Raw genomic sequence first — 113,699 nt, 5'->3', positions numbered from 1 at the left:
GCCGGGCTGGCGGTGGTGCTGGCGATGTGCGGGCCCGGGCCGGGCGAGGAGTCGTCCGGGGTGCTGGCCTTCCCGGGGCCCTCGGCGCCCCCGCCGCTCCCGCCCTCCCCGGTCGCCTCGGCGGCGATCGACCGGCTCCCGGTGCCCGCGCCGTCCCCGCTGCCGCCGCCGACGACCACCAGCGGCGAGGGCGCGCGAGCCGCCGTCACGGCGAGCGCGGCGGCGGCGAGTGCGGCAGCCGGTGCGGCGGCCGAAGCGGCAGAGGACGAGCCGCAGACGGCGACCGCGACCCGGGGCGACGGTGGGGATCACCCCGGGTCGCCGCGACCGAAGCCGAGCCGTTCGCCGCGCCCGGCGCCCAGCCGGACGGCGGGCGCTCCGTCCTCCGGTCCCGCCCCGGCGTCCACACCGGCGTCCGGCACCGTTCCCGCGCCCTCCACCGCCGTGAGCGCCGCCGCAGCGGGCGTGGCGCCCGGAGCGGGGGCGGGCACGATCTGCGACCAGGCGGAGCGGTTCGGCCGATGGGCGGCCGGCTCCGAGCAGGCCCGCCTCTGCCGCAGCATCTACCACTGAGCGGCGGACGACTCCCGTGCACCGGCGGCGTCCTCCGGCAGCGGCCGGCCGTCGGCCTCGGCCGCCCGCCGCTCCCCCGGACGCCACCCCCGCCGGGGCCGCTTCGGCCAGGACCGCGTCGAGCAGGGCGCGCTCGGTTCGTACAGGTTCGGCGAGGCCCCGCGCACGAGGCCCGCGTCACCGGAGCCCAGTGGGGCGCCGCCCGGGACGCACCGGCCGGGGCCCTCGGCGAAGACGATGTCCACCGGCCCACCGGAGCGGAGGCCCCGCGCACACGACCGCCCACAGACCCGCACGAACCCATGTGATCGGCGGCTGGAACAATCACGATCATGTTCGAGCACGAAACACCGGAGACCGATCCCGCACCGCTCACCGTCGTGGCCGCCGCCGTGGTCGAGGAGGGCCGGCTGCTGGTCGTCAGCAAGAAGGCGGCGCCCGACGTCTTCTACCTCCCGGGCGGCAAGCCGGACGCCGGGGAGGAGCCGCTCACGGCGCTGACCCGCGAGCTGGCCGAGGAACTCGGCGCGGCTCCCGTCGCACCGCGCCACCTCGCCGACATCGAGGCGGTCGCGGTGCTGGAGGGCGTACCGATGCGGATGACCGTGTTCGAGGCCGGGCTGGACCGCACGCCCGCCCCCGCCGCGGAGCTCGCCGACCTGCGCTGGACGGACGGCCTCGACCCGGCACTTCACCTGGCCCCCGCCGTCCGCGACCACCTGGTCCCGCTGCTGCGCGAGCGCGGCCTGCTGCCGTAGCCGGTCCGGGACTGATCCCCCGGCCGGGCCCGTCACCCACCACCTGACGCCGCGCGCGCCATCGCCGCCACCACAGCTACCGGGCGGTGGTGAGCCCCTTGATCAGCTTCTCGAACCGCAGGTCGGGGCGGAGCGGGATGCCGAAGCGCTCGTCGCCGTACGGGAACGGCGTGTACTGGCCGGTGCGGAGGAAGCCTCGGCGCTCGTACCAGGCGATCAGCTCGGCACGCTGCTCGATGACGGTCATCTCCATCTCCACCGCGCCCCACTCCTCGGCCGCGTACCGCTCGGCCCGGGCGAGCAGGGCCCGCCCGAGGCCCCCGCCCTGGCGGCCGGGGCGCACCGAGAACATGCCGAAGTAGGCGTGGTCGCCCCGGCGTTCCAGCTGGCAGCAGGCGAGCAGGTCGCCGTCCAGCTCGGCGATCAGCACCACGCCGTCGGGGTGGGTGACGGCCGCGGTGACACCCTCGGTGTCGGTGCGCTGGCCCTCCAGCAGGTGGGCCTCGGTGGTCCAGCCGACCCGGCTGGCGTCGCCCCGGTAGGCGGACTCGACCAGGGCGAGCAGGGCCGGCACGTCGGCGGTGGTCGCGGTGCGGAAGGCGAGGCGGTCGGTGGTGACGGCCTCGGCGGCCGATCGGGTGCTGCTCTCAGGCACGGGGCCTCTTCTCGGGCGGGCCCGGGCCGGGACCCGGGCGGGGCGGGCGGCCGTTCGGGCCGGTCCCCCGCATCGTGCCACAACCGTCCGGGGCCCCGACCTGCCCGGACGTCCACCCGCGACCGCCCGCTCCCACCACCGTCCGCCGGCCCCACCGCCACCGTCCGGCGAGTCGTCCAGCAACCGGACGACCCCCCGCACCCCGCACCGCCTCCGGCAGGATGGCCGGGACGACCCCGCCCCTCCCCCCTGGCCCACTCATCCCGGAGGCACCATGACGACCGTCGAGATCCCCGGCTCCAAGTCGGTGACCGCGCGGGCGCTGTTCCTCGCCGCCGCCGCCGACGGCACCACCACCCTGCACCGGCCGCTGCGCTCGGACGACACCGAGGGATTCGCCGAGGGCCTGCACGCGCTCGGCTACACGCTCACCCGCGAGCCGGACCGGTGGACGGTCGAGGGCCGCCCGCAGGGCCCGGCCCGGGACGCCGAGGTGTACTGCCGCGACGGCGCGACCACCGCCCGCTTCCTGCCCGTGCTCGCCGCGGCCGGGCGCGGCTCCTTCCGCTTCGACGCCTCCGCCCAGATGCGCCGCCGCCCGCTCGGTCCGCTGACCGAGGCGCTGCGCACCCTGGGCGTCGACCTGCGGCACGAGCAGGCCGAGGGCCACCACCCGCTGCGGATCACCGCCGACGGGGTGCGGGGCGGCGAGCTGAGCCTGGACGCGAGCCTGTCCTCGCAGTACCTCACCGCACTGCTGCTGCTCGGCCCGCTCACCGAGCAGGGCCTGCGGATCACCGTCACCGACCTGGTCTCGGCGCCGTACGTGGAGATCACCGTCGCCATGATGCGGGCCTTCGGCGCCACCGTGACGCGCACCGGCCGGGTCTTCGAGGTCGCGCCGGGCGGCTACCGCGCCACCGCCTACCCGGTCGAGCCGGACGCCTCGACGGCCAGCTACTTCTTCGCGGCCGCCGCGCTCACCGGGCAGGAGCTGACCGTCCCGGGGCTCGGCGAGGACGCGCTCCAGGGGGACCTGCGGTTCGTCGACGTGCTGGCCCGGATGGGCGCGCGGGTGGAGGTCGGCGCGGACCGGGTCACCGTCCAGGGGCCCCGGGACGGCCGGCTGTCGGGCCTGACCGTCGACATGCGCGACATCTCCGACACCATGCCGACGCTCGCCGCCCTCGCCCCGTTCGCGGACGGGCCGGTGCGGATCGAGAACGTGGCCAACACCCGGGTCAAGGAGTGCGACCGGCTGGACGCCTGCGCCGGGAACCTCCGCCGGCTCGGCATCGAGGTCGCCACCGGCGACGACTGGATCGAGATCCGGCCGGGCGTCCCGCGCGGCACCGCGCTCGACTCCCACGGCGACCACCGGATCGTGATGTCGTTCTCCGTTACCGCCCTGCGCACGCCCGGCATCACCTTCGACGACCCCGGTTGCGTGCGCAAGACCTTCCCCGAGTTCCACGAGGTGTTCGGGCGGCTGCGCGAAGAGTGGGCGACGACCGGCTGACCACGGCGCAAAGACGCGACGGTGCGGGGGCACCCGGCCGGGTGCCCCCGCACGGCTCGCGCGCCCCGGCCGCACGCCCCGGCGCCGCGACCGGGGCCGCCGTGTCCGCCCAGGTGGGCGGGGTCCCGGGCAGGCGGGGCCGGGGGCGGACGGGGCCGGCATCCGTGTGCGAAACGGGGCGGAAAGGTGGGGACCACCGCGATGTGACGCCCGTTCAGGATGGGGCCACCGATACCTGGCGTGCTGGCACGTACATGGCTACCCTGCTCCAGCCGGTTGCCGTCACCGGCAACCCGGCTGTCCGCAAATCCAACGGGTCGTCACCACGGACCAGAGGAGTGTCATGCCCAGCACTTCCCGCTCCGCCAGCCCCACCGGCACCACCCGCAAGCAGGGGACCCGCCGGCTCCCCGCGTTCGCCGCCCTCGCCACCGCGGTCGCCCTGGCCGTCGGCGTCGCCGCCCCGGCGTACGCGGCCGAGCCCGCGCCCGGCACCGCGTCCCCCTCCGACGCGGTCGCCGCCGAGAACTCCGCCGCCCAGCACGGCGGCCAGCTGCCGCCGATCCACCCCGACCAGGACTTCGCCGGCTCCACCGTCGCCGCCCACGAGGGCCGGGAGGCCGGCGCCGCCCCCGCCGCCGCCCTCGCCGTCACCCAGACGCCCGGTCTCGACGTCTCCAGCTACCAGGGCAACGTCGCCTGGTCCACGGTGCGCGCCAACGGCGCCCGCTTCGCCTACGTCAAGGCCACCGAGGGCACCACCTACACCAACGCGTACTTCACCCAGCAGTACAACGGCTCCTACAACGCCGGCCTGATCCGCGGCGCCTACCACTTCGCCCTGCCGGACCGCTCCTCCGGCGCCGCCCAGGCCAACTGGTTCGTGGACCACGGCGGCGGCTGGTCGAAGGACGGCAAGACCCTGCCGCCCGCGCTCGACATCGAGTACAACCCCTACGGCGCCACCTGCTACGGCCTCGGCCAGGCCGCCATGGTGAGCTGGATCCGCTCCTTCAGCGACACCGTGCGCGCCCGCACCGGCCGCTACCCCACCATCTACACCACGACCAACTGGTGGACCACCTGCACCGGCAACAACGCCTCCTTCGGCGCCACCAACCCGCTGTGGATCGCCCGCTACGCCTCCACCGTCGGCACTCTCCCGGCCGGCTGGAGCTACCAGACGATCTGGCAGCACGCCGACGCCGGCAGCTTCCCCGGTGACCAGAACCTCTTCAACGGCGCCTTCGACCGCGTCCAGGCCCTCGCCAACGGCTGACCCCACCGGCACGGGTGCACCCGCGACGGTCGCCGGTGCACCCGTGCCGCGCACCGCCCCCGCCCCGCCCCCGCCCCCGCCCTCAACGGAATTCGCCGTGTCTTCGCCGTGTCGCGGCCCGACCGCGCTCCCCCAGCCCTGCCGGCCGACGGCGCCGGGCCCCGCCCCGGCGTCGCCGCCGGGTGACGACACCCCGGACCCGAGCACCACCGCGCCCTTCGGGGACAGGGGTACCGCGAGCGTGACGCGCTCCGCCCGGGCTCCTTCGAGCACGACTGTGCGCCGTTCCCCACCCAACCCGCGCCGACGATGGTCCGCAGCCACGGCAATCTCCCGGATCACGAAGGTCCGGTGCCCGTCCTCGCGCGTGAAGCCCTCGTCCAGACCGAGGCCGTTCCACGGATCTGTGAAGTCTCGAGGATTCTGATTCCTGACCGAGCACGGCGTGCGGGTCGCCGGCGCCTTCCCCGAGCCGGCGGACATTCCCGCCCCGCGCACTCCCGGGGACGAGACCGCGTTCCGGTGGGCCGTCTCGTCGGTCGTCACGTGATCCAGCGCCCACGGGCCAGGCCCGAGCGTCCATTGCAGTGTACGCGTCATAGAGTGTGAGGTCACAGGCCGAACGGGCGAGCGATCAGCCGCTATCGCACCCCTCGACGGGCGAGGCCGCCCCGGCGCCGGGCGCGTGTGTCTCCACTTCCACCTCCGCCTTCGTCTCAAAGTCCAGGTCACCGGCGTGAGACACCGTCAGCGACTCGTGAAACGGCGTCAAGCCCCCTGGCAATCGTCAATTCCTTGCCTACCTTTGAGCCGAGCCCGGAAGTCGCTCCGAGGCTCACCATCCACACCGGTCACCGCCGTCGCACCCGTCGGCGGCGGTCGCCGCACGACCCTGGGGGACGAACCATGAAGAAGACCACCGCCGCCCTCGGCCTCATCGGGACGCTCGCCGCGTCCACGATCGCCCTCGCGCCGTCGGCCTCCGCGCTGAGCTGCCAGGAGGACACCCTCTACACCGGCCAGCGCACCGTCGGGTGGACCACCACCAAGGCCAACGACGCCTGCCGGGACGTCAACCTGGTGTTCGCGGGCGCCTCGGGCGGCCGGCACAACGACGGCTACGAGGGCATGTACGTCGACGCCAACGGCAACTGGCAGGCCGCCGCCTCCGGCTACCACTGGCTGAACGACGGCTACTACAGCCTCGGCTCCGTCGTCCTGATCTCCAACCTGACCGCGGGCCGCACCTTCGGCGTCGCCGCGTACCAGTCCGGCTGGGGCGTCGTGAAGGTCCAGCACTGACACCCGGGGCCGGCGCGGCCCCACCCCGCCGGCAGGCGCCCCGTACCTGGGGCGCCTGCCGGCACCACCTCCACCACCGGCAACCACCCGAAGAGGACGGCACGTTGCGACGCCCCACCCGGCACCCCCGTCGGCCCGCCGGCATCGTCCAGGCATTCGTGGGCACCGTCCTGCTCCTCGGCACGACGGCTTGTGCGAGCGCGGTCGGCCCGGCCGCGCCGACCGCCGCCCGCTCGGCCGTGCCCCTGCCGCCGATCCCCGTGACGTGGACGATGCCGACGGACGTCTCGGCCATGCTGCTGCCGTCGACGGGCGCGGAGACCCGCTGGTCCCAGGGCCTGGACACCTTCACCACCCTGGTGGCGAACGCCGCGACCCGCTCCTGCGCCCGCTCCCGGGGCCTCGCGGAGCCCGTGACGACACCCGGGATGTTCTTCCGCGTCATGGACATCCCCGACCTGCCCTTCATCCAGGCCCACGGCTTCAACGGCGGCCTGGCCCCCGGCGAGTCCGCCTCCGCCGGCGGCGCGGCCACCGGCCGCTCCACCCCCGGACCCGAGCAGCAGCAATGCTTCGAGGACGGCGCGAGGGCCATGCGGGAGCTGAAGGACCTGTACGCCCCGCTGCAGGCCCAGTGGTTCACTGCGGCGGCCTCCCTCCGGCGCGACCAGGAGGTCGACGCGGCCTACCGGCAGCTCGACGGCTGCCTGGCCGGGCACGGTGTGCAGGCCAAGGGCGAGGAGGCGTTCTTCGCCCTCGTCGACCGGAGCATCCAGGCCGCCGACGCCCCCGCCGTCTCCCACCTCGGCGAGGTGTACGCCACCTGCATGGCCCCGGTCGAAGCCGTCCGCGAGCCGCTGCGCGCCAGGCTCCGCGACGGCTTCCGCGCCGCGCACCGCTCCGACCTCGACACCCTGGGCGACAGCGTCCCCCGCAAGGTCCACGAACTGGAGGAGCGCTACGGCCTCCGGATCTCCTTCCCCTCGCCCTGAGGCGGGGGGCACGGCGCAGGGGGACGGGGCGCCGGCCGCCTCGTCGAGTGGGGGCCCGGATTCTCAGCCGGGACCTGGAGGTCGTCCGCAAGGACCCCGGTCGGCGGGGCTTCCAGGTCCAGCCCGAGCCGTAGGTGGTGGAGCGCTCCTTCTCGTGGTGTACCGCCCATCGGCGCCCGGCCCGCGCCTACAAGACCGTGATCCGTTGGCCGATGACGGATGGAGCCGAAGTCCGCTGCGGCCTGGTCCGCTCGGTCGAGGGCGGTCCGGGGGCGGGCCGACGCCGGTTCCTTCCCCGGTGACCAGAACCTCTTCAACGGCGCCTTCGACCGTGTCCAGGCCCTCGCCAACGGCTGACCCCACCGGCACGGGTTCGGCCCGGGCGCCGTCGCCGGTTCGGGGGATTGCGTCCGGGCTTCCGGGACGGACCGGGTGGCCGGGGAATCCATGGCCCGGAAGGGCGCCTACCGGTTGTGCGCCCTCGGAAGGGAGAACAGTCATGCGTCGTCGGATCGCCGTGGCCGGGATGCTGGCCGCCGCCGGAGCGCTCGCGCTCGCCGTGCCCGCGCAGGCGGCCACGGGGGTGCTGGTGGTGAACGGCGTGGCGCAGCAGAACCCGGCATCGGGGTGCTACCCCACCCTCTCACCCGTGATCGTCGAGAACCTCACGAACGCGACGGTCGACGTCTATTCCGCGCCGAACTGTCGCGGGGTGGTGACGCGGGAGGTGGCTCCCGGGATGTCCGCGGCGACGGTCGGGTTCAGCTACCTCGTCAGTTGACGCCGACCTGGCGGGTGTCCTGCGGGTCCTGTCCGGACAGGACCCGCAGGACCGGCCCGGGGGTTGCGCGGTCAGACCGGGAGGACCAGTTCCCAGGTGTCCACGGCGAAGTGGGTCGTCATCCCGTGGGCCTCGTAGAGGGCGAGCGCCCCGGTGGCGTTGGCGGTGTCGACGCCGAGGGCGACCCGGTCGCGGCCCAGGGCCGCGTAGTGGCCGAAGAAGTGCCGCAGCAGGTAGCCGCCGAGGCCGCGGCCGCGGGCGGCGGGCAGGACCCCCAGGCGGTCCGCCCAGCCCTCGCCGGCGCGGTTGCCGCGGGTGCGGAGCACGGCCACGTCGCCGGCGCCCTCCAGCGCGGCGATCCAGGTCAGCGACCAGTCGAGGCGGTCGCCGTCGATGTCCTCCCACCACTGCTCGAAGGTGCGCGGCCGGAAGTCGAAGTCCCCGGCGAAGGTCTCCTGTTGCAGCCGGTGGGCGGTGCGGCGGTCCTCCTCCCGGCGGCAGTCGCGCAGGGTGATGCCGGGCGGCGGCGCGGGGACGGGGTCGGACTGCTTGTCCACCCGGCGCGCCATCACGTGGTAGCGGCGCACGCGCTCCCAGCCGCGCTCCCGGATCGCGCCGGTGTCGACGGTGGGCCGGGTGTTCAGCAGCAGGTGCAGGACGGCGCGGGAGGCGCCGTTGGCCGCCGCCCGCTCCACCGCCCGGCGTTCCATCAGCGCGAACAGGTGCAGCGCGCCGGCCTGGTACTCGGGCAGGACGTACTGGTCGAGGTCGATCCGCTCCCCGCCGGACCGGTCCCGGACGAGGCCGTAGCCGACCAGTTCGTCGCCGTCGGCGAGCAGCCAGGAGTCGTGGCGGAGGTCGACGCCCGGGTGTGCCAGGTCCGCCTCGACCTCGTGCAGTTCGGTCTCGGCCCGGCCGATCTCCAGCAGGTCCACCCGGTTGAGCAGGTCACGAACGGCCGGCGCGTCGCCGGGCCCGGCGGGCCGCACGGTCAGGCCGGCGGGCGGGAGGTGGGTCGTGGTCATCCTGGCGGTTCTCCTGATCGGGGGCGGTGGCCGACGGGCCGTCCGGACGGGACTGCCCCACCCGGCGTGCGGGACGCGTGCCATCGGCGCGTCCGCTGCACCGTACCGTGGAGCGCGTACGACGGAGCGGGCGGCGGACGGCCGGTCGGGGATGGCGGTTCGGCGTGCGCTTGCCTGGCACCAACAGGAGTTCACCCCGGCGGACGTCCTTCGCCCCGGCGGCGGGTCGCCCGGCCCGGCCGCATCGGCCCTGGCCGCCCGCGCCGCCGCGCGTCCGAGCGGGCGTCGGCGGCCGGGCGGCGCGGGCGGCGGCGGGTCGAGGGTGGGTCGGGGGTGGGACCGGTTACGCGGACTGCACGGACTGCCCGGTCCGCCTGGACGGAAGCGACGGCAGCGACGGCAGCGACGACGCAGCCGCCAGGGGCGGCACGGACGCGACGGACGGCACGGCGCCGACGAACGGCCGATCGCGGTCTGCGCCGGTCAGCGCCTCCAGCAGCAGTCGCCAGGCCGCGTCGTACGCCCCCGGTCCGGCCGCCTCCGGCGGGCCGAAGCAGACGTGCGGGGCTCCGTGCAGCACGGCCAGCAGCAGTTGGGCGACCAGCTCGGGCGGCCGGGGCGCCATGCTCCCCTCGCCCTGCGCCCGGCGGATCACGGTCACCAGGCCGCGCTGCACGGCGTCGAAGATGTCCGGCCCCGCCGGCCCCGCCGTGACCGACGACGGGGGCGCGGACGACGCCGGGGCCGACGCCGGGGCCGGGGCCGGGGCCGGCCGCAGCGGGTGCGACTGCGACGGGTCCGGGATGTCGGTGGCCAGCCGCAGCGCCGCCCGCAGCCGGACGTCCTCCCTCAGCCGGTGCGCCAGGTCCAGCACCAGCCCCTCCAGTACGACGGCCGCCTCGGTGCCCGGGACGTCACGGGCCAGCCGCATCTCCTCCCAAACCTGGTGCGACTGCGACATCAGCGCGCCGGCGAGCGCGCGCTTGGACGCGAAGTGCCCGTACAGCGCGCCCTTGGTCATACCGGTCCGCTGCGCCACCGCGTTGAGGGTGGCGCGACTGTAACCCTGGGCGGAAAACTCCTCGGCCGCGGCGTCCAGCACCTTCTCCCTGGTCCGCCGTGCCCGCTCCTGCTTCATCATGTGCCCTCCCTGGGGAAGAACATACCTTTCTGAACGAATGTTCTCAGGGGCGGCCCCGCGCACGCCGGTTCCCCGCACATCAGGCGGAATCCGATCGGTGACCGGCCGTCATCGGGTCGGCGGCGAGGACCGTCCCGGCGTAGGCGCGCGCCGCGGCGTCGGCGTCCAGGGTGCGGTGCACCGCCACCGCCGTCGCGTCCCGCCACGCACGCTGCAGCACCGAGGACGAGTCCTGCGCGCCGACCCCGCCCGCGAGGAACAGGGCGTCCACCGCCTCCCGGCAGAGCGCGGCGGCGGTGGCGGCGTCGCGGCGGTTCTCGGCCACCGCCAGTGCGTTCAGCTCGCCGCGGTCGGCCCGGGCAGCGGCGCCGTCCAGCAGCAGCCCGGCCATCCGGACCTTGGCGGACGCCCCGGAGAGCACGGTGTGCGCGGCCGGGTGCGGAACCGCCGCGCGCCGGGCCCCGACCGTCCACTCGCGCAGCGCCGCGCGGGCGATGCCGAGCAGCGGGGCGGCGAAGACCAGCGCCGCGACCATCGGGTACGGCACGGTGTGGCAGCGGGCCGCGTCCTGCTGCGGGGCGAGCAGCGTGTCCAGGACGAGCGTGCGGCGCTCGGGCACCCGGACCCCCTCCGCGGTGACCGAGGTGCTGCCGCTGGCGCGCAGGCCGGCGGAGTGCCAGGTGTCCAGGACCGTCAGCTCGGCCCGGGGCACGGCGAGGACCCGGTGCTCGCGGGCGGACCCGCTGCCCGTCCAGGCGGCCAGCAGGATCCACTCGGCGTGGTCGGCGCCGCTCGCCAGCCGCCACAGGCCGTCCAACCGCCAGCCGTCGCCGCGGCGTTCGGCCCGGCCCTGGGGCGGGACCACCGAGGCCGCGATCCGCGCGTCCGGCCCGTCGCCCCACAGCTCGCGCTGCCCCTCGGGCGGGAGGTAGGCGGCCAGCCGCCCGTGCGAGGCGTAGAGCGCGGCGCACCAGGCCGCGCCCGCGCAGGATTCGGCGAGCTCGGCGACGGCGGTCACGAACGGGCCGAACTCCCCTGCGGTGCCGCCCCAGCGGCCCGGCACGAAGTGGCGGGGGAAGCCCGCGCGGCGGATCCCGGCGGCGACCTCCTCGGTGAGCCGCCGTGCGGCCTCCGCCGACGCGGCGTCCCGACGGGCCAGGACGGCGAGTTCGGCGACGGCGGGGGCGGTCATCGGGCCGGTGCCGCAGCCGTCGTCCGGGTGGTTCAGCACGGCGCCTCCGGGCGGCGCAGCCGGGCCTCGGCGATCGGACGGCCGTCCTGGACGGCGCGCACCCGCACGACCCCCTCCGGGGCGGGTGCGGCAAGCACGGCGATCGGCGATCCCGGCTCTCCGAAGGCGAGGAACTCGGCGTCGAGGCCCCGGAGTTCGCGGCCAGCCGCAGCACCCGGGGTGATCGCGGCGACGGCCTGCCGGAAGGCCTCCACCAGCACCATGCCCGGCACGTGGTCCACCGCGTGGTCGAGGAGGACCGGGTGGTGCTCGAACGGCCGCAGCCACCAGCGGCCGGCGCGCTCCGGGTCGGCGGCGAGCAGCACGTCCTGCGGGCGGGTCTGCCCGGCCCGGGCGGCGTCGAGCGGCAGCGGGGCGGGCGGTGGCTGTTCCGGGGCGCCCGCGGCCTCGGCGGACCGTTGCCGGACGACCGCGTAGCGCTCGGGCGCCAGCACCTCCCAGCGCAGCCGGACGCGGCCCACCGGTCGCCGGCCGGCCCAGGCGACGCCCTCCAGGGCGAACCGTTCCCGGCCGGGCGAGGGCCGCCGGGGAGCGAGGAGCCTGCAGTCCAGGTCCAGGCCGACGTCCAGGCCGTCCGGACCGGCCGGGGGCAGCGGCCGGTCGAGGTCGACGGCGAGGCCGTGGAGGACGAAGGGATGTCCGTAGGTGCTGCCGTGGAAGCGGTGGGCCAGGTGGATCGCGGTCTGGCGGACGGTCTCGGCGAGCAGCACCGGGTCGGCGCCCGGCCCGTCCCGGCGGCCGAGGTGGTGGTCGCGGCTCCAGCGTGCCGCGACGGCGAAGCGCTCCTCCCCCAGCCGCGCCGAGTCGCTCAGCAGGACCTCGGCGTCCGCCGCCTTGTGCACCGCCTCGCGCGGTAAGTGCCGGTCGAAGCGTAAGCCTCGCCACCCTTCCCGGAGCTCCGGCCGGTGCTGCGCGGACACAACTGATGACAGAACATTCATGATTTCTTCCTCCCCCACGGTCGCGGAGGCCGCAGCGGGCCCGCTACATTGCGGTGCCCCGACCGGTGCGACGGCTCAGGAACATACCTTCTGGAAGGTTTACCGTCGAGCCGGAGTTTCCCGCCACCATGTCCAAATCGACCTGACCGACGCCGAGTTGAGAAACCCACCCCCGGACCCCACCCCGACTCGCCCCACACCCCCCACACCCCCGAGGAGCCGACCATGCCCGAGCCCGACCAGGCCGCCCCGTTCCGGGTGCGGCCCATCGTCACCCGGCGGGGCCCCGATCCCAAGCAGGACCGGGCGGCCCGCACCAAGCTGCTGGTGCTCACCGCCGCCGCCGAGCTGTTCGCGGCCCGGGGCTTTCGCCACACCGCGGTGAAGGACGTGGCGGAGCGGGTGGAGATGACCAAGGGCGCCGTCTACTTCCACTTCCCGACCAAGGAGGCCCTGGCGGTGGCCGTCGTCGAGCAGCACTACGCGCGCTGGCCGGCGCTGCTGACCGAGGTCACCGCCGAGGGGCACGGGCCCCTGGAGACCGCGGCGCGTCTGCTGGCGGGGGCGGCGGCGGCCTTCCGGGACGACATCGTCGTCCAGGCGGGTGCCCGGCTGCAGATCGAACGGCCGCAGATCGACGCCGAGTTGCCGACGCCCTACGTGGACTGGACCCAGCTGCTGGCCACCCTGCTGGCCCGCGCCGAGGAGGCGGGCGAGCTGCGCGCGGGGGTCTCCCCGCAGGCGGCGGCGCGCTCGCTGGTGGCCGCGTTCTTCGGCACCCAGCACATCTCGGACGTCCTGTACGAGCGGACCGACGTCGTCGAACGCTGGTCGGAGACGGCCGAGTTGCTGTTCCGGGCGATCGGCGCGGCCCCACCGGTGACTCCGGCAGGCCCGGCAGGCGCGGCAGTCCCGACAGCGCCGGTGCCGTGACCACCGCCCCCTGAACCCCGGCCACGCGCTGCGGGCCCGCCGGAGTCACCGGCGGGCCCGCACCGTCGGCCCGGGCTACCGCACCGCCGCCCGGGCCCGCTTCTCGACGGGCGCCGCGGCGGCGCCCGCCGCGCCGGGCCCCGCGCCGCGCGTGGTGGCCCAAGCGGTGACGGCGGCCACCAGGGCGAGCACGGTCGCCGCGAGCGGGAACCAGCGCCCGCCGAACAGGGCGATCGCGACGCTGCCGACGCCGCCGCCCGCGGCCGTGCCCAGGTAGAGGGCGCTGCTGTTGAGCGAGATCAGCAGCTGGGCGTTGCCCGGGTCCAGCGAGGCGAGCCGGTGCGGCAGGGCGACCGAGACCGCCCACCCGGCCAGCGGGGTGACCACCGCGTAGGCGAGCGCACCGGCCATCGAACGCCCCGCCCAGGGCAGCGCGGCGAACGCGCCCGCCGCCACCGTGCTGCCGACCAGCAGCACCCGCCGGACACCGACCCGGTCCACCAGCCGCCCGCCCAGCCAGCTGCCCGCCACCGAGGCGACGCCCGAGACCAGCAGGACCAGGCTCAGCCGCTCCGCCCGCCCGCCGGTGGCCGGGGCGACCGCGGTGGCCAGGTAGATGTAGACGGACTGGAAGGCGAGGAAGAACACCAGGGTGGTGGAGGCCGCCCCGAGCACCCGCCGGTCGCGCAGCGGCGCCAGCCGGTCCCGCAGACCGGGTGCGGCGGCGGGCACCGGCAGCTCGCGCAGCAGCAGCGCCAGCCCGGCCAGGGCGGCGGCGCTCAGCACCGTCACCAGCCACATCGTCAGCCGCCAGTCGGTGCGCCCGACCCAGGTCCCGAGCGGCACGCCGAGCGCGGTGGCGACCGTCATGCCGCCGAGCACGGTGGCCAGCGCCCGGCCGCGCCGCTCGGGGGCGACCAGGGTGGTGGCGACGGCGTTCGCGGTCGGGGTGTAGAGCGCGGCGCCCGCGGCGGCCAGTACCCGGGTGGCCAGCAGCGTCCCGTACGAGGGGGCGAGGGCGCTGAGCGCGTTGGCGACGCCGAAGACGGTGAGCGCGGTGAGCAGCAGGCGCCGGCGCGGCCAGCGGGCGGTGAGGGCGGCGAGCGGCGGGGCGAGCAGCGCGTAGCCGAGGGCGAAGACGGTCACCAGCTGGCCGGCGGCGGTGACCGAGACGCCGAGGTCGTCGGCGACCGGGCCGAGGATGCCGGCGGTGACCATGGTGTCGGTGCCGACGGCGAAGGTGCCGAGGGCGAGCAGGAGCAGGCGGACGGGCACGTCGATCCCCCCAGGGAGCGGACATTGTTGGACGTGAGGGCAACAGTTGGATGCTCGCCAAACAGTACGGATTGGTGGATGATTGTCAAACCGTCCCGTTCGCGCACCAACCCCGCGCCCGATCCCGAGGAGGCCGCCTGCCATGTCCGACGACGAGCGGCTGCCCCAGCCCGCCCCCGCCGAGATCGACCTGGTCACCGTGCTGCACGCGCTCGGCGACCCGGTCCGGATGCGGCTGCTGACCAGCTACGCGGACGGCGCCGAGCACTCCTGCGACCCCCGCCACCTCGGCCTGGAACACCTGCACAAGTCGACCGTCTCGCACCACATGCGGGTGCTCCGCGAGGCCGGCGTCACCACCACCCGGGTCGCCGGGCGCAACCGGTACGTCTCGCTGCGCCGCGCCGACCTCGACGCGCGCTTCCCCGGCCTGCTGGACGCCCTGCTCGCCGCCGGGGCCCCGGAACACTGAACGGCGGTGCCGTCCGGACCGTGCGACGAGCTCGCGAGGGTCCGGCGCACACCGCCGTCAGGAGGGGCCGGCCGGCCCCGCGATCAGAGCGCCGCCCCCGGCGCCCCCAGCATCCGGAGCACCAACTCACCGTAGCGGCGGCCGAGTTCCTCCGGCGCCTCGCTGCTGCGGTCGGTGTACCAGCGGGACACGTCGATGCCCAGCGAGGTGACCGCGCGGGCGGCCGTACGCACCTCGGCGACCTCGAAGGCCCCGGCCGCCACGCCCGCCTCGATCAGCGCGGTGACCTCGCGCTCGATGTCCAGGCGCAGCGCCGCGACCACCCCGTAGGCGTCCTGCGGGAGCGCGTGCAGCTCGTAGTTGACCACTCGGCCGACCGTCCGCGCCCGGGCGTGCCAGGAGGTGAACTCCTCGACCAGGCGCCGCATCCGGGCCACCGGGTCGCCCTCGCCGGCCACCGCCGTCCGGACCAGTTCGAGCGTCGCGGCGTGCCCGGCCCGGCTGATCTCGGCCAGCAGGGCCGCCTTGGACGGGTAGTGGATGTACAGCGCGGCCGGACTCATCCCCGCGGCGGTGGCGATGTCCCGGGTGGTGGTGGCGTGGAAGCCCCGCTCGGCGAAGGACTCCACGGCGGCCTGGAGCAGCCGGTACGCCGCCTCCGGGCGGGCGTCGGCGCCGCCGGGCAGGGTGGGCCAGAGGTCGGCGATGGGCGTGCTGGTCATGGCGCCATCCTCGCAGATCGGTCGTCCGGGCAGGCGTACGGGCGTTCGTCCCGCCGGGCCGCCGCGGGCTGTTGACAGGGTCCCGCACCGCCACCATGCTGAGCAAGCGCTTAGTCAGCTCAGTCGGGAAAGGACCCCCGTGGTGAACTCCTTCAAGGGCCGGGTGGCCGTCGTCACCGGATCGAGCCGGGGCATCGGGCTCGGCATCGCACGCGAGCTGATCGCCCGGGGGGCGAAGGTCTGCCTGACCGCCCGGACCCCGCAACCGCTCGCCGAGGCGGTCCGGGACCTCGGCGGCCCGGAGGTGGCCATCGGCGTCGCCGGCCGCGCGGACGACCCGGCCCACCAGGAGGAGGCGGTCACCCGCACCCTGGAGGCGTTCGGCCGGCTCGACCACCTGGTCAACAACACCGGCATCAACCCCGTCCACGGCCCGGTGCTGACCGTCGACGAGGCCGCCGCCGCCAAGATCCTCGCCGTCAACGTGCTCGCCCCGCTGGCCTGGACCCGCCGCGCGCACGCCGCCTGGATGGGCGAGCACGGCGGCTCGGTGGTCAACGTCGCCTCGGTCGCCGGGATCCGCGCCTCGCTCGGCATCGGCATGTACGGGGTCTCCAAGGCCGCGCTGATCCGGCTCACCGCCGAACTCGCCGCCGAGCTGGGCGGCCAGGGCATCCGGGTCAACGCCGTCGCCCCCGCCGTGGTCAAGACGAAGTTCGCCGAGGCCCTGTACGAGGGCCGCGAGCAGCAGGTCGCCGCCGCCTACCCGCTGGGCCGGCTCGGCGTGCCCGAGGACGTCGCGGGCGCCGTCGCCTTCCTGCTCTCCCCCGACGCCGCGTGGATCACCGGCCAGACCGTGGTGGTGGACGGCGGCGTGACCCTCGGCGGCGGCCTCTGACCGACGACCGGACGGGGGTCACCAGGCGGCGTCCGTTCCGGCGGTGATGACGTCCAGGGCCGGGCGCGGGGTGCGGCCGAGCAAGGCGGCGAGGTCGCCGGGCCCGCCCGGGCCGGCCAGGAAGCCGTGGGCGATCGCCGAGCAGGTGCCCGCGAGCATCGGGACCTGGAAGGCCTCGGCGCCGGAGGCCGCGACCGCCGCCCGCGCCCCGGCGAGGGTGCCCGGGCGGTACGCGACCGGGCGGCCGGTGCTCCGGGTGAGCGCGGCGGCGATCTCGGCGCCGCCCACCGCCTCCTCACCGACCAGCTCGTACACCCGGCCCGCGTGCCCGGCCGGTGCCAGGGCCACCTCGGCCGCGACCTCGGCGAGGTCCGCCCGGGCCACCGCCGCCAGTCGGCCGTCGCCCAGCGGGGCGGTGATCACGCCGTCGGCGTCCGGCCGGGCCAGGAAGCCGAGGAGTTCCGCGTACAGGCCGTTGCGCAGGACCGTCCAGCGCAGCGTGGCCGACGCGCGCAGCCGCCGCTCGGTCCAGCGGTGGGCGAGCGCGTAGGCGAGGTGGTCGCCGTCGCCGGAGAGGCTGGTGTAGACGACGTGCTCGACGCCGGCGCGTTCGGCCGCCTCGATCGCCGCCCGGTGCCGGGCGACCACCACGTCGTCCTCGCCGTAGCCGGCCGAGATCAGCAGCAGCGTGCGCACGCCGGTGAAGGCCGCGTCCAGCGTCGCCGGCCGGTCGAAGTCCACCGTCCGCACCGGGACGCCGGCCCTCGGCGCCCGCTCCGGCGTACGGCTGCCCGCCAGCACGCCGTCCGGGCCTCCGCGCCGGGCGGCCAGCCGCTCCAGCACCAGCGATCCGAGACCGCCGTTGACACCCGTGACCAGCAGCATGATTCCTCCAGGAACAGGGCGCGGGAAGTCGGTACCGGGCCGCCGCCCTGCTCAGCGGCCCGGGGACCATCCTGGGTACCCTGGCCGTTCGGCATAAGGAGGCACTTCGATGTCAGTGGGGCACACCGCGGTAACCACCCCGGCCGCCGCCGACCGTCCGGTGGTCTGGTGCGAGGACGGCGTGGACTGCGGCATCCGCGACCTGCTGAACCGGCTCGGCGACCGCTGGTCGGTCCTGGTGCTGGTCGAACTCGCCCAGGGCGTGCGGCGCTTCCGCGAGCTGCAGCGGGCCGTGCCGGGGATCTCGCAGCGGATGCTGACCCTCACGGTGCGCCGCCTGGAGCGCGACGGCCTGCTCACCCGCACCGTGCACCCGACGATCCCGCCGCAGGTGGAGTACGCGCTGACGCCGCTCGGGCACAGCCTGACCCACCTGGTGCGGGCGATGGTCGACTGGTCCTACGACCACCACGACGCGATCGTCGACTCCCGGCAGGCCTGGGACGCGGCCAACCCCGGCTCGGAGCTCGCCAGGTGACGGCCCGCCGGCCCTCGCGTCAGCGCTCGTAGCGGATCTCCGGGAAGCGCGGCGAGGGCCCGTCCAGCAGGTGGTCGTCGTGGCCGCGCAGCCAGCGGTCGAAGAAGGAGCCGACGTAGGCGCGGGTGGCGAGCACCGCCCGCTCCGGCCGGACGTCGCCGACGTCGCCGCGCACGGCCTCCTCCGGCACCGCGCCCTGGCGGGCGAGCTGCGGCAGCAGCGCCTGCGCGTCGGTGTACGAGCCGTGCCGGGAGCGGAGCAGGGTGACGTCCGCCTTCCAGCCGCGGGTGTGCTGCCAGAAGGCGGCCCAGCCGGGCTGGGCGGTGTAGGGGCCGGAGTCCGCGTTCTCGGTGCCCATCAGCAGGAACGGGCGGTCCAGGCCGTCCTCGGCGACGCTGCCCAGGTGCACCCCGGTGCCGTCCGGACCGGGGAAGTGCAGCTGGCCGTCCAGGTTGACGCCGGCCTTGATCCGGGGGTCGTCGTGCATCGTCTGGGCGGCGGTGAAGCCGCCGGCGGAGTGGCCGGCCATGCCGATCCGGTCGAGGTCCAGCGAGCCGGCCAGGGCCGCCGGGAGCCGGCCGTCGGTGCGCAGCGCGGCCAGCTCGTCCAGGACGAAGCGGGTGTCGGCGACCCGGACGGCCAGCGCCTTGCGGAGCAGCGCCCCGACGTCCAGGCCGGGCCGGGCGGCCAGCGCGGGGAACACCGAGGCGGCCAGGCGCCCGTCCGGGAAGGCCACCTCGGAGGCCTCGTAGGGGTGGTCGACGGTGACCACGACGTAGCCGCGCGAGGCGAGGTCCTCGACCAGGCCGGTCCCCCAGGTGCGGGGGTCGCCGAGCCCGGCGGACCAGAGCACCACCGGGCGTGGTCCGGCGCCGAGCAGCGGCGGGGCGTCGGGGCGGGCGTGGGTGCGGACCCAGGTCCAGTCGGTGCGGTCCGGCAGCGCGCCGTAGTTGAAGACGGCGGCGCCCTCCGGACCGCCGAAGTGCCGGCCGGCGCGCGGCACCATGTAGGGCGCGCGCTGCCTCTCGTGCGCCGGCCGGGTGGCCGGGTACCAGAGGCTGATCATCAGCTCGCGGGGGCGCCCGGGCTGCCAGGGGTCCTCCCGCCCGGTGTCGACGAGGCGCAGCGCGGTGGTGCCGACCGGGTAGGGGCCGGTCGGCCGCGGCAGGGTGGCCCGGGCCAGGCCCCGCCGCTCCGCCACGGCCGGGGCGGCGGAGGCCGGCGCGGCCGTCGCCCCGGCCGCACCCAGGACCGTGGTGGCCGCCAGGGCGACGGCGACGCCCCTGCGCAGGCCCCGCAGACCCCGTGTGTCCTGTCCCCGGCCGCGCTCGCCCATGGTCCCCGCCTCCCCGTCCTTCGGTGCGACGGGCCGCCGCCCACCGGCCGGCCCGTACGGCGAAGGTACGGGCCGGAGCGGTGCGGGGACGTCATACCGCGGTGCCAACCCGCCGGGTGCTACCCGGGTATGACCCGGCCGGTGGTGTCGGACCCGGGCGCTACCCGGGCGCCGGAGGTCGGGCCGTGACGGGGGTTCCACGGCGGTGGCAGGCGTTCAGCGGTGGCGGCGCAGCTCGTGCCGGGCCAGCGAGCGCTTGTGCACCTCGTCCGGCCCATCCGCCAGCCGGATCGTGCGGCTGAACGCCCACAGCGCGGCGAGCGGGGTGTCCTGGCTGACACCGGCCGCGCCGTGCGCCTGGACGGCCTTGTCCAGGATCCACTCGACGGTGCGCGGGGTGGCGATCTTGATGGCCTGGATCTCGGTGTGCGCGCCCCGGTTGCCGACGGTGTCCATCAGCCAGGCGGTCTTGAGCACCAGCAGCCGCAACTGCTCGATGCGGACCCGGGATTCGGCGATCCAGTCCTGGATCACGCCCTGGTCGGCGAGCGGCGCGCCGAACGCCGTGCGGTCCAGGACGCGCCGGCAGGTCAGCTCCAGCGCGCGCTCGGCGATGCCGATCAGCCGCATGCAGTGGTGGATCCGGCCCGGGCCGAGCCGGGCCTGGGCGATGGCGAAGCCGGAGCCCTCCTCGCCGATCAGGTTCCCCACCGGGACCCGGACGTCCTCGAAGGTGATCTCGGCGTGGCCGCCGTGGTCGGCGTCGTCGTAGCCGAACACGGTCATGCCGCGCCGCACGGTCACGCCGGGGGTGTCGCGCGGCACCAGGATCATGCTCTGCTGCCGGTGCTTCTCCGCCCGCGGGTCGGTCTTGCCCATCACGATGAGGATCCGGCAGTCCGGGTTCATCGCGCCGCTGATGTACCACTTGCGGCCGTTGATCACGTACTCGTCGCCGTCCCGCTCGATCCGGGTGGCGATGTTGGCGGCGTCGGAGGAGGCGACCTCGGGTTCGGTCATCGCGAAGGCGGAGCGGATCCGGGCGTCCAGCAGCGGTTCCAGCCAGCGTTCGCGCTGCTCGGCGCTGCCGAACCCGGCGAGCAGTTCCATGTTCCCGGTGTCGGGGGCGGCGCAGTTGAGGGCGGGCGGGGCGAGGTGCGGGCTGCGGCCGGTGATCTCGGCGAGCGGGGCGTACTGGAGGTTGGTCAGCCCGGCGCCGTGCTCGCCCGGCAGGAAGAGGTTCCACAACCCCTGCTCGCGTGCCTCGACCCTGAGGTCGGCGATCACCGCCGGCACCTTCCAGACGGGCCGCGCGGGGTCGGCGAGCTGGGCGGCCAGCACCGGTTCGGCGGGGTGGACGTGCTCCTCCAGGAACGCGGTGAGCCGCTCGCACAGTTCGAGGGTGCGCCGGTCGTGGGCGAAGTCCATCGGTCAGTGTCCCTTCAGCGTGGTGAGGCCGTGCTCGACGAGGAGGGGCGCCATGGTGGCGGCGCGTTCGAAACCGGCGCCGAGGGTGCGGCCCTGGCGGTAGCGGTAGTGGATGCCCTCGGCGACGACGGCGAGCTTGTAGCAGGCGAAGGCGACGTACCAGTCGAGCGCGGCGGCGTCCCGGCCGGTCGACTCGGCGTAGCGGGCGACGAGTTCGGCGCTGCGCGGGAAGCCGGGGGCGGTCGCGGCGGAGGGGATGAGGCCGCCGCCGACGCCGGCCAGCTCGGTGTACATCACCAGCAGCCCGACGTCGGTGAGCGGGTCGCCGAGGGTGGACATCTCCCAGTCCAGGACGGCGACGACGGCGTCCCGTCCATCGCGCTCGGCGACCAGCACGTTGTCGAGCCGGTAGTCGCCGTGCACCAGCGCCGGCGCCGGGGAGTGGGGCCGGGTGGCGGCGAGCAGCTCGTGCAGCCGGTCGATCCCGGGCAGCTCGCGGCAACGCGAGGCGTCCAACTGGGCTGACCAGCGTCGCAGTTGCCGCTCCAGATAGCCCTCCGGCCGGCCGAAGTCGGCGAGTCCGACGGCCGCCGGATCGATCCGGTGCAGGGCGGCGAGGGTGTCCACCAGGGCCTCGCCGATGCCGCGCACCCGCCGCTCGCCGAGCGCGGCGAGCGCGGCGGCCTCCCGGTGCACGGTGCCGGGCACGCACGCCATCAGGTACCAGGGCGCGCCGAGCACCTCCTCCCCGGGATCGAGGTGGACGGTGGCGGGCACCGGCACGCCGGTGTCGCGCAGCGCGGTCATCACCCGGTACTCGCGGCCCATGTCGTGTGCGGTGGCGAGCACGTGCCCGAGCGGGGGCCGGCGCAGCACCCAGACGGTGACGCCGTCGGTGAGCCGGTAGCTGAGGTTGGAGCGACCGCCCTCGATCAGCTCGGCGCGCAGCGGGCCGGCGACGGTGCCGGGCAGCTCGCGGTCGAGGTGGGCGCGCAGCCGCTCCAGGTCCGGCCCGGGCGGGGCGGCGGGGGGCTCCGGCGGGGTCTCGGGCACGGGCACTCTCCATTCGTCGACCGGCGGCGCCGTCGTTGACTAAGCGCTTGCTCAGCATTCAGTCGACGGCCGCGCCCTGTCAATCCCCGCCCGCGGCTCCCGGAGCCTCCCGATGTCCCCCGGCGCCCGCCCGGCCTCGCACCCGCCCTCCCTGACGGACCGCCACAATGGGCGCCATGAGGTTGATCCACACCGTCGCCGGCGTGCTGCTCCTGCTGCTCGTCATCGCCAGCATCCTGCGCACGCTCGTCGTCCCGCGCGGCCTGTACTCCTCCCTGGTGCACGGCCTGTGGCGGGGCCTGCGAACGGCGCTGCGGATCGCCGCCGCACCGTTCGGCAGCTACCACGCGCAGGACCGGGCGCAGACCTGGCTGGCCCCGCTGATGCTCACCGGCATGCTGGCGGTCTGGCTCGGCGGCATGCTCGTCGCCTACACGCTGCTGCTGCACGGCACCTCGCAGCTGGACTGGGACGTCTCCATCCGCGAGGCGGGTTCCAGCCTCTTCACCCTCGGCTTCGCCAGCGGCGAGCGGCTGCGCCTGTCGCTGATCGACTTCCTCGCCGCCGCCAGCGGCCCCCTGGTGATCGCCCTGCAGATCGCCTACCTGCCGACCCTCTACGCCGCCTACAACCGGCGCGAGCTGGAGGTCACCCTGCTGCAGTCCCGGGCCGGCGAGCCCGCCTGGGGCCCCGAACTCCTGGCCCGGCAGTCCCTGGTGGACACCGAGACCGCCCTCCCCCAGCTCTACCGGGACTGGGAACGGCTGGCCGCCGACATCGGCGAGAGCCACTCCAACTACCCCGTGCTGATCTCCTTCCGCTCCCCGCGGGCCAACCGCAGCTGGGTGGTCGGGCTGATCGCCGTCATGGACGCCGCCGCCGTCCACCTGGCCGTCTGCCCGCGCACCGCCCCGCCGGAGGCCCGGCTGGTGCTGCGCGCCGGGTTCACCGCGCTGCGCGACATCGGCCGGTCGCTGCGGGTGGACTTCGACGACGACCCGTCCCCGGACGCGCCGATCCGCCTCGGCTTCGCCGAGTTCGACGCCGCCGTGGCCATGCTCGCCGCCGCCGGCTTCCCGCACGAGCGGCCCGCCGCCGAGGCCTGGCCGCACTTCCACGGCTGGCGGGTCAACTACGAGTCGCTCGCCTACGAGCTGGCCCGCCGCAGCGACGCCGTGCCCGCGCTGTGGACCGGCCCGCGGGACTTCCGCGCCCCGGCGGTCCCCCCGGCCCGCCCCGCCGACCGCCGCCCCGCGGCCGGGCCGGGGAAGTGAGCGCGGCGCACACACGAATATGGCGCACGCACGAGCGCGGCCACCGGCGATCGGGGTGATCACCGGTGGCCGCGCGCCGGCGCGAGGGGCTACTTGGCCCGGCGCTGGGTGAAGCGCAGCATGTTGCCGGCCGGGTCGCGGAAGGCGCAGTCGCGCACGCCGTACGGCTGGTCGATCGGCTCCTGGAGCACCTCGCCGCCCGCCGAGCGGATCCGCTCGAAGGTCGCGTCGCAGTCCTCGGTGGCGAAGATGACCGCCCGCAGCAGGCCCTTGGCCAGCAGCTCCGCCATCGCCTTCCGGTCGGCCGGCGAGGCGTTCGGGTCCGCCAGCGGCGGCTCCAGCACGATGTCCACGTCGGGCTGCGACGGAGCGCCGACCGTCACCCAGCGCATGTTCTCGAAGCCCACGTCGTTGCGGACCTCCAGGCCCAGCACGTCGCGGTAGAAGGCGAGCGCCTTGTCGTGGTCGTCGACGGCGATGAAGCACTGTGAAAGCTTGATGTCCATGGGCCTCACGCTACGGGTGGGGCGGGAGTTCCGCTTCTCCGTTCCTGACCGGTGTCCGCTCCCGGCCCGTGTTCCTGACCGGTCGTGTGTAGAGCTTGGCGTAACACGCCGGGATCGCGGCGCCCTCCTCGTGGCCCCGCGCCCGGTAGGCGCTCGGACTCTCGCCGACCAGCTCGGTGAACCGCGAGCTGAACGAGCCCAGCGAGGTGCAGCCCACCTCGAAGCACACCTCGGTGACCGACAGGTCCCCGCGCCGCAGCAGCGCCTTGGCCCGCTCGATCCGCCGGGTCATGAGGTAGCTGTACGGCGTCTCCCCGAACGCCGCCCGGAAGCTGCGCGAGAAGTGCCCCGGCGACATCAGCGCGACCCGCGCCAGCGCCGGTACGTCCAACGGCCGCGCGTACTCGCGGTCCATCGCGTCACGGGCCCGGCGCAGCCGGGCGAGGTCCTCCAGGTTCACCCCTCCACCCTCCCACGAGGCGGTGACAGTGCCCCCCACCGGCTCGTTATGCTCTGCGCCATGCCGACGACCGAACACTCCTTCGCCTGCGCGTGCTGCCAGGGGCAGCACGACGGCCCGCCGCGCTCCTACGGCTCCCCGGCCCCGGTGAGCTGGAAGCCGAGGTACGCCCGGCGCAAGGACAGCGGGCTCACCGCGGACCAGTGCGTGATCAAGGACCGGGAGTTCTACGTCCACGGTCTGATCGAGATCCCGGTGCGGGACGGCGGCGAGCCCTTCTCCTGGGGCGTCTGGGTGTCGCTGAGCGAGACGAACTTCGCGCGGATGCACGAGCTGTGGGAGGACCCGGCCCGGGAGCAGGAGCCCGCGTACTTCGGCTGGCTGACGACCGAGCTGCCGGTCTACCCCCAGTCCACGCTGCTGCTCAAGACCCACGTCCGCACCCGGGCGGTCGGCCTGCGCCCGCTGATCGAGCTGGAGCCGACCGACCACCCGCTCGCCGTCGAGCAGCGCGAGGGCATCACCGAGGACCGGGTGCGGGAGTTCGCGCAGCTGCTGCTGCGCGGCTGACGGCGGGCGGGTCGCCGGTCGGCGGCGGCCAGGCGGTCGGACGGTCGGACGGTCAGACCGCGACGGTGGCGCCGGTGGCCAGCGAGCGCTCGGCGGCGGCCAGGATCTCGACGGTGCGCAGACCGAAGGCGGCCGAGCAGGGGTGCGGCTCGCCGGTGCGGGCGGCGGTCGCCAGGGCGTCCAGGGCGCGGTGGAAGGCCGCGACCGGCCCCTCCCCGCGCTCCGGCAGCCGGACGGTGCCGGACCGCCCGCGCAGTTCCATCCCGGTGCCGCCGCCGGCGACCGGGGCGGTCAGGCTCAGCGCGAGGGTGCTGGAGGCGTCGCCGACGTGGCGCAGCACCAGGTGGACGGTGTCCAGCGGGCCGGCCACGGCAGTGACCGAGACGGCGTCGCCGATCACCGGGAGCAGCACGGAGAGCGCGTGCGGGCCGACGTCCCAGAGCGCGCCCTTCTCCTTGCGCCACGCCGAGGCCGCGTAGGGGCTGGCGGAGTCGGGGGCGAACACCGAGCCGAGCCAGTCCGAGCGGCCGGTGAACCAGCCGCCGACCGCCGCCTGCTCCTCGATCCAGGGCAGCTGGTCGCCGCCGAAGCGGACGGTGAAGAAGACCACCGAGGCGACGCCGTTCGCGGCGGTGGCCTCGACCACCCGGCGGGCGTCGGGGACGGTGAGCGCCACCGGCTTGTCGAGCAGCAGGTGGCAGCCGGCCTCGGCGGCACGCACCGCGAGGTCGGCCTGCACGGTGGGCGGCAGAGCGATGGAGACGGCGTCGACCTCGTCGAGCAGCCGGTCGAGGTCGGCGTGACCGGGGACGCCGTACTGGGCGCCGAGCTCGGCAGCCGCCTCGGGGCGGCGGCCCCAGACGCCCGCGAACTCGACGCCGGGGTGGTCGGCGAGGACGGGCGCGTGCACCCGCCCCGCCCAGGTGCCGGTGCCCAGGAGTCCGATCCGCATGCTGTTTCCCACTTCTCCGTCGTGTTCGAGTGTCGTGTCGGGGTGTCGTGCTCGGGTCCCGCCCCACGCGAACGCCGCCGCCGGAAGACGTCCGGCGGCGGCGGGCGCGGTGGTCCGGGTGGACCAGGGGTGGGCCCGGGAGGGTCCGGGTCGGTCAGTCCGCGGCGGGCGCGGTGATCGTCGGGGTGGCGGGCGACTCGGCCGGCGTCTGCTGCGCTTCCTTCGCCTCCTGCGCCGCCGCGTCCTCGGCCTCGTGCGCCTTGGCGGTCTTCGCCGCCCGGCGCTTCATCAGCCAGGCCGACAGCGCGCCGCCGGCCGCGGCGACCAGCAGGCCGATCCAGGAGAACTTCGAGAGCCACTGCTCGGCGACCTTGCCGACCTGGTAGACCAGCAGGGTGGTGCCGCCGGCCCAGACGACGCCGCCCAGGACGTTGGCGATCAGGAACTTCCAGTACGGCATCTTCAGCGCGCCGGCGAGCGGCCCGGCGAAGATGCGCAGCAGGGCGATGAAGCGGCCGAAGAAGACCGCCCACATGCCCCACTTCTGGAAGGAGCGTTCGGCGGTGGCCAGGTGGCTGGGGCCGAAGTGCTTGGGGAACTTCCGCCCGAGCTTCTCGAACAGCGGCTTGCCGCCCTTGCGGCCGATCGAGTAGCCGATCGAGTCACCGATGATCGCGCCGAGGATGGCGGCGACCGCCACCCAGACCGGGCTGACCACGCCGCGCGCGGACAGCAGGGCGGCGGAGACCAGGGCGATCTCCCCGGGAAGCGGGATCCCCAGCGACTCCAGTCCGATGATCAGTGCAACCAGGGCGTACACCGCACCCGGTGGTACGCCTTCGATCCAGGCGTCGATGTGCAGCAAGGCCAGTACCTCCGTGGCAGGACGGGACCCGCGGCAGCCCCGGCCGGGCCCCGTCCAGGTCCCCGCGGCGCGCACGCCGGTCCCGACGTCGTCTCGAATGGCGGCACCAGGCCGCTCCCCGAAGTGCAGCCTAACGTGCCGGGCGGGCCCGTCCCCCTGGCCGATCACCCCTGCTTAGGACGTACGGACCGGCTCCCCGGTTCCGGGCGCCCGCCGGCCGCCCGCGCCGGCCGTACCGCCCTCGCCGTCCGTGCGCTCGGCGAAGCGCAGCGCGATCACCGACGGCCGCTGCTTCACCCGGGCCGCGAGCGGCAGCGGGGTGCGGACGATGCCCCGGCCGCCCTCGGGGCAGACCTCGCGGACCCCGGTGACGCCCGGGTGGGCGGTGGTCGGCTTGGCCCGCTCGTCGGCGTTCACCCCGAAGGGCATCGGCGGCGACCTGCCCGGCGCGCTCGCACTGCTGGGGGACACCGAGCCGGGTGGCCCGTGGGAGGACGCGGTCACCGCCGTGCTCACCGCGCTGTGCCGCCCCGGCGACCAGCGGGCGGCCGACCGGGCGCTCGGCCACTGCCTCTCCTTCGAGCCGGGCGAGCCTGGCCGTCTTCACCACCCGCTTCACGCTGACCGCCCTCGACGCGACCGACCCGGACACGCCCGCCGCCCGAAACCTGTTCGCCCACCTGACCAGCCGAACGGGCGAATCCGGCGACGGCTCTGCACTGCGCGACCTCCTCACCCACGGGGGCGCCCGGCACCGTCTCGACCCGGCCCGGCGCGCGGCCCTCGAACGGGCTCTCGCCGCCTGCGCACTGGGCTCCGCCACCCTGCCGGACGCCCTGCGCGCCCGACTGGAGGAGGCGCTGCAGCACGCGCGCGGGGTGCTCGAAAAGTCCCCGTTCGACCCGGGCTCGCCCGGAGGAAATCCACTTGAGCGCCACGTTCGAACAGCATCACCATCAGTCACCTCCGCTCTCGTAGACCCGTCCAACTCCGCTGTATGAGATCGCACTTGCCGAGCCATTCGCCGACGGACGGCTCCACACGCTCGAACACCGCCCACGTCTGGAGGACTTCGTGGACAACCCCACCGGCGTCACCTCTTCCGGCCCACCGGCCATGCCCGCCCGCGGTTCCGGGGAGCGTGTCCAGTGATCGACTTCGGCGTACTCACGAACCTCGCCGCACGCGAGGACATCGAACGGATCGGCGTCGGTGTGGTGGTCCGGGACGCCTCCGGACGGATCCTGATGCTCCGCAGGTCCCCGGCCGACGTCCTACCGGGCCTGTGGGAGTACCCCGGCGGCGGCCGGGAGGACGACGAGCCGGTGCCCGCCGGCGCGGCCCGCGAGCTCACCGAAGAGACCGGGCTCACCGGCCTGCCGCTGGAGTACGCGCGGCACCTCGACTTCACCGACCAGCACGGGCGGCGCGTGCGCCAGTTCGTCTTCACCACCGTCGTACCGGACGGCACCCAGATCACCCTCTCCCCCGACCACGACGGCCACCAGTGGGCGTACCCGGACTCCCTTCCGCCGACCGGCGACGGCCGGCGCGCCGTGATCGAGTGGCTCACCCGGCGTCTGGGCGTCCCGGGCTGGCGGCCGGTCGGCGGCTACCTCACCACCATCGCCCGGCCCAGCTCCTACGGCTGCTTCCTGGTCACCGACCCGCAGGGCCGCATCCTCGGGATGCGCTCGACCATCAACCCGTCCGTGTGGAACTTCCCCGGCGGCAACGTCGAGCACGGCGAGACGCCCTTCACCACCGCCCTGCGCGAGGCCCGGGAAGAGCTTGGCCTCGACCTCGCCGCCGAGAACCCCGAGGTGATCGCCCGGCGGCGTCTGGTCGCCGTCATCCACGAGCAGGCCGGCACCGAGTACCCCGTGCCGGTCTGCGGCTACGTCTTCGACGGCGGCGTCCTCACCCCTGAGCAGCAGGCCAGGATCCGGCTCGATCCGTCCGAGCACACCGAGTGGCGGTTCGAGAGCGCGCACGACTGGCGGCGGCTCATGGAACCCGCTCGCTACCAGCGGCTGCGGCAGGTGCTGCGTGCCCATCGTTCCGGCGTCCCGCTGTACCTGGAGCGCCCCGCCGCGGCCGACGACGACTTCGAAGGCGTCCTGGTCTTCGTCACCGATGCCGCGGGCCGGCTGCTGATGCACCAGCGCGAAGACCGGCCGGGCCTGCCGTGGCCCGGCTTCTGGACTCCGGTCGGCGGGTGGCGCGAGGCCGACGAAAGCGCCGAGGAGACCGCGACGCGCGAGGTCCGCGAGGAGGCCGGCATCGAGATCACCCGGCTGCGGACCCTCCCCGACCCGCACGACGGCCTCGGCCTGCCGCTCACCCGCGTCCTGCACGCCGTCCGGGACGGAGACGAGAGCGACCTGCGGCTCGGAGACGAGGGACTGGACGTGCGCATGGTCCCCCTCGACGACGTGCTCGGCCTGAAGGTCCCGCCCTACCTGCGGCACTACCTGCCGCTGCTCACCGACGCGGCCGACCAGCCGTCCGGGAGGACCGTGTGAATCCGCTCGACGACACCCGACGCCCGGCCGGGACGGAGCCGCCGGCCCTGGTCGTCGGCGTCCACCTCGTCCTGCTCGACGAGAACACCGTGCTCCTCGGCCGGCGCCACAACACCGCCTACGCGAACGGCCTGTGGCACCTTCCCGCCGGTCACATGGAGCCCGGGGAGACGGTCCCCCGCTCGATGACGCGCGAGGCCGAGGAGGAACTCGGGATCCTCATCGCCGAGACCGACCTCGCGCTCGTCCACACCCTGCACCACCTCGACGCCGACGACGGCCGCAGCCGCCTCCAGTTGTTCTTCCGCCCGGCCCGCTACGACGGCCGGGTCCGCAACGCCGAACCGCACAAGTGCGACGCGCTGCGCTACTGGCCACTCGACGGACTCCCGAGCAACACCGTGCCCTACACCGTCCACGCGCTCGGCGAGATCACCCGCGGCGCCACGCTGTCCACCGTCGGCTGGCCGGCATGACCGATCCCCGCCTGCCCCAGGACGCCGAGTTGCTGCTGCGCGAGACGGCAGGACGCTACGAGCTGCTGGGCGTGCGCTCCTTCGATCGCGCCGGGCACCCACGCGTCTGGGAGGTCGCCGACGCGCACGGGCGCCGCCTGTTCGCCAAGCGCCACAAGAACGCGCTCATGCACGAACGGGAGACCGCCGCCTACCGGCTGCTCGTGCCGGCCCTCGGCGAAGGCCGGGCTCCGTCCCTGCTGGCCGCCGACGCCTCCTCGCTGCTCGTCGTCACCACCGCCCTGCCCGGCACCTCGGTCATCAGCGCCGCGCTCACCGCCACCGAGGAGCGGGAGGTGTACCGGCAGGCCGGGCGGCTCCTGGCCGCCGTCCACGCGCAGCCGACGGCCGGAGCCCCCGTCGGCGAGCACCTGTCCTGGGCCCAGGAGCGCGCACGGGCCCTGGCCCGCGCCCGCGACGCCCGCCTCCCGGACGAGGACATCGAGGTCCTGGCCGACGCCACCCGCACCGAACCCCCGCCCACCGCACTCGCCTACTGCCACGGCGACTTCGGCCCGCGGAACTGGATCATGCGCCGCGACGGCGACCGGCTGACGCTCGGGCTGATCGACTTCGAACGCAGCCACGTCGAAGCCCCGGCCCGGCGCGACCTGATGCGCGTCACCCTCCAGCTCACACCCCACCGGCCCGACCTGCGCGCAGCGTTCACCACCGGGTACGGACGCGACCTCACCGCGCAGGAGCGGGCGGCGTGCCGGGCCTGGGCCGCGATCGACTGCCCCGCCGCCCTGCGCTGGGCCCTGGACCACCACCGGGACGAGGAAGTCCTCGGCTACGCCCGCACCGTCCTCGACCTGCTGCGCGACCCGGACCCCGTCGCGTGAACGCCCCTTCTACCCCTAACGGTTGGAGCATCCATGCAGTCCCTGCGTCAGACCGTCTGCGTCATCGTCCACGACGAGAAGGCGGGCAAGGTCGCCTGCGTCCACTACGCCAACGACTCCTGGTCCAAGATCCCCGCCTGGACCGTCCCCGGCGGCAAGGTCGAGGAGGGCGAACGCCTCGACGAGGCCGCCGCCCGCGAGCTGCACGAGGAGGCGGGCCTGGTCGTCGCCGCCGAGGAGCTGCGGCTGGTCCACACCATCCAGGTCAAGGCCGGCTGGGACGGCAAGGGCCCGTTCCTGCTCTCCGTGTTCGCCGCGACCTCGTGGCGGGGCGAGCTGACGAACGCCGAACCGGACAAGCACCTCGCCGTCCTCTGGGTCGACACAGGCGCGCTGCCCACCCCGATGTTCCCCACCTCGCACGCCGCCCTCACCGCCTACCTCGCCGGGGACGGGCGGGGGTTCTCCACCTACGGCTGGGACGCCTCGGAGGATCTGCGCGCCCTGGTCGGCGCCTGAGATGGCCGGCCGCCGCCGCCACCGCCGCCCGACCCCCTCCCGCCGGCTGACCCGCCCGCCGAGCGCCCCGACCGAGAGGGGCGGCCGTGTCCGCCACCGACCACTGGAACGACCGCTACCAGCAGGGCAAGGGCTTCCGGCCCGTCACCGAAACGGAGGTCGCGCTGCTCGCTGAGCGCCTCGGCCCGGGTGCCGGCCGCCGGGTCCTCGACCTGGGCTGCGCGCCACGCCTCGGCCGGCCCGCCAGGGATGCCGGCCGCCAGGACAGCGAGGGCCGCAGCGAGCAGTCCGGAACGCCAGGCGCACCACGATATGTTCGTGCAAGGATGACCTGTTGCGGAAATACCGCATGATGCATATCGGCGCCATAATTCGACCTTAAACTGTCCATAAGGGCTCATTTTGCGCATGAAGGAGCATGGCCGCGGGGAATATTTGGTGCATTCGCGGAGGAAGCGATCGGGTGATCTAGTCATCGGTCGGGAAGTTCTGCTATTTCTTCTGCTTCCTCCGGTACCGGAGGCGTCAATAAGGAGTAGCAATTGCGCGTCCTTAGTTCCCGAACACGCCCGATGTGGCGGACCGCCGCGATCGTGGCCCTCGCCATGGCGGCGGAGACCGCGACCGTGGTGATGGCGACGGGCCAGGTCATGGCTGCCCCGGTCAGGTCCGGCGCCCTGTCTTCCGCCACTGCCAACACGGCCCCGGCGACGCCCCTGTCCTGGGCGGTCTCACCAGAGTCCGTCCACGGTCCCAGTGGCGTCCACTACACCACCAGCGCCACGCCGACATTACGGGCGAAGGCGGTCGACGCCGACGGTGGAACGTACCAGGCCCAGTTCGAAATAACGGCCGATCCGGCGTTCAACGACACCACCTATTCCTACACCGTCAATTCGGCATCCACTGCATCGGGTGTGAACGCGCTGTTTACGGTGCCGACGAACCGGGCACTGCCGGACGGCAAACACCTGCGGCTGCGTACCCGGGCTTTCGACGGTACCGACTACAGCGACTGGACCGCGTACACGCCGTTCGTGGTCGACATCACCCGTCCGGCGGCCGCGACCGTGTCGTGCGCCGGCTACGGCGCCGGCACCTGGACCGCCCCGCAGTCCGGCGGCGCGGTCTGCACCCTGGACACCACCAGCGCCGACGGCCAGGGATACGCCTGGGGAATGGACGACGAGGGCACCCCGGAGCGGCTGTACGACACCATCGACGGCACCGGCGGCGACCCGCTCCAGCTGACCATCGACCCGGCGGCCGGCTGGCACACGCTCTACGTCCGGTCCATCGACGTGGCGGGGAACCTGACGTCCGCCGCCACCGCGTACAGCTTCGGGATCGGAGCCGACGGAGCCGCGCTGCTGACGCCCTCCGAGGGTGACCGCCCGGCCCGTACGGTCACGTTGACCGCGATCGGCCGCACGTCCTACACCGGCGCCACCTACGAGTACCGCCTGGGCGACACCGACAGCTGGAAGACCGTTCCGGCCGGTGACGTGACCGTGGCCTCCAACGGAGGCGCCGTCAGTTGGCCGGTGGCGGTCGCCTCCGGCCAGCCTGCCGCGCTCACCTGGAACCTGACCGGCACCCTCCCGAAGGACAGCACGGTCCAGATCCGGGCCCGCTTCACCGACGGCACGAACACCGGCTACAGCCAGACGACCAGTGTGATCGTCGACCGCAACGCCGGCACCGCCCCCCTGCAGGGCGTCGGTCCGGGCAGCCTGAACTCGCTCACCGGTGACTACACCCTGTCGGGTGCCGACGTGTCGGTCTTCGGGCTGGCCGTCAACCGCACGGCGTCCTCGCGCCGGCCCGCCGCCGGCGGCGCTCAGGAGGGACAGGTCGCGATCTTCGGGCCGGAGTGGACAGCGGGCACCACCGCCGCGGTCACCGCCTCCGCCTGGTCCTACGTCCAGCAGACCTCGGCGACCTCCGTCGCGGTCGTGCGCCCCGAGGGCATCCAGGTCAACTTCACCGCCGCGGCGGGCGGTGCCTGGGTACCGGAGACGGGTGCGGAGAGCCTCTCCCTCACCGGCTCCCTCACCGGCTCCTTCACCCTGAAGGACACCGAGGGCGTCACCTCCACGTTCAGCAAGGTGGACGCCTCGTCCACGGTCTGGAACGCCTCCACCAGCTACCGTCCCACCGGTGAGTCGACCACCACGGTCGTGTCGGAGACGGTCGTGTCGGGGTCCACCACGCTCGCCAGGCCGAAGTACGTCATCGCGCCCAGCACCGCCGTCACCAACGCGGCCTGCCAGGCCGCACCGGCGACGGCGGGCTGCCGGGTGCTCGAGTACGTCTACGCCACCGGCACCACCGCCACCTCGGGTACCCCGGGCGACTACCTCGGCCGGGTCTCCCAGATCAAGCTGTGGGCGACCGACCCGGGGGCGAGCGCCGCCACCGCCACCGCGGTGGTCCAGTACGCCTACGACACCGCCGGACGGCTGAGCGCCTCCTGGGACCCCCGCCTGACGACCCCGCTCAAGGCGGCCTACACCTACGACAGCGCCGGACGCGTCACCACCCTGACCACCGCCGGTGAACTGCCCTGGACGTTCACCTACGGCACCGTGGGCAGCGGCGGCCTCTCCGGCCCGGGCATGCTGCTCGGCGTCTCGCGCCCCACCCTGACGCCTGGCACGACCGCGACCGTCAACGGCACCGCCACCAGCAGCGTCGTCTACGGTGTCCCGCTGACCGGCGCCAAGGCGCCGCTGCAGATGGGTGCCGCGGACGTACGCGCCTGGAACCAGAAGGACGTGCCCGCCACCGGCACGGCGTTCTTCCCCGCCGACCAGGTGCCCGCGTCCGCCAACGGCGCCGACCTCAACGCCGGTGACTACACCAGGGCGACCATCCTCTACACCAACGCCTCCGGACGTCTGGTGAACAGCGCCGAGCCCGGCGGCCACGTCTCCACCACCCAGTACGACCGGTTCGGCAACACCGTCCGCACCCTCGGCGCCTCCAACCGCTCCCTCGCGCTCGGGCTCACCCCGGCCGACATCGCGGCCCAGGCAGAGCTCGGCATCGCCGGTCTGAGCAGCGCCGAACGGGCCGAGCTCCTCGGCTCGTACAACTACTACAACGGCAAGGGCACCCGGCTCCTGGAGGAGTTCGGTCCCCTGCACACGGTCGAGCTGACCAAGGACTTCAAGAACGGCACCACCGTGCTGGCCCCGGCCGGCAGCACCGTCGCGGCGCGGTCCTGGAAGGTCAACGAGTACGACGTCGAGCGGCCCACCGACGGCAGCGCCACGGTCCAGGACCAGCTCACCACCACCACCTCGGGCCTGCGGGTCAACGGCTACGACTCGCTGCTCACCGACAAGCGGGTCACCTACACCCAGTACGACTGGGCGAAGGGTCTGCCCAAGCTGGTGACCCAGGACTCCGGCGGCCTCTCGCTGACCACCGGCACCGTGTACGACGCCCAGGGCCGCGTCATCGCCGTCCAGCTGCCGGGCAGCACCGGTGGCGACGCCGCCGCCAAGGTCACCGTCTATTGGGACGGCTCCGGCACCACCTCCGACTGGTGCAAGGGGCGCCCCGAGTGGGCCGGTCTGATCTGCTGGACCGGGCCTGCGGGTGACATCACCGGCGGCGGCAGCAACCCGAACGCCCTGGTCGACTCGACCATCACCTACAACCGCTACGGCAAGGCGCTGACCACGGTGGACACCTCCGGCAGCGCGAACCGCACCACCGCGACCACCTACGACGCCGCGGACCGGGTCGTCACCACCAAGATCACCGGCAACCAGGGCCAGGCGGTCCCTGAGGTCACCCAGACCTACGACCCGCAGACCGGCCGACTGCTCACCTCGGCCTCCACCCTGGGCGGAACCATCACCCGCGGTTACGACAAGCTCGGCCGCCAGGTCTCGTACACCGACGCGGACGGCGCCACCACGAACACCAGCTACGACGCACTCGACCGCCCGCTGGTGATCTCCGACAGCGTCCCGTCCACCGTCACCTACAGCTACGACACCACGAAGGAGCCGCGCGGCGTCCCGGTCGGCCTCACCGACTCGGTGGCCGGCGCCTTCACCGCCACCTACACTCCCGACGGCGCCCTGGCCACCGAGAAGCTTCCCGGCGGCTACACCCTGACCCGCAAGCAGGACCCGAGCGGCGCCACCGTCGGCCGGACCTACACCCGGGACAGTGACGGCGCGGTCATGCTCGCCGACAGCATCGTCCAGTCCGTCCACGGACAGGTGGCCACCCACAGCTCCAGCAACGGCGTCGGCTCCGTCCAGCGCTACGCCTACGACGGCGCGGGCCGGCTGTCCGAGGTCAAGGACACCACCGGCGGTGTCTGCACGCTGCGCACCTACACCCTGGACAAGCGCGCCAACCGCGTCGCCCAGTCCACGGCCACGGGTGCCGCCGGTGCGGCCTGCCCCACCAGCGGGGCCACGACCAACCACACCTACGACAGCGCCGACCGCCTGACCGACACCGGGTACGCCTACGACGCGTTCGGCCGCACCACCACGCTGCCCGGCACCACCAACGCCTACTTCACCAACGACCTGGTCCAGCAGCAGACCACCGGGACCAAGCGCACCACCTGGACCTTGGACTCCAACCAGCGGTTCCGCACCGCCAAGGCCGAGACCAACGCCTCCGGCACCTGGAGCACCGACGCGACCAGCGTCAACCACTACTCCGCGGACAACGACACGCCGCGGTGGATCACCGAGGACGCCGCCGGGAACACCACCCGCAACGTCTCGGGCCTGGGCTCCGGCGTGGAGGCGACCACCACGGCCACCGGTTCGCCCGTCCTGCTGTTCACCAACATCCACGGCGACGTGAACCTGCGGGTGCCACTCGCGGCGGGCAGCACGCCCACCGCCACCGACACCGACGAGTTCGGCAACCTCAAGCCCGGGGCCGCCGGCGGCCGGTACGGCTACCTCGGTGCCTACCAGCGCTCCACCTCGACCCCGGCGGGCGTGACCCTCATGGGCGCGCGCCTCTACAACCCCGCCACCGGCCGGTTCCTCTCGACGGACCCCGTCCACGGCGGCAACGCCAACGCCTACGAGTACTGCTCCGGAGACCCCGTCAACTGCACTGACCTCGACGGCCGCTGGAGCGCGTCCAAGACCCGGTACTACTCCTGGGGCAGCGTCTCGGGCCGGTACTGGTCCCCGTCCTCCTGGACAGGGACCGGCTGGGGCGGGGCCACCGCCACCGCCAACTTCAACAGGCTCTGGACCTGGCGCATCGGCAACTACGGCTGGTACAGCTACCTCATCATCGGTGGCATCACCGCCCTCGTCTCCGCCCTCGCCCCGCCGGCGGCCCCGGCCGCCATCGTGATCGGCGCCGTCGTCTCCATGTACTGGGGCACCATCCAACTGATCGCCAACTGGGCCTCCAACACCGGCAGGTGCCTGGGCATCGGATCCGGAGCGGCGATCTACCACCGCTACTACGTCCCGATGTACGCCACCGGCGCCTACGGCATTCCGTACCGCCGCAACTGCTGACCCACCCCGTCCACCACAGTGAGGACCGACATGAACCGGTACCGAGCGCTCTCCAACGCCTGCTTCGCCACGGCCCTGACCGCGGCCGTCATCGCCGTGGCCGGCTCGTTCCTGTCCGGGCGAGCGTACGGGGCTCCCGGCTTCTGGACCGCCACCGGTTTCGCGCTCGTCGCATGGGGCGCCGAGCGCCGTGCGAACCGATCCTGACGGGGTGACCGGACAGGGAGCGCCTCTGCACCTCGTGGCGTTTCCCGAACCGGCATCCGCGGTGCCCGCCCGCCCGTGGTTCGCACCGGACACAGCGACCATCCGCACGGCCGGGCCGACAAACCCAGGCCGGGGAAGCTCCGTCCCGGGGCGAGCACGCCACCACCGGCCGGGCCGCCCCGTCTGCGTCGGTGCGGGCCTGGGTGATCTCTTCGCCGGTGCGGCCGATGAAGTTCCACCACATACCACGGCTCCGCCGTTTCGTTCCAGGTCAGGGGCTTGATCGACCATCCGGGGTCAGCGAAAGGTCAGCAAGACGCCCGGGAGTCGACACCATGGCCACCATCAACCTCGTCCGCGGCATGGGCAGCTTCTTCAAGGAGTGCGAACACCCCGAGAGCCGGTGGCCGAGGTGCCCGCACGAGTACAAGATCCGCTACCGCAACGCGGCCGGGAGGCAGACAGAGGAGTCCTGCTTCGCCACCCAGGACAAGGCGAAGTCCCGCCTCGCCGAGGTCTACCAGGCCCGCAAGAACAACCCGCAGAGCCAGCACAAGGCCGCCCGCGTCCAGCAGTGCAGCCCGATGCAGTTCCACGAGTACGTCGCCGAGTGGAAGGCCGGCCAGCGCGACCTCAGCCCCAGCTCCCTCCGCCACCTCGACTCACTGCTCGTCCACCACCTCTACCCCGCCTTCCGCAGCCGCCGGATGGGCACCTTCGACCACAAGGTCGTCGAGGCCGTCATCCAGACCCTGGCGCGCAACGGCGTCGGCCTCGCCACCCAGTCCAACGCCTTCGACAAGCTCAAGTCCATCCTGCTGGACGCCCACCGGCTCGGCCTCTACGACGACAGCCCGCTCGACGGCGTCAAGCCCCCGCAGTACGACCCCAAGCGAGCCGTCATCCCTTCGGCCCCCAGGTCCGGGCCATACGCACCGCCGGCGATGACACCTTCCGGCTCGTCGCCGATCTCATGAGCGGCTGCGACATGCGCAACGGCGAAGCCCTGGCCGTCAACATCAACAACATCGTCACCGACGACGTCTACCGGATCACCGAGCAGGTCAACCAGACCACCAAGGCCTACGCACCCCTCAAGCACCGCAAGGCCGGCGACTACCCCGACGTCCCCCTCGCCGCCCGCGTCCGGCACTCCATCGAGTCGTACGCCGACACCTACGGCACCATCGACGGCTACCTCCTCCGGCACCCGCGCGACCCGACCAAGCCCCTGCCCAACCACGACATCGCGAACCAGTGGAAGCGGATCAAGAACGACGGCCTCGTCGAGATCCCCGACGGCATGGTCGTCTACGGCCTCCGCCACTTCTTCGCCTCGAACTGCCTTGGCCACAACCTCGCGATCACCGACGTGGCTGAGTGGATGGGCCACAAGAGCATCGATGTCACCTTCAAGATCTACCGCCACCTCATGCCCGGCTCCATCAGCCGCGCCGCCGAGCTCCTCGACCTCGGCCTCGCCGCCTGAACACGCGGAGGCCCTGTCCCGGAGCGGGACAGGGCCTCCGCACGCCGGTCACGCGACCTCAACCGCCGGACGGTCGCTGCTGCTTCACCCACGTCTGAACCTCGGACATCTTGAACTACAACTTGGCGTTCCGCCCGCACCCGAACCTGTAAGGCACGAGACCCGCACGACCAGCATCGCGGTACACCCATGCAACAGACATGTTCAGGTACTCCGCAGTCTCTGAGCTGCTCTGGCTTTCGTGGAGTCCCTGATGTCTGGGTTTATTACGATCCAGGCGTAAGGAGAACCACGAGCAGTGCCAGCACCCCGTAAGTACCCCGATGAACTCCGTGAGCGCGCCGTGCGTGAGGTCCGCTCGACCGGTCGGCCTGTCGCTCACGTGGCCCGTGACCTCGGCATCCACAAGGAGGCCTTGCGGTCCTGGGTCCGCCAGGCCGAGGCCGACGCGGGCGAGCGCGACGACCGCCTCACCACCGCCGAGCGCGATGAGCTGAAGGAACTCCGCAAGGAGAACGCCGAGTTGAGGCGGGCCAACGAGATCCTCAAAGCCGCCAGCGTGTTTTTTGCCCAGGAGATCGACCGTCCCCGGACGAGGCCGAGCAGGTGATCGACCACCTGCGTGACGGCTTCGGGGTCGATCCCGTCTGCCGGGTGCTGGATCTGTCCCCGTCGACGTACTTCGCGCGCAAGCAGCGTCCGAAGTCGGCCCGCCGTCTGCGTGACGAGGAGCTGATCCCGTTGGTCACAGCGGTGTGGGAGGACTCCGGCCGCACCTACGGTGCCCGCCGCGTCACCCGCGCCCTGATCCGTGCCGGCCACGCGGTCGCGCGCTGCACCGTCGAGCGCCTCATGCGCGAGCTCGGCATCGAAGGCGTCATCCGCGGGCAGCGCCGCCGCACCACGATTGTGAAACCGGCCGCCCCGCGCCCGCCGGACCGGGTCAACCGGCGGTTCACCGCCGAGCGCCCGAACCAGCTGTGGCTGGCCGACCTGACCTACATCCGGACTTGGTCGGGCTGGGTCTACGTGGCGTTCGTCCTGGACGCGTACTCGCGCCGGGTCGTGGGCTGGCAGACCGCCACCCACATGCGCACGGACCTGCCGCTGGACGCGCTGTCAAGAAGGACGCCGGCCTCATTCATCACAGCGACTGCGGGTCGCAATACGTGTCCATTCGCTACACGGAGCGATTGGCCGACACCGGCGCCTCAGCGTCGGTCGGGTCCGTCGCGGACAGCTACGACAACGCGATGGCCGAGGCCCTGAACGGCGCATTCAAGGCTGAACTGATCGAGCACCAGGGTCCTTGGCGGGACTTCGACGAGGTCGAGCGGGCCGTCTTCCAATGGGTCGCGTGGTACAACGGTGAACGACTCCACTCGGCCCTCGGCTACATCCCGCCCGACGAATACGAGCAGGCTTACTGGGCGCGACTGTAACAAGCCCCACAGACCGCTTGATCACATGATCGCGGACTCTACGAAAGCCGGGGCAGCTCATTACTCCGCCTTCGCCTCCGGATGGGCGCCTTCGACCACAAGGTCGTCGAGGCCGTCATCCAGACCCTGGCGCGCAATGACGTCGGCCTAACCCCCAGGCCGACGCCTTCGACAAACTCAACTCGATCGTGCTGGACGCCACCGGTCGGCCTCTACAACGACAGCCTGCTCGACGGCGCCAGGAGGAGCTCCCATCCTTCTGCCACGTTCCCCGCCTGGCAGCAAATCGTCCGGACCAAGTGGGGGCGTAGCTATCGGAATTGCCGGATCGAAGCACGCCCCCACCTCGGTGTCAGCCCTGGAGCGCCATGCACCTCCGGAGCAGCGGTTCCATGCGCAAGTGGCTTCCCTCGTGGTCGAACACCTGGAGCGCATCAAGGCAGGTAACGATCCAGTTGGCCTCGTCTTCGTCCTCAATCCGGACTGCCACGGCGGTCACCGCGCTCTCCAGGTCAAACAGGTTCTCCATGAATTCGTCACTAACAGACCGGTAGCCGGTCGCAAGCATCGGGTCCGCGTACACGCCGGTCGCCTCGGCAAAGGCGCGAGCTTCGACCCGGTCCTCGCGCAGATCGGCCAGCCTCTGCAGCACCGCGTCCGGATCGCCCAGTTCGCCGTGGAGACGGTGGGCCCGGTCGACCATGATCGGCCAGCCTCCGGTCAGCTCATGGAGACGGTCCAGGCGGTCCTCCGTATGGAACTTCTCGACCCGCTGGGCCCAGCCGCGCAAGCTGCGGCGGTCGTGCCGACGCAGCACCACAGGAGCGGCCGAGGTGCGTTCGGTGCCCGTCAGCAGGGGACGCCACAGGCCCAGCTGGGAGGGGTCTGTGACCACGACCACCGCGCGGGTCACCCCCGGGGTCACCGGCAACAGCGTATCGGCCAGGTCCACAGCTTGCCGGGGGGCCTCGGGCCGGGCGTCCGGGTACCGAGCGAAGTCGCTGATGACTACACGTCGTTCACGCGGACGCCCGCCCGTGAGTTCCTGCTTGTAGACACTGGGCCTGCCGACAGGCGGCAGCGTCCAGTCGGCGATACGTCCGGCAACCGTACGAAGGGTGTCGCCAACGTCGCCAACACCGGTCGCGGTGGTGCCGAGGACGACCCTCGTCTGGTTGGCTCGCTCGCCGAGGAGGTCGTCAAGCTGGGTAATGGTGAGCGGGGCCGGCCGGCCGTCGGGCAACTCGGGACGCCCCTCCTGCACGATGCTCTCCTGGAGCTCGCAGTCCTGCTCGGCCCTGAGAAGGCGGGCGTCCACTTCGTGAGAGGTACCGATCATGCGAAGGGCGTTAGGGCCCCTCAGATGCCAGCCCTGGCCATCGTGGTTGGGAGCGAGGATACCGAGTCCCACCATCTCGGAGAGATATGCGCGGAACCCCTCGGTGTCGAGCTGTTCGAAACCCTTTCGCCAGAAGGTCTCGCACTCTTCGCGCAGTTCGGCGTCGCTCAGCCGCACTTCCAGACCACGGTGGCGCGCGTGATAGGCCAGCACGTTGGCAATCACGTCGTAGCGGTGGTCGAGACTCAGGGTGTCCTTGAACGCCGCCGAGATGCCGTCCCTAAGGCCGGTGTCCGACTCCACGACCTCGATGTCGGCGATCTCTACCGCGTATGGGGGTCCCTCGACTCCACGCCTCGTCCGTTTACGGTGCATCACCTCGACCAGCCGGTGACCGAACATCTGAAGTAGGAAAGGCTGGTAGGAGCAATAGCCGAGTACCCGGTTGACGAGATCTATGTCCTGGAACTCGAAGCCGAGTGCCCGCATGGGGTCGACCAACAGTTCGGCGGCGGACTGAGGAGCGAGCGGGCCAATCACCTTCGGGGTCTGCGCAAGGTGACCGAATGGTCCGTTGCTGGCGAGCTTGGAGAACCGCTGCACGGAGTGCAAACCTGCGAAGACGACCTTGGCGCGGTCCTTGGTATCGGACCCGAGGCCCTTGAGCTTCTTGGTCTGATCGAAGCGGGGGGCGTCGGCCTCGAAGAACTGGTCGCACTCGTCGAGCAGGACCAGCAGTCGCCGGCGGGAGTCCCCGTCGAGCCAGGCGCAGATGCCCGCGCGCACCCGCTCGGAGATGTCCTTTCCCGACTTACGGCTCGCCTGTCCGCCCAACACTTCGGCCGCCCTGAGCTTCTGATCAAGGACGCTCCACAGGGCCTCTGGCCCCAGCGAGCTGCCCTTGCCGATGTTCTCCTGGTCAAGGTTCACGTACACCGCCAGCTGGTAGCCGGGACGTTGCTCTTCAAACCGCTCACCGGCGTCACTGAGGAGGGCCGACTTACCGAGTCCCCGACCGCCGAAGATGACCTGGGTGCCGCTCCGGTCAAGAACGCTCTTGCGCTCGACGTCACGTCCGTAGAACATCTCCCGGCCGATCCGACCACGCTTCTCCCTGATGTAAGGGTTGACGCCCGAGAACGGCAGCAGGGTCTGCGTGGCCGTGCTGACCTGCCGATTTCCCCGTGCCGCGAGATAGGCCAGGGCGGCGTCGTCCACGACCAGCATCGGCTGCAACCGGGCGGACTCGACAGCAAGTTCAGCACGGGCCTCACGGCCCAGCGTGCCGAAGTAGAGGACGAGGAGGCTCGCACCGCTGGTGTCGCTCTCAGCCAGACTCATCACGTACTTCGCGGACGGACGGCCCCAGACCATCAGCACACGCAGGTTGCCGCCCTGCTCCCGAATCTCCGAGCCGAACGCGGGCGCCTTCGCCCTGCCGTTGATCTCCACTTCCGTCGCTTCGAAGAGACGGTACTCGCGACGCCGATGGGACTTCTCGTCCAGTGGCTTGGCGCTCTTGGCCTCGTAGCCAAGGAGCTTAAGGGCCGGGAGCAGCTGCCGCCTGGCGGACACTTCAAGCCGGTCCTTCGGCTCGGTGGCACCCAGCTCCCGCCATTCCTCAACCGCGTCCGCCGCCAGGGCCGCCTCGTCGGTCGAGAGCGCGCTGTAGTCCAGGACGGGGATGTCAGGGTGCGTTCCGCCGGACCGGACGAGATCGACGAGGGCGTGGTCAATGCCCTTGGGCAGCCCGTCGGGCACGGCCGGGAAGAACTCCGTCAGGTGGGACTCGCCCCCGTCGATCTCCGGGACGTCCTCGCCGATCTCCAGGAAGTACACCAGATCCGCGGCCGTGGCCAGGCCACCGGTGTCCAGGTGCCGCAGGACCTGTGAGCGCAACTCCTCTGTGGGGTCCAGAACGTCGAGCCGGGCTCGGATCCGGTCGGCCGCCTGCTGCCGGAAGGCGGGCAAGTCGTCCCGCACGGTGTCGAGCGCCCGTCGTACGTCGACCAGGCCGTACGCGTCGATGTCGTCAAGCCGGCCCCTGGCGTCGGCGAGGAGTTCCTGGAGACGCAGGTCCTGGTCATCGGTGATGGCACTGTCGGCCTGCGCTCGGTGCAGTTCCGCGACAAGGTCGTCGTGTTCTCCGTGCAGTTCCGCGCGCCGGGTGGCCGCCCGGGCCTCGATCTCGGCCACCGCGGGCGGGGTGAACTCCCCGGCCTGTGTGCCGGGCAGCAGCCCTCGTCCCGCCAGGTCGACGAGGGTTCGAGCTGCGGCAAAGGCATCGTGGGCGAGCCGCTCGGCGAGAGCGTCCTGCCAGCTCCGGTCGACCGCCGTCAGCAGCTCGTCGAGCGACGGACGCTCGCCACGGCGGTCGCAAACCTTCAGCAGTTCCGCGTCCAGCACGAGTTCGGGATCCACAGGACTTCCGGACCACAAGGTCACGGCGTCACCTGACAGTAGAGCAAACAGCTCCTCCATCGAGGCGAGTGCCGCCCAGGCGGTAGCAGCCTTTACGGCGCCGTAACTCCGAGCCAACTGCTCCAGTTCGCCCAGTACCGCCTCCCGGCCATTCAGCAGGGAACGGCGCAGGGATGAGATCTCCTTGACCGCCCGATTGCTGTCGGAGCGATCACCACGCCGGATGGTCTCGACCGCCAGACACCACTCCTTGGCCAGGCCGACGGTTCGTTCCACGAGATGCACCAAGTCTTGCCGTCCGGAGCCCTGGAGCGGCTTGCCACTGGACGGGCGGTATTGGCGGTCCATGCGGTCGATCTCGTTGTTGACCTCGGGCAGCTTCGACAAGCGTTCGGCCTGCTCGCGCACCTGGGCCGCCCCATCACGGTGGTCGCCGACCACGGTCGTGAGCATCGATCCGAGGAGGTCATCGCCGGAGAGCCAGCGCTTGGCGATCTCCGTCGCCCGCACGAACCGAAGCCTCGGTGGCACAAGCAGAGCACGACACTGCTCCAGCAACTCCCGCAACCGTACCTCCGCCCCAGAGACGTCGGCGCTGACCACCAGCGGCGAGGCCATCATCAGGGCACCGCTGAGGGTACGGTCGGCAACCGCCGTCGCCGCCTCCGCCAACCGTTCCGGCAGCCGGGGCGCCAAGGCCTTCAACTGGGCGCCCGCCAAATGGTCCCCGGTGATCAGCGCCGTACGCAGCAAGGCGGGCAGCAGAAGGAACTCGCTGCCTTCCGTGTCGCGTCCGGCGTATCCGCTGTACTGCTGGAGCAGGTCCGCGGTCAGCCGGGCTCCCTGGCTGTCACCGGACATCAGCTGTCCGGCGGCACCGGCCAGGCGGAGCGCCACCACCTGCGGCTCCGCGTGACCGGCCGCGTTCGCGACATGGTGGGCGAGTCCGAAACGTCGCTCCACGACCAGCCTCGTCAGCGCCTGCTCCGTCACGACCGCACCAAGGTTCTCCTCGGTGGTGACAAGGGCGAGATCCTTCGGGGCCGGCTCTGCGGACTGAGCTTCTTCGTCGTGCGACGCGGTCGACGCCAACGCGGGCAAAGGGGCGAGCGCTGCGAGGAAGTCTGCCTTCGGGCCCGTAGCTGCTGCCACCATCCCGTCGATGGGTGTCATGGCGTGGACGTCGTCAGGGTCGAGCGGACCGACCGCCGGCATCGAGGCGGGGGCCTCCGACCCAGGTACGGCGTGAGGCTGGGATCCATCGGGGGCGCGGCCACCAAGCCCGGCCCTCAGTCCCTCGCCCGTCCGCTCGACGCCCGGCTTCCCGTGCTCAGCGGTCATGCCGTCGGCGGCAGGCTCGTCGAATCCTCCGACATCACCTTCGGCGGTCTTCACGTCCGCCTGAATCTCAGCCTTGGCCCCGGCCTCGGCCGATTCCACGAAGGCGTCCGCCGGCTCCGCCAGCACCAGTTCAGGGGCCATGACCACCGCCATGGCACATGCGGGCAGTACCCGCACCATCTGATCCTGCAGAGCCAGGATCTCCGTCGCTGCGTAACCCTGTCGCCCCTCCCGAATCAGCCGTGCGAGGTCGGCGAGCGCGGCGCCTTCCTGCCGTTGGGTCCGCTCCCATACCTCTGTGGCCAGCAGATGGCGGGTCACTCCTCGCACGGCCTCGGCGGCGGAGGCGGCGGGGCTGTCCGGCCGACATGCGACATCCAGCAGTTCCCTCAGCATCTCCCGTACCTGGCGGTCGTGCTCGTGTTCCGTCCGGTACTCGCGCGCAGCCTGCGTCATGTCCTCCAGTCGACGAGGCACACCGTTCATCCCCGCCGCGCGGAACACCGCGTCAGCGGTGTCGAAGACGGCGCCCAGCGCGCCCAGCGCAGCCAGGTCCTCGTCGTACGGAGGGCGGCCGTCTGCCACCGTGCCGGTCACGTTCTCCGCGGCTTGCCGAGCCAGCGTGAGAGCCAACTCCACCTGTTGGCAGACCTCCTCCGGCTCCGTCCTCTGGCTGGCACGAGCGTCTTCGGACACGGCCATCGGCACGTCGTGTGGAACGCTGGAGTCCGACACTGCGTCCTCGGAAGCCGCGACGTTCCCGCCCGACCCGCCGATGACGGCAGGCACTACGCCCTTTCCGTCACCTGCGGACAGCCGCTCGCGGCCTTCCCGTATACCCTTTAGATCCGGGTACGCCGCCACAACGGCACGGGCCTCGTTGGCCACAGAGGCCAGGCGTAGGGACTCCTCATCGTTGGCCGTCTCTGTGAACCAGTCCTGGTCGGCCGCCCAGGCGAGAACATAGGCGTCGGTGACGGAGGCGTTGCACCAAGCGAACATTGTGGCCCGGAGCAACGTGCCACCCCATCGGGAAACGGGGTCGGAGACGGTCGGGTCGTCCTGGGCGAAGGCGACCTCGACGATCTGGCCCAACACGGTGGGTGTGAGGTCCCTGATACCGCAGGTGCAGGTGTGCTGCCGGACATCGCGCCGCAGCCGGGAGAGAACATCCTGACACAGGGCCCTGCCCACCCGCCGTGGGGCCGCCATGCGGATGCCCAGGCTGCCGAGCAGCTTCTGTCGCTCCCTGGGCGCCAGTGAGTTGAAGGCGAGTTCCACCATGTCGACCGTGAACTCGCTCATGGTGGCGTCGACCGGGTGTTTCAAAGCGTTGAGCGCAGCGGCCAGACCTTCGAGGTCCTCGGCCGAGGTGGTCGGCGGGGACAACGGCGGCCCCGTAATGACGTGGTAGCGGTCGTGCATGTACACCTACTCCGTTTCTGCGGCTGATTCTGCGTGATCGACTCACTCGACGCCGAGGAGCCGGGAAAAGTGGGACAAGACGACGGGAAGAGAGGTTGAAAACGTGGAGTCACGGATCAGCGGCCGCGTGTGTGCTCAGTTACGAATGTGTAGCCGTAGGGCAGTTCCCAGCCGTCCGCCTTGCCAAGGCTGCGGCAGTGTTCGCGGAAGGCGACTCGCTGCGCTTCGCTGGGGAAGCAACCTGGCCGAAGGCGCCGCAAATGGCCTGCAACGAGCTGGGATGTGAGCAGCCCCGAGCCGTCCAGCTCCGTGCCGCCCCAGGGGCGTATCACCCGTCGTGGTACAGGGCGGTAGCCGATGAGCGGGATGGTCGGCTGCCTGTCGCGCGCCGGGTAGTGCGGTTGGCCCCAGATGTCCCGACTGCCGAGGGCTGGCTCCAGAAGTCGCTCCGCGATCAACTCCGCGACCGCCGACTCCAAAGCGACGGTCTGGGAACGTGCTGGCCGGCGCCCGTAGGTCGCGCTCGGCAGAACCGAACGGTCCAACAGGGCATGGCCGTCCAGGGTGAGCAGCCCGCAGCGGCGCACGGTGCGCATCACCAGCTGCCGGGGGCCGAGGCCGGCCGCGCTGTCACCATGGCGATCGCTGCCTGGGGCGTCCTCTCTAGTGAGCACACGGGGGTCGTAGCTATGCCCGATCACCCGGTCACTGACGTACAAAGGATCCGGGAGCGGAGTCGTGACCACGCGGATCACTGTTTCACCGCGGCGCCAGCGCAACTCAAGCATCAGGCCCGGGAAGAAGTCGCGGGGCCAGAGGATTTCCGTCAAACGACCTGATTCGTCACCGAGTTCGGCGATGACATCCTGAGTCGCCTCGCGTTCCACCAGTATCCGGCCGGCGTGACCAAGTTCGAGGCGTGACGTGAAATGTGGGCCGTGGGACCCTCGGAGTTCGCGTGCGACATGCGGGTGCAGGGGGAACCAGCCGTCAACGAGATGGGCCAGCCGCAGGGGCGACCGCCAGGCGACCTCCTTGGCGTCGTTCCGCAGGAGTTCACCGGGGCCAAGGAAGGCATCGTCGGCGAGGGGCAGATCAACCGGATCGACGTCCGCTTCCGGATCCGGCGGCGCAGGAAGCGTCGATGCCCAACCACGTCCCGCCGGAGCCAAGGGGTCGCCATCCGCGACGGCGCCACCAGGATGATGGGACCGCCAGACGCCCCCGCTCTCGAAGGCGTCATCGAGCGTGATCAGGGAACCGTTCTCGAACAGGCCCTGGTTACTGTCCCCTCGGACAACGTCGGCGATTGTCAGGTTCGCCCGGCAGACCGCTGCGGCGTACCCCACTCCCCTGAGCAGTTCCGTCGCACCGGGGAACTGGCGAAGCCGCGGTCCGACCGCCGTGTACACGGCAACCGGGGCGATAAGGCCATGGCGCCGCCGCCTCGCCGGCGTGGCCGCGTGTTCCACCGCCGCTGCAAAGGACCTGAGGTCGCCGCCGCCCAGCGGGCCTGTTTCGCCCCAGCACTCCGCGAGAGAGGCCCGGGTCACGGCGTAGTGGCCCCATGTGCGCAGCGCGGCGCTAGAGCGTATGACGCCCCGTACCGTGTCGAGCAGACCGAGCAATCCCGCTCGCAGTTCGCCATCACTTGTGCCGCCCATCAGCTCGGCCAGGGACACGGGGACGAAGGGACTGAGCAACTGATCCCGTGCCGTGGTCAGGAGATGGTCCGCATAGGCTGTCAGGTCGTCGCACCGGGCCGCTTCCGGGGACAGATAGGAGACATCGACGACAACGTGCCCATCCTCGTTGATCCAGCGCCGACGTGTGCGTAAGCGGTGGAGCTGGGCCGGCGAAAGGGTCAGGGCCGGGCCAAAGGCATGGAGATCCGGGACCAGAAGTTCTCTTCGGCGGAGAACCCCGCCGGTCGCCGGCCTGCCTGGGCCCTCGGCGCCAACAGGTGCCCCGGACACCCAAGCCGGTACATCCCCGAGGGTCCCCACCTCCGGGTGTGCGCCCTCGCGGTGGACGATCTCTGCGTAGAGCGGGTCCGATCCTGTGGCCACGCACACCATGGCGCCGACCGGGAGTGGGGAAGCGCACCCCCCAAGGGTGACCACGGGGAAGTCGTCAAGGCACAGGGGACTTCCACCGTACCCGTCACCTCCGAGATTGTACCCGAAGTACACGGCGTTGAAGGCAACAGCAGTGTGCACCGGCGCCCGGCGGGCGGCAACCACGGCTTCGAGGTAGCTCAGCAGCAGATGCCGTTCCCTGCCGGAGGCCGCGTCATAGCCCTTTGTCATGGCGGGGGTCAGCAGGGCCTGATCTCCGTACGGATCGGGCACCCCCGTTCGCCTGTGATCGCCGACCATTGCTGACATAACCGGGTCCCCACCCATAGCACCTCCGCCGCGCTACAGGCCACCCCGGCCCGCCTGCGGTAGTTCCCGCAGACTACGCCGATGCATGAGGGCCCGTGGCAGTTTCCTCACTTTGTGATCGTTAATGCCACATACAGCCAACTCGCGTGGGGTCGTCATGCGTCATGCCCCATCCGCCAGGGAGAAGAGTGCCACCGAGACTCACATCCCCATGCCGGCTGGCGAGGGAGCGGGCCGCCCCAGCACAGGCTCGAACTGGCGGTCATCGCACGGGCCAAGCATTCGGGTCAGGCCGCATTGCACCGGCGTGCCGTCATAGAGGTCCCGGCCGCATTCGGGGCTCGAGAAGAGCAGCAGCAGTCAACCGGCCATCGGGCCTTGGCCCAAGCCCGGGTGGCTAGGTGTACTGACCACGGAGGTTGGTGACAGGGCTCACGGCCGGGTGATCTTGAAATGAGTGAGGGCCTTCTGGCTCGGTGTGGATTGCGACATCTGCACCGGCACCCAGAAAGGCCCTCATGCCACACCGTAACGCACCGCTGACCGAGACCGGACGGCTGCGCCTGGCCCGCTGCATCGTGGAGGACCGCTGGCCCCTGCGCAGGGCCGCCGAACGCTTCCAGGTCTCACCGACCACGGCCAAGGGCTGGGCCGACCGCTACCGCACGCTCGGCGAGGCCGGCATGAGTGACCGCTCCAGCCGCCCGCACCACAGCCCTCGCCGCACCCCGACCCGCACCGAGCGGCGGATCATCAAGGTCCGCGTCCTGCGACGCTGGGGACCGGCCCGCATCGCCCACCTGCTGCGACTCAACCCGGCCACCATGCATCGCGTGCTGACCCGCTACCGCCTCGCCCGACCGGCCCACCTCGACCGCGCCACCGGCCGCCCGATACGACGCTACGAGCGTTCCGCCCCGGGCGAGTTGGTCCACGTCGATATCAAGAAGCTCGGCAACATCCCCGACGGCGGAGGCCACAAGAGCCTGGGCCTCCAGGCCGGCCGCAAGAACCGCTCCGGGGCCGGCTGCAGCTACCTCCACAACGCCGTGGACGACCACTCCCGCCTGGCCTGCAGCGAGATCCTGCCCGACGAACGCAAGGAGACCGCCACCGCCTTCTGGGCCCGGGCGAACGAGTTCTTCGCCCGGGCCGGGATCACCGTCCAGCGCGTGCTGACCGACAACGGCGCCTGCTACAAGTCCCACATCTGGCGTGATGCCCTCGCCGCCGAGGGCATCACGCACAAGCGAACCCGCCCATACCGGCCCCAGACCAACGGCAAGGTCGAACGCTTCAACCGCACCCTGCTCGACGAATGGGCCTACACCAGGCCCTACCGCACCGAACAGGAACGCCGCGACGCCTACCCCGCCTGGCTCCACACCTATAATCACCACCGCGGACACACCGCACTCGCAGGCAAGCCACCCGCCAGCCGCGTCCCCAACCTCACGGGTCAGTACACCGGGCCACCGTCCCAGAGCGAACGTGCACAATCTCCTGAACTCCGGCCGGCCGGAAGCCGCGATGCCCCACCGGGGTGGGTGCTGCTGCTCGTCTATGCCGGTTCGGGGCCTTCGGCGAAGTTCAGGACCGTGACCGAGGGGCGGTGGGCGGCCAGCCAGGGGGCGGTCAGGGCCAGGGGCAGAAGGGCGCCGAGGAGACCGCGTCCGCCCGTCGGGCGGACGTCGCGGACGGCCGTCACCGCCGGGCTCGCGGTGCGGAGCTTGTCGCGTTCGCCGGCGTCCATCGCCCAGGGCATGGCGGGCACCCGGTAGGCGGCGGTACGCATCTTCCCGCTCATGGTGAGCCGTGCGAACCAGCGCGGTACGGCGTCCACGACCATGGAGCCGCCGGGGAACCGGTCCGCGCAGCCCGCGATCAGGGCTTTCACCTCGGCCGGGGGCAGGTACATGCACAGGCCCTGCGTAGTGACCAGGACCGCGCGGTCGCGGTCAACCTCGTCGGCCCACCGCAGGTCGGTGGCATCGGCCGCCAGATAGCGCCGGCGCGGGCCGGGCGGCAGGAGGCGCTCGCGCAGGGCCACCATTTCGGGGAGGTCCACGGTGAGCCAGTGGGCGCGGCCGTTGTCGACGCGCCAGTACTGCGTCTCCAGGCCCTCGCCCAGGCAGACCACCGTGCCGCGTGGCTCCCGGGCCAGGAAGTCCGCCACCTCGCGGTCGAAGCAGGCCACCCGCAGCGCCTGGAACTGGGACTGGGAGCCGCTCGTGCCGAACCGCTCGGCGAAGGGGAAGTCGATCCGCTCGACCAGGTCCACCGCCTTCGGGTCGCGGAGCACGGCATCGGGCCGGCGGGCCTCGACGGCTCGCTGCCAGAGCGTCCACAGCGCCGTCTCGGGCACCGCCGACAACTCCGGCCGCTCCACGCTGCTCATCTCTCGCTCGCTTCCTCGGACGTGGCGGGCGTCCCCCGCGCGGACCCGCCGATTCTGACACCGGGGGGCGTGCGGACGGCGGTGCCCACGGTTCGGCGCGCCGCGGCGACCGAGCGGCTCAGCCGACGCTGAAGGCGCCGTCCGGGGGCGGCGGGGAGTCGGTGGCGGTGGCGTCGGTGACCGGCGCCGTGCGGGCGGCGAAGGCCGCGAGGTCCGCGCCCTCGGTGAGCCGGGCCGGGAAGATGTCCCCGGCGAGGCGGCGGCCGAGGTCGGCGACCGGCAGCGGGGCGGCCGAGCCGACCAGCAGGATGTTGCCGTACCGGCGCCCGCGCAGCACCGGCGCCTCGGCGATCAGGCAGGTCTGCGGGAAGACGGCGCGCAGCGTCGCCGCCTGGGCGCGGGCGAAGGCGAGCGGCGGGCCGTCGGCGAGGTTCGCCGCGTAGCAGCCGCCGGGGCGCAGCGTGGCCGCCGCCAGCCGCAGGAACTCCACCGAGGTGAGGTGTCCGGGGGTGCGCGAGCCGTGGAAGACGTCGGCGACGACGAGGTCCAGCGAGCCGGGCGCGGCCTGCGCGGCGGCCGCGAGGGCGGCGCGGGCGTCCCCCACCTCGGCGGTGATGTCGACGCCGGGCCCCTGCCACGGCAGGTGCTGCTCGACCAGGGCGAGCAGCGGCCCGTCCACGTCCACCACGCGCTGGCGCGAGCCGGGGCGGGTGGCGGCCAGGTAGCGGGGCACCGTCAGCGCGCCGCCGCCCAGGTGGAGGGCGTGCAGCGGGCGGCCGGGCTCCGCGAGCGCGTCGACCAGGTGGCCGAGGCGCCGGGTGTACTCGAACTCCAGGTGGGTCGGGTCGCCGAGGTCGACATAGGACTGCGGGGTGTCGTCGAGGGTCAGCAGCCAGCCGCCGTCGTGGTCGATGTCGGGGAGGAGCTTCGCCTGCCCGAGGTCGGTGCGCCGCGCCACCGGCAGGGGTTCGGCGGCCGGGGACGGGGTGGGTGGTTCGGGCGTCTCGGGCATGTCCGCAGCATAGGCGCCCGGCCCGAGTCGCCGTCACGCCGGAGGCTACCGGCCGGTATCGTCGTGCTGTCCCGAGATTCCGAGCAGAGAGTGGGTGCCCGTGGCCATGGAGTTCCGCGAAGACATCCTCGGCGCCCCCTACGAGGCCGCCGAGCTGCCGTTGCGGCCGGACGACGAGGGCGAGGTCTCGGCGACCCTGGTGCGCCGGCTGGTCCCCGGCTCGCAGCAGGCCGTGCTGTACATCCACGGCTACAACGACTACTGGTTCCAGACCCACCTCGCCGACCACTACACCGCCGCGGGCTTCTCCTTCTACGCGCTCGACCTGCGCAAGTACGGCCGCTCGCTGCGCTCGCACCAGTCGCCGAACTTCGTGCGCGACCTCGCGACGTACGACGAGGAGCTGGACGAGGCGGTGCGGATCATCCGGCAGCTGGACGGGCACACCCGGCTGCTGGTCAACGGCCACTCCACCGGCGGGCTGATCGCCGCCCTGTGGGCCGGGCGCCGCACCGGGCGGGGCCTGGTCGACGGCCTGTTCCTCAACAGCCCGTTCCTCTCCATGCCGGCCGCCCCCGCCGTCCGCACGCTCGGCGCCCCGGCGCTGGACGCGATCGGCCGCCTGGCGCCCACCCGGGTGCTGCCCTCGGCGCTCAACCCGCACTACGTGCACAGCCTGCACCTCGACTTCCGCGGCGAGTGGGACTTCGACCTGAGGCTCAAGCCGGCCGAGGGCGTGCCGCTGTTCGCCGGCTGGCTGGCCGCCGTCCAGCGCGGCCACCGGGAGCTGCGGCGCGGGCTCGGGATCGACGTGCCGGTGCTGCTGATGGCCTCCACCGCCTCCATCTCCACCACCCGCTGGCACGCCGCCCTGCACCACGCGGACGCGGTGCTGCGCGCCGACGACATCGCGGCCGCCGGTCCGCACCTGGGCCGCCATGTGACGATCGTGCGGATCAAGGGCGGCATGCACGACCTCGTGCTGTCCGCGGAGACGGCCCGCACCCGGGTGTTCGCCGAACTCGACCGCTGGCTCGGGGCGTACTTCCCACTCCCCGTGCACTGAACCGTCCGCACCGCCGCGGGGGCCGGGGGTGCGCCGCCCCCGGCCCCCCGCCCGCTCCCCGTGCGCCTGCTGTGCGCCCGCGAGTCTGTGGAAGGCTACCCGGGCCCCTGTCACTTCCCTTGCCGAACAGGCGAGTTGAGGAGCCAGCATGCCGCATGGACACGGCCCGCAGGACGACCGGCACTCCGGCCACAGCGATCCCTCCCTGTACCGCACGCCCGCCGAGGCGATCGCCGCGCCACCGGAGAAGCTCGCCTACGTGGCGGGCTTCGACCGGTCGGCACAGCGGCCGGACGCGCTGATCACCGTCGACACCGATCCGGGGTCGGCGAGCTACGGGCGCGTGCTCAACTTCACCGACATGCCCGGGGTCGGCGACGAGCTGCACCACTTCGGCTGGAACGCCTGCTCCAGCGCGCTCGCGCACGCCGGCCACCACGACGCCGAGCGGCGCTACCTGCTGCTGCCGGGTCTGCGCTCCTCACGGCTGCACGTCCTGGACACCCGGCCGGACCCGGTGCGCCCGGCGCTGGTGAAGACGGTGACCCCTGAGGAGCTGGCGGCCAGAGCCGGCTACTCGCGCCCGCACACCCTGCACTGCGGGCCGGACGGCGTCTTCCTGTCCTGCCTGGGCGCGGCGGCCGGCGGCGACGGCCCCGGCGGGGTCGCGCTGCTCGACCACACCACCTTCGACGTGCTGCGTCCCTGGGAGACCGAGCGCGGCCCGCAGAACTTCGCCTACGACGTGTGGTGGCACCTGGGCACCAACGTGGGCGTCACCAGTGAGTGGGGCACGCCGTGGATGGTCGAGGACGGGGTGGTGCCGGAGCTGCTGCTGGGCCGCAAGTACGGGCACGCGCTGCACTTCTGGGAGCTGGACTCCGGGCGACACCTGCAGCGCGTCGACCTGGGCGACCAGTACCAGATGGTGCTGGAGCTGCGCCCGGCCCACGACCCGCAGGCCGAGTGGGGGTTCGCGGGGGTGGTCACCAACGTCGAGGACCTCTCGGCCTCGGTCTGGCTCTGGTACCGGGACGGCGCGGCGTTCACCGCGCGCAAGGTGATCGAGATCCCCGCCGAGCCGGCCAAGGCCGAGGACCTGCCGCCGGTCCTGCAGCCGTTCGGCGCGGTGCCGCCGCTGGTCACCGACATCAACCTGTCGGTCGACGACCGCTGGCTGTACGTCTCCGCCTGGGGCACCGGCGAGCTGCTGCAGTACGACGTGGCGGACCCGTTCCACCCCCGCCTGACCGCCTCCGTGCGGCTCGGCGGGGTGACCGCCCGCACCCCCCACCCGGCCGAGCCGGACCGCCCGTTGAGCGGCGCGCCGCAGATGGTCGAGATCAGCCGGGACGGACGGCGGGTGTACCTCACCAACTCGCTGTACGGGTCGTGGGACGACCAGTTCTACCCGGACGGCATCGAGCCGTGGATCGTCAAGCTGGACGCCGACCCGGAGCGGGGCGGGCTCACCGTGGATCCGCGGTTCTTCCCGCACGGCGAGGAGTTCCGCGGGCTGCGGGTGCACCAGACGCACCTGGCGGGCGGGGACGCGTCCTCGGATTCCTACTGCTACCGGTAGGCGGCCGGCGGGTTCCGGGGCACCGGCCCGGTGACGCGCTCAGAGGCGGCTGAGCACCGGGTCGTGGTGGATCCGGGTGGACGGCAGGCCGGAGGCGACCAGCCGGGTGCGGACCTCGTCGACCAGGCCCGCCGGGCCGCTGACGCAGGCCAGGTGCTGGGACCAGTCGCCGGCCCGGCTGACCGCCTCGGCCAGCCGGCCACCCGGGCCCGAGGGGCCGTCGGCGGCGTCGTCGGCGACCGGGACCAGCTCCAACCAGGGCTTGCGGCCACCGAGTTCGGCGAGGGCCGACCAGTCGTAGAGGTCGGCCCGGGCCCGGGCCCCGACGAACAGGTGGACCCGGCGGCCGCGCGGGCGGTGCTCCACCAGCTCCTCGACGATCGCCTTCATCGGGGCGAGCCCGGTGCCTCCGGCGACCAGCAGGAGGTCCCGGGTGTCGTCCTGCGGCATCAGCGTGCCGCGCGGCGGGCCGAGCCGCAGCCGGTCGCCGACCGCGGTGTGCTCGACCAGCGCCGCGCTCACCCCGCCCGGCCCGGTGCGGCGGACGTGGAACTCCAGCTCGTTGTCGGCGCGCGGCGCGCAGCCCATCGAGTACTGCCGCCAGGTGTGCGGCAGCGCCGGGTGCTCGACGCTCCCGTACTGCCCGGCCCGGTAGGGGTACGGCTCACCGGTGCGCACCCGCAGCACCGCGAGGTCGGCGCGGCGTCTCTCGTGGCCGACGACCGTGGCGTGCCAGTACGGGGGCTCGGTGAGCGCCGACTCCGCGCCCGCCACCATCGACCGGACGGCGAAGCGCAGCATCCGCACCCAGGCGTCCTCCGGCTCGGCGCTCCACCCCGCGCCGGCCCGGTACCGGAGCGCCTCGCAGAGCGCCTCCTCGAAGGCCTCGTAGTGGACCGGACGGACGCCCAGCTTGCGGTGGTCGCGGCCGAGCTGGGCGAGCGTGACGGAGAGCCGGTCGGGGTCGTGCAGATGCTCGATCAGGTACTCGAACATCCGCTCCAGGTGGACCTGCTGGAACTCCATGGACTCCGGGAACAGCGCGCGCAGGAAGGGGCGGCGGCGGAACATGAACGTGTAGAGGCGGTCGATCAGGTCGGCGAACGGGGCGACCAGACCGAGGCTGCCGAGGATCAGCCGCTGGTCGGCCGCGCCGTCGTGGCCCCTGGCGTACCCGTCGGCGCCCTGGCGGGCCTCGGGGCGGGGGCCGCCGTCGGGCGCGCCGCCCGGGCCGGCCGGCGCTGCGGCGAAGGACGGCGCCGGCGCCAGGATCTGCCGGCGCAGGCGCATGGCGTGGTGGCGCGCGATCAACCGGTCGTACTCGGCGGTGCTGGTGGTGGTGTCCAGGTCCATGGAAGCGAAGCCTAATCACCTGTCAGACACCGCCCCGACGGCGGTTGTTCACCGTTCGGAGAGCCGCTGGCCCGGTTCCGGGCAGGGGGTGGCCAAACCGTGGACAGGCCCAGTAAACGGCCCCGTGCGCCGATCCGGACAGGGCCGGTGGTCCCTGGTCGACCGGGACCACCGGACCGGGTCGCGTCCCATGAAGAGGACCACCGACCTGTCGACGAACCGGCAGGTGGCACGGCGCCCCGTCCCCGGCGCTCTCCCGTCGCCGGGGCGGGGCGCCGCTCCCGGGCCCCGTCGGGCCGGCGCGGGAGCGGGCCGGTCGCGGCGGCGCCGGACGCGGGGTCTGCGTCGGCGCCGGCCGCGACCGCCTCAGACGCCGGCCGGGTCGGCGGCCTTCCTGCCGCCCTGGCCCCGGCGCAGCAGGCGGCGGCGCGGGGGCTGGTCGGGGAGCCAGCCGAAGGTGAGGCAGCTGCCGATCACGCCGCAGAGCATGCCGATCAGGAAGCCCCCCAGGTTGGAGGTGAGCCAGCTGCCGAGCGACGCCAGCACGGCGAGGACCGAGTAGAACAGCCGCTGGGCCGGGTTGAACAGGACCAGCAGACCGCAGAGGACCATCACCGTCGGGACGAGGTAGCCGGACAGCCCCTGGAGCCCGATGTGCAGGACGACGGGCAGCGGGGCGCGCAGGGTGAAGAGGATCTCCGCGCCGCCGAACAGGATCAGCACTCCGCCCCAGAACGGCCGCCGGCCCCGCCAGCCGCGCCAGGCGGGGCGGGTCCGGGCGACGGTGGCCGGCCCGGCCTGGGCCTGGACGCCGGCCCGGGCCGGCGGCTCGGGCACGGGCGTCGACTCGGGCACGGCCTCGGGCACGGGGACGACCTCGGGCACGGCCTCGGGCTCGGGCGTCGGCTCGGGTTCGGCCACCGTCAGCAGCCCTCGGAACTGAAGCTCAGCCGCAGGTTGGGCAGTTTGAAGGCACCGGCGGTGGTGGCGTAGTTGTGCTGCCGCAGGTTCTTGATCTTGACGGTGTCGGCCTGCTGCCCGAAGACGCCGGGCAGGCCCCTGACACCGGCCTTGGTGAAGGTGCTCGCGTCGCCGCCGATCTCGATGTTGGTGAACTCGGCGTCACCGGTGAGCAGGTCGGAATCGGTGGTGAGGTCGGTGGCGGTCACCGGCGTCCCGGCGTCGCCGGCCTTGATCAGCAGGTTGATGCCGCCGAGTTCGACGCTCTGGCAGAGCTTGGTGAGCGAGGCCTCCTTGATCGCGGAGACCGCGACCAGCACCTGCCCGCCGGTGTCCCCGGCGTTGGGGCTGTTCTCGATCATGCGGTCCAGGCTGCCGAACTGCTCGAATCCCTTGCCGTCCAGACTGTCGGCGGTGACGGTGAACGCCATGCCGGAGATCTCGAACTGCGCGGCGAGCACGCCCTGCGCGGTCAGGGTCATCAGCACGGCGCCGGCCGCGACGGCCGGCACGGCCATCAGCGCGGTGCGCTTCAGCCGGACCCGGCCCCTGCGCTGCGCGGGCGCCGCCGCGGTGGTGCTCTCGGTGGTCGGGGCTGCGTCCTCGGACGTGGCCATGTGTGCTCCCTCGGGTGGTGGGGACGGGCAGTCACTGGCACGTTGCCCTGGCGCGGACAGCGTTCTGCGGCACGACCGGGAGGGACCGCCCCTCGGCAGCGGGGCGGACCGGTCGGGCCGCAAGGGGTAACTGGGAAGCTACTGCCCGGTATTGAGGAGGTCAATACGGGTGCACGAAGGATCATCGTCCGCTTCTCCCGTGCGGCGGCCCGCCCTCCCCGAGAGGCAGACCCTACGGCGTGACCTCCAGCTCCAGGCGGCGCGCGGCCTCGGCCGGCCCGAGGAAGGAGGCCAGGCAGAACAGGCTCAAGGTCGGTAGCAGGTCCGGGAGTTCGGCGGTGCGACCGGCACCGATGCGGCGCTGCAGGGCGCAGTAGACGCCGCCCACCACCGCGTCGACCATCGCCTCCGCCGCCACCCCGGCCGGGAGTTCGGGCACCTCGGCGAAGAACGCCCGGAACCGGGTGAGGAGTTGATCGCGCTCCCGGCGCCCGGCCGGGCCGACCGCGTCCAGCTCGATCACCGCCATGGTCGCGAAGGCCGGCACCCCGGCCAGCAGCCCGAGCATCGCCCGCAGCGAGTCACGGATCCCGGTGCACCAGTCCGGCGCCGCCGCGAAGGCCGCCGCCATCCGCCGGATCACCACCCCGGTGCCGTAGCGGTGGGCGGCCAGGAAGGCGTCCTCCTTGCCGGTGAACAGCTCGTAGAAGACCGGCCTGGTCACCCCGGCCGCGCGGCAGATGTCGCTGACCGTGGCGCGCTGGTAGCCGTGCTGCGCCACGGTGAGCACCAGGCCGTCGAGCAGCCGCTCGCGCTGGGTCGCGGCGACCACCCCCGGTGGCAGCCGGCTCGGGCCGCGTTTGATCGACCGGGCCGGGTCGCGACCGGTGCGAGCGCCGGGCAGCAGGGCGGTTTCGGCGTTCCGACGGGTTTCCGGTCTCATCCGCCAACTCCTGTGCTTCTTCTTGACACTGACGCGACGTCCGGTTTACAACACTGGCGGGTTTCCAATTCGCGGCGGACGCCGCCGGAAGCCCGCACGCGTTCCGACTGCTCAGTATGGCGAACGCATGCCCGGCGGTGGCAGCCGCCGACGTGCACCCCGCACCGAACGCACCTTCCCGCCCCACCCCCGCTCCGTCTCCGCACCATCCCGCCGTACTCAGCCGTACTCGACCGCGGCCGGCCCCGGCCGGCCGTGAGCGGTCGATCCGGGCCGTGCCGTACCCGCCGCACAGCGTCGTGCCGCCGGTACCGCCGCCCGTACGGGCGGGCCCGTGGCGCCGGGCCCGCCGAGTCGCCGTCCGCGGCGCCCCACCCCGCACCACCCCGTCGCGGTCACGCCGCGGCCGACACCGCCGCGCGCACCCCCGCCGACCGCACGGCCCCCACCCGACTCGCCCGGAGAGGCACACCCTCATGCGCATCCGCCGTACCCTCGGAACCGCAGCCCTCGCCGCCGCCGCGATGCTGGCCGCCGGCACCGTCGCCCCCGCCCAGGCCGCCGACGCCCCGGCCGCCGCCCCCGTCGCCGTGCTCACCCACACCGCGCTCGCCGGACCGAACGTCTCCGTCGGCGATGTGCTGACCGCCGACCTGGTGAGCGGCACCACCGCCAACTTCTTCTCCAGCGCCACCGGAACGAGCGGCATCAAGTGCGCCACCTCCTCGTTCTCCGCGACCGTCCTCAGCAACCCCGCCGCCCCGGGCACGGCCACCGAGTCCCTCAACACCCAGACCTTCAGCAACTGCACCGCGAACGTGGTCGGCGTGACCGGGGTGAAGAGCATCACCGTCAACAACCTCGCCTACACCAACTCGGTCAGCGACGCCACGGGCTACCCGGTCTGGCTCAACACGGGCTCCGGCGGCGGACCGGTGCAGACGACCGTGGTGCTCAACACCGTCCTCGGCCCCATCACCTGCGTCTACCAGAGCGCCTCCGGCCTCACCGGCAGCACCAACAACGTCGGCCAGACCATCAGCTTCGTCAGCCAGCCGCTGCCGAAGTCCTCCGGCCCGAGCACCTGCTTCGCGACCGGCTACTTCACCTCGACCTACGGCCCGGTCCGCGACATCTCGGTGCCCGGGAGCCCGGCCGTCTTCGTCAACTGACGCCCCCGCGGCGCCGGTGACCGCGCCCGGCCGGCGGCCCCGTGCCGCCGACCGGGCGCCACGCGTGCCCGGCCGGACCCCGCCGTACCGCGCCGTGCGCCGCCGCGTCCGAGGATGCCCGGGACAGCGAAGTGACCCACCGGTAGGGTGCTGCCCACGGACACCGGACGACGGGGATGTGGGGCACGCATGGGCGCCGAGGGCACGCGGTTCTTCGAGTCGGTGGCCGATACGGCCGCCCGGCTGGCCGAGGCGGGCTACCTCGCCTCCACCGAGGTGGCGACCGCCGTCTTCCTCGCCGACCGGCTCGGCAAGCCGCTGCTCGTCGAGGGACCGGCCGGCGTCGGCAAGACCGAGCTGGCCAAGGCCGTCGCCGCCACCGGCCGCGCCCGGCTGGTCCGGCTCCAGTGCTACGAGGGCATCGACGAGGCCCGCGCCCTCTACGAGTGGAACCACGCCAAGCAGTTGCTGCGGATCACCGCCGGGCGCGACGAGGGCTGGGACGCGGCCCGCACCGACATCTTCGGCGAGGAGTTCCTGCTCACCCGGCCGCTGCTGACCGCCATCCGCGGCGACGAGCCGACCGTGCTGCTCATCGACGAGATGGACAAGGCCGACGTCGAGGTCGAGGCCCTGCTGCTCGAGGTGCTCGGCGACTTCCAGGTCACCGTGCCCGAGCTGGGCACCATCACGGCGAGCCGCCGCCCGTTCGTCCTGCTCACCTCCAATGCCACCCGGGAGCTCTCCGAGGCACTGCGCCGTCGCTGCCTGTTCCTCCACCTCGGCTACCCGGAGGCGGAGTTGGAGCGCCGGATCGTCCGGCAGCGGGTCCCCGGCCTGGACGCGGCGCTGGCCGAGTCGCTGGTCCGGGTGGTCGGCGCGCTGCGGGCGATGGAGCTGCGCAAGGCCCCCTCGGTGGCCGAGACGGTCGACTGGGCCCGCACCCTGCTGGCCCTCGGCGCCGACACCCTCGACGAGACGGTCGTGCGCGCCACCCTCGGGGTGGTGCTCAAGCACCAGGACGACGTGCTGAAGGCCGCGCAGAAGCTCACCCTCGCATGACCGTCCCCGCGCAGGCCGGCGACGGCGCCGCGGCGGCCCCCGGCGCCCCGACCGCCGACCTCGCCGCCCGGCTGACCGGCTTCGTGCGTGCGCTGCGCACCCACGGCCTGCGGATCGGGCCCGCCGAGACGGTCGACGCCGCCGCCGTCCTGGACGTCCTCGGCCTCGCCGACCGTGAGCAGGTCAGGGCCGGGCTTGCCGCCGCCCTGCTCCGCTCGGACGGGCAGCGCGCGGTCTTCGACGCCGCCTTCGACCTCTTCTTCCCGCTCGGCGTCGGCGATCCGGAGGCCGTCCGCCGGGCCGCCGACCCGGCCCTGGCCGACCCGACGGCCCCGGACCCGACGGCCCCGGACGCCGCGGCCCCGGACCCCGCCGCGCTGCGCGAGGACCTCAGGGAGCGGCTCGCGGTCGCCCTCGCCGCCGACGACCGGGCCGCCCAGGCCCGGCTGGCGGGCGAGGCGGTGGCCGCGTTCGGCCGGTACGGCACCGCCGGCGGTTCCGGCCGGCCCGGCAGTGACGGCTGGTCGGCCCACCAGACCCTCGGCCGGCTCGCCCCCGAGACCCTGCTGGCCAGGGTGCTGGCAGCGCTGCGCGCGGGTGCCGGCGGCACCGACGGTCTCGACGACCACCTCCTCCCGGACGAGATCCGCCGCCGCGTCCAGGACTTCCGCGCCATGGTCGCCACCGAGGCCCGACGGCGGGCGGCCGAGGTGCGCGGCACCGAGCACATCGCCGAACGCGCCGTCGCGCCCAGCCTCGACCGGATCGACTTCCTCGCGGCCGGCCGCGACCAGCTCGCCGAACTCCGGCGCACCGTGCACCCGTTGGCCCGGAAGCTGGCCACCCGGCTGGCCGCGCGCCGACGCCGGGCCGCACGCGGGCACATCGACCTGCGCCGCACCCTGCGCCGCTCGCTGTCCACCGGCGGTGTCCCGCTGCGCCCGGCCCACCGGCTGCGCCGCCCGGCCCGGCCCGAGCTCGTCCTGCTCTGCGACGTGTCCGGCTCGGTGGCGGGCTTCTCCGACTTCACCCTGCTGCTGGTCCAGGCGATGCGCGACCAGTTCAGCAGGATCCGGGTGTTCGCCTTCGTCAACCGCACCGCCGAGGTGACGGACCTGCTCACCCGCGGTGGCGGCGACCCGGCCGCCCTGGCCCGGCGGATCCTCACCGAGGCCAAGGTGACGGGCTACCACGGCAACAGCGACTACGGCTCGGCGCTGCGCGAGTTCGCCGACCGGCACCTGGACGCCGTGGGCCCGCGGACCAGCGTGCTGATCCTCGGCGACGCCCGCAACAACCACCGGGATCCCGACCTGCCCGCCCTCGGGCTCATCGCCGCCCGCGCCCACCGGGTCCACTGGCTCAATCCGGAACAGCCCGCACTCTGGGGCACCGGCGACTCGGCCGCCCCCGCCTACGCCGGGGTCGTCGAGATGCACTGCTGCCGCAACGCCCGCCGGCTGGGCGAGTTCATCGCCCGCCTCCTCCCGGTCTGAGCGCCCGCGTGCCGACCGCAGCCGTCACCGCATTCGACGAGGGAGCCGCCATGGCACCGGACGAAGTTCCCGACTGGTTCTGGGCGGCCCTGGAAGCGACCCGGCCGCGGCTGTCCGCTCTGGAATCGTGGCTGGAGTCCCGGCCCCGGGAGGTCCTCGAAGCCTTCGCGCTCGCGTTCGAGGCCGCCGCGGACGCGCTGGCCGACTTCTCGGACGGCGTGCGGGTCGACGGGTTCGGCTGGTCCGAGGACGACACCGAGGACCTGTGCCTGTGGATCGTCGGGCAGGGCCGCGGGTTCTGGGAGTCGGTGCTCGCCGGGGAACGGTCGCTGGAGGAGGCCGCGCAGCTGTACCTGGGCCGTGTTCCGCCGTCCGCCGGGCAGGTCGTGCCGTGGGACGAGGAGGTCACGAACCCGGAGCACCGGGGCTACCAGTCCCCCGGCACCATCGTCCACGGCGTCTACCGCACCCGATTCTCCGAGGTGCTCGACGAACGGCCGGCGAGCGGCTGAGGAAGCCCCCGGCCCGCCCGGACGGGACAGACGGGGGGTGAGCGGGATGGACGGGGTGGGCGGGGACCGCGAGGACCGGCCCCCGGCCACCGGGTGGGCCTCAGCCGTCCAGGTGCCGCAGGAAGTCCAGCAGCGCGGCGGTGACCTCGGCCGGGCTCTCCTGCTGCGTCCAGTGCCCGACCCCCGGGAGGGTCACGTGCCGGTGCAGCTTGGGCGCCAGGTGCTGCAGCAGCAGGTCCATCGCCTCCTCCGGGATCTGGGAGGTGACCATGTCCCGGTCCCCCTTCACATAGAGGGCGGGGACCTCCACGGGCAGACCGGCGAGCCCGGCGAGCAGCTCGTTGTTCCGGTCGATGTTGCGGTACCAGTTGAGGCCGCCGGTGAAGGCCCGCTCGCCGTGCTCGGCGTAGTCGGCGACGAAGGCCTCGACGTCCGCCTCGGACAGCCAGTCGGGCAGCTTCTCCGGCTCGACGAGACCGTCCAGCAGGGTCTGGCCCTCGCCGACCACCCAGGCCTGCGAGCCCTCGCCGCGCGGGCGGTCGCCCGAGCCGGTGTGGAACAGCCGGCGGAAGGTCGCGTGCGGGTCCCGGAGGAGTTCGGCGTCGGCGACGCCGGGGCGCTGGAAGTAGACCTGGTAGAAGCCCTCGCCGAACCGCTCCCTGGCCTGCTCCAGCGGCGGCGGGCCGAGGGTCGGCAGCGGCGGGACGCTGAGCCCCGCCACGCCGCGCACCAGGTCGGGACGGAGGGTCGCGGTGGTCCAGGCGACCGGGGCGCCCCAGTCGTGGCCGACCAGCACCGCCCGCTCCTCGCCGAGCGCGCGGATCAGCGCGGTGACGTCGCCGACCAGGTGCAGCAGGGTGTACGCGTCGACCCGCTCGGGCTGCTCGCTGCGGGCGTAGCCGCGCTGGTCGACGGCGACCACCCGGTAGCCGGCCTCGGCGAGCGGCGCGAACTGGTGCCGCCAGGCGTACCAGCTCTCCGGGAAGCCGTGCAGCAGCAGGACCAGCGGCCCCTCCCCCTGCTCGGCGACGTGCAGCCGGACGCCGTTCGCCTCGACGTGACGGTGCGCGATCCGTCCGTATGCCTGTTTGGTCATGCCGGCCTCCTTGTCGACGACTCGTCAACCCGTCGAACGGACCACGCCCGACCGTTCGTTCCCTCCCCGGTCCGCCGGGGCCACGCGGGCCGGGGCTCAGTCGCGGCCGTCGCCCAGGCGGTCCAGCAGGGCGGTGCCGAGGGCGAGCAGAACACCAAGACCGATCATCACAAAGTAACCCTCTGTCTGGTGGTCGGCGGGAACCAGGAAGCGGACGAAGCCGAACACCCGCAGGCCCCACAGGTGGTCGGCCAGCAGGCCGCTGATCCCGCCGACGACCAGGACGAAGCTCACGAAGCCGAGGAAGTTCTTCATGGTCACGACGTTAGGGAGCCGGGTCCGGGGGCGGGATCCGACTTTCGGCGCGACCGGGCTCCACCAAAGTCGCGCGTGCGGAGCGCGGGCACGGCGGCGAGCGCCGGGGCGGCGGCGAGGGCGAAGCAGAGCGGCAGCGGCAGGTGGCCGACCAGCAGGCCCACGGTCGCGCCGCCGGTGGCCGACCCGGCGTTGACGGCGGTGTTCACCCAGGCACCGGCGCGGGTGCGGGCGTCGGGGGCGACCGCCTCGTCCGCCACCAGGTAGGAGGTGGTGAGGGCGGGCGAGACGAAGAGCCCGGCGAGCGCGACGGCCGCGCCGAGCAGCAGCAGGTTGGGCGCGAGCCCGGCGGCGGCCAGCGCCACGCCGAGACCGGCCGTGAACAGCGGCAGCCGGACGGCGTTCGGCAGCGGACGGTCCAGCGCGCCGAGCCCGAGGCCGCCGACCGCACTGCCCACCGAGAGCGCGGCCAGCACCCAGCCCACCGCCTCCGGCCGCCCCTGCTGCTCGGCGAAGGCGACCACCATGAGGTCCAGCGCGCCCAGCGCCAGCCCGGTCACGGCCGCCGCGAGCACCGCGCTGCGCAGCGCCCGACCGCCGCCGAGCCGCCCGGCGCGCCGCCCTCGCCCGCCGCCGGTCGCCCCGTCCGCACCGGCCTGCCGCTCCTCCCGATCGCCGCCCCGGGGGTGCGGCGCCGCGAGCGGCGAGGCGACCAGCAGCAGGGCTCCGGTGAGCAGCAGGGCGGCGCCCGCGACGACGGCGCCGGCGGGGCCGACCAGCGGCAGCAGCAGGCCGACCAGCAGCGGTCCGCTGACGAAGAGCAGTTCCTCGGCGACCCCGTCGAGGCTGTAGGCGCGCCGGAGCAGGTCCGGGTCGGGCAGCAGCCGGCGCCAGAGCGTGCGCATCACCGGGCCGAGCGGCGGGGTGCAGGCCCCCGCGGCGACGACCAGCGCCGCGAGCGCCGCCGGTGCGGTGCCGGGCCGCGCGGTGGCGGCGGCCACGGCGAGCAGCAGCGCGCTGTACAGCACAGCCATCGGCGGCAGCGCCCGCCGGGGGCCGTGGCGGTCGACCAGTGCGGCCCTGACCGGGGAGAGGAGGACGCTGGCGAGGCCGAACAGGGCCATCGCCGCGCCCGCGGCGGAGTAGGAGCCGGTGGCGTCGCGGACGGCGAGCAGCAGGGCGAGCGGGACCACGCCGTAGGACAGGCGGCCGAGCAGCGCCGCGCCGAAGGTGCGGCCGGCGTGCGGGGCGCGGAGCACGGCGCGGTAGCCGGGGCGCGCGGAGCGGGCGCGCGAAGGCGCGGAGGCGGAGGAGGGCATGGGAACGTTCCTCGGTGAGAACCGGGCGGCGGGCGGGGAACGCCCGGCGGCGCGCCGGAGGTGTGCGGGGACACCGGAGGACCGCGCCGACGGCGGTGCGGTCGGGGCGCGGTCGCGACGGGGCCGGCTACACACAGGGAACGAACATGGCCCGTACCGTACCAGCCCGGTCCGAGGGAGCGGGGCCCGAGGACCGGCCGGCGGGCGGGGCCCGGACGGAGCAGCGGGCCGGGCGGGGCGGCGGTCGCCCGGGTACGTTCGCCGTGTGCAGCAGAGGCCACCCCACGTCAGCAGGCGCACCCGGGCCGGGAGACCGGCGGCGGCCGGCGCGGTCGCGGCACTGCTCCTCGCGGCCGGTGCGCCCGCCGCCGCCACGCCTGCCCCCTCCCCCGCTCCTTCCCCCGCCCCCGCCCCCGCTCCCGCGGGCGTTCCCCGAGCGGCGCAGGACGCGGCGTCGGTGATCGGCGGCGAGCGGCTGGGGCGCCCGACCGTCCAGCTGGCGCCCCGCCCCGGGGCTCCGGAGCTGCCCGCCGGGCTGACCGGACGCTCCTGGCTGGTCGCCGACGCCGCGACCGGCGAGGTGCTGGCGGCCCGCGACGCACACCTCCCGCTGCCGCCCGCCAGCACGCTCAAGATGCTGTTCGCGGACACCGTGATGCCCAAGTTCGACCGCTCCCTGGAGCACCGGGTGACCTCGGCCGAGCTGGCCGGGGTGGGGTCCGGCAGCAGCCTGGTCGGGATCAAGGAGAACCTGTCCTACCGGGTCGAGGACCTCTGGCGCGGGGTCTTCCTCGCCTCCGGCAACGACGCCGTGCACGTCCTCTCGCACATGAACGGCGGGCTGGCGCGCACGGTCACGCAGATGCAGGAGCGGGCGACCGCCCTGCAGGCCCGGGACACCAGGGTGGTCTCCCCGGACGGCTACGACCAGGACGGCCAGGTCTCCTCGGCGTACGACCTGACGCTGTTCGCCCGGGCCGGGCTGCGCAACCCGGACTTCCGCGGCTACTGCGCGACCCGCACCGCGTTGTTCCCCGGCGGGCTCGACCTGACGACCGGGCAGCGGACCGCCTTCGACATCGCCAACACCGACCGGCTGCTGGGCAAGTACCCCGGGCTGATCGGGGTGAAGAACGGTTACACCACCAACGCGGGCGCCACCTTCACCGGCGCGGCCGAACGCGGCGGCCGGACGCTGCTGGTGACCGTGATGCACCCGGAGCAGCAGTCCAAGGTGTACGACGAGGCGGCGGCGCTGCTGGACTGGGGCTTCGCGGCGGCCGGGAAGGTCGAACCGGTCGGCACCCTGGTGGACGAGGAGCAGGAGGCCGGCGGGTCCGCCCCGGCCGTGGCGACCGAGGAGCCGGCCATCGCGGTGCTGCCGCAGGCCGTCCGGGCGGCCGATCACGCGCTGGGCCCGGCGGGGTGGACGGCGGCGGTCCTCTGCGGGGCGCTGGCGCTCTGGGCGGCGGCCCGGATCCGCGTCCGCCGGCGGCCGCACGCGCGGACCGCCGGGGCCGTCCGGCCCCCGGTGCCGCTCGGTGCTCCCGTCGTGCCCCCGCGGCCGCCGTACGCCCCGCATGTCGCCGCCGCCCCGTACGGCACCGCAGCCCGGTACGGCACCGCCCCCCGGCGCGGCGCCGCCGGCCGGCTCGGTGCCACCGCGGTGGGCGGGTCCACGGCGGTGGGCGCCGGGGGCCGCCGCCGGCCGGCCCGCCGCGCCCGGATCCTGGCCCGCTCCGCCCGGACCCGGCTCGCCTCGGGCACCTCCCGACGGCCATCGTGAGCAGGCCCCGGTCCGCGCCCTAGAATGCCCGGCATGAGCGCCGCCACCCCCCACCCCGACCCGCACCGGCAGAAGCGGCTCGAACGCCTCGTCAGCCTCTCCGCCGGCAGCTATCTGCTGGTCACCACCTTCAAGAAGGACGGCACCGCGGTGCCGACGCCGGTGTGGGTGGTGCGCGACGGCGAGGCGCTCGGCATCTGGACCGTCGCCGACTCCTGGAAGGTCAAGCGGATCCGCAACCGCCCGGACGTCCTGGTCGGGCCCTGCGACGTGCGCGGCAATCCGACCGGCGATTCCGTCCCGGCCACCGCCGAGATCCTCGGGCCCGAGCGCACCGCCGCCTACCGGACGCTGCTGCGGCAGAAGTACGGCCTGGTGGGTGTTGTCACCCTGTTCGGCAGCCGGCTGCGGCGCGGCGATCGCGGCACCGTCGGCATCCGGCTCACCCTCACCGACGACCGGCCCGCCGAGGACCGACCCACCGACGACCGGCCCACCGAAGGCTGATCCGCCGACGGCTGACGGCCGCGGGGCCGTCCGCACCCGTCACTCCTGGCACACTCACCGCACTCGCCCCGTCCGGTACATGTCAGCCAAAACGTTCTTCCGTTGTACGCCTGGCCGTCCGCCAGAGCGCGCGGTATGGCAACGGTGACGCTGCTACAACACACAGCGCCCCACCAACAACCGTTCGCGCGTCAGGAGGACGCCCCATGCGGCGAACCGATCGAGTCCGGCTCCGTGCACTGGCGGTGGCATCGGCCGCCGCCGTCGTGGGAGCACTCATGGCCCTGCCGGCCGGCACCGCGAACGCGGTGTCGCCGGACATCGTGATCAGCCAGGTGTACGGCGGTGGCGGCAACTCCGGTGCCCCGTACGCCAATGACTTCATCGAGCTGTACAACCGCGGCACCGCGCCGGTCCCGGTCACCGGCTGGACCGTCCAGTACGCCTCGGCCGCCGGCTCGTCCTGGGCGAAGACCACGCTGTCGGGCACCATCGCCCCCGGCAAGTACTACCTGGTGCAGGAGGCGGCCGGCGCCGGGACCGGGGCCGCGCTGCCGGCACCCGACGCCACCGGCACGATCGCCATGGGCGCCAACGCCGGCAAGGTCGCGCTGGTCACCAACTCCACCGCGCTGACCTGTTCCACCGGCTGCGCCACCCAGGCCGGGGTGAAGGACTTCGTCGGCTACGGCACGACCGCGAGCTCGGCCGAGGGCTCGCCGACCGGCAACCTCGCCAACGCCACCGCCGCGCTGCGGGCGGGCGGCGGCACCACCGACACCGACAACAACGCGGCCGACTTCGCCGTCACCGCGCCCACCCCGCGCAACTCCTCCTCCACCGGCGGCGGGACGGGCGGCGGCGCCCGCATCCACGACATCCAGGGCGCCGCCCGCACCTCCCCGCTGGCCGGCCAGGCGGTCAGCGCCGTCCCCGGTGTCGTCACGGCGGTCGGCCCGAGCGGCTACTGGTTCCAGGACCCGCAGCCCGACGCCGACCCGGCCACCAGCGAGGCGGTCTACGTCTACACCGCGGGCGCGCCCGGCGTGGCCGTCGGCGACTCGGTCAAGGTCGGCGGCACGGTGAGCGAGTACCGCCCGGGCGGCACCGGCGGCACCACCAACGTCACCGTCACCGAGCTCACCGCGCCCACCACCAGCGTGCTCGCGCACAACGTCGCGCTGCCCGCCGCCACCGTGGTCGGCGCGGGCGGCCGGATCCCGCCCGCGTCGGTGATCTCCAGCGTCACCACGGGCGACGTCGAGACCGCCGGCGGCTTCCAGCCGACCACCGACGGCCTGGACTTCTGGGAGTCCCTGGAGGGCATGCGGGTCCAGCTGAACGACGCCGCCGTGGTCGGCCCGACCAGCTCCTTCGGCGAGATCCCGGTCGTCCCGCAGGGCTCGGCCACCCGCACCAACCGCGGCGGCATCCTGCTGCAGGCCACCGACGGCAACCCCGAGCGGGTGCTGCTGGACGACGTGCTCGCCCCGACGCCGGCCGCCAACGTGGGCGACACCCTCTCCGGCGCCACCGTCGGCGTGCTCGACTACTCCTTCGGCAACTTCAAGCTGCTGGTCACCGCGACCCCGACGGTCGCCTCCGGCGGTCTGACGGCCGAGACCACCGCCGCCCCGGCCGCCGGCGAGCTCGCCACGGCGACCTTCAACGTCGAGAACCTCGCGCCGAGCGACCCGCAGAGCAAGTTCGACGGCCTCGCCGCGGCCGTCGTCAACAACCTCCGCTCGCCCGACCTGGTCGCCCTGGAGGAGATCCAGGACAACTCCGGCGCGACCGACGACGGCGTGGTCGCCGCCGACCAGACCGTGGCCAAGCTGGTCGCCGCGATCAGCGCGGCCGGCGGCCCGGCCTACTCGTACCGTCAGATCAACCCGGTGAACGACCAGGACGGCGGCCAGCCCGGCGGCAACATCCGCCAGGTCTTCCTCTACCGCACCGACCGCGGCCTGAGCTTCACCGACCGCCCCGGCGCCGGCTCCACCACGGCCGACTCGGTCGTCAACAACGCCGGTACGCCCGCCCTCGCCTACTCCCCCGGCCGGATCGACCCGACCAACTCGGCGTTCAACTCCAGCCGCAAGCCGCTCGCGGGCGAGTTCCGCTGGAACGGCCGCCCGGTCTTCGTGATCGCCAACCACTTCAACTCCAAGGGCGGCGACCAGCCCCTCTTCGGCCGCTACCAGCAGCCGTCGCGCCCCTCCGAGACCCAGCGGCACGCGCAGGCCACCGTGGTGAAGTCGTTCACCGACCAGATCCTCGCGGTCGACCCGAACGCCGCGGTCATCGTCCTCGGCGACCTCAACGACTTCGAGTTCTCCCAGACCGCCGACCTGCTCACCGCGGGCGGCTCGCTGGTCGACCTCCCCCGCACCCTCCCCCTCGCCGAGCGCTACACCTACGTCTACGAGGGCAACTCCCAGGTGCTGGACCACATCCTCATCTCGCCCGCCCTCGCGGCGAAGGCGTACAGCTACGACATCGTGCACCTCAACAGCGAGTTCGCCACCCAGCTGAGCGACCACGACCCGCAGGTCGTCCGCATCCCGCTGCTGTAGCGCCTCCCCCGGTTCCACCGATCCGCTGCCCCGGCGTCACCTCCCCGACGCCGGGGCAGCGCCGTACCCCGAGGCCGGAACGGTCCGATTGCTTGCGTACAATCTCATCGCAATCCGATCACACCATCAGGTCACCACACATCGCGGCTGCGCCGACGCCGACGGCACGGCCCGTTCCTCTGGGGGACATTCGTGCAGGAAATGGTCAAGGGCGCCAACGTCGGACTCGCGACGCTGAGCGAGAGCACCGACGCCGTCACGGTGATCCTGGGGTGGAGCAGCCCCGGGGGCGACGGGGACGCGGACGTCTCGGTGCTCCTCCTGACCGCCGACGGCAAGGTCCGGGGCAACGCCGACTTCTTCTTCTACAACAGCCCCACCGCCGAGGACGGCAGCGTCGAGCTGCTCGGCCAGAGCCCGACCGAGACCGGTACCGAGGACCGCATCCAGCTGGACCTCACCGCCGTGCCCGCCGACATCGAGCGCCTGGTGATCGCCGCGAGCCGGCCCAACCGCGCGCCCTTCGGTCAACTGGACGACCTCCGGCTCGAACTGGCCGACCTCGGCGGCGAGCGGCTGCTCGGCTTCTCCATCACCGACGCCGACACGGAGAGCGCCTTCGTCTTCGGCGAGATCTACCGCCGCCACCAGGAGTGGAAGTTCCGCGCCGTCGGCCAGGGCTACGACACCGGACTCGCCGGGCTGGCCACCGACTTCGGCATCGAGATCGAGGACGACGAGACCGAGGACGTCGAGAACGCGGACGTCGAGGCGGAGGCCGCGGAGGCGGAAGCCGGCGGGACCGAGGACGCCGGGACCGGGACCCCCGGGAACGGGAGCGACGACGGCCGGGCCGACGAGGACCGGGCCGCCCCGATGACCAAGCCGCCGCTGGACACCCCGGCCCCCGCGCCCGCCCCCGCACCCGAAACCGGGCCCGCCCCGGCCGCCGAGGAGGCCCCCGCCTCCGCCCCCAAGCGCCTGCGCACGGCCAAGAAGAAGGTCACCCTCCCCAAGGCCGCCAGGCCCTCGCTCGCCGAGAACGACACCTGGCGCACCGCCCGGCTCTTCCCGGCCACCTCGCTGAAGAGCGACCGCGAGCGCGAGGTCCGCGCCACCTCCGTCCTGCTCTCCGTGATGGCCCAGGTGCCGGAGTTCGGCCGTCGCCTCACCGCCGCGTTCGGCGCCCCCGCCGGCCGCACCGAGACCTTCACCGAGGTCTCGCTCCCGCACGGGGAGACGCCGAAGCGGCCCGACGGCGTGATCCGCGTCGAGCGCGCCGGGCGGCTCTGGACGGCGCTCGTCGAGAGCAAGACCAACGGCAACCCGCTGAAGACCGAGCAGGTCCAGGACTACATGGACATCGCCGCCCGGCGCGGCTACGAGGCCGTCATCACCGTCTCCAACGACGTGGCCCTCGACGGGAGCCCGCTCGTCCAGGTCAAGATCGACGGCCGGCGCAAGCACAAGGTGCTGCTCGGCCACCTCTCCTGGGCCGAGGTCGCCTACCAGGCGAAGATACTGATCCGGCACGAGGGCGTGGGAAACCCCGCGCACGCCTGGCTGCTCCAGGAGCTGCTGCACTACCTGCAGCACGAGAACTCGGGCTGCCACGGCTTCCAGAACATGGGCCCGGCCTGGGTCCCGGTCCGCAAGGCCATCGACGAGGAGACCCTCACCGCCGGGGACGAGCGCGCCACCCAGGTGGTGGAGAGCTGGGAGCGGCTGATCCGCCAGGTCTGCTTCCAGCTCGGCGGCGAACTCGGCGTCAAGGTGCTGCCCGTCCAGCGGGCCCGGCGCGGCGAGGACGCCGGGGCGCGGCGGGCCGCGCTGGCCGACCGGCTCCGCGAGGACGGCCGGCTGAACGCGGAGATCCGGGTCGACGGTGCCGCCGGCACCATCGCCATCGCGGCCGACCTGCGGGTCGGCAAGCTGCGGACCTCGACCGAGATCCCGGCCCCCGAGCAGGGCTACCCGCTGAGCTGGGTCAAGCGGCTGGTCCGGCAGCTCGGCGAGGCCCCGGCCGACCTGCACGTCGAGACCCTCACCGACGGCGAGGCGGCCGGTCCCCGGGGCACCCTGGAGAAGCTGCGGCCCGAGCCGGGCGACCTGCTGCCGAAGGACTCCTCGCGGATCACCGGCTTCCGGCTCTCGCTGTCCAAGAGCATGGGGAGCACCCGGGGCAACGCCGAGAGCGGGTTCATCCGCAGTGTGGACGCCGCCGTCGAGCGGTTCCACTCGGGCGTCCTGGTCCACCTCGACCAGCGGGCCGGCCGGCGGGCGCAGTGAGCCGGTAGGCGGAGGACCTCGGCGGGCCGGGGCGGGTGCGGGAGACCGTGCCCGTCCCGGCCCTTGCCGTGTCCGCGACGGGCACGGGGTGGGGGTATGTGATTCGGGTCATACAGGGGTGTTCGGGAACTCCACGGGTCGGTGGGACGACTGGTGGGGGGTGAGTGGGATGTCGCCGGGTAGCCGGCCGTTGAGTGTGCTGGCGGGGTTCGCCCTGCTGCTGGTGGTGGTGTTCGTGGTGGCCTTCGCGGTGGGGCGCGGGGCCGGGCCGGTGACGCCCGGGCTGACGCCCGGCGGCGGAGGCGGCGCCAAACCCGGGATGGGCCACGACATGGGAGCGGGCCGGTGACGTCCGTGACGGAGAGCGCGGGGAGCGGGGCGGGCGGCGGGGACACCGGCGCCCTCGTGAGCACCGATCTGGCGGTCGGCGGGATGACCTGCGCCGCCTGTGTCAGCCGCGTGGAGAAGCGGCTGGCCCGGATCGAGGGCGTGACCGCCGGGGTGAACCTGGCCACCGGGCGGGCGCGGGTGCTGCACCCGGCCGCGGTGGGCCTGGACGAACTGGTCGCGGCGGTCGAACGGGCCGGGTACACGGCCGAGTCGGCCCCCGACGGGGTGCCGCCGTCCGGTCCGGAGGCGGAGGACGCCGGGGACCGGTGGCGGCTGCTGGTGACGGCCCTGCTGGCCGTACCGGTGGTGGTGCTGTCGATGGTGCCCTCGCTGCAGTTCCCGGCCTGGCAGTGGGTCTGCTTCGGGCTGGCGCTGCCGGTGGTGAGCTGGGGTTCCGCCCCGTTCCACCGCCGGGCCCTGCAGGGCCTGCGGCACGCCGCGGCGACCATGGACACCCTGGTGAGCCTCGGGGTGGTCGCCTCGTTCGGCTGGTCCGCGTACGCGCTGCTGTTCGGCGGGGCGGGCGAGATCGGCATGCGGATGCCGTTCTCGCTGACCGCGGACGGCGGCGGCACCGCGCACGTCTACCTGGAGGCGGCCGTCGGGGTGCCGCTGTTCGTACTGGCCGGGCGGCTGTTGGAGGGCCGGGTGCGGCGGCGCAGCGGTTCGGCGCTGCGGGCGCTGGCCGAGCTGGGCGCGAAGGAGGTCTGCGTCCGTGATCCGCGCAGCGGCGAGGAGCGGCTGCTGCCGATCGAACGGCTGCTGCCCGGGCAGGAGTTCGTGGTCCGGCCGGGCGAGCGGGTGGCCACCGACGGAGTGGTCGTGGAGGGCGGTTCGGCACTGGACCTGAGCCTGCTGACCGGCGAGTCGGTGCCGGTGGAGGTCGGGCCGGGCGACCAGGTCGCGGGCGCCACGGTGAACGTCGGCGGGGCGCTGGTGGTGCGGGCGACGGCGGTCGGCGCGGACACCCAACTGGCCCGGATCACCGCCCTGGTGGCGGACGCCCAGGCCGGCAAGGCACGGGCGCAGCGGCTCGCGGACACGGTCGCCGGGGTGTTCGTGCCCTGTGTGCTGACGGTGGCGGTCTGCGTGCTGGGCTTCTGGCTGGGCGCGGGCGCCGACCCGCAGGCGGCGGTGACGGCCGCGGTCGCCGTGCTGGTGGTGGCCTGCCCGTGCGCGTTGGGCCTGGCCACGCCGACCGCGCTGCTGGCGGCGACCGGGCGCGGCGCCGAGCTGGGCGTGCTGGTGCGCGGCCCGGAGGTGCTGGAGAGCCTGCGCCGGGTCGACACCGTGGTGCTGGACAAGACGGGCACGCTGACCACCGGCCGGATGGAGCTGGCGGCGGTGGCCGTGGCCGTCGGCGCGGGGGTCGACGAGGACCGGGTGCTGCGGCTCGCGGGAGCCGTCGAGCACCGCTCGGAGCACCCGATCGGGCGAGCCGTCGTGGGGGCGGCCCGGGCCCGGTGCGGCTCCGAGCCCCTCCCGGCGGTGGCCGGTTTCGCGGCCACCGCCGGAGTCGGGGTGTCCGGAGAGGTCGAGGGCCACCCTGTGCGGGTGGTCCGGCCGGACGACGCCGACGGGCCGCTGCCGGAGGAGCTGGAGCGGGCGCTGGCGGACGCCTCGGCGGCGGGCCGCACACCGGTGGTGGTCGAGCTGGACGGGCGGCCGGTGGCCGTCCTGGCGGTCGGCGACACGCTGCGCTCGGGCAGCTGGCGCGCGCTGCACCGGCTGCGCGGCATGGGCCTGGAGCCGGTGCTGCTGACCGGGGACGGGCCCGGCGCGGCGCGGGCGGTGGCGGCGGAGCTGGGCATCGAGCGGGTGCACGCCTCGGCCTCGCCGGAGCGCAAGGCCGAGGTGGTCGCGGAGCTGCGGGCCGCCGGGCGGACCACGGCGGTGGTCGGCGACGGTGTCAACGACGCCGTCGCGCTGGCCTCCGCGGACCTCGGGGTGGCGCTCGCCTCGGGCAGTGACGCGGCGATCGGCGCGGCCGGGCTGACGCTGGTGCGCGGGGACATCGAGGCGGTGGTGGACGCGGTCCGGCTGGCCCGGCGCACCCTGGCCACGATCCGGGTCAACCTGCTCTGGGCGTTCGGGTACAACGTGGTGCTGATCCCGCTGGCGGCGGTGGGGCTGCTGAACCCGATGCTGGCGGCGGTGGCGATGTCGCTGAGTTCACTGCTGGTGGTGGGCAACAGCCTGCGGCTGCGGACGTGGCGGCCCGGGCGGGGCGCCACGGACGGGCGCGGCGGCGGGGCGGGTGACGGCGGTCCCGGCGGCGGCCCGGCGGGCGCGGCGCGGCGGCCGGCCCGGGCGCGGCGTTCGGCGGGTGCGGCGTGGTGAGCGGGCGGACGTCGGAGCGGCTGCGGGCGGCGGGACGGTCGGGTGCGGCCGAGCGGCTGCGGGTGGTCGGGCCGCCGGTGGCCGCCGCCGCGGTGGCGCTCGCGCTGCTCTCGGGGTGGACGGCGATCGGCGGGGCCGGCACGGCCCGCCCGGTCGAGGTGGAGCCGGGCTGGCTGCTGCTGCCCTCGGCGGGCGGGGCACCGGCCACCGCCGCCTTCTTCACGGTCCGCAACCCCGGCGACATACCCGACGAACTCACTGCGGCAAGCTGGGAGTTCGGCGGCAAGGTGACGCTGAAGCGGCATCTGCACCAGGGCGCCTCGGGCCGCTGGGCGCCGGCCGCGACCCTGCCGGTGCCGGAGCGCGGAGAGCTGGCGATGTCCCCGGAGGACGCCGATCTGATGATCACCAATCCACCCCCGCTGAAGGTCGGGCAGTGGGTGGAGTTCACCCTCAGCTTCCGCAACAGCCCGCAGCTGCGGGTCAAGGCGGAGGTCCTGCCGCCCGGCGGGCGACGCGGCAGCGGCTGAGCCGCCCGCCGGGCCGGTGGCCCGGGCGGGGCGCCGGTCACTGCTCGACCGGCGCCCCGCCCGGAACCCGTCGCGACGGACCACCGGGGGGCCCTGACGGACTGTCGGCCGGGTCGGATAGTTTGTACCCGTCCTGAGGAAGGCGCCAGGGAACCGGCGCCCGAACCGAGGGTCCTGTGCCGTCCGCGCCACAGGTCTGCCGTCATGTCGTCGTGCCGTCATGCCGTCATGTCGTCGTCGGGCCGTACGCGGACGCACTGCCGTACCCGCCGCACACAGGAGCACCTCATCAACACCGTGATACGCCGGTCCGCCCGCACCACGCTGGTCGCGGCCGCCTGCAGCACCGTCCTCGCCACCGGGCTCGCCGCGTGCGGCACCGTGCAGCAGCTCAGCGCCGCCGACAAGGTGTCGACCGCCTTCGACAAGCTCGGCCGGAGCACGTCCTTCAGCGCCGAGCTGTCGGTCGACGCCACCGCCGACCAGATCGAGGCGTTCGGAGCGGCCACCGGCGAGAAGATCGACAAGGAGAGCGCCGCCGCGCTCGCCGCCGTCCGCCTGTCCGTCGCACTCAGCGCGGACAAGCCGCTGAAGGACATCCAGCCGTCCAAGGGCGCCAACGGCGACACGCCGGCGGCCGACAGGTCGCTCTCCTCCTCCGTCGCGCTCACCGGCAAGGGCGGCGCGTTGCTGTTCGAGCTGCGCCAGGTCGGCGACCGGGCCTTCGCCCGGGCGGACCTGGCCGGCTTCGCACGTCTCGTCGGCGAGGACCCCGCCGGGGCCGAGGAGCTGACCAAGGACCTGCCCGGCCCCCTCCAGGGCGCGCTGAAGGGCAAGTGGGTCGCCTTCGAGACGAAGGACCTCAAGCAGACCGGCGGCTCCGGCGGCGCGGGCGGGAACGGGGCCTCCCCCGCCCCGACGCTCGACCCCAAGGCCACCGAAGGCCTGACCGCCTCGCTGAAGGACATCCTCAACCACGACCTGTCCTTCGAGGACAAGGGGAAGCAGGACGGCAAGGAGCGGATCACCGTGACCGCCCCGGCCCGCAAGCTGACGGACGACCTGCTGAAGGCCTTCGAGCCGCTCACCAAGGACATCCCGAACCTGGGCAAGCTGCCGAAGACCGCCCCGAAGGACGTGCCGGACCGCAACCTGTCCCTGGACGTCCTCCTCGACGGGGGCGCGCTGTCCGCCGTGACCTTCGACCTCGCCCAGCTGGCCGAGAAGGCGGGCACCGGCACCCCGCTGCCGGTGCGGATCGCCTTCGGCAAGGACGCCCCGGCGGTCCAGGCGCCCGCCGACGCCGCCACGATCGGCTCGGAGGACCTCGCCGGCCTGCTCGGCGAGATCACCGGCGGTCTGACCGGCTCCGGCACGGCCGGCTCCGGCGGCGCCGGCTCGGGCGGCACGGCCGCGCCGCTCACCGACGCCCAGCTGAAGGAGCTGACCGCCGGCGGCGCCCTGACCGAGGAGCAGGTCCGGCTCTACAACAAGCTGGGCATGAGCTACCAGGACATCAAGGGCCTCGCCGCCATGGGTTCCTGACCCGCTTCCGGCTGAACCCGCCGACGCCGGGCGCCCGTGTCCTCAACGGAGGGGCCGCCCGGTCGGCGGGCGGCCCCGGTCAGGACCGACCGAGGAGTGTCCGTGAAGAAGATCAAGACGGCGGTGGCCGCCGCCGTTCTCGCCGGTGCCGCGCTGACGGCGGCCCCCGGTGCCGCGACCGCGGCGCACGCCGCGGCGGCGGTGGAGCCGATGCACTGCATCAGCCCGTCGTGGGGCGGGGAGTACCTCTGCGGCGGCGTGTACGGCTCGCCCGGCATCGTGGAGTACGCCTACCGGGACGGCCGCCGGCAGGTGTTCGTCATCGGCACCGACCACGCCGTGTGGACCCGGTCGAGCAGCGCGTCCGGCAAGAAGGGCGCCTGGACGTCCCTGGGCGGCAACCTGATCGGCGGCGTCGGCATCGTCGCCTCCGACACCGGCCTCGGCCGGTTCCAGATCGCCGCCACGGGCACCGACGGCCGCCTCTGGGCGCGGACCCACGCCCCGGACGGCAGCTGGAGCGCCTGGGCCCGGATCTCCTAGCACCGACGTGCTCCGGGTGGTCGCGGGGCCCTGCCGCGACCGCCCGGAGCACGCTGCTGCTGCGCCGTGGCGCCATCGGCGCCGGCCCTCCACGGGCCGCCGGACGGGCTACCCCGCGGCCTTGATCACCGCGAAGACGGCGCCCTGCGGGTCCTGGACGATGGCGATCCGGCCCGCGGCGTGGTCGAACGGCGGGACGAGCACGGTGCCCTTCGCCTTCACCAGCGCGTCCACCGTGCTGTCGGTGTCGTCCACCGCGAAGTAGGTGAGCCAGTGCGAGGGCACCCCGGGCGGAGCGCCCTCCAGGGTGGTCATGCCGCCGACCGGGCGGTCGCCGACGCTGAGCACGTAGTAGTCGTCCATGCCCTCCATCGGGGCGGAGCCGAGGCCCAGGGCCGGCTGGTAGAAGCGAGCGGCCCCGGGGATGTCCGAGGTGTGCAGTTCGTTCCAGGTCAGCGCGCCGGGCTCGTTGACCACCTGGGCGCCGTAGAAGTCGACGGGCTGCCAGACGCCGAAGACCGCGCCGGTCGGGTCCGCCGCCACCAGCATCCGGCCGACGGTCAGCACGTCCATCACCGGGAACATCACCGTGCCCCCGGCCGCCGTGATCGCGGCCTGGGTGGCGTCCGCGTCGGCACTGGCCAGGTAGGTGGTCCACACCGTGGGCGGGGTCGGGTCCCCCTCCTTCATCGGCTGGGCCGCCATGATCCCGGCCACCGCCTTGCCGTTCAGGGTGCACATCGCGTACCCGCCGGTCTCGGGCGGGCCGATCTCGCCCTGCCAGCCGAACAGGTCCTTGTAGAAGTCGATGGCGGCCTGCTGGTCAGGGGCCATCAGATCGACCCAGCACGGCGTACCGGGCTGGTAGTGCTCAGCGGTCACATCAGGCATCTGCGGTCTCTCCCGTGCGGTGCCGCCCCGGCTGCCCGGGGCGTGCGGTGGCCCCCAAGGACTCACCATCACCGCCCCGGGCGGAGCCCGCCACCCGAACGGTCCCCGGGCCGCGCACGGGCACCGCGAGGTCACGCAGCGTCACTCGCGTCGTGCTCTCCCCGGCTCCTCAGGGTCCGGCCGGTCCGGGGGGCGCCGACAGGTCCAGGACGTCCTCCAGCGGCCGGCGCGGAGTGGCGGCACCGGGCGGGCCGTAGCCCACCCGCAGCACCAACTGGACGTGACCGGGCCCCTCGGCGGGGTCACGCAGGCGCCAGCGCAGATCGGGCCACTCGACCGCCTGGTGCAGCACCGTCAGCCGCAGCCCGTGCACGGTCACCAGCAGCCAGACCCGCTCCAGCGCCTGACCGGTGCGCAGCCAGTCGGCCGGGCCGTCGCCGGTGGTCAGGAGCGTGCACAGCTGGGGCAGCGCCTCGAAGCGCTGGGACGGCTGCGGCGGGCCCTCGTGGAACGGCGGGCGCCCGGCGAACTCGCGCATCGGCACCCGGGCGTCGTGGTCCTGCGGCCCGAGCACGGCGTACGGCAGACCGTCGGAGGCCTCGCCCCCGTCCGGCCGCAGCCAGGAGCGGGTCTCGACCTGCCGGGCGGGGTCGTGGGCGATCCGGTCCTCGGCCTCGGTGGTCACCTCCAGGACCCGGCGCACACCCTCCTCCTCCAGCACCGCGAGCGCCACGCCCTCGTCCCGCGCGGCCGCGATCAGCTCCGCGGCGACCGCCTCGGGGACGTCGCGATTGGTGAACGGCCGGCGGCTGGAACGGCGCGCGGCGATCGCCGGGTAGAGGTCCCGTCCGAACGGGCCGGGCGCCGGGGGCAGGGGCGCGGCGGCGGGGCCCGCGAGGTCGAGGACGGCGAGCAGGTGCGGGTCGGCCGGGTCGGGGAGCAGCCGGACGGAGCCCTCCCGCCCCAACCGGGCCGCCGCGACCCGGAGGTTGAACAGGGCGGCGCCCGCCGCGATGTGCAGCGCGGCACCGTTGGCGTCCGCCAGCGGCACGGACCGGTCCGGGTCGGCGAGCACCTCCACCCCGCCCCCGTCCTGGGTCGGGCGGAACCGCCAGGGCTGGCTGTTGTGCAGCGAGGGCGCCGCACCGCCGGCGGCGGCGAGCAGCCGCAGGTCGGCCGGTGTGAGGGCTGACTGGGACATGGTGATCCTCTCCTTGCCTCGACGCCCGGCGCCGGTCCCCGCCCGGCACGGCCGCGACTCCCGGTACTCCTGGTACTCCCGAGGGTGCGCCGGGCCCGCGGCCGGCGACAGGGTCCAACGGCCCGGATGCCACGGGCGATCGGTCCCGCCCCCGCCGGGCGGCCTGGGCCGCCCCCGGCCCGTGTTGTGCGGCACCTCGGCCAGGCGGCGCGGCCACCCTCGGTGAGAAGCCGGTCCACGGCCGGTCCACGGCCGGTCCACCCGGCGCAGCCGTACCAGCGTGCGCGGGAGCATCACGAGCACGCCCCCGGTACGGCGGATCCCGGCCACCCGCCAGCCGGGCGGGCGCAGCCGGGGACGAGCGGGCGCGAGGGCCCGGCCGGCCGTGCGGGACGACCGCCACCACCACTCCGGGAGGCGTCACCGCACCCCCGACGCGGCGGGACCCGGTCAGTCGTGCGGGACGACCGCCACCGGGGCCTGGGCGTGGTGGAGGACGGCGTGGGCGATGCGGCCCAGGCGGGGGCCGAGGTCGTGCGGGCGGCGACGGCGGCCGACCACGACCAGGGCGGCGCCGGCGGAGTCCTCGACCAGGGTGCGGGCGGCGCCGAGGCGGACGTGCTCGACGACCTCGGTGTCGGGGTGGCGCTCGCGGTGGGCGGCGAGGGCCGCGGCCAGCGACTTCTCCTCCGCCGCCTGGAGCTGGGCCATCTCCACACCGGACGGCAGGAAGCCGACGACCGCGAAGGCGGGCGGCAGGTCCCAGCCGTGGACGGCGCGGATCCGGGCGCCGCGCAGGGCGGCCTCGTGGAAGGCGAAGTCGAGCACCGCGTCGTCGGGCGCGGTGGCGTCGACGCCGACCAGCACCTCCGGAACCTCCCGCTCGTCCGCCGGCCCGGCGCCCGCTTCCGTCGGCCGGACGACCACCACGGGCACGGCCGCGCGCCCGGCGACCGCCATGCTCACCGAGCCGACCAGCAGCCCGGTGAAGCCGCCCAGGCCGCGCGAGCCAAGCACCAGCAGACCGGCGTCCTCAGCGGCGGCGACCATGCCGTCCACGGCGGCGTCCAGCACCACATCGGTCCGGACGGTCAGGTCGGGGTACCGGCTCTGGACGTCCTCGGCGGCGGCGGCCAGCATCCGCTGGGCGGCGACCGGCAGCTCCTCGGGACCGGCGAAGGCGGCGCGGCCGTCGGTGAGCCACGGCCAGGCGTGCAGCAGCCGCAGCGGGACCCCGCGCCGCAGTGCCTCCTCGGCGGCCCAGTGGGCGGCGGCGGTGCTCTCGGGCGATCCGTCGACTCCGGCCAGGACTGCGGGCGTCATGGGAGGTTTCCTTCCGCTGCGGGTCCGCCGGTACGGGGCGGGCCTCGGGTGGCTGCCGGTGGGGGCGGCCGGTGTGCGCTGACGCGCCGTCGGCCCCTGACACCACCCTGGTCCCACGGCGCTCGGGCGGCCAGAGGCCGCAGGGCCCCTCGGGTGGGGGCCGTAGGTCCCGCGAACCGCCGAGTCGTCCGCGGGGGTGGCGCATCCGGCGTGCGAAGGGCGCGCGAGTGGCCGATTGCACCCTGTCCGGCGCGTTCATGACCGACCCCGGCGTTCCGCGCACATGCCTGCGGCACTAACGTGAATCCGACAATCCGACCGGTCGGACGACCGAGCTCGGGCCGGACCAGCAGCACGGAACCACTAGGAGGACGCCGGTGGGCGGCGCGGAGAACACGCGGGCGGACACCGACGGAGACCAGCGCGGACAGGCGGACGGCACCCCGCCGCCCGGCTGCCCCGCCCACACCGGAGCGGCCCCGGCCACGCCGGCCCCGTCCGCGACGGCCCCGAGCACGGCGACCCCGAACACGGCGACCCCGGCCGCCGCCCCGCGCGCCCGGGTCGGGAACGCCGCCCCCGGCGGGCCACGGCTTCCGCAGCTGCGGCTGGACGAGCTGCTGGAGGAGCTCCAGTGGCGGATCGACGCGGCGCGCGGCACCCGTGACCGGGTGCACAGCCTGCTGGAGGCGGTGCTGGCGGTCGGCCGCGAGCTGGACCTCTCCCAGGCCCTGCACCGCATCGTCGAGGCCGCCGCCGACCTGGTCGACGCCCGCTACGCGGCGCTCGGCGTGATCGGCGCGGACGGCTACTCGCTCTCGCAGTTCCTGACCGTCGGGCTCGGCCAGGAGGAGATCGACGCGATCGGCCCGCCGCCGACCGGCCAGGGCATCCTCGGCGAGCTGATCCGCGACCCGCAGCCGCTGCGCTGCCCGGTGCTCTCCGAGCACCCGGCCTCGGTGGGCTTCCCGCCGAACCACCCCCCGATGCACACCTTCCTGGGAGTGCCGGTGCGGGTGCGCGGCGAGGTGTTCGGCAACCTCTACCTGACCGACAAGCGCGGTGGCCTGGACTTCGACGCGGACGACGAGGCGGTCATCTCGACGCTGGCGGTCGCCGCGGGGGTCGCGATCGACAACGCCCGGCTGTACGAGGAGGCACAGCGCCAGCACCGGTGGCTGCGGGCGAGCGCCGAGATCACCCGCAGCCTGCTGTCGGGCGCGCCGCGGCTGGAGGTCGTGGAGCTGATCGCGCGCCGGGCGCGGGAGATCGCCGGTGCCGAGCTGGCCGATGTGTCCGTGGTGCTGTCCGATCCGGGCGAGCGGGCCGCCGAGCTGACCGTGGAGGTGGCGCTCGGCGGGCGGTCGGAGGCCCGGCTCGGGGTGACGGTGCCGGTGGACGGCACGCTCTCCGGCGCCGCGTACGCCTCGGGCTCGCCGGTGACCAGTGACGAGCTGGAGGGCGACGAGCGGTTCCCGGCCGGTCCGCCCGGGCGGTTCACGGGGCTGGGACCGGCGGTCGCGGTGCCGCTGGCCACCGGCGAGGGGTTCGGGCGCGGTGTGCTGCTGCTGGCCCGGGAGAGCGGTCGCCCGCCGTTCACGGCCGAGGAGACGGGCCCGCTGCTGGGCTTCGCCGACCAGGCCGCGCTGGCCCTGGAGCTGGCCGAGCGGCGGCGGGACGCCGAGCAGCTGACCCTCCTGGAGGACCGCGACCGGATCGCCCGCGATCTGCACGACCTGGCCATCCAGCGGCTGTTCGCCACCGGTATGACGCTGCAGAGCGCGGGCCGGCTGATCGAGAGCCAGAGCGCGGCCGACCGGGTGAGCCGGGCGGTCGCCGACCTGGACGAGACCATCAAGATCATCCGCTCGACCATCTTCGGCCTGCGCGCCCACAGCGAGCCGGACCGCGGCCTGCGCGCCCGCGCCACCCGGGTCGTCGGCGAGGCGCAGGCCACCCTCGGCTTCGCGCCCCGGCTCAGCATGGAGGGCCTGCTGGACACCGACGTGCCGCAGGAGCTGGCCGAGCACGTGATGGCCGTACTCGGCGAGGCGCTCAGCAACGCGGCGCGGCACGCCAGGGCGAGCCGCGTCGAGGTGGCGCTGCGCGCGGCCGGCGGGAACGTGACGCTCACCGTGACCGACGACGGCGTGGGCGTGCCCTCCGGCGGGCGCCGCAGCGGCCTGCGCAACCTCGCCGAACGCGCCGACCGGGCGGGCGGGAGCTTCGAGCTGCTCCCGGCCGACGGCGGCGGCACCCGGCTGGTCTGGCAGGCCCCGCTCGGCGTGTGACCCGCGCGGCAGCCGGGCCGTCGTACGCCCGGCTGCCGCGAAGGGGGGCTCAGCAGGCGTCGGGTGCCAGGTGGCGTCCGACGACCAGTTCGGGGGCTATCCGGATCTCCACCCGGCTACCGGGTGCCTGGGACGGGTGGCGCAGTTCGGCGCGGCCGAGGACGGTGACGCACCAGCCGGTGCCGTCGGTGTCGTCGACCTCGTCGGCCTCGAAGGCGATCACCGCGCCGGCCACGGCCCGCGCCAGTTCGGATTCGGCCGCCGTGGAGAGCAGGACGCCACCGAGCGCGTCCAGCCGGAAGCGGATGGGGAGGACGGCGGGCAGGGCGCCCACGGTGTAGACCACGCGGCCCACCCCGGTGCGGCCCAGCAGCTCCAGCGCCCGGGTCTCGTCGAGTTCCCGCGTGTGGCGGTGCTGCGGCCGGACCCGTGGCTCGACCTGCACGGACGCGGCTTCAGGATCGGCGTTCATACCAGCGATGGTCGCCCCTGGGGCCGGGACGGGACGAGGGCCGATGGTCCCGCCGAGAGTCCCGCCCGGCCCATGGCGGACCCCGGCGAACGTCCCGGGCCCGGCGCCCGGCCGAGTCGGCGCACGACCGCACCGGGAGACGGCGGGAAGGGGGCCGTCCGGGCCCGGACGGCCGACGGCCCCGGTCACCGCAGGCGGGCGGGCGACCGGGGCCGGGTACGGGGGCCTGCGGCGTCAGCCGCGCGGGCCGTGGCCGAGGACGCGCGGGTGGTGGGCCGAGCGGTCGGCGGCGGCCGACTGGCGCAGCTCGGTGGCGATCAGCGCCGCCTGCACCCGCCGCTCGACACCGAGCTTGGCGAGCAGCCGGGAGACGTGGTTCTTCACCGTCTTCTCGGCGAGGAAGAGCCGCTCGCCGATCTGCCGGTTGGTCAGCCCCTCGCCGATCAGCGCGAGCACCTCCTGCTCGCGCGCGGTCAGCTCCGGGCCGCCGCCGGCCGGCTGCGCCGGCTCGGCCTCGCTGCGCAGCCGGTTGAGCAGGCGGGTCGCGGCGCCGGGGTCGAGCATCGAACGCCCGGAGGCGACGGTGCGCACGGCGGCGATCAGGTCGGTGCCGCTGATCTGCTTGAGCACGTAGCCGGCGGCGCCCGCCATCACGGCGTCCAGCAGCGCCTCCTCGTCGTCGAAGGAGGTGAGCATCAGGCAGGCCAGGTCGGGCATCCGGGAGCGCAGTTCGCGGCAGACGGCCACGCCGTCGCCGTCACCGAGGCGCACGTCCAGGACGGCGACGTCCGGGCGCAGCGCGGGGATGCGCACCAGCGCCTGCTCGGCGGTGCCGGCCTCGCCGACCACCTCCAGGTCGGGCTCGCCGTCCAGCAGGTCGTGCACGCCGCGGCGCACCACCTCGTGGTCGTCCAGCAGGAACACCCGGACCGGTGCCGGTGCTCCGGTCCCGGTCGTCTCGCTCGCCATGTCGTGGCTCCACCTTCTCCTCGCCCGGCACACCACACACCGGGTCCATCGCATCATGCCGTACCGACGGGGCCGCGCCCAGGGTCGAACGGCCCCATTCCGGCCAGATCCGGGTCACGCCGGAGGCTTCCTACGCCTGCGCGTTCTCCGTGAGGGAGGAGAGCACCCGCTCGACGGCGCCGAAGGCGACCGCGCTGTCCAGCGGGTTGGAGTAGGTGCGCGACCAGGTGATCAGCCCGCCGCTCACGCGCGCGAACACCACCATGTCGAGGCTGAAGCGCTTGCCGGTGGCCAGCACCTCGCCGTGCAGCCGGTACTCGGCGACGGCGAGTTCGGGGTCGCTGGTGCCGTGCACGCTGACCCGGTCCACCGCGTCGAAGCGCTGCATCACCGCGCCGCGCCGCAGGTGTTCCACGAAGGCCTCCCGGCCGGGCCGCTGCGGGGGCACTCCGGGGAGCAGGTAGGGCAGTTCGAAGGCGGCGTCGGCGGTGACCAGGTCGGCCACCGCCTCGTCGGGGCCCTCGCCCATCAGCTGGACGAACTGCCGGAGCACATCGCTCGGCGTGGCGGTGGCGGTCATCGGACGCTCCTCTCGGCGGGCCGGGGCGGCGCCCCGGGTCGCCTGATTGATATCCGGCCCGGCCTCGGCTCAGCAAGGGTCCTGCGGAAGAACGGTGACGGTCGGTCAGATGCGGTGCCGGCGGGCGTTGCCGAGACCGATGAGCAGGAAGGCGGTGGAGACCGCGACGGCGCTGCCGGCGGCGGCGGCCAGGCGCGGGGCGAGCGGGCCGCCGCCGGAGAGCAGGATGGAGGCGGCGCCGAGCGAGGCGACGGCCAGGCCGACGAGCAGCCAGCCGAGCAGGGCCCGCGGCGAGGGGCGCACCGGGAGGGGCGCGGGGTTCGGGTCGAGCAGGGCCCAGCGCACGGTGTCCTCGCGCTGTTCGGTCCGGCTCTGGAGGTGGGCGCGGATCCGCAGCAGGACGCCGGCGACCAGGCCGGCGAGCGCGATCTGGGCGGCGGGCTGCCAGGCGGGGACGGCCAGCAGCAGGCCGCCGGCCAGGGCCAGGCAGGCCCACCAGGTCACGCAGGCGGCCGCGGCCGTGCGGGCCGAGCGGGGGCGGTCCTCGCCGGCCTGGAGGTCGGCGATGGCGGGCAGGTACCAGACGCAGCCGGACGCGGTGATCGCGGCGGTGCCGATGGCCAGGACGATGTGGGACACGGTGCCGTGCACTCCTCAGGTCTCGGGCGGTTCGGAGGGGGGCCGCTCCCGCCCGCCCGGGGCGACGCGCGGGCGGGAGCGGCGTTGGTGGGGCCGGGCCGTCAGGGCCCGTGACCGGCGGTCGTCAGCCGGCGGTCGTCAACGGGCGTCGTCAGCCGGCATCGTCAGCCGGCGTCGTCCGGCCGGCCGGAGGCGGCGCCGCCGTCGAGCGCGCGGGCGCGGCGCGGCCTGGGCACGTCGTACTCGGCCGGGATGACCCCGGCCAGGTGCTTGGCGCGCTCGCCGCTGTGCTCCAGGTAGTCGCGGGCGGCGATCTCGGGGTGGTGCAGGTCGAACGCCGGGGACTCGGTGCGGATCCGCGGCAGCTTGGTGAAGTTGTGCCGCGGCGGCGGGCAGGAGGTGGCCCACTCCAGGGAGCGGCCCCAGCCCCACGGGTCGTCGGAGGTGACCTTCTCGCCGTACTTGGCGGTCTTCCAGACGTTGTAGAGGAACGGCAGGATCGACAGGCCGAGCAGGAAGGAGCCGATGGTGGACACCGTGTTGAGCGTGGTGAAGCCGTCGGAGGCCAGGTAGTCGGCGTAGCGGCGGGGCATGCCCTCGGCGCCGAGCCAGTGCTGCACCAGGAAGGTGGTGTGGAAGCCGATGGTGAGCGTCCAGAAGCAGATCCGGCCGAGCCGCTCGTCGAGCATCTTGCCGGTCATCTTGGGCCACCAGAAGTGGAAGCCGGCGAACATCGCGTACACCACGGTGCCGAACAGCGTGTAGTGGAAGTGCGCGACGACGAAGTAGGAGTCGGAGACGTGGAAGTCCAGCGGCGGGGCGGCCAGCAGCACGCCGGTCAGGCCGCCGAAGAGGAAGGTGACCAGGAAGCCGACCGTCCACAGCATCGGTGTCTCGAAACTCAGTGAGCCCTTCCACATGGTGCCGACCCAGTTGAAGAACTTCACGCCGGTGGGCACCGCGATCAGGAAGGTCATGAACGAGAAGAACGGCAGCAGCACTTGTCCGGTGACGTACATGTGGTGCGCCCACACCGTGACCGAGAGGCCGGCGATGGCGACGGTCGCCGCGATCAGGCCGCCGTAGCCGAACATCGGCTTGCGGCTGAACACGGGGATGACCTCGGAGACGATGCCGAAGAACGGTAGCGCCAGGATGTACACCTCGGGATGGCCGAAGAACCAGAACAGGTGTTGCCAGAGCATCGCCCCGCCGTTGGCCGGGTCGAAGACGTGCGAGCCGAACTTGCGGTCGCACTCCAGGGCCAGCAGCGCGGCGGCCAGCACCGGGAAGACCAGCAGCACCAGGACCGAGGTGAGCAGCACGTTCCAGCAGAAGATGGACATCCGGAACATGGTCAGGCCGGGGGCCCGCATGCAGATGATCGTGGTGATGAAGTTGACCGCGCCGAGGATGGAGCCGAAACCGGAGAGCGTCACGCCCATGATCCACATGTCGGCGCCGACGCCGGGCGAGTGGATCGCGTCGGACAGCGGCGCGTAGAGGAACCAGCCGAAGTCGGCGGCGCCCTGCGGCGTCGCGAAGCCGGCGGCGGCGATCAGCGAGCCGAACATGAACAGCCAGTAGGCCAGCATGTTCAGGCGCGGGAAGGCGACGTCGGGGGCGCCGATCTGGAGCGGCATGATCCAGTTGGCGAAGCCGGTGAACAGGGGCATGGCGAAGAGCAGCAGCATCACCGAACCGTGCATGGTGAACGCCTGGTTGAACTGCTCGTTGGAGAGGATCTGCGTCCCCGGCCGGGCGAGTTCGGCGCGCATGACCAGGGCGAGGATGCCCCCGATCAGGAAGAACCCGAACGACGACACCAGGTACATGGTGCCGATCGTCTTGTGGTCTGTGGTCGTCAGCAGCCTGACCACGGACGAGCCGGGTCGTTTGACCCGTGCCTGTCCCGGTCGGGCGGCGGACGGCGGCGGCGCGCTGTCGCCCTGTGCCTCGATGGCGCTCAAGGACGCACTCCTTCGAAACTTCTGCGGATGGATGGCGATCCATGATCGGAACGCGCCACCCGTGCGCCCTAGGGCCGTTGGACCCAGCGGCCCGGGGCCGGTGGGCCTCTGATCAGGGCCCCCGGGCGGGACCACTGTCCGCCCGGCCGCCCGGCACGGCCGGCCCGTCCCCGGGTACGACGAAGGACCGGCGCGGCCGGGAGAGTTGACGTTCTCCCGGCCGCGCCGGACGGGCGCGGAGCCGTTCCTCCGCGCCGGGGTCCCGGTGGACCGCACGCCCCCTCCGGGAAGGGGGGCGTACGGGCGCCGGGACCCCCGGTAGGGGCCCGCGTCGGGGCGGATCGCGGGCCCGGGGCCTCAGTTGTCCAGTTGTCCGTGGGGCGGGCCCTACGAGGCGGCGGCGCCCGCGATGAGCCGGTAGCCGGCCACCAGGTCGGGCTGGATGGCCACCGTGTGGTCCATCGAGGCGTTCACCCAGGGGCTCAACAGGGCGCGGTAGCGCGCCAGTCGGGCGGGGTCGGTGACCGGCCGGGCGAAGCCGGTGACCACCACGCTCCAGCCGAGCCGGGTCACCGGGTCGATCGCGTCCGCCTCGTAGGCGACCACCACACCGGTGTCCTCGCTGCCCGCCGCGGCGGCGGTCAGCGCGGCGCCGTCGTGCGTGCGGATCACGATGGTGTCGTCGACCAGCAGGTGGTTGACCGGGCGGATCGCGGGCAGCGCCCGTACCGTGAACACGATCCGGCCGAACGGCGCGCCGCCCAGCAGCCGCAGGGCCTCGGCCCGTTCGAGCGGCACCAGCTCGCGCGGCGGCGCCTCGGCGGGCGGTCGGGGCCGCACCACCGAACCGGCTCGGCGGGCCGGCTGCTGCGGCACGGCGGAACGGCGCCGCTCGCGCAGCCGGCGGCGGAAGTCCTCGCTCACGAGGCGGCCGCGATCAGGCCGAGGCCGCCGTCGAAGCGCCGGTAGAGCACCCGGCCGCGTCCCGAACCGGGGTGGGCGAAGAACAGGTAGGGCAGTTCGGCGGCGGTCAGCCGCTCGACGGCCTGCTCCTCCGTCAGCTCCGGTGCACCGCAGGGGCTGAGGGTCAGCGGCACGGCCGGGTGGCTGGGTGGTCCGGCGGCCACCGTCCGGGCCAGCCGGTAGCCGGTCGGGCCGACCCGGTAGACCACCGCGTCGGTCTCGGTGGCCGGGTCGGTGAACAGGTGGATGTCGAAGTCCATCGCGTCCATGGTGCGGGCGGCGGCGTCCGGCGAGCACCACACCAGCTGGGCCCGCTTGCGCCGGACGATGGGCTGCGGCCCGACCGGGTACGGGAGCGCGACGCGCGCGACACCGGCGTCCGGGTCCGCGGCCCGCGGGACGGCGACGGCGGCCGGGGCCGCGGACGCGGCGGCGGTCAGCGGCATCCGCGAGCGGGTCCGGCGCGGCCACGGCCTGGGCGCCCAGCCCGAGGTGACGGCGGCCATCCGGACGCGCAGCCCCTCGGTGATCCGGTCCAGCGCCTCGCCGAGGTCGGCGGCGGCCTCCTGGACGCGGATCCGCCGGCCGTCCACCTCGGCGTTGACCTGGGTCAGCACACCCGCCGGGCCCGCCCCGCCCGGGGAGGCCGCCGTGCCGATCGTCCCGACCCGCACCCGCAGCGACTCCACCAGGGCGTCCGCCCCGCCCACCACGGCCGCGATCCGGGCCCTCGCATCGGCCGCGAAGCCCCGCGAAATCCCCTCGCACAACCGCACCGTGACCAACTCGCCCACCTCAGGCCTCTTCCCGTTCCGCCACACTCTGGTCCTGCCGCGCCGACCCGCCCCCGGCGGCCCCGCACTGCGGCGCGGCGATCACCATCCCTCCCCGGCACCCCGCTCGCAAGGGCCGAACGGCCCCATCGGCCCGCGCCCACCGGCCCCGCCGCCGCCCGGTGCACCCCGGGCGCACCGCGCCCGTCCACCCGTGGCATCATCGGCCCATGTCGGCCTCTGACGACCAGTCCGCGTACTGGAACTCGACCGGAACCACCAAGACCTTCGGCCATCCCCCGCACCCGGGCTGGACGGCCCGCCTCGACCGCGGCGCCGTCCTGCTCGACTACGGCTGCGGCTACGGCCGACTCGCGGGCGAGCTGGCCGCGCTGGGCTTCAGCGACGTCGAGGGTGTGGACGTGGCGCCCGAACTCGTCGCCCGGGCCCGTGCCGAGCAGCCCGCCGCCCGCTTCTCGGTGCTGACCGACCCGCCGCGGATCGAGCGCCCGGACGGCGCCTACGACGCGGCCTTCCTGTTCGCCGTGCTCACCTGCGTCCCGGACGACGCGGCGCAGGAGGCACTGGTCGCCGAACTGCACCGGGTGCTGCGCCCCGGCGGCCTGCTCCTGGTCAGCGACTACCTGCTCCAGCCGGACGAGCGCAACCAGGAGCGCTACCGCCGGTCCGAGGCGGGCTACGGCCGCTACGGGGTGTTCCGGACGAGCGACGGCGCGGTCTGCCGCCACCACACCCGGGAGTGGCTGAGCGGGCTGTTCGCGGCGTTCGAGACCGTCGAGGAGCGCGAGGTCCCGGTGCTCACCATGAACGGCCGGCCGGCGGTGGCCGTCCAGTTGCTGCTCGCCCGCCCCTGACCCCGTCCACAAGTCGGGGGCCCGCCCCCTCCGAAAGTAGGGGGTGCGGAGGATCGTGCGGGCGCCCCGTCACAAAGATGGGGGCCGGTCCCCCATGCCCCGACGGCCACCGCAACGACAGGATCAGCAACGAGGGCAGCGCCTTCGACGGCAGCGCGGCCCTCTCCCGGCATCGGAGGTGCGGTGGTGGCAGAGGTGGACGCCGTGCGCAGCACGCGCCTCGACGGGGGCGCCGGACCGGTTCAGGGCCCGGTCGCACCGGCGGTCCCCTCGGCCACACCGTTCCCGCACACTCCGATGCCCGGCGACTTCCCCGCACCACCGACCGCAGCACCGACCGCACCGACCCCCGCACCGCCCGCGGGATCCGCCCGCCCCGGACCGCCCGGTCCGCCGCCGGACCCGCACCCGATCCGCCCCGCCCTCCCCCAGACTCCCCGTTCCCACCCCGGTCGGCTCCGGTCCCCCCGTGCCGGCGGCCCCTCGTGGTGGGAGCGGGGCTTGACGCCGGGCCGGCCGGTCCCCGCCGCCCGCCCGGACTGGGCCGCCTTCACCGAGGCCGCCGTGGCCGCCGCACCGGTGCGCCCGGTGGTGCCGCGCGCCGCCTACCCGGGCCTGAGCGGCTTCGCGCTCGTCCTGCAGCCCTTCGCCGACCGCGCGCAGGTACGGCTGCTGACCGCGCTCTCCCCTGCGGTGCGCGCCGCCGACCAGCAGGGCCGGATCGACCTGCCCGCGCTGCGCGCCGAGTTCACCGCGCGGCTGACCGAGCGGCTGGCCCGGACCGCCGCGCGCACCCTGGTCCTGGAGCTGCACACCGCGCGCGCCGCCGGGCGGCTGGCCGGCGGCACCCCGCAGGAGCGGTTCCGCTCGTTCCTCGCGCTCACCGCCCGCCGGGAGGGCCTGGCCGCGCTGCTGCGCGACTACCCCGTGCTGGCCCGGCTGCTCGCCCGCGCCTGCCTGGACGCCGCCGACGCGCACGCCGAACTGCTCGACCGGTTCGTGGCCGACCGGGCCCTGCTGGTCACCGGCCTGCTGCGCGGACGCGACCCGGGCGCGCTGGTCGCCGTCGAGGCCGACGCGGGCGACCGCCACCGGCACGGCCGGGCCGTCGCCGTGCTGCACTTCGCCAACGGCGGCGCCGTCGTCCACCGGCCCCGTCCGCCCGCCGCGCACCGGCACTTCAACACGCTGCTCGGCTGGTACGGCGGACGGCCCGGCGTCCCCCGGCTGCGCGCGCTGGGCCTGCTCGACCGGGGGTCCCACGGCTGGACCGAGTACGCCGAGGCCCGCCCGTGCCTGACCCGCTACGACGTCGAGCGCTTCTACCGCCGCCAGGGCGCGCTGCTCGCCCTGCTGCACGTGCTCGACGGCACCGACCTGCACTTCGAGAACCTGATCGCCTGCGGGGACCAGCCGGTGCTGGTGGACGTCGAGACGCTGTTCCACCCACCGGCGGGCGGCCCGGCCACCGAACCCGGCCTGGCCGGGGACCCGGCGGCCCGCGCCCTCGCCGAGTCCGTCCACCGGGTCGGCCTGCTGCCGCAGCTGCTGATCGGCGACGACGGCGCCGTGGACGTCTCCGGCATCGGCGGCGGCTGCGCCGGGCGGCAGCTGTCCCCGGTCGACGGCGTGGACTGGGCGGGCGCCGGCACCGACGAGATGCGTCTGGTGCGCCGCCCCCGGCCGTTCGGCGAGGCCCACAACCGGCCCCGGCTGGGCGGCGCGCCCGTCGAACCCGCCGAGCACACCGAGGCGCTGCTGGCCGGCTTCCGCGCCGGTTACACCGCGCTCGCCGACGGCCGGGACGAACTCACCGGCCCGCGCGGGCTGCTGCGCTGCTTCGCGGACGCCGAGGTGCGGGTGGTGCCCCGGGCCACCCGGGTCTACGCCCGGCTGCTCGACGAGTCCACCCACCCGGACGTGCTGCGCGAGGCCGGCGCCCGGCAGGCCGTGCTCGACCTGCTGCGCACCGACGCGGTCGACGACCCGGGCCGCCCCGGGCTGGCCGACCACGAGATCGCCGACCTGTGGACCGGCGACGTCCCGTTCTTCACCACCCGGCCCGGCTCGCGCGACCTGTGGACCAGCGACGGGCGCCGACTGGCCGGCGAGCTGGCCGAGTCGGGGCTGGCCCGGGCCGAGGTCAAGCTCGCCACGCTCGGCGCCGTCGACCGCAAGGACCAGGAGTGGATCGTCCGCGCGGCCATGGCGGGGGCCGCCGACACCCCCGCGCACCGGCCCGGCCCGCCGGGGCCGGAGAACGTCTGGGCGACCGCCCCCGAGCCCGAACGGCTGCTGGCCGCCGCGCGGGGCCTCGGCGACCAGCTCGTCGCCGCCGCCTACCAGGGCCGCTCGCGCACCAACTGGCTGGGGCTGGAACTGCTCGCCGACCGCTACTGGCGGGTGCGCCCGCTCGGCGCCGACCTGGCCGGCGGCTACACCGGCACGGCGCTGTTCCTCGCCCAGCTCGCGGCGCTCACCGGGACCGACCGCTACGCCGAGGTCGCCCGCCGGGCCCTCGCGCCCGTCGCCGGGCTGCTCGACTCGCTCGCCGCCCACCCCGACCACCCGGCCGCCGTCGGCTCCGGCGCCTTCGCCGGCCTCGGCGGCATCGCCTACGCGCTCACCGAACTCGCCCGGCTGCTGGGCGATCCGCTGGTCGCGGCGTGGAGCGGCCCGGCGGTGGCGCTCACGGCGGCCGCCGCCGAGCGCGAGGACGACCCCGGTGTGCACAGCGGCACCGCCGGCGGGCTCGCCGCCCTGCTCGCCGTGCACGCCGCGGGCCGCGGCGGATCGGCCGGGACCGGGACCGCGGGCGCCGGACCGGCCGGCGCCGTCGATCCGGTCGCCTCCGCCGCGCTGGCCGCCGCAGGCCGCTGCGCCGAGCGGCTGGCGGGCCGTCCCCTCCCGGCCGGCACCGGCTTCGCCCACGGCTCGGCCGGCATCGGCTGGGCCCTGCTGCGCTACGCCGAGGCGGTCGGCGAACCCCCCGACGGCCCGCACCACCGGGCCGGGCTGGCCGCCCTGCACGCCGCCACCGCCGTCCGCTCGCGCGAGGGCTCCTGGTGCCGGGGCCGCCCCGGTGTCGCGCTCGCCGTCGTGGACAGCCCGCTCGCGCTCGCCGACCGCCGGCTCGCCGACTGGGCCCAGCGCGCCGTGCGGAACACCGCCCGCGCCGCGCCGCTCGGCGACCACAGCCTCTGCCACGGCGAGTTGGGCGTGCTGGAACTGCTCGGCCGGCACGGTCCCACCGCCGGGCGCACCCCGTGGGTCCGGCGGGCCGGGGCGCTGCTGGCCGCCGTCGACCAGGACGGCGCGCGCCCGGGCACCCCCGACCAGGTCGCGCACCCCGGGCTGCTCACCGGCCTGGCCGGGATCGGGCACGGACTGCTGCGGCTCGGTTTCCCGGACCAGGTGCCGCCCGCCCTGCTGCTGCGTCCCCGGGTCCCGGCGGTCGAGGCCGGGAAGCGCGCGAACACCGGTCCGCGCGCCGCTGTTCGCGCCTAGCGCCCCCATGCGCGCGCGTCACGCGCGTTCTGCACCACCGGTACCACCGGCCCCTGCCGTCCGACCGAACCGGCGCCACCCGAACGACGTCCTCTCCACCGGGCGTCGTCCCGACCGGACGTCCGTACCATCCACACCATCAGAACCATCCATCCGCGACCACGAACGGAGCTCCGGACCATGAACGACCACGACGAGCATCTGACCCCGACTCAGTCCGGCGTCCGCCCCGGCGAGACGGCCCAGCACCCGGCCGGCGAGATCCGGCTGCGCCCGGGCCACGGCCTGGGCCTGCGCTCCCGGCTGCTCGCCGGCACCGGCGGGGCCATCCCGCCGATCGTCGAGTTCCCGACCATGACCACGCCCTTCTGAGAACCGCCCGTGCCACCGCACCACCCCCGGCCCTGAGCGGCCGGACCGTCCGCCGCCGGGGAACGGGCAGCCCCCCGGCGGCGGACCCATACGGACCCATACGGACCCATGCGGACCCTCGCGGACTCACGCGCACTCACGCCGACCCGCGCGAGTCCGCGGCACCGGCCGCGCGGGCGCCGCGCTCCGCATGTGGTCGTACGGTAACCACCCGGTGGTAACGCCGTGCCCGCTCCGTGACCGACCCACCACTCTTCAGAACCGATACCCTGTCAAGTAGCCTGCGGCCATGCGGACCACGTCGTCGATCACCGTCGGCCGCGCGACCGAGCTGGCGATGCTCGGCGACGCGCTGGCCACCGCCCGCCAGCAGGGCGGCGGAGCGGTCTTCCTGCTCGGTGAGGCCGGCATCGGCAAATCCCGGCTGGCCGGCGAATGCGCCTACCAGGCGTACGGGCTGGGCCTGCCGGTGCTGCGCGGGCGGGGCAGTTCGACCGGCACGGTGACACCGTTCCGACCGCTGATCGAGGCGCTCTCCTCCCGCTTCCGGGCCGCCGGACCGCCCAGCGACCCCGAACTCGCGCCCTACCGGCCCGCGCTGGCCCGGCTGGTCCCCGAATGGCGGGACCCGGCGGCGGCCGGCGCGGGCGTCTACCCGGAGAGCGTGGTCGAGTTGGCCGAGGCGCTGCTGCGGCTGCTCGCGGTGCTCGGCCGCGACCAGGGCTGCGTGCTGCTGCTGGAGGACCTGCACGACACCGACGCGGAGACCGTCGCCGTCCTGGAGTACCTGGTCGACAACCTGGCCGGCCTGCCGGTCCTGCTGCTCGCCACGCTGCGCGCCGAACCCGGCCCCGCCCTGGAGCTGGTGCGCGCCGCCGAGCGCCGCCGCGCCGCCACCGTCACCGAGCTGCGGCCGCTGCCGCCCACCGAGGTGGCCGCCCTGGCCGCCACGATCCTGGAGGGCGAGAGCGCCGACCTGCCGGCCGCGCTGATCGGGCACCTCACCGCGCGCGCCGACGGCTGCCCCTACCTGGTCGAGGAGTTGCTCGCCGACCTGCTGGACTCCGGCACGCTGCGCCGGGCCGAGAACGGCCGCTGGGCCTTCGCCGACGGCTCGCGCCCCGGTGTGCCCAGCACCATCGTCCGCAGCTGGGGCCACCGGATCGACCAACTCGACCCGCAGGTGCGGGACCTGCTGCTGACCGCGGCCACCCTCGGCAGCCGCTTCTCGGTGACCACCGTGCAGCTGATCACCGGGTACGACGACCGCACCCTGTTCAGCCATCTGCGCTCGGCCTGCGAGGCCAATGTGATCGTGCCGGACGGTGCCGCCCCGGACCGCTACGCCTTCCGGCACGCGCTGACCGCCGACGCGGTGACGGCCGCCCTGGCTCCCGCCGAACGCGCCGCACTGGCCCGTCGGGCGGCCCGCGCGATCCTCCGCGCCGACCCCGAACTCGCCGAGGAGCGACGCCAGTTGGTCGCCGCACTGCTGCTCGTCGGCGGGGACCGGGCCGGCGCGGCGGTGCACTTCGCGGAGGCCGGCCGACGGGTGCTGGAGGCGGGCGCGGCCGGGTCCGCGGTGGTCCTGCTGGAGCGCGCGCACGAACTCGCCGGGGATGCCGAACGGGCCGGCGTCACCGAGCGGCTGCTGCCCGCGCTGGCCGAAGCCGGGCAGCTGGACCGGGCCTTCGAGCTGGTCCGGACCCTGCCGCCGGTCCCGCCCGCGCCGCCCGCCGGCACCGTCCCGGCGGTCGAGCGCCGGATCGACCTGCACACCCGGCTCGCCTGGGCGGCCGTGATGGCCGAACGCGGCACCGATGCCCGGGACCAGGTGGCCGCCGCGCGCGCCCTCACCGCGGGGCGGCCCCGTCCCGAGCAGGACGCCGCGCTGGCCGTCGTCGAGGGCCACCTCGCGCTGCTGCCGGACCACGGGTCGCCGGGCCCGGACGGCGCCCCCGGTGGCGCCCCTCACGAGCCGTCAACCGCCCCGGCCCCGGCCCCGGACGCGGCGGCCCGCCTCGCCGAGGCCGAGTTGCGCGCCCGCCGCGCCGCCGAGGTGGCCGAGCGCTCCGGCCTGCCGGTGGTCGCCTGCCAGGCCTGGCAGCTGCTCGCCCTGCTCGCCCGCGAACGCGGCTTCGACGCCGCCGACGCCTGCCTGGAGCGGATGCTGACCGTCGCCGAGGCGCACACCCTGCCCGTCTGGCGGGTCGAGGCGATGCTGCGGCTGGGCGCCAACGCCTTCATGCGCACCGGCGACGGCACCCGGCTGGAGCGGGCCCGGGAGGCCGCCGCCGGGCTCGGCGCGATCGTGCTGACCCAGACCCTGGACGGCCTGCTCGCGATGAACGCCGTGATGCGCGGCGAGTGGCGGACCGCCCGTGCCACCGTCGACCGCTGCCTGGACGCCACCGCCCGCCTGCACAACCTCGCCGCCCACCGCTACCTGCTGCTCTCCTCCGCCACCCTGGCCGCCCACCTCGGCCGGACCCGGGAGATGGAGGGCGAACTGGCCCGGTTCCGCCAGGCCGGCGGCGACGAGTCCTTCCTGACGCCGCTGCGCTTCGGGCTCTGCCGCGCGGTCGGCGCGCTGCTCGCCGAGGACCGCGCCGGGGCGCGCGCCGAACTCGACGCCGGGCTGGCCTGGGAGGAGCGCCACCCCAGCGTCTTCTACCTGGCCGGACGGCACGGCCTGCACCCGCTGCTGGAGGTGGTCGAGGGCCGCTGGGACCGCGCCGAACTGGACCTGGCCGCCGCCGCGCCCGCCGCCGAACTCGCCTGGAACCGTCAGTTCCTGCGCTTCGCCGACGCGGTGCTGCTGGGCCGCGAGGGCCGCCCCGAGCAGGCCGCCCGCGCCCTCGCCGGGGCCCGGCCGACCGCCGCGGCCTTCCCGCTCGCGCACCACCTCGCACTGCGGCTCGCCGCCGAGGCCGCGCTCACCGACGGCTGGGGCGAGCCGGTGGCCTGGCTGCGCACCGCCGAGGAGTACTTCCACCAGCTGGAGATCCAGCCGGTGGCCGCCGCCTGCCGCACCCTGCTGCGGCGGGCGGGGGCGAGCGTCGCCCAGCACCGCGGCGGCCGCGACGCGGTGCCCGCGGACCTGCGCACCTGCGGGGTGACGGTCCGCGAGTACGAGGTGCTGCTGCTGCTCGCCGACCGGCCCGGCAACCAGGAGCTGGCCCGCCAACTGTCCATCTCCCCGCGCACGGTGGAGAAGCACCTGGCCAACCTGATCGCCAAGACCGGCCGCCGCGACCGCGCCGCGCTCTGCGCGCTCGCCACCGAGCTGCGCACCTCGTCCTGAGCGCACCCCGTCCCGAGGGCACCCCGTCCTCGGCACACCCCGTCCTCGGCGCACCGCGGGTCAGGGCCGCCCCGCCCGCCCGACGTTCCCGGCCTCCTGCCACGGCACGGCCTTCGGCGGCTCCGGCGCGGCCGGCTCGCGCGGGTCCCCGGCCGGCTCGGGCAGACGGCGGGCGAGCGCCCAGGCCAGCGCGCACAGCACGGCCAGCGGCGCGAGCGCGGTGCGCAGCCCGGTGTGGTCGGCGAGCAGGCCGATGGCCGGGCCGGCGAGGCCTCCGACGCTGACGGCGAGGCCGAGGGTCACCCCGCTGGCGGTGCCGATCCGGCTCGGCAGGTAGTCCTGGCCGAGCGTCACCTGGAGCGAGAACGGCACGTACAGGGCCAGCGAGATCAGCGCGGCGAAGCCGTACAGGGCGACCGGTCCGGGCACCAGCAGCAGTCCGGCGACGGCCGGGACGGCGGCCGCGTAGGAGAGCCGGACCGTCCGCACCCGGCCCCAGCGGGCGGCGCACCAGCCGCCGAGCACCGTGCCGACCGCGCCGCCGGCGAACAGCGTGAAGAGCGCCACGGTCCCCGTCCCGGAGTCGCCCCGGCCGAGCCGCTGCTGGGCGTAGAGGGCCACGAAGGAACTCAGCCCGACGAAGACCACCGAGCGGCAGCCGATCACCCCCGAGAGCCACAGGAACGCGGGCCAGTCGTCACGCCGGGCGTCGCCCGTTCCGCCGGCAGCGGTCCCGGCGGCACGGGCGGCCAGGGTGCGGACCACCGGTGCGGTGAGCAGCGCCGCGGCGAGCGCGGGCACCGCCAGCCAGGGGGTCGCGCCGAGGCCGCCGGCCGCCAGCACCGGGCCGACCATCAGCGGGGCGAGTGCGAAGCCGATGTTGCCGCCGAGCGAGAACCAGCCCATCCGGGTGTGGCTGTCGCCGCTCGCGGCGCGCGCCAGCCGCGCGGACTCGGGGTGGTAGGCGGCGACCCCGACGCCGGAGAGCGCGACCGCCGCACAGAGCAGCGCGTAGGGGCCGAAGAGCCCGGCCAGGCCGACGCCGATCCCGGCGGCCGCGGTGGCGGCCGGGATCAGCCAGGGCATCGCCCAGCGGTCGGTGAGCGCGCCGAACAGCGGCTGCACGATCGAGGAGAGCAGGGTCGCCGCCAGCACGACCCCGGCGGCGGAACCGTAGTCGAGGCCGCGCTCGGCGACCAGGAAGGGGACGAGCGCGGGCACCACGCCCTGGTAGAGGTCGACGGCGGCATGGCCCGCCGCCAGTACCGCGATCGGAGCGGCGCCGGAGGGGACACGGGATCGAAGAGTGGTCACGGAGCGATCCTCGGCCCGGCAGACGGTGGCGGACTTCCGATAAAATGCCGGACGATGCCGACTTCCCGCCAATCTGACGGTTCACCCGATCTGACGGTCACCCGACCACTGGCCGCCGGTTCGACCGTCTCCGAGCACCGGCACGAGGTGCACCAGATCGTCTACGCGGGCCGGGGCGTGCTCGCGGTGACCACCGCCGCGGGCACCTGGGTCGCCCCGGCGACCCGGGCGCTGTGGATCCCCGCCGGGACCGGCCACCGGCACCGCGCCTACGGACCCACCGTGCTCCACACCGTGGGCCTGCCGCTGGGGCACAATCCACTGCGGCTGACCCGCCCGGCGGTACTGGCGGTGGGCCCGCTGCTGCGCGAACTGCTGATCGCCTACAGCAGTCCGGGCACCGAGGGCACGCCCGAGGGACGGCGGATGCTGGCCGTCCTGCTGGACCGGCTGCGCCGCGCCCCCGAGCAGCCGCTGCACCTCCCGGTGCCGCGCGACCCGCGGCTCGCGGCGGTCGCCGCCCTGCTCGACGCCGACCCGGCCGACGGCCGCGCCCTCGGCGAGCTCGGCCGGGCGGCCGGGGCCGGTGAGCGCACGCTGAGCCGGCTCTGCCGCGAGGAGCTGGGCATGACCTTCCCCCAGTGGCGCACCCAGCTGCGGCTGCACCACGCCCTGCGCCTGCTGGCCGAGGACGTCCCGGTCACCGCGGTGGCGCACCGCTGCGGCTGGGCCTCGGCCAGTGCGTTCATCGACGTCTTCCGCCGCACCTTCGGCCACACCCCGGCCGCCCACCACCGCTGACGTACGCCCTACGGTGCCAGCCGGACGATCTCCCCGATCTCCAGCGCCGCGTGGACGGCGCCGTCCGGGGTGACGGTTATGCCGTGCGGCTCGGTGCCCTCGACCGGCAGCGGGTGGCCGGTGTAGCGGCCGTCGGGGGTGAGGGAGCCGATCCGGCCGGCTCCCCACTCGGTGAACCAGAGCCGGCCGTCCGGGGCCGCGGCGATGGCGTGCGGGCGGGCCGCGCGGTCGGGCAGCGGATGCTCCGTCACCTCGCCCGCGACGGTGATCCGGCCGACCTGGCCGGCCCCGATGTCGACGAACCAGAGCGCGTCGCCGCCCCGGGCGATGCCGACCGGGGCCGCGCCCTCGGTGGGCAGCGGGTGCAGGGCGACCTCCCCGTCCGCGGTGATCCGGCCGACGGCTCCGCCCTGGTTGAGGGTGAACCAGAGGGCCCCGTCCGGTCCGGCCGTGATCATCGACGGGTAGCCGCCGGAGACCGGCAGCGGATGCTCCGTCACCTCGCCGTCCACGGTGATCCGCCCGATCCGGTCGGCGTTCAGCTCGGTGAACCAGAGCGCCCCGTCGGGCCCGGCCGCGATCCCGTACGGACCGCCCGCGGTGGGCAGCTCGTAGCAGCGGGCCTCGCCGTCGACGGTGATCCGGCCGATCCGGTGGTCGCCCGTCCGGGTGAACCAGAGTGCCCCGTCGGGACCCGCCGTGATCACCGAGGGCGCGCACCCGGGCGCGTCGAGCCCGTACCGGGTGACGCTCCCGTCGGCCGCCAGCCGCCCGACCTCCCCGGCGTGCACCAGGGTGAACCACAGGGCGCCGTCCGGCCCGACGGCGAGCCCGTACGGGCCGGCCGCCCCGTCCGACACCACGAACCGTTCCACCGTCGTCCTCCCCACCGTCATCCTCCGACCAGCGCCTCTCCTCGGCCCTCCGGCGATCCTCCGCCCTGCGGCGATCCTCCGCCCCGGCCAGGGCACTCTGCCCCACCCGTCCGGCACCGGCAACCGGAATTTCGCGGCGGCGGGCCTCCGGTCCGACCGGCAGACGCAGGCCGCGGCCGTCCGCCTACTCCTGATACCCCTCAGCCGGCTCCGCGAGGGGTTCGGTCCCGTCACCGTCCCGGTCCCCGCGCCGCCCGCGGCCGGGGGCGCCGCGCAGGACGGAGACGACGCCGAGCCCGGCGGCGCAGACCGGGACGGCCAGCAGGGCTCCGATGATGCCGGCGATCCCGGAGCCGGCCACCACGGCGACCATGATGGTGGCCGGGTGCAGCTCCACCGTCCGGCTCTGGATCAGCGGCTGGAGGACGTTGCCCTCGACGACCTGGACGGCGACCACCACGCCGAGCGCCCAGAGCGCCGTTCCCACGCCGCCGTCGGCGAGGGCGACCAGCACCGCGACCGTGCCGGAGAGGAAGGCGCCGACAAACGGGATGTAGGCGCCCATGAAGACCAGCGCGCCGAGGCCGGGTGCGCCGGGGACTCCGAGGACGAGCAGTCCGACGGTGATGAAGAAGGCGTCGATGAGGGCGATCAGGGTGGTGCCGCGCATGAAGCCGGCCATCGCCTCGAAGGCCCGCTCACCGCAGGCCACCACCGTCTCGGCGGTGCGCTCGGGCAGGTAGGAGCGGATGGTCTCGCCGGTGCGGTGGCCGTCGCGGAGGAAGAAGAAGACCAGGGCGAGCGCGAGCACACCACCGGTGGCCACCTGGGTGGCGAGGCCGAGGCCGGTGAGCACGCTGTCGGTCAGGGTCGTGACGAGGGTGCTGGTCTCGCCCTTGGCGTTGTCCAGCACGTGCCGGATCTTCTCGCCGAAGGGGCCGAGCCATTCGGCGAGCCGGTCGCCGGCCTCCTGGAGGGCGGTGGCGATCTGCGGGGCGCTGTGCACCAGGGAGTTCACCAGCAGGGCGATGACCGTGCCGACGGCGGCCACCAGCACGGCGCAGGTGAGTCCGGCGGCGAGGGAGCGGCTGACGCCGCGTCGGACCATCCACGGCATCACGGGCTGGAGCAGCGAGGTGCCGAGCAGCGCCAGGATCACCGGCACGGTGGCGGCCCGCAGTTCGACGAGGGCGAAGACGACGAGCGAGGCGACGGTGATCAGCAGCACCAGCGCCGCGGACCAGGCGGCGGCCGCCCGGACCGGGGCCGGCAGCATCAGATAGGGGCGTCGGTGGTCGGCGGGTGGCCGTTCGGACGGAGTCTGCCCCGGCATCCGTTCCTCCGTCCGGTCGATCGGTCCAGGTCTGCCCCATCTCAGCAGATGATCCGATCATGCGCCTGTTTTATCCCTTGGGGACGGCGCCCGCCCCGGCGGTCACGGCACGTCCGGGGCGGGCGGGCCGGCGCTCAGTCGCGGCGCTCGAACAGCCAGGCCTGCCGCTGGTCCTGGACCTCCAGCGGCCGCAGCGCGGTGCGCGGCGGGAAGATGTCCAGCACGCTCAGGTCCAGCGCCAGCTCCTGGCCGTCGACCGGCCCCCCGGGGACGACGACATGGAAGGAGGACCGCTCGGCGGCCTGGTGGAGCGCCCATTCGAACGCCTCCTCGGTGCCCCGGACCTGCTGGTTCACCTCCGGCGGGCCGTCCAGGCCGACGTGGTCGCCGTGCCGGAGGTTCCTGATGACGACGTTTCCGTTGTCGCGGGCGGTCACCTCCCACTCCTGCTCCCCGGGCTCACCGGTCGGGTTCAGGACGACCACGAACTCCTTGGAGGCCTGGAGGGTGAGCAACTGCTCGGTGGGCTTGGCGATCGCGTAGACGCCATTGTGCACAGGGGCCACGGCCGACTCCACTTCGGTAGGGGTGGGTCGATTCAAGCCAGTCGAGCCGGTACGGACACGGAGCACCGCCGCCGGCCCACTCCAATGAGTCACCGCGCCCGCACCTCCGTCCGGCCGTCGAACGCGCTATCCGGCCTCCTCGAAGCGCACCGGACCGTCGCCGCCCGCGAAGGCGAGCACCCGTTCGGCCTCGGCCAGTGCCGCGTCCCGGTCGGCCCGGCCGAGCGGCGTGAACGGGCGGACCGTCACCGACCGGGCCCCGGCGCCCTGCTCCGACAGCTGCCAGCTCCCGGCGACCAGGCCGTCCACCAGCAGGGTGCCGAGCACGATGCCGTTCTGGGTCATCACCCGCGGCCGATACGCCTCGGGCAGCACCCGGGTGCGGTCGGCGTGCGAGAGCAGCAGGTTGTCGAACGGGGCGACCAGCCGGACCGGGGCAGGCGTGTCCGGACCGGGCCGGGGCGCCTCTGGCAGGTCGTACAGCAGCCGGCCCTGCTCGTCGCGGAAGGTGACCAGGCCCGGGGCGAGCCGCTTCAGCACCGGCGCGAGCCGGCTGAGGCCGCACCACTTCTGCAGGTCGGCGACGGTGGCCGGGCCGAAGGCGGCGAGGTAGCGCAGCGCGAGGGCGTCCGGCGCGGGCACCGGGTCGAGCGGCCGGCCGAGCCAGGCCTCGGCGGTGGTGTGCGCGGCGGGACCGCCGCGACCCCACAGGCCGCGCGGCGGGACCTGCACCAGCGGCAGCAGGCAGCGCGCGGCCTGGGCGAGCGCGGCCGGATCGCGGTCGGGACGGGTGGCGGCCAGTTCGGTGCCCAGCCGCAGGAAGGTGCGCGGCTCCGCCTCGACGAGGGCGCGCGCCTCGACAGCCAGCGCGTCGAGGTCGAGGCCGGCCAGCCGCTTGCCGTAGGTGGTGCGCAACTGCTGCTCCAGCAACGGCTGCAGCAGGGGCCGCAGGGTCAGGCAGTCCTCGGCGGTGACCAGGTGGATGGTGCCGCGCTGGAGGGCGATCCGCACGGCCCGCCGGGTCTCGATCAGCCCGGTCAGCGCCTCGGGGGTGAAGCCGTCGAGCCGGGCGAGCAGACCGAGGTAGGGCGGCTGTGGGGCGGCCTGGGCCTGGAGGCCGCCGAGGTGTTCGATCATGTCCGCCGGGGTGGCGGCGCTGCGCTCCAGCAGGTGCTGACGGGCCAGCAGCGCGCGGCCGAGCGCCCGTCGGCCCAGCACCCCGCCGTCGTCCCCCCGCGGGCCCCCGGTCACCGGCGGCCGTCCAGGACGGAGCGCAGCAGGGCGATCCGGTTGCTGGTGATCGAGTCGACGCCGGCCTCGTTCAGCTTGCGCATGGTGCGGCGCAGGTCGGCGGTCCAGGTGGAGACGGCCAGGCCGGCCTGGTGGGCGGCGGCGGTGAAGGCGGGGGTGGCCAGGCCGAACGGCGGGTTGATGTACCGCGGGCGCAGGTCGTCGAGCAGGGCGCGCACGGGCAGCCGGGGCTGCTTCCAGGTGAGCGCGATCTCGGCGTCGGGCGCCAGCGCCCGGACGGCCAGCATCGCGGTGGTGGGACCGCAGAAGCCGACCCGCTGCTCGGCGCCGAGATCGGCGACGACCTCCCAGGTGGCGGCGGCCGGGCCCGCGTCGTCGAGGTCGATGAGCAGCTTGGCGCCGGGCGCGGCGGCGGCGGTGGCCTTGAGCGCCTCGGCGAGGGTGGGCACGCGGTACCGGCCGTCGTCGAAGGCGTCGAGCTGTTCGGCGGTGAGCCGGGCGAGCGGGCGCGGGTCGCCCCAGAGGCGTTCGAGGGTGGCGTCGTGCAGCAGGACCGGGACCCGGTCGCGGGTCAGTTGGACGTCGACTTCGACGGCGTCGGCTCCGGCGGCGAACGCGGACTCCACGGAGGGCAGGGTGTTCTCGCGGTGGCGGTACGGGTCGCCGCGGTGGGCGACGGCGAGGACGGGGCGGCGGCGGGCGGCGGAGGCGGTCATCGGTCCGTTCATCGATCCGTTCTTCGGTCCGTTCAGCGGTCGAGCAGCGGTCTCGGCGGGCGGCGGTCCTGGCGGGCGGCGGTCTCGGCAGGCGGCGCCTCGGTGCGTGGGCCGGGCGGCCGGGCGGCCGGGGTCAGCGGAGCTTGCGCGCCAGCCACGGGGTCAGGGTGTACAGGGTGACGGCCTCACGGTAGCTCCGCTCGCCCGGCACGGTGACGATCATGGTGCAGGAGGGCGGGAAGACCCGTTGCTTGAGGTGGACCAGGCCGGTCCAGACCGAGTTCAGGAAGGCCGGGACGCTGTCCCGCGGCACGTCGAAGGCGATGGTGTCGACGGTGACCACGGCCTTGTCGTGGACGAAGAGGCGAACGGTCACCTCGGGCGGTCCGGTGATCTCGACCAGCGCCTCGTGCGGGATCCCGGCCGGTTCGTCGGCGCCGACCAGGCCGGCGAAGGTCTGGTCGCGGCCGATGTCATGGCTGGTCCGCACCGAGCGGCCGTGCCGGGTGGCCATCGCCTCGATGGCGAAGACCGCGCTCTGGGTGGACGGCAGCGCTTCGTGGGGCATCGGTGGTCCCTTCCTCGGGGCGCTCAGCGTCGTTCGATCATCACATTGGTGGACTTGATGACTGCCGTGGCCGCCGCTCCCGGCACCAGCTCCAGCTCCTCCGCCGACTCCCGGCTGATCAGCGACACCACCCGGAACGGTCCGGCCTGGATCTCCACCTGGGCGGCGACATCGCCGAGCACCACGTCGGTGACGATGCCCGGGAAGCGGTTGCGGGCCGAGGAGGGCCGGCCCTCCGCGGCGGCCGTCTCGGGGCGGGCCAGTTCCCGCGCGAAGGCGGCCAGCTCGGCGCCGGCGATGATCCGGTGGCCGTGCTCGTCGCGCTCGGCGGTGATCCGGCCGGCGTCCACCCAGCGCCGCATGGTGTCGGCGCTCACGCCGAGCAGCGCGGCGGCCTCGCCGATGCGGTACGGGTTGGCCGGTGCCCCGGGCTGGCCCATGGTTGCGACTCCTGACGGTGGTGCGGACGGTCGGCCGGCAAGCGGGAGTCCCTGGTCCACCCCCGCCCGGTCGCGGCCCGCGGCCCATCCTGCCGTACCGGCCGACCGCCGGCGCACACCCCCGTAGGGGCTGCCCTCGGACTCCCGCCCGCCGAGCCGCGTCCAGGCACGCACGCCCCCGGGCGGACGACGGGAGTTCGGCGACGGGAGATCGAGGACGGCGCCTAGGGTTCGCCGAAGAGGTCCCGGCGGACGGCGTCGCCGGCGGTGAGCACGGCGCCGCCGAGCACCGCGCCGCCGCCCGCCTCGCCGGGGCGGACCTCGGTGCGCAGCGGGGAGAGCCCGGCGAGCCGCCGCTCCACCCGGGCGGCGAGCTCGGCGCCGCCGGCCCGGCCGATCTCGCCGCCGAGTACGACGCAGCCGGGGTCGAGCACCACGCAGACCGCGGAGACGCCGAGGGCGATCCGCTCGGCGAGCTCGTCCAGGAACGGCCCGCCCGGCAGCCCGTCTCCGAGGGTGTCGAGGGCCGCGCGGACGGCGGTCTCGGCGGCCGCGGCGTCGTCGGCCGCCCCGGCGGGCAGCCCGTGGGCGCGGGCCAGCGCGCAGACGGCGGCGCTGCCGGCGAGGCTGTGGAAGCCGCCCTCGCAGCTGGTCGCGGAGGGCAGGGAGACGGTGCCGGGGACGGGCAGGAAGCAGATCTCACCGGTGCCGCCGCCGGCGCCGCGGCGCAGCTTGCCGTCGAGGACGACGGCGGCGCCGACGCTGTGGCCGAGCCAGACGAGCACGAAGTCGTCCCGGCCGCGGGCGGCGCCGATCCGGTACTCGGCGCGGCCGGCGAGGTTGACCTCGTTCTCCAGGATCACATCGGTGCCGGGCAGGTCGCGCAGGGCGGCGAGGAGCTCGACGTGCCAGGCGGGCAGCACGCCCGTGGACTGCAGCCGGCCGGTGGCCGGGTCGACCAGGCCGGGGGCGCCGACGGCGACGGTGTGCAGGTGCTCGACGCCGGCCCGGCGGGCGGCGTCGAGCAGGGCGGCGACGATCCGGTCGGCCGCGGCGCGGTGGGCGGCGGCGTCGGGCCCCGGCTCGGCGACGGCGATCTCGGCGGCGGCCAGCGTCTGCCCGGCCAGGTCGGCGACCACCAGGGTGACGCCGCCGGAGCGCACGTCGACGGCCCCGAGGTGGGCGCGGGAGGCGACCAGCGCGTAGAGCCGGGCGTTGGGGCCGCGGCGCTGCTCGCCGCGTTCGCCGACGACGGCGACCAGTCCGGTCCGCCGGAGCCGGTCGAGCAGGTCGGCGACCGTCGGCCGGGAGAGCCCTGTGAGGTCGCGCAGCTCGGTCGCGGTGAGGGGTCCCTGCTCGAGCAGCAGGTTGAGCGCCAAGCGGTCGTTGATCGCCCGGGCGGTGCTCGGCGTGGCCGTACGCGCGGTGGTCATGGCCGGACATCCTTCCAGAGTGTTTCTATCAGGGTCCCTTCCTGATAATTTATCGAACCGTCGCCGCTGCCACGTCGACGGGCACCACCGCACCCCCACACCACCCCCAGGGCACCGCCGCGCCGCGCGCGGCCGGGAGGGAAGAACCGGATGACCACCAGCCCGACCACAGGACCATCATTCGACGACCCGGGCGCCGCACGCCGGGCCCGCATCGCCGTCGCCCTCGCCTTCGCCGTGCACGGCGCCGTCGGCGGCACCTTCGCGAGCCGGATCCCTTGGCTCAAGGACCACCTCGGCCTCTCCCCCGGCCAGCTCGGCCTGGCCCTGGTGATGCCGGCCATCGGCTCGTCCCTCGCGATGCCGCTGGCCGGCCGGATCGTGCACCGCTACGGCGGACGGGCGGCGGTGGGCGGACTGCTGGCGCTCTGCTGCCTGGGTCTCCCGCTGCCCTCACTGGCCCCCTCGCTGCCGGTGCTCTGCCTGTTCCTGCTGGCTTACGGCGCGGCGGCGGGCATGTCGGACGTCGCGATGAACGCGCAGGGCGTGGAGATCGAGCAGCGGATCGGCCGCTCCATCATGTCCGGGCTGCACGGCATGTGGAGCGCGGGCTGTCTGGTGGCGGCGGGCGTCGGCATCCTGGCCGCCCATCAGGACTTCGACCCCCGGGTGCAGATCGCCGTCACCGCCGTCGTCCTGCTCGCCCTCACCCGAGCCGCCTGCCGCGCGCTGCCGGATCTGCGGGCGCCCGAACAGGCCGAGGCGCCACCGCGGTTCGCGCTGCCGCCGCGCAGTTCGCTGGCGATCGGACTGGTCGGCTTCTGTGCGGTGTTCGCCGAGGGCGCCTCGATGGACTGGAGCGGCGTCTACCTGCGTGAGGTCACCGGCGCCTCGCCCGCCGTGGCGGCGGCCGCCTACACCGCGTTCTCGCTCACCATGGCGGTCAGCCGGCTGGCCGGCGACGCGGTGATCCGCCGGCTGGGCGCCGTCCGGGCCACCCGGCTGAGCGGTGCGATCGCCACCGCCGGCGGGCTGCTGGTGGTCGCGGCCGACCGGCCCGCGCTCGCCGTCCCCGGTTTCGCCCTGATCGGGATCGGCGTCGCCGTGGTGGTCCCGCTGGCCTTCGCCGCGGCCGGCCGCAGCGGCGGCAACCCCAGCCAGGCCATCGCCGGCGTCGCCACCGTCACCTACACCTCGAGCCTGATCGCCCCGGCGATCGTGGGCGGGCTCGCCCAGGCCACCTCGCTGACCGTCTCCTTCGGTGTGGTCACCGCGCTCTCCGTGGCCCTGCTGCTGAGCGCGGGCGCACTGCGCCGGGCCGAGGGGCGGGCCACGTACGACCCCGGCCCGGAAAGCGTGATCACTCCGGAATCGAAAAACGCTTTCGGAAAAAATACCCCTGCGATATGATGAGAAATTCCTCGGAGAATTCTCGCTAGCATCTCGAACCGCCGGGCGCGCACACCGCGTGCCCGGCGGTTCCGCTGTTGCGAAGGATTTCCCATGTGCTACGAGGCCGAAGCCGCCCCGCCCGTCTTCACCCCCGCGACCCACACCCTCGCCGAGACCGCCGACCTCACCCTGACCTCGGCCGACGGCACCGCGTTCGGCGCCTTCCTGGCCCGCCCGGAGCACCCGGCCGGGCCGGGCGTGCTCGTGCTGCCGGACAACAAGGGCCTTTCCGCTTTCTACCGGCGAACCGCCGTCCAGCTCGCCGAACAGGGATTCCCGGCACTCGCCGTCGACTATTACGGCCGCACCGCCGGAGCCGACCCGAAGGACCGCGCGCCGGAATTCGGCGAGCTGCCGAACCTGCTGCCGCACCTGCTCGCCCTCACGCCCGAGGGCCTCGACGCCGATCTCACCGCGGGCATCGGCCGGCTGCGCGCGCTGGGCGCCGCCGAGGTCGTCGCGCTCGGCTTCTGCTTCGGTGGCCGCCAGGCCTTCCGCGCCGCCGCGCCGCGCTTCGGCCTGGCCGGCGCGGTCGGCTTCTACGGCTACCCCGACACCGTCAACGGCGCCCCGGGGCCGACCCAGCTCGCCGCCGGACTGAGCGCGCCGATCCTCGCCTTCTGGGGCGGCGCCGACGAGCACATCCCGCCGAGCGCGGTCGCCGCCTTCGACGCCGCGCTCACCGAAGCCGGGCGTGAACACGAGTTCATGATTTTTCCTCAGGCTCCGCACAACTATTTCGAACTGACGGCTGTCCAACACCGCGACGCCGCAAGGGAGTCCTGGTTCCGACTCCTCGGCTTCCTGTCCGAGCCCACCATCCGTCGCACCTCAGGAGGACATCCGTGACCGAAGACGCCCCCGCGCGAAGACGCCGCCTCGGCGCGGCCCTCGGCGCACTCGCCACCGCCGCCGCGGCCGTCGTGGTCTCACCCGGCGCCGCCCATGCCGAGCAGATCCCCCGCTACACCCTGTACTTCGAGCTCCGCAACGCGGCGACCGGCAAGTGCCTGGAGGTCGCCGACTGGCGCAAGGACGACGGCGCCCCCGTCCGCCAGTGGACCTGCCACGGCGGCGCCAACCAGCTGTGGACCGCCAACAGCAACGGCCAGCTCCTCAACGCGGGAAGCAGCTCGTGCCTGGACGTGCCCGGCTCCAGCACCGTGCTGGGTACCCAGCTGGTCATCTGGGGATGCCACTTCCGGCCCTCGGCCGACAACCAGCTCTGGTCCGTCCCCCACGTCAACCGGCCCTCGCCCGACTACGTGGGCAGCGCCTTCGGGGTCCTCGACGTCTACGGCTTCGACCCCTCCGACGGTGCCCCGGTCGTCACCTGGGGGCCCAACGGCGGCGCCAACCAGATCTGGACGGGCCTGGAGACCCGGGTCAACTTCTGACGCCGGACCGCCCCCGATCCCGGTTGCGGCACGTACGCCGACGACCGGCGACCCCACCAGCAGAGGAGAACCGCACCGTGTCCACCCGCACCGCCTCCCCCACCCGCCGTCTCGGCGCCGCGCTCGGCGCGTTCGTCGCCGCGGCGGCGGCCGTCCTGGTCTCACCCGGTGCCGCCCACGCCGGGCGGGTCCACAAATTCTCGCCCTACTTCGAGATCCGCAACGTGGCCACGGGCAAGTGCCTGGAGGTCGCCGACTGGAGCACCGCCGACCGCGCGCCCGTCCGCCAGTGGACCTGCACCGGCGGTGCCAACCAGCAGTGGAGCAACAGCAACTACGGCCTCCTGAAGAACCTGCACAGCGGCGAGTGCCTGGACGTCCCGTGGGACTCCACCGCGTGGGGCACCCAGCTGATGCAGTGGCCCTGCATCGAGCCCGCGAACCCCCCCGGCCAGAACTGGCGGGCCCCCGGCGTCGGCCGGCCCTCGCCCAACACCGTGCCCACCAGCCTCGGGCTGGTCCTCGACGTGTACGGCTACGACACCTCCGACGGTGCCCCGGTGGTCACCTGGGGGGCCAACGGCGGCGACAACCAGCTCTGGATCGGGATCGACCCGCAGATCACCCTGCCTTCCTTCTGACAGCGCCCCCGGTGCCGGGACGCGTCGCCGTCCCGGCACCGGGACCGATCACCCCTGAGGAGTCCCATGTCCATCCGCCCCGCCGCCGTCCTGCTCGCCCTCACCGCGGCACTCGCCCTCGCCGCCCCCGCGGCCCAGGCCGACACCTCCAACCCCACCCCGCCCACCGAGCCCTTCGCCATCACGAACCTCTACTCCGGCAAGTGCCTGGAGGTGGCCGACTGGCGCACCGACGACGGCGCCCCCGTCCGCCAGTGGACCTGCCACGGCGGCGCCAACCAGAAGTGGTTCCGGGCCGCCGGCGGCGTCCTGGTCAACGTGAACAGCGGAACGTGCCTGGACGTCCCCGGTTACAGCACCGAGCCCGGCACCCAGCCCGTGGTGTGGCGCTGCAACGGCGGCACCAACCAGCAGTGGGCCGAGAACCTGATGCACTCCGGGACGCGCCGCTACGCCAACGTGAACAGCGCGCTCGTGCTCGACGTCGCCTTCGGCAGCAAGGAGGACGGCGCGCCCGTCATCCAGTGGAACCCGATCGACGTGCCCGTCGCCTACAACCAGATCTGGATCCCCTCGAACTTCACCTCGGGCCCGACCTCCTGACCACCCGCACCCGGCCAGGACCCGCCCACCGCGCACCACCCGACCCGCAGGAGGAACCGTGAGCACGCCCCTCCGCACCCGCGCGGCCCGTCTCGGCGCCGCCACCGCCCTCGCCGCCGCCGGAACGCTCGGCCTCGTCACCCCCACCGCCGCGCAGGCCGGGCCCGACGAGCCGTTCGCGCTCATCACCGCCAACCACTCGCCCGTCGAGCAGTGCCTGGATGTCACCGGTCAACGGACCGACGACGGCGCGCCCGTCGAGCAGTGGCCCTGCAACGGCGGCGCCAACCAGAAGTGGTACTGGACCGCCGACCACGAGCTGATCGGCGTGGGAAGCGGCAAGTGCCTGGACATCCCCTTCAGCAGCACCGAGGAGGGCGTGCAGGCGATCATCTGGCCGTGCAACGGCGGCGACAACCAGAAGTGGACGACCAACCTGGTCCACCACGTCGGCCTGTACACCCTGACCAACGTCAACAGCGGGCTGCTGCTGGACATCCGCGCCGAGGACCCGACGCCCGGCACACCGGTGATCCAGTGGCACGGGAACTACGGGCTCAACCAGAAGTGGTTCTACTCGCCCAGGCCGGCCGGCTTCTAGTCACCCGGGAGACCACCGTGCGCACCCACGCACCACCCCGCACCGCTTGAGCGCGGCCGCCGCCGTGCTCACCGCCGCCGGCGCGTTCGTGCTCGCCGCGCCCACCGGAGCCCACGCCGAATCGGGGCTCCACCTCGACCTCTTCGAGGGCAGCACCGCCGACGGCACGCCTGTCGGCCAGTGGAGGATGAACGCCGACCCCAACCAGCGCTGGTACTTCTGACCGGCCCCTCCCCGCGCCCGGTCCGCCCCGCACCCGTGTGCCGGACGGGCCGGGCGCCCGGTTAGGCTCGGGCCGTGCCCGAACCCGTGACCTCCCCGCCTCCGCCCGGTCCCGCCCCGGCCGACCCGCCGGAGCGTTCGCCGTGGCCGCGGTTCGCCCTGCTGGTGGCGATCCTCGGCGCGGCGACGGCCTCGCTGCTGCTGTGGAGCCCGACCGCCCTGCTCGACGGCAGTCTGTTCACCGGGACGCCCTGGTACTGGCGCGTTCCGCTGTTCACCGCGGTGTACGCGGTCGGCACGGTGGCCTTCTTCCCCCGGCCGGCCCTGAACGCGGCCGCCGGGCTGCTGCTCGGTGTGCAGCAGGGACTGCTGCTGGCCGTGCTGGGCACCACGCTCGGGGCCGCGGTCGCCTTCGGCCTGGCCCGCTGGCTGGGGCAGGACGCGCTCCGGCGCTTCCTGCGCGGGCGGATGCTGCTGGCGATCGACCGGCGCTTCACCGACCAGGGGTTCCGCAGCGTCCTGCTGCTCCGGCTCCTCCCCGGCCTGCCGTTCCAGGCGGCCACCTACGGTGCGGCCGTCTCCGGGGTCCGCTTCCCGGCGTTCATCCTCGCGACCGCGCTCGGGGTGGTCCCGGTCACGGCGGTCTACGTCGCCGCGGCGGCCACCGCGCGCGAGCCGGGGTCGACCGGTTTCCTGCTCTCGGCCGGGCTGATCGGGCTGATCGGCGTCGCGGGCCTGGTCCCGGTGGTCCGGGCGGCTGTCCGACGGCGGCGCGCGGTCCAGGCCTGAGCGCGGGGCGCCCGGGGCGGCACGCCGGGCGCAGGACACGCCGATGCGCTCGGCCGGACGGGGTCGTTGTCGGTCCCGTGTGAAATCGTTCCCGCATTGTTGACAGAAGGTCAATTGCTCGGTGGACCCGACCGATATCTTCTACGCGCGCAACCGTACGTCCTTCTCCCGCGTCGCTTCTGATGCCCGGGTCCGCCCGGACCGTCGGCGCGGCGCGACTCGTACGGACGGCGCGAGCGGGCACGACACCGGTGATCAGTGCGATACTCGGACAGTTCCGACGAGTGGATGACGTGTCAAAAGGGCACGCGCACCGGGGGACCTGTATCGGAACAGAGGCAGGGAGGCGCGGCATGGGAGCACTTCGCGACGAGCACCACAACGGGTGGCTGATGCCCTCCGGGAGCTACCCGGCCGCGGTGTACGAGGACGAGTGGGTCGAGCAGGAGACGGTACCGTCCTCCCCCGCCCCCACGAAGATCGTCTCCCTGCGGCCGACCGGATTCGAGGCGGCCCGCACGGTCGGCGAGCACATCCGGGCGAGCACCCCGGTGGTCATGGACCTCACCGAGATGGAGGAGGCCGAGGCCAAGCGCATGGTCGACTTCGCCTCCGGTCTGATCTTCGGCACCCGTGGCGGCATCGAGCGGATCGCCCGCCGGGTGTTCCTGCTCACCCCGGCGGACGTCGAGGTGATGGTGATCGACCGCCCGCTCGACGAAACCGGCTTCTACAACCAGAGCTGACCGGCCGGGACGGGCCGGACGACAGAGAACCGGGGACGGCGGTTGCC

Annotated in this window: 98 protein-coding genes and 2 pseudogenes (1 of these 100 running past the window's edge); 54 read left to right on the top strand and 46 right to left on the bottom strand. The window is 74.2% G+C overall.

What is annotated here, in order from left to right; genetic code table 11:
• Window positions 1-573, top strand: the 3' portion of a protein-coding gene (locus tag ACFVUH_RS12660; protein ID WP_387912920.1) for a hypothetical protein. The gene continues 186 nt to the left of window position 1, outside the view; 573 of the gene's 759 nt are visible here — the last part of the coding sequence; the start codon falls outside the window, past its left edge; the stop codon is at window positions 571-573.
• A gap of 332 nt (window positions 574-905) precedes the next feature.
• On the top strand, window positions 906-1,331 hold the full coding sequence (locus tag ACFVUH_RS12655; RefSeq protein WP_387912918.1) for an NUDIX domain-containing protein: 426 nt from the start codon (window positions 906-908) through the stop codon (window positions 1,329-1,331).
• 76 nt (window positions 1,332-1,407) lie between these two features.
• Here ACFVUH_RS12655 and ACFVUH_RS12650 read toward each other — a convergent pair whose 3' ends face one another.
• Complete coding sequence (locus ACFVUH_RS12650) at window positions 1,408-1,986, bottom strand: GNAT family N-acetyltransferase (protein ID WP_387912917.1); 579 nt, start codon at window positions 1,984-1,986, stop codon at window positions 1,408-1,410.
• Window positions 1,987-2,260: 274 nt separating this feature from the next.
• On the opposite strand from ACFVUH_RS12650, the gene aroA reads away from it, so the two are divergent.
• The 5 genes from aroA to ACFVUH_RS12625 all read left to right on the top strand — a co-directional run bounded on the left by aroA (window position 2,261) and on the right by ACFVUH_RS12625 (window position 7,859).
• Window positions 2,261-3,505, top strand: a complete 1,245-nt coding sequence (gene aroA, locus ACFVUH_RS12645) for a 3-phosphoshikimate 1-carboxyvinyltransferase (protein WP_387912915.1) — start codon at window positions 2,261-2,263, stop codon at window positions 3,503-3,505.
• A 343-nt stretch (window positions 3,506-3,848) separates the two neighbouring features.
• Window positions 3,849-4,784, top strand: coding sequence for a lysozyme (locus ACFVUH_RS12640; protein ID WP_387912913.1), 936 nt, complete (start codon window positions 3,849-3,851; stop codon window positions 4,782-4,784).
• 906 nt (window positions 4,785-5,690) lie between these two features.
• Window positions 5,691-6,086: a hypothetical protein gene (locus tag ACFVUH_RS12635; RefSeq protein WP_387912911.1), complete on the top strand. Its 396-nt coding sequence runs from the start codon at window positions 5,691-5,693 to the stop codon at window positions 6,084-6,086.
• A 104-nt stretch (window positions 6,087-6,190) separates the two neighbouring features.
• The gene (locus ACFVUH_RS12630; RefSeq protein ID WP_387912910.1) at window positions 6,191-7,078 is read left to right on the top strand and encodes a hypothetical protein; all 888 of its coding nucleotides are present in this window, start codon (window positions 6,191-6,193) and stop codon (window positions 7,076-7,078) included.
• 499 nt (window positions 7,079-7,577) lie between these two features.
• On the top strand, window positions 7,578-7,859 hold the full coding sequence (locus ACFVUH_RS12625) for a hypothetical protein (protein WP_355375799.1): 282 nt from the start codon (window positions 7,578-7,580) through the stop codon (window positions 7,857-7,859).
• 71 nt (window positions 7,860-7,930) lie between these two features.
• Here ACFVUH_RS12625 and ACFVUH_RS12620 read toward each other — a convergent pair whose 3' ends face one another.
• From ACFVUH_RS12620 to ACFVUH_RS12605, 4 genes are all read right to left on the bottom strand, one after another.
• Complete coding sequence (locus ACFVUH_RS12620) at window positions 7,931-8,884, bottom strand: GNAT family N-acetyltransferase (protein WP_387912908.1); 954 nt, start codon at window positions 8,882-8,884, stop codon at window positions 7,931-7,933.
• A gap of 343 nt (window positions 8,885-9,227) precedes the next feature.
• Window positions 9,228-10,025, bottom strand: a complete 798-nt coding sequence (locus tag ACFVUH_RS12615; protein WP_387912906.1) for a TetR family transcriptional regulator — start codon at window positions 10,023-10,025, stop codon at window positions 9,228-9,230.
• 79 nt (window positions 10,026-10,104) lie between these two features.
• Window positions 10,105-11,256, bottom strand: coding sequence for an oxidoreductase (locus ACFVUH_RS12610; RefSeq protein ID WP_387912904.1), 1,152 nt, complete (start codon window positions 11,254-11,256; stop codon window positions 10,105-10,107).
• A complete protein-coding gene (locus ACFVUH_RS12605; protein ID WP_387912903.1) occupies window positions 11,250-12,218 on the bottom strand; it encodes a ScbA/BarX family gamma-butyrolactone biosynthesis protein in 969 nt (322 codons plus the stop codon). Before ACFVUH_RS12605 ends, ACFVUH_RS12610 begins: the two co-directional genes overlap by 7 nt.
• A 225-nt stretch (window positions 12,219-12,443) precedes the next feature.
• Between ACFVUH_RS12605 and ACFVUH_RS12600 the strand changes: the two genes are divergently transcribed.
• On the top strand, window positions 12,444-13,151 hold the full coding sequence (locus ACFVUH_RS12600) for a ScbR family autoregulator-binding transcription factor (RefSeq protein WP_355375812.1): 708 nt from the start codon (window positions 12,444-12,446) through the stop codon (window positions 13,149-13,151).
• A 75-nt stretch (window positions 13,152-13,226) separates the two neighbouring features.
• Here ACFVUH_RS12600 and ACFVUH_RS12595 read toward each other — a convergent pair whose 3' ends face one another.
• Window positions 13,227-14,426 carry an MFS transporter gene (locus ACFVUH_RS12595; protein WP_387912901.1) on the bottom strand — a complete coding sequence of 400 codons (1,200 nt, stop codon included), beginning with the start codon at window positions 14,424-14,426 and terminating at the stop codon, window positions 13,227-13,229.
• A gap of 142 nt (window positions 14,427-14,568) precedes the next feature.
• On the opposite strand from ACFVUH_RS12595, the gene ACFVUH_RS12590 reads away from it, so the two are divergent.
• On the top strand, window positions 14,569-14,898 hold the full coding sequence (locus tag ACFVUH_RS12590; protein WP_387912899.1) for an ArsR/SmtB family transcription factor: 330 nt from the start codon (window positions 14,569-14,571) through the stop codon (window positions 14,896-14,898).
• A gap of 83 nt (window positions 14,899-14,981) precedes the next feature.
• On the opposite strand, the gene ACFVUH_RS12585 is transcribed toward ACFVUH_RS12590, so the two are convergent.
• Window positions 14,982-15,620 carry a TetR/AcrR family transcriptional regulator gene (locus ACFVUH_RS12585; protein ID WP_387912897.1) on the bottom strand — a complete coding sequence of 213 codons (639 nt, stop codon included), beginning with the start codon at window positions 15,618-15,620 and terminating at the stop codon, window positions 14,982-14,984.
• A 139-nt stretch (window positions 15,621-15,759) separates the two neighbouring features.
• Here ACFVUH_RS12585 and ACFVUH_RS12580 point away from each other — a divergent pair, with 139 nt between their 5' ends.
• A complete protein-coding gene (locus ACFVUH_RS12580; protein WP_387912895.1) occupies window positions 15,760-16,518 on the top strand; it encodes an SDR family oxidoreductase in 759 nt (252 codons plus the stop codon).
• An 18-nt stretch (window positions 16,519-16,536) separates the two neighbouring features.
• Here ACFVUH_RS12580 and ACFVUH_RS12575 read toward each other — a convergent pair whose 3' ends face one another.
• Window positions 16,537-17,403, bottom strand: coding sequence for an NAD(P)H-binding protein (locus ACFVUH_RS12575; RefSeq protein ID WP_387912893.1), 867 nt, complete (start codon window positions 17,401-17,403; stop codon window positions 16,537-16,539).
• 109 nt (window positions 17,404-17,512) lie between these two features.
• Between ACFVUH_RS12575 and ACFVUH_RS12570 the strand changes: the two genes are divergently transcribed.
• Window positions 17,513-17,941 carry a winged helix-turn-helix transcriptional regulator gene (locus tag ACFVUH_RS12570; RefSeq protein ID WP_387912891.1) on the top strand — a complete coding sequence of 143 codons (429 nt, stop codon included), beginning with the start codon at window positions 17,513-17,515 and terminating at the stop codon, window positions 17,939-17,941.
• 19 nt (window positions 17,942-17,960) lie between these two features.
• On the opposite strand, the gene ACFVUH_RS12565 is transcribed toward ACFVUH_RS12570, so the two are convergent.
• The 3 genes from ACFVUH_RS12565 to ACFVUH_RS12555 all read right to left on the bottom strand — a co-directional run bounded on the left by ACFVUH_RS12565 (window position 17,961) and on the right by ACFVUH_RS12555 (window position 21,758).
• Window positions 17,961-19,277 carry an esterase gene (locus tag ACFVUH_RS12565; RefSeq protein ID WP_355375829.1) on the bottom strand — a complete coding sequence of 439 codons (1,317 nt, stop codon included), beginning with the start codon at window positions 19,275-19,277 and terminating at the stop codon, window positions 17,961-17,963.
• Between the two features lie 216 nt (window positions 19,278-19,493).
• On the bottom strand, window positions 19,494-20,705 hold the full coding sequence (locus tag ACFVUH_RS12560; protein WP_387912890.1) for an acyl-CoA dehydrogenase family protein: 1,212 nt from the start codon (window positions 20,703-20,705) through the stop codon (window positions 19,494-19,496).
• Between the two features lie 3 nt (window positions 20,706-20,708).
• Window positions 20,709-21,758: a phosphotransferase family protein gene (locus tag ACFVUH_RS12555; protein ID WP_387912889.1), complete on the bottom strand. Its 1,050-nt coding sequence runs from the start codon at window positions 21,756-21,758 to the stop codon at window positions 20,709-20,711.
• Between the two features lie 176 nt (window positions 21,759-21,934).
• Here ACFVUH_RS12555 and ACFVUH_RS12550 point away from each other — a divergent pair, with 176 nt between their 5' ends.
• Window positions 21,935-23,032, top strand: coding sequence for a hypothetical protein (locus ACFVUH_RS12550; protein WP_355375838.1), 1,098 nt, complete (start codon window positions 21,935-21,937; stop codon window positions 23,030-23,032).
• Window positions 23,033-23,121: 89 nt separating this feature from the next.
• Here ACFVUH_RS12550 and ACFVUH_RS12545 read toward each other — a convergent pair whose 3' ends face one another.
• Window positions 23,122-23,538 carry a VOC family protein gene (locus tag ACFVUH_RS12545; protein WP_355375841.1) on the bottom strand — a complete coding sequence of 139 codons (417 nt, stop codon included), beginning with the start codon at window positions 23,536-23,538 and terminating at the stop codon, window positions 23,122-23,124.
• A gap of 10 nt (window positions 23,539-23,548) precedes the next feature.
• On the bottom strand, window positions 23,549-23,998 hold the full coding sequence (locus ACFVUH_RS12540) for a helix-turn-helix domain-containing protein (protein WP_387912887.1): 450 nt from the start codon (window positions 23,996-23,998) through the stop codon (window positions 23,549-23,551).
• Between the two features lie 60 nt (window positions 23,999-24,058).
• On the opposite strand from ACFVUH_RS12540, the gene ACFVUH_RS12535 reads away from it, so the two are divergent.
• Entirely contained in the window at window positions 24,059-24,568 is a 510-nt protein-coding gene (locus ACFVUH_RS12535; protein WP_387912885.1) for a DUF2199 domain-containing protein, read from the top strand.
• A 52-nt stretch (window positions 24,569-24,620) separates the two neighbouring features.
• On the opposite strand, the gene ACFVUH_RS12530 is transcribed toward ACFVUH_RS12535, so the two are convergent.
• The 3 genes from ACFVUH_RS12530 to ACFVUH_RS12520 all read right to left on the bottom strand — a co-directional run bounded on the left by ACFVUH_RS12530 (window position 24,621) and on the right by ACFVUH_RS12520 (window position 26,814).
• Window positions 24,621-25,520 carry a Gfo/Idh/MocA family oxidoreductase gene (locus ACFVUH_RS12530; RefSeq protein ID WP_355375850.1) on the bottom strand — a complete coding sequence of 300 codons (900 nt, stop codon included), beginning with the start codon at window positions 25,518-25,520 and terminating at the stop codon, window positions 24,621-24,623.
• 154 nt (window positions 25,521-25,674) lie between these two features.
• Window positions 25,675-26,382: a DedA family protein gene (locus ACFVUH_RS12525; protein ID WP_355375871.1), complete on the bottom strand. Its 708-nt coding sequence runs from the start codon at window positions 26,380-26,382 to the stop codon at window positions 25,675-25,677.
• Between the two features lie 177 nt (window positions 26,383-26,559).
• Entirely contained in the window at window positions 26,560-26,814 is a 255-nt protein-coding gene (locus ACFVUH_RS12520; protein WP_387912883.1) for a hypothetical protein, read from the bottom strand.
• A gap of 719 nt (window positions 26,815-27,533) precedes the next feature.
• Between ACFVUH_RS12520 and ACFVUH_RS12515 the strand changes: the two genes are divergently transcribed.
• The 10 genes and pseudogenes from ACFVUH_RS12515 to ACFVUH_RS12470 all read left to right on the top strand — a co-directional run bounded on the left by ACFVUH_RS12515 (window position 27,534) and on the right by ACFVUH_RS12470 (window position 39,452).
• The gene (locus ACFVUH_RS12515; RefSeq protein ID WP_387912881.1) at window positions 27,534-28,910 is read left to right on the top strand and encodes an NUDIX domain-containing protein; all 1,377 of its coding nucleotides are present in this window, start codon (window positions 27,534-27,536) and stop codon (window positions 28,908-28,910) included.
• Window positions 28,907-29,386, top strand: a complete 480-nt coding sequence (locus ACFVUH_RS12510; RefSeq protein WP_387912879.1) for an NUDIX domain-containing protein — start codon at window positions 28,907-28,909, stop codon at window positions 29,384-29,386. Before ACFVUH_RS12515 ends, ACFVUH_RS12510 begins: the two co-directional genes overlap by 4 nt.
• Window positions 29,383-30,270, top strand: a complete 888-nt coding sequence (locus ACFVUH_RS12505) for an aminoglycoside phosphotransferase family protein (protein WP_387912877.1) — start codon at window positions 29,383-29,385, stop codon at window positions 30,268-30,270. Before ACFVUH_RS12510 ends, ACFVUH_RS12505 begins: the two co-directional genes overlap by 4 nt.
• Window positions 30,271-30,303: 33 nt before the next feature.
• The gene (locus ACFVUH_RS12500) at window positions 30,304-30,789 is read left to right on the top strand and encodes an NUDIX domain-containing protein (RefSeq protein ID WP_387912875.1); all 486 of its coding nucleotides are present in this window, start codon (window positions 30,304-30,306) and stop codon (window positions 30,787-30,789) included.
• 86 nt (window positions 30,790-30,875) lie between these two features.
• Window positions 30,876-31,142 (top strand): hypothetical protein, encoded by a 267-nt coding sequence (locus ACFVUH_RS12495; RefSeq protein ID WP_387912873.1) that lies wholly within the window; start codon window positions 30,876-30,878, stop codon window positions 31,140-31,142.
• 189 nt (window positions 31,143-31,331) lie between these two features.
• Complete coding sequence (locus ACFVUH_RS12490) at window positions 31,332-36,314, top strand: RHS repeat-associated core domain-containing protein (RefSeq protein ID WP_387912871.1); 4,983 nt, start codon at window positions 31,332-31,334, stop codon at window positions 36,312-36,314.
• A 30-nt stretch (window positions 36,315-36,344) separates the two neighbouring features.
• The gene (locus tag ACFVUH_RS12485; protein WP_355375859.1) at window positions 36,345-36,521 is read left to right on the top strand and encodes a hypothetical protein; all 177 of its coding nucleotides are present in this window, start codon (window positions 36,345-36,347) and stop codon (window positions 36,519-36,521) included.
• A 335-nt stretch (window positions 36,522-36,856) separates the two neighbouring features.
• A complete protein-coding gene (locus tag ACFVUH_RS12480; RefSeq protein WP_387912869.1) occupies window positions 36,857-37,498 on the top strand; it encodes a hypothetical protein in 642 nt (213 codons plus the stop codon).
• A gap of 11 nt (window positions 37,499-37,509) precedes the next feature.
• Complete coding sequence (locus ACFVUH_RS12475; protein ID WP_387912867.1) at window positions 37,510-38,010, top strand: tyrosine-type recombinase/integrase; 501 nt, start codon at window positions 37,510-37,512, stop codon at window positions 38,008-38,010.
• Between the two features lie 298 nt (window positions 38,011-38,308).
• Window positions 38,309-39,452 (top strand): annotated as a pseudogene (locus ACFVUH_RS12470) (IS3 family transposase).
• Window positions 39,453-39,804: 352 nt separating this feature from the next.
• Here ACFVUH_RS12470 and ACFVUH_RS12465 read toward each other — a convergent pair.
• Together ACFVUH_RS12465 and ACFVUH_RS12460 are read right to left on the bottom strand one after the other, a co-directional pair.
• A complete protein-coding gene (locus tag ACFVUH_RS12465) occupies window positions 39,805-45,978 on the bottom strand; it encodes a hypothetical protein (protein ID WP_387912865.1) in 6,174 nt (2,057 codons plus the stop codon).
• Window positions 45,979-46,094: 116 nt separating this feature from the next.
• Window positions 46,095-48,329 carry a hypothetical protein gene (locus tag ACFVUH_RS12460; protein WP_387912864.1) on the bottom strand — a complete coding sequence of 745 codons (2,235 nt, stop codon included), beginning with the start codon at window positions 48,327-48,329 and terminating at the stop codon, window positions 46,095-46,097.
• 554 nt (window positions 48,330-48,883) lie between these two features.
• Between ACFVUH_RS12460 and ACFVUH_RS12455 the strand changes: the two are divergent.
• Window positions 48,884-49,834: pseudogene (locus tag ACFVUH_RS12455) on the top strand (IS481 family transposase); the annotation flags it as partial.
• Between the two features lie 92 nt (window positions 49,835-49,926).
• On the opposite strand, the gene ACFVUH_RS12450 reads toward ACFVUH_RS12455, so the two are convergent.
• Both ACFVUH_RS12450 and ACFVUH_RS12445 read right to left on the bottom strand, forming a co-directional pair.
• Window positions 49,927-50,763, bottom strand: coding sequence for a class I SAM-dependent methyltransferase (locus tag ACFVUH_RS12450; RefSeq protein WP_355375862.1), 837 nt, complete (start codon window positions 50,761-50,763; stop codon window positions 49,927-49,929).
• 118 nt (window positions 50,764-50,881) lie between these two features.
• Window positions 50,882-51,775 (bottom strand): spermidine synthase, encoded by an 894-nt coding sequence (locus ACFVUH_RS12445; protein WP_387912861.1) that lies wholly within the window; start codon window positions 51,773-51,775, stop codon window positions 50,882-50,884.
• A gap of 106 nt (window positions 51,776-51,881) precedes the next feature.
• Here ACFVUH_RS12445 and ACFVUH_RS12440 point away from each other — a divergent pair, with 106 nt between their 5' ends.
• Both ACFVUH_RS12440 and ACFVUH_RS12435 read left to right on the top strand, forming a co-directional pair.
• Window positions 51,882-52,841, top strand: coding sequence for an alpha/beta hydrolase (locus ACFVUH_RS12440; RefSeq protein WP_387912859.1), 960 nt, complete (start codon window positions 51,882-51,884; stop codon window positions 52,839-52,841).
• A 148-nt stretch (window positions 52,842-52,989) separates the two neighbouring features.
• Window positions 52,990-54,423 (top strand): selenium-binding protein SBP56-related protein, encoded by a 1,434-nt coding sequence (locus ACFVUH_RS12435; protein WP_387912857.1) that lies wholly within the window; start codon window positions 52,990-52,992, stop codon window positions 54,421-54,423.
• Between the two features lie 39 nt (window positions 54,424-54,462).
• Here ACFVUH_RS12435 and ACFVUH_RS12430 read toward each other — a convergent pair whose 3' ends face one another.
• From ACFVUH_RS12430 to ACFVUH_RS12415, 4 genes are all read right to left on the bottom strand, one after another.
• Window positions 54,463-55,776, bottom strand: coding sequence for a globin domain-containing protein (locus ACFVUH_RS12430; RefSeq protein WP_387912855.1), 1,314 nt, complete (start codon window positions 55,774-55,776; stop codon window positions 54,463-54,465).
• A 366-nt stretch (window positions 55,777-56,142) separates the two neighbouring features.
• Window positions 56,143-56,613, bottom strand: coding sequence for a DUF6114 domain-containing protein (locus ACFVUH_RS12425; RefSeq protein ID WP_387913177.1), 471 nt, complete (start codon window positions 56,611-56,613; stop codon window positions 56,143-56,145).
• A gap of 86 nt (window positions 56,614-56,699) precedes the next feature.
• The gene (locus ACFVUH_RS12420) at window positions 56,700-57,353 is read right to left on the bottom strand and encodes a DUF6230 family protein (RefSeq protein WP_387912854.1); all 654 of its coding nucleotides are present in this window, start codon (window positions 57,351-57,353) and stop codon (window positions 56,700-56,702) included.
• Window positions 57,354-57,585: 232 nt separating this feature from the next.
• A complete protein-coding gene (locus ACFVUH_RS12415) occupies window positions 57,586-58,296 on the bottom strand; it encodes a TetR/AcrR family transcriptional regulator (protein WP_387912852.1) in 711 nt (236 codons plus the stop codon).
• Window positions 58,297-58,772: 476 nt separating this feature from the next.
• On the opposite strand from ACFVUH_RS12415, the gene ACFVUH_RS12410 reads away from it, so the two are divergent.
• The 4 genes from ACFVUH_RS12410 (at window position 58,773) to ACFVUH_RS12395 (ending at window position 62,538) form a co-directional block, all read left to right on the top strand.
• Window positions 58,773-59,468 (top strand): Tat pathway signal sequence domain protein, encoded by a 696-nt coding sequence (locus ACFVUH_RS12410; protein WP_355375889.1) that lies wholly within the window; start codon window positions 58,773-58,775, stop codon window positions 59,466-59,468.
• A 189-nt stretch (window positions 59,469-59,657) separates the two neighbouring features.
• Window positions 59,658-60,530, top strand: coding sequence for a MoxR family ATPase (locus tag ACFVUH_RS12405; RefSeq protein ID WP_355375892.1), 873 nt, complete (start codon window positions 59,658-59,660; stop codon window positions 60,528-60,530).
• Window positions 60,527-62,026: a VWA domain-containing protein gene (locus tag ACFVUH_RS12400; protein ID WP_387912850.1), complete on the top strand. Its 1,500-nt coding sequence runs from the start codon at window positions 60,527-60,529 to the stop codon at window positions 62,024-62,026. The genes ACFVUH_RS12405 and ACFVUH_RS12400 overlap by 4 nt, the downstream gene beginning before the upstream one ends.
• A gap of 50 nt (window positions 62,027-62,076) precedes the next feature.
• Window positions 62,077-62,538 carry a hypothetical protein gene (locus tag ACFVUH_RS12395; protein ID WP_387912848.1) on the top strand — a complete coding sequence of 154 codons (462 nt, stop codon included), beginning with the start codon at window positions 62,077-62,079 and terminating at the stop codon, window positions 62,536-62,538.
• A gap of 100 nt (window positions 62,539-62,638) precedes the next feature.
• On the opposite strand, the gene ACFVUH_RS12390 is transcribed toward ACFVUH_RS12395, so the two are convergent.
• The 3 genes from ACFVUH_RS12390 to ACFVUH_RS12380 all read right to left on the bottom strand — a co-directional run bounded on the left by ACFVUH_RS12390 (window position 62,639) and on the right by ACFVUH_RS12380 (window position 65,268).
• Window positions 62,639-63,634 (bottom strand): alpha/beta hydrolase, encoded by a 996-nt coding sequence (locus ACFVUH_RS12390; protein ID WP_355375900.1) that lies wholly within the window; start codon window positions 63,632-63,634, stop codon window positions 62,639-62,641.
• A gap of 96 nt (window positions 63,635-63,730) precedes the next feature.
• The gene (locus ACFVUH_RS12385; RefSeq protein WP_355375903.1) at window positions 63,731-63,949 is read right to left on the bottom strand and encodes a hypothetical protein; all 219 of its coding nucleotides are present in this window, start codon (window positions 63,947-63,949) and stop codon (window positions 63,731-63,733) included.
• Window positions 63,950-63,951: 2 nt separating this feature from the next.
• Window positions 63,952-65,268 carry an MFS transporter gene (locus tag ACFVUH_RS12380; protein WP_387912845.1) on the bottom strand — a complete coding sequence of 439 codons (1,317 nt, stop codon included), beginning with the start codon at window positions 65,266-65,268 and terminating at the stop codon, window positions 63,952-63,954.
• A gap of 265 nt (window positions 65,269-65,533) precedes the next feature.
• Between ACFVUH_RS12380 and ACFVUH_RS12375 the strand changes: the two genes are divergently transcribed.
• The 9 genes from ACFVUH_RS12375 to ACFVUH_RS12335 all read left to right on the top strand — a co-directional run bounded on the left by ACFVUH_RS12375 (window position 65,534) and on the right by ACFVUH_RS12335 (window position 77,774).
• Window positions 65,534-67,054, top strand: a complete 1,521-nt coding sequence (locus ACFVUH_RS12375; RefSeq protein ID WP_387912843.1) for a D-alanyl-D-alanine carboxypeptidase — start codon at window positions 65,534-65,536, stop codon at window positions 67,052-67,054.
• 33 nt (window positions 67,055-67,087) lie between these two features.
• Entirely contained in the window at window positions 67,088-67,561 is a 474-nt protein-coding gene (locus ACFVUH_RS12370; RefSeq protein WP_387912842.1) for a PPOX class F420-dependent oxidoreductase, read from the top strand.
• 278 nt (window positions 67,562-67,839) lie between these two features.
• Entirely contained in the window at window positions 67,840-70,137 is a 2,298-nt protein-coding gene (locus tag ACFVUH_RS12365; RefSeq protein ID WP_387912840.1) for a lamin tail domain-containing protein, read from the top strand.
• Between the two features lie 201 nt (window positions 70,138-70,338).
• Window positions 70,339-72,426, top strand: a complete 2,088-nt coding sequence (locus tag ACFVUH_RS12360) for a TerD family protein (protein ID WP_387913176.1) — start codon at window positions 70,339-70,341, stop codon at window positions 72,424-72,426.
• 169 nt (window positions 72,427-72,595) lie between these two features.
• Window positions 72,596-72,775 (top strand): hypothetical protein, encoded by a 180-nt coding sequence (locus tag ACFVUH_RS12355; RefSeq protein WP_355375918.1) that lies wholly within the window; start codon window positions 72,596-72,598, stop codon window positions 72,773-72,775.
• Between the two features lie 83 nt (window positions 72,776-72,858).
• Window positions 72,859-75,156, top strand: a complete 2,298-nt coding sequence (locus ACFVUH_RS12350; protein WP_387913174.1) for a heavy metal translocating P-type ATPase — start codon at window positions 72,859-72,861, stop codon at window positions 75,154-75,156.
• Window positions 75,153-75,686, top strand: a complete 534-nt coding sequence (locus ACFVUH_RS12345; RefSeq protein ID WP_387912838.1) for a copper chaperone PCu(A)C — start codon at window positions 75,153-75,155, stop codon at window positions 75,684-75,686. The genes ACFVUH_RS12350 and ACFVUH_RS12345 overlap by 4 nt, the downstream gene beginning before the upstream one ends.
• A gap of 297 nt (window positions 75,687-75,983) precedes the next feature.
• Window positions 75,984-77,231: a hypothetical protein gene (locus ACFVUH_RS12340; protein WP_387912836.1), complete on the top strand. Its 1,248-nt coding sequence runs from the start codon at window positions 75,984-75,986 to the stop codon at window positions 77,229-77,231.
• A gap of 102 nt (window positions 77,232-77,333) precedes the next feature.
• Window positions 77,334-77,774 (top strand): hypothetical protein, encoded by a 441-nt coding sequence (locus tag ACFVUH_RS12335; RefSeq protein ID WP_387912835.1) that lies wholly within the window; start codon window positions 77,334-77,336, stop codon window positions 77,772-77,774.
• Window positions 77,775-77,882: 108 nt separating this feature from the next.
• On the opposite strand, the gene ACFVUH_RS12330 is transcribed toward ACFVUH_RS12335, so the two are convergent.
• The 3 genes from ACFVUH_RS12330 to ACFVUH_RS12320 form a co-directional block, all read right to left on the bottom strand.
• Entirely contained in the window at window positions 77,883-78,665 is a 783-nt protein-coding gene (locus tag ACFVUH_RS12330) for a VOC family protein (RefSeq protein WP_355371772.1), read from the bottom strand.
• A gap of 169 nt (window positions 78,666-78,834) precedes the next feature.
• A complete protein-coding gene (locus ACFVUH_RS12325) occupies window positions 78,835-79,866 on the bottom strand; it encodes an Acg family FMN-binding oxidoreductase (RefSeq protein ID WP_387912833.1) in 1,032 nt (343 codons plus the stop codon).
• A 450-nt stretch (window positions 79,867-80,316) separates the two neighbouring features.
• Window positions 80,317-81,189 (bottom strand): universal stress protein, encoded by an 873-nt coding sequence (locus tag ACFVUH_RS12320; RefSeq protein ID WP_387912831.1) that lies wholly within the window; start codon window positions 81,187-81,189, stop codon window positions 80,317-80,319.
• Window positions 81,190-81,791: 602 nt separating this feature from the next.
• Here ACFVUH_RS12320 and ACFVUH_RS12315 point away from each other — a divergent pair.
• Window positions 81,792-83,480, top strand: a complete 1,689-nt coding sequence (locus ACFVUH_RS12315) for a GAF domain-containing protein (protein WP_387913172.1) — start codon at window positions 81,792-81,794, stop codon at window positions 83,478-83,480.
• 49 nt (window positions 83,481-83,529) lie between these two features.
• Here ACFVUH_RS12315 and ACFVUH_RS12310 read toward each other — a convergent pair whose 3' ends face one another.
• From ACFVUH_RS12310 to ACFVUH_RS12280, 7 genes are all read right to left on the bottom strand, one after another.
• Entirely contained in the window at window positions 83,530-83,952 is a 423-nt protein-coding gene (locus tag ACFVUH_RS12310) for a pyridoxamine 5'-phosphate oxidase family protein (RefSeq protein ID WP_387912830.1), read from the bottom strand.
• 234 nt (window positions 83,953-84,186) lie between these two features.
• On the bottom strand, window positions 84,187-84,921 hold the full coding sequence (locus ACFVUH_RS12305) for a response regulator transcription factor (protein ID WP_355371762.1): 735 nt from the start codon (window positions 84,919-84,921) through the stop codon (window positions 84,187-84,189).
• 130 nt (window positions 84,922-85,051) lie between these two features.
• Entirely contained in the window at window positions 85,052-85,501 is a 450-nt protein-coding gene (locus tag ACFVUH_RS12300) for a nuclear transport factor 2 family protein (RefSeq protein ID WP_387912828.1), read from the bottom strand.
• A gap of 105 nt (window positions 85,502-85,606) precedes the next feature.
• Window positions 85,607-86,140, bottom strand: a complete 534-nt coding sequence (locus ACFVUH_RS12295) for a hypothetical protein (protein WP_355371756.1) — start codon at window positions 86,138-86,140, stop codon at window positions 85,607-85,609.
• Window positions 86,141-86,304: 164 nt separating this feature from the next.
• A complete protein-coding gene (ctaD, locus tag ACFVUH_RS12290) occupies window positions 86,305-87,975 on the bottom strand; it encodes a cytochrome c oxidase subunit I (protein ID WP_387913170.1) in 1,671 nt (556 codons plus the stop codon).
• 522 nt (window positions 87,976-88,497) lie between these two features.
• Complete coding sequence (locus tag ACFVUH_RS12285) at window positions 88,498-88,986, bottom strand: pyridoxamine 5'-phosphate oxidase family protein (protein ID WP_387913168.1); 489 nt, start codon at window positions 88,984-88,986, stop codon at window positions 88,498-88,500.
• A 44-nt stretch (window positions 88,987-89,030) separates the two neighbouring features.
• Entirely contained in the window at window positions 89,031-89,867 is an 837-nt protein-coding gene (locus ACFVUH_RS12280; RefSeq protein ID WP_387912826.1) for a sigma 54 modulation/S30EA ribosomal C-terminal domain-containing protein, read from the bottom strand.
• 209 nt (window positions 89,868-90,076) lie between these two features.
• Between ACFVUH_RS12280 and ACFVUH_RS12275 the strand changes: the two genes are divergently transcribed.
• From ACFVUH_RS12275 to ACFVUH_RS12260, 4 genes are all read left to right on the top strand, one after another.
• Window positions 90,077-90,721: a class I SAM-dependent methyltransferase gene (locus ACFVUH_RS12275; protein WP_387912825.1), complete on the top strand. Its 645-nt coding sequence runs from the start codon at window positions 90,077-90,079 to the stop codon at window positions 90,719-90,721.
• Between the two features lie 297 nt (window positions 90,722-91,018).
• Window positions 91,019-94,228, top strand: a complete 3,210-nt coding sequence (locus ACFVUH_RS12270; RefSeq protein WP_387913166.1) for a type 2 lanthipeptide synthetase LanM family protein — start codon at window positions 91,019-91,021, stop codon at window positions 94,226-94,228.
• A 180-nt stretch (window positions 94,229-94,408) separates the two neighbouring features.
• A complete protein-coding gene (locus tag ACFVUH_RS12265) occupies window positions 94,409-94,600 on the top strand; it encodes a hypothetical protein (protein ID WP_387912824.1) in 192 nt (63 codons plus the stop codon).
• Window positions 94,601-94,889: 289 nt separating this feature from the next.
• Entirely contained in the window at window positions 94,890-97,904 is a 3,015-nt protein-coding gene (locus ACFVUH_RS12260; RefSeq protein ID WP_355371744.1) for an AAA family ATPase, read from the top strand.
• A gap of 60 nt (window positions 97,905-97,964) precedes the next feature.
• On the opposite strand, the gene ACFVUH_RS12255 is transcribed toward ACFVUH_RS12260, so the two are convergent.
• Window positions 97,965-99,218 carry an MFS transporter gene (locus ACFVUH_RS12255; RefSeq protein ID WP_387912822.1) on the bottom strand — a complete coding sequence of 418 codons (1,254 nt, stop codon included), beginning with the start codon at window positions 99,216-99,218 and terminating at the stop codon, window positions 97,965-97,967.
• 54 nt (window positions 99,219-99,272) lie between these two features.
• Here ACFVUH_RS12255 and ACFVUH_RS12250 point away from each other — a divergent pair, with 54 nt between their 5' ends.
• On the top strand, window positions 99,273-100,019 hold the full coding sequence (locus ACFVUH_RS12250) for an AraC family transcriptional regulator (protein ID WP_387912820.1): 747 nt from the start codon (window positions 99,273-99,275) through the stop codon (window positions 100,017-100,019).
• A gap of 8 nt (window positions 100,020-100,027) precedes the next feature.
• Here the strand turns inward: ACFVUH_RS12250 and ACFVUH_RS12245 are convergent, their stop codons facing one another.
• The 8 genes from ACFVUH_RS12245 to ACFVUH_RS12210 form a co-directional block, all read right to left on the bottom strand.
• The gene (locus tag ACFVUH_RS12245) at window positions 100,028-100,915 is read right to left on the bottom strand and encodes a virginiamycin B lyase (protein WP_387912818.1); all 888 of its coding nucleotides are present in this window, start codon (window positions 100,913-100,915) and stop codon (window positions 100,028-100,030) included.
• Between the two features lie 163 nt (window positions 100,916-101,078).
• Window positions 101,079-102,227 carry an AI-2E family transporter gene (locus ACFVUH_RS12240; protein ID WP_387912816.1) on the bottom strand — a complete coding sequence of 383 codons (1,149 nt, stop codon included), beginning with the start codon at window positions 102,225-102,227 and terminating at the stop codon, window positions 101,079-101,081.
• 134 nt (window positions 102,228-102,361) lie between these two features.
• Entirely contained in the window at window positions 102,362-102,793 is a 432-nt protein-coding gene (locus tag ACFVUH_RS12235; RefSeq protein ID WP_387912815.1) for a hypothetical protein, read from the bottom strand.
• Between the two features lie 126 nt (window positions 102,794-102,919).
• Window positions 102,920-104,044: a winged helix DNA-binding domain-containing protein gene (locus ACFVUH_RS12230; RefSeq protein WP_387912814.1), complete on the bottom strand. Its 1,125-nt coding sequence runs from the start codon at window positions 104,042-104,044 to the stop codon at window positions 102,920-102,922.
• A complete protein-coding gene (locus tag ACFVUH_RS12225) occupies window positions 104,041-104,772 on the bottom strand; it encodes a glycerophosphodiester phosphodiesterase (protein WP_355371724.1) in 732 nt (243 codons plus the stop codon). Before ACFVUH_RS12225 ends, ACFVUH_RS12230 begins: the two co-directional genes overlap by 4 nt.
• A 121-nt stretch (window positions 104,773-104,893) precedes the next feature.
• The gene (locus tag ACFVUH_RS12220) at window positions 104,894-105,328 is read right to left on the bottom strand and encodes a hypothetical protein (protein ID WP_387912812.1); all 435 of its coding nucleotides are present in this window, start codon (window positions 105,326-105,328) and stop codon (window positions 104,894-104,896) included.
• Window positions 105,329-105,351: 23 nt separating this feature from the next.
• The gene (locus ACFVUH_RS12215; protein WP_355371720.1) at window positions 105,352-105,768 is read right to left on the bottom strand and encodes a TOBE domain-containing protein; all 417 of its coding nucleotides are present in this window, start codon (window positions 105,766-105,768) and stop codon (window positions 105,352-105,354) included.
• Window positions 105,769-105,992: 224 nt separating this feature from the next.
• Entirely contained in the window at window positions 105,993-107,201 is a 1,209-nt protein-coding gene (locus ACFVUH_RS12210; protein ID WP_387912809.1) for an ROK family transcriptional regulator, read from the bottom strand.
• A 150-nt stretch (window positions 107,202-107,351) separates the two neighbouring features.
• On the opposite strand from ACFVUH_RS12210, the gene ACFVUH_RS12205 reads away from it, so the two are divergent.
• The 9 genes from ACFVUH_RS12205 to ACFVUH_RS12165 all read left to right on the top strand — a co-directional run bounded on the left by ACFVUH_RS12205 (window position 107,352) and on the right by ACFVUH_RS12165 (window position 113,652).
• Window positions 107,352-108,611, top strand: a complete 1,260-nt coding sequence (locus tag ACFVUH_RS12205; protein ID WP_387912807.1) for an MFS transporter — start codon at window positions 107,352-107,354, stop codon at window positions 108,609-108,611.
• A gap of 93 nt (window positions 108,612-108,704) precedes the next feature.
• A complete protein-coding gene (locus ACFVUH_RS12200) occupies window positions 108,705-109,502 on the top strand; it encodes a dienelactone hydrolase family protein (RefSeq protein WP_387912805.1) in 798 nt (265 codons plus the stop codon).
• Window positions 109,499-110,050: an RICIN domain-containing protein gene (locus tag ACFVUH_RS12195; protein WP_387912803.1), complete on the top strand. Its 552-nt coding sequence runs from the start codon at window positions 109,499-109,501 to the stop codon at window positions 110,048-110,050. Before ACFVUH_RS12200 ends, ACFVUH_RS12195 begins: the two co-directional genes overlap by 4 nt.
• Window positions 110,051-110,127: 77 nt before the next feature.
• A complete protein-coding gene (locus tag ACFVUH_RS12190) occupies window positions 110,128-110,691 on the top strand; it encodes an RICIN domain-containing protein (protein WP_387912801.1) in 564 nt (187 codons plus the stop codon).
• 66 nt (window positions 110,692-110,757) lie between these two features.
• Window positions 110,758-111,294 carry an RICIN domain-containing protein gene (locus tag ACFVUH_RS12185; RefSeq protein ID WP_387912800.1) on the top strand — a complete coding sequence of 179 codons (537 nt, stop codon included), beginning with the start codon at window positions 110,758-110,760 and terminating at the stop codon, window positions 111,292-111,294.
• Between the two features lie 58 nt (window positions 111,295-111,352).
• Window positions 111,353-111,895 (top strand): RICIN domain-containing protein, encoded by a 543-nt coding sequence (locus tag ACFVUH_RS12180; protein ID WP_387912798.1) that lies wholly within the window; start codon window positions 111,353-111,355, stop codon window positions 111,893-111,895.
• A gap of 46 nt (window positions 111,896-111,941) precedes the next feature.
• On the top strand, window positions 111,942-112,118 hold the full coding sequence (locus ACFVUH_RS12175; protein ID WP_387912796.1) for an RICIN domain-containing protein: 177 nt from the start codon (window positions 111,942-111,944) through the stop codon (window positions 112,116-112,118).
• A 74-nt stretch (window positions 112,119-112,192) separates the two neighbouring features.
• Entirely contained in the window at window positions 112,193-112,906 is a 714-nt protein-coding gene (locus ACFVUH_RS12170) for a VTT domain-containing protein (RefSeq protein WP_355371705.1), read from the top strand.
• 353 nt (window positions 112,907-113,259) lie between these two features.
• On the top strand, window positions 113,260-113,652 hold the full coding sequence (locus ACFVUH_RS12165; protein WP_355371702.1) for a cell division protein SepF: 393 nt from the start codon (window positions 113,260-113,262) through the stop codon (window positions 113,650-113,652).
• The last annotated feature ends 47 nt before the right edge of the window (window positions 113,653-113,699 follow it).

This window comes from Kitasatospora sp. NPDC058032, assembly GCF_042885845.1.
Lineage (GTDB): Bacteria > Actinomycetota > Actinomycetes > Streptomycetales > Streptomycetaceae > Kitasatospora.
This window is presented reverse-complemented; position numbering and strand designations above follow the sequence as displayed.

Bases quoted from the DNA above. Each gene is read 5' to 3' on its own strand.
- ACFVUH_RS12655 (WP_387912918.1), top strand. From the start codon at position 906: ATGTTCGAGCACGAAACACCGGAGACCGATCCCGCACCGCTCACCGTC.
- aroA (WP_387912915.1), top strand. From the start codon at position 2,261: ATGACGACCGTCGAGATCCCCGGCTCCAAGTCGGTGACCGCGCGGGCG.
- ACFVUH_RS12640 (WP_387912913.1), top strand. From the start codon at position 3,849: ATGCCCAGCACTTCCCGCTCCGCCAGCCCCACCGGCACCACCCGCAAG.
- ACFVUH_RS12635 (WP_387912911.1), top strand. From the start codon at position 5,691: ATGAAGAAGACCACCGCCGCCCTCGGCCTCATCGGGACGCTCGCCGCG.
- ACFVUH_RS12625 (WP_355375799.1), top strand. From the start codon at position 7,578: ATGCGTCGTCGGATCGCCGTGGCCGGGATGCTGGCCGCCGCCGGAGCG.
- ACFVUH_RS12620 (WP_387912908.1), bottom strand. From the start codon at position 8,884: ATGACCACGACCCACCTCCCGCCCGCCGGCCTGACCGTGCGGCCCGCC.
- ACFVUH_RS12615 (WP_387912906.1), bottom strand. From the start codon at position 10,025: ATGATGAAGCAGGAGCGGGCACGGCGGACCAGGGAGAAGGTGCTGGAC.
- ACFVUH_RS12605 (WP_387912903.1), bottom strand. From the start codon at position 12,218: ATGAATGTTCTGTCATCAGTTGTGTCCGCGCAGCACCGGCCGGAGCTC.
- ACFVUH_RS12600 (WP_355375812.1), top strand. From the start codon at position 12,444: ATGCCCGAGCCCGACCAGGCCGCCCCGTTCCGGGTGCGGCCCATCGTC.
- ACFVUH_RS12590 (WP_387912899.1), top strand. From the start codon at position 14,569: ATGTCCGACGACGAGCGGCTGCCCCAGCCCGCCCCCGCCGAGATCGAC.
- ACFVUH_RS12585 (WP_387912897.1), bottom strand. From the start codon at position 15,620: ATGACCAGCACGCCCATCGCCGACCTCTGGCCCACCCTGCCCGGCGGC.
- ACFVUH_RS12575 (WP_387912893.1), bottom strand. From the start codon at position 17,403: ATGCTGCTGGTCACGGGTGTCAACGGCGGTCTCGGATCGCTGGTGCTG.
- ACFVUH_RS12570 (WP_387912891.1), top strand. From the start codon at position 17,513: ATGTCAGTGGGGCACACCGCGGTAACCACCCCGGCCGCCGCCGACCGT.
- ACFVUH_RS12565 (WP_355375829.1), bottom strand. From the start codon at position 19,277: ATGGGCGAGCGCGGCCGGGGACAGGACACACGGGGTCTGCGGGGCCTG.
- ACFVUH_RS12560 (WP_387912890.1), bottom strand. From the start codon at position 20,705: ATGGACTTCGCCCACGACCGGCGCACCCTCGAACTGTGCGAGCGGCTC.
- ACFVUH_RS12550 (WP_355375838.1), top strand. From the start codon at position 21,935: ATGAGGTTGATCCACACCGTCGCCGGCGTGCTGCTCCTGCTGCTCGTC.
- ACFVUH_RS12545 (WP_355375841.1), bottom strand. From the start codon at position 23,538: ATGGACATCAAGCTTTCACAGTGCTTCATCGCCGTCGACGACCACGAC.
- ACFVUH_RS12535 (WP_387912885.1), top strand. From the start codon at position 24,059: ATGCCGACGACCGAACACTCCTTCGCCTGCGCGTGCTGCCAGGGGCAG.
- ACFVUH_RS12530 (WP_355375850.1), bottom strand. From the start codon at position 25,520: ATGCGGATCGGACTCCTGGGCACCGGCACCTGGGCGGGGCGGGTGCAC.
- ACFVUH_RS12520 (WP_387912883.1), bottom strand. From the start codon at position 26,814: ATGCCCTTCGGGGTGAACGCCGACGAGCGGGCCAAGCCGACCACCGCC.
- ACFVUH_RS12505 (WP_387912877.1), top strand. From the start codon at position 29,383: ATGACCGATCCCCGCCTGCCCCAGGACGCCGAGTTGCTGCTGCGCGAG.
- ACFVUH_RS12500 (WP_387912875.1), top strand. From the start codon at position 30,304: ATGCAGTCCCTGCGTCAGACCGTCTGCGTCATCGTCCACGACGAGAAG.
- ACFVUH_RS12485 (WP_355375859.1), top strand. From the start codon at position 36,345: ATGAACCGGTACCGAGCGCTCTCCAACGCCTGCTTCGCCACGGCCCTG.
- ACFVUH_RS12480 (WP_387912869.1), top strand. From the start codon at position 36,857: ATGGCCACCATCAACCTCGTCCGCGGCATGGGCAGCTTCTTCAAGGAG.
- ACFVUH_RS12475 (WP_387912867.1), top strand. From the start codon at position 37,510: ATGCGCAACGGCGAAGCCCTGGCCGTCAACATCAACAACATCGTCACC.
- ACFVUH_RS12465 (WP_387912865.1), bottom strand. From the start codon at position 45,978: ATGCACGACCGCTACCACGTCATTACGGGGCCGCCGTTGTCCCCGCCG.
- ACFVUH_RS12450 (WP_355375862.1), bottom strand. From the start codon at position 50,763: ATGAGCAGCGTGGAGCGGCCGGAGTTGTCGGCGGTGCCCGAGACGGCG.
- ACFVUH_RS12445 (WP_387912861.1), bottom strand. From the start codon at position 51,775: ATGCCCGAGACGCCCGAACCACCCACCCCGTCCCCGGCCGCCGAACCC.
- ACFVUH_RS12440 (WP_387912859.1), top strand. From the start codon at position 51,882: ATGGAGTTCCGCGAAGACATCCTCGGCGCCCCCTACGAGGCCGCCGAG.
- ACFVUH_RS12435 (WP_387912857.1), top strand. From the start codon at position 52,990: ATGCCGCATGGACACGGCCCGCAGGACGACCGGCACTCCGGCCACAGC.
- ACFVUH_RS12430 (WP_387912855.1), bottom strand. From the start codon at position 55,776: ATGGACCTGGACACCACCACCAGCACCGCCGAGTACGACCGGTTGATC.
- ACFVUH_RS12420 (WP_387912854.1), bottom strand. From the start codon at position 57,353: ATGGCCACGTCCGAGGACGCAGCCCCGACCACCGAGAGCACCACCGCG.
- ACFVUH_RS12415 (WP_387912852.1), bottom strand. From the start codon at position 58,296: ATGAGACCGGAAACCCGTCGGAACGCCGAAACCGCCCTGCTGCCCGGC.
- ACFVUH_RS12410 (WP_355375889.1), top strand. From the start codon at position 58,773: ATGCGCATCCGCCGTACCCTCGGAACCGCAGCCCTCGCCGCCGCCGCG.
- ACFVUH_RS12405 (WP_355375892.1), top strand. From the start codon at position 59,658: ATGGGCGCCGAGGGCACGCGGTTCTTCGAGTCGGTGGCCGATACGGCC.
- ACFVUH_RS12400 (WP_387912850.1), top strand. From the start codon at position 60,527: ATGACCGTCCCCGCGCAGGCCGGCGACGGCGCCGCGGCGGCCCCCGGC.
- ACFVUH_RS12395 (WP_387912848.1), top strand. From the start codon at position 62,077: ATGGCACCGGACGAAGTTCCCGACTGGTTCTGGGCGGCCCTGGAAGCG.
- ACFVUH_RS12390 (WP_355375900.1), bottom strand. From the start codon at position 63,634: ATGACCAAACAGGCATACGGACGGATCGCGCACCGTCACGTCGAGGCG.
- ACFVUH_RS12385 (WP_355375903.1), bottom strand. From the start codon at position 63,949: ATGAAGAACTTCCTCGGCTTCGTGAGCTTCGTCCTGGTCGTCGGCGGG.
- ACFVUH_RS12380 (WP_387912845.1), bottom strand. From the start codon at position 65,268: ATGCCCTCCTCCGCCTCCGCGCCTTCGCGCGCCCGCTCCGCGCGCCCC.
- ACFVUH_RS12370 (WP_387912842.1), top strand. From the start codon at position 67,088: ATGAGCGCCGCCACCCCCCACCCCGACCCGCACCGGCAGAAGCGGCTC.
- ACFVUH_RS12365 (WP_387912840.1), top strand. From the start codon at position 67,840: ATGGCCCTGCCGGCCGGCACCGCGAACGCGGTGTCGCCGGACATCGTG.
- ACFVUH_RS12360 (WP_387913176.1), top strand. From the start codon at position 70,339: ATGGTCAAGGGCGCCAACGTCGGACTCGCGACGCTGAGCGAGAGCACC.
- ACFVUH_RS12355 (WP_355375918.1), top strand. From the start codon at position 72,596: ATGTCGCCGGGTAGCCGGCCGTTGAGTGTGCTGGCGGGGTTCGCCCTG.
- ACFVUH_RS12350 (WP_387913174.1), top strand. From the start codon at position 72,859: ATGACCTGCGCCGCCTGTGTCAGCCGCGTGGAGAAGCGGCTGGCCCGG.
- ACFVUH_RS12330 (WP_355371772.1), bottom strand. From the start codon at position 78,665: ATGCCTGATGTGACCGCTGAGCACTACCAGCCCGGTACGCCGTGCTGG.
- ACFVUH_RS12325 (WP_387912833.1), bottom strand. From the start codon at position 79,866: ATGTCCCAGTCAGCCCTCACACCGGCCGACCTGCGGCTGCTCGCCGCC.
- ACFVUH_RS12320 (WP_387912831.1), bottom strand. From the start codon at position 81,189: ATGACGCCCGCAGTCCTGGCCGGAGTCGACGGATCGCCCGAGAGCACC.
- ACFVUH_RS12310 (WP_387912830.1), bottom strand. From the start codon at position 83,952: ATGAACGCCGATCCTGAAGCCGCGTCCGTGCAGGTCGAGCCACGGGTC.
- ACFVUH_RS12305 (WP_355371762.1), bottom strand. From the start codon at position 84,921: ATGGCGAGCGAGACGACCGGGACCGGAGCACCGGCACCGGTCCGGGTG.
- ACFVUH_RS12300 (WP_387912828.1), bottom strand. From the start codon at position 85,501: ATGACCGCCACCGCCACGCCGAGCGATGTGCTCCGGCAGTTCGTCCAG.
- ctaD (WP_387913170.1), bottom strand. From the start codon at position 87,975: ATGTACCTGGTGTCGTCGTTCGGGTTCTTCCTGATCGGGGGCATCCTC.
- ACFVUH_RS12275 (WP_387912825.1), top strand. From the start codon at position 90,077: ATGTCGGCCTCTGACGACCAGTCCGCGTACTGGAACTCGACCGGAACC.
- ACFVUH_RS12270 (WP_387913166.1), top strand. From the start codon at position 91,019: ATGCCCGGCGACTTCCCCGCACCACCGACCGCAGCACCGACCGCACCG.
- ACFVUH_RS12265 (WP_387912824.1), top strand. From the start codon at position 94,409: ATGAACGACCACGACGAGCATCTGACCCCGACTCAGTCCGGCGTCCGC.
- ACFVUH_RS12260 (WP_355371744.1), top strand. From the start codon at position 94,890: ATGCGGACCACGTCGTCGATCACCGTCGGCCGCGCGACCGAGCTGGCG.
- ACFVUH_RS12250 (WP_387912820.1), top strand. From the start codon at position 99,273: ATGCCGACTTCCCGCCAATCTGACGGTTCACCCGATCTGACGGTCACC.
- ACFVUH_RS12245 (WP_387912818.1), bottom strand. From the start codon at position 100,915: ATGACGGTGGGGAGGACGACGGTGGAACGGTTCGTGGTGTCGGACGGG.
- ACFVUH_RS12240 (WP_387912816.1), bottom strand. From the start codon at position 102,227: ATGCCGGGGCAGACTCCGTCCGAACGGCCACCCGCCGACCACCGACGC.
- ACFVUH_RS12225 (WP_355371724.1), bottom strand. From the start codon at position 104,772: ATGAACGGACCGATGACCGCCTCCGCCGCCCGCCGCCGCCCCGTCCTC.
- ACFVUH_RS12220 (WP_387912812.1), bottom strand. From the start codon at position 105,328: ATGCCCCACGAAGCGCTGCCGTCCACCCAGAGCGCGGTCTTCGCCATC.
- ACFVUH_RS12215 (WP_355371720.1), bottom strand. From the start codon at position 105,768: ATGGGCCAGCCCGGGGCACCGGCCAACCCGTACCGCATCGGCGAGGCC.
- ACFVUH_RS12210 (WP_387912809.1), bottom strand. From the start codon at position 107,201: ATGACCACCGCGCGTACGGCCACGCCGAGCACCGCCCGGGCGATCAAC.
- ACFVUH_RS12205 (WP_387912807.1), top strand. From the start codon at position 107,352: ATGACCACCAGCCCGACCACAGGACCATCATTCGACGACCCGGGCGCC.
- ACFVUH_RS12200 (WP_387912805.1), top strand. From the start codon at position 108,705: ATGTGCTACGAGGCCGAAGCCGCCCCGCCCGTCTTCACCCCCGCGACC.
- ACFVUH_RS12185 (WP_387912800.1), top strand. From the start codon at position 110,758: ATGTCCATCCGCCCCGCCGCCGTCCTGCTCGCCCTCACCGCGGCACTC.
- ACFVUH_RS12165 (WP_355371702.1), top strand. From the start codon at position 113,260: ATGGGAGCACTTCGCGACGAGCACCACAACGGGTGGCTGATGCCCTCC.